This is a genomic window from Streptomyces sp. NPDC042259 (assembly GCF_055582085.1).
In genome coordinates, this window is the sequence record NZ_JBVJDW010000005.1 from 289136 (window position 1) to 403198 (window position 114063).

General features: G+C 71.7%; 104 protein-coding genes and 1 tRNA gene (1 of these 105 running past the window's edge). 46 read left to right on the plus strand and 59 right to left on the minus strand.

The window, feature by feature from the left end:
• Window positions 1-208 precede the first annotated feature (208 nt).
• A complete protein-coding gene (locus ACZ6MA_RS16805) occupies window positions 209-1594 on the minus strand; it encodes a cation:dicarboxylate symporter family transporter (protein ID WP_469434443.1) in 1386 nt (461 codons plus the stop codon).
• A gap of 139 nt (window positions 1595-1733) precedes the next feature.
• Between ACZ6MA_RS16805 and ACZ6MA_RS16810 the strand changes: the two genes are divergently transcribed.
• The 9 genes from ACZ6MA_RS16810 to ACZ6MA_RS16850 all read left to right on the plus strand — a co-directional run bounded on the left by ACZ6MA_RS16810 (window position 1734) and on the right by ACZ6MA_RS16850 (window position 13881).
• Window positions 1734-3665, plus strand: a complete 1932-nt coding sequence (locus ACZ6MA_RS16810; protein ID WP_469434444.1) for a sensor histidine kinase — start codon at window positions 1734-1736, stop codon at window positions 3663-3665.
• Window positions 3662-4378 (plus strand): response regulator, encoded by a 717-nt coding sequence (locus ACZ6MA_RS16815; protein ID WP_469434446.1) that lies wholly within the window; start codon window positions 3662-3664, stop codon window positions 4376-4378. The genes ACZ6MA_RS16810 and ACZ6MA_RS16815 overlap by 4 nt, the downstream gene beginning before the upstream one ends.
• A 228-nt stretch (window positions 4379-4606) precedes the next feature.
• Window positions 4607-5968 carry an extracellular solute-binding protein gene (locus ACZ6MA_RS16820; protein ID WP_469434448.1) on the plus strand — a complete coding sequence of 454 codons (1362 nt, stop codon included), beginning with the start codon at window positions 4607-4609 and terminating at the stop codon, window positions 5966-5968.
• The gene (locus ACZ6MA_RS16825) at window positions 5965-6885 is read left to right on the plus strand and encodes a carbohydrate ABC transporter permease (RefSeq protein WP_469434449.1); all 921 of its coding nucleotides are present in this window, start codon (window positions 5965-5967) and stop codon (window positions 6883-6885) included. Before ACZ6MA_RS16820 ends, ACZ6MA_RS16825 begins: the two co-directional genes overlap by 4 nt.
• Window positions 6886-6954: 69 nt before the next feature.
• A complete protein-coding gene (locus ACZ6MA_RS16830; RefSeq protein ID WP_469434451.1) occupies window positions 6955-7800 on the plus strand; it encodes a carbohydrate ABC transporter permease in 846 nt (281 codons plus the stop codon).
• Between the two features lie 459 nt (window positions 7801-8259).
• Window positions 8260-9285, plus strand: a complete 1026-nt coding sequence (locus ACZ6MA_RS16835; RefSeq protein WP_469434452.1) for an AraC family transcriptional regulator — start codon at window positions 8260-8262, stop codon at window positions 9283-9285.
• Between the two features lie 25 nt (window positions 9286-9310).
• The gene (locus ACZ6MA_RS16840; protein ID WP_469434453.1) at window positions 9311-10102 is read left to right on the plus strand and encodes an SDR family NAD(P)-dependent oxidoreductase; all 792 of its coding nucleotides are present in this window, start codon (window positions 9311-9313) and stop codon (window positions 10100-10102) included.
• A gap of 331 nt (window positions 10103-10433) precedes the next feature.
• Entirely contained in the window at window positions 10434-11225 is a 792-nt protein-coding gene (locus ACZ6MA_RS16845) for an ABC transporter ATP-binding protein (protein ID WP_469434455.1), read from the plus strand.
• A 112-nt stretch (window positions 11226-11337) separates the two neighbouring features.
• Window positions 11338-13881, plus strand: a complete 2544-nt coding sequence (locus ACZ6MA_RS16850; RefSeq protein ID WP_469434456.1) for an ABC transporter permease — start codon at window positions 11338-11340, stop codon at window positions 13879-13881.
• A 102-nt stretch (window positions 13882-13983) separates the two neighbouring features.
• On the opposite strand, the gene ACZ6MA_RS16855 is transcribed toward ACZ6MA_RS16850, so the two are convergent.
• Window positions 13984-15009 carry an ATP-dependent 6-phosphofructokinase gene (locus ACZ6MA_RS16855; protein WP_469434458.1) on the minus strand — a complete coding sequence of 342 codons (1026 nt, stop codon included), beginning with the start codon at window positions 15007-15009 and terminating at the stop codon, window positions 13984-13986.
• A gap of 235 nt (window positions 15010-15244) precedes the next feature.
• Between ACZ6MA_RS16855 and pta the strand changes: the two genes are divergently transcribed.
• From pta to pyk, 3 genes are all read left to right on the plus strand, one after another.
• Complete coding sequence (pta, locus tag ACZ6MA_RS16860; protein WP_469434459.1) at window positions 15245-17326, plus strand: phosphate acetyltransferase; 2082 nt, start codon at window positions 15245-15247, stop codon at window positions 17324-17326.
• A gap of 90 nt (window positions 17327-17416) precedes the next feature.
• Window positions 17417-18628 (plus strand): acetate kinase, encoded by a 1212-nt coding sequence (locus tag ACZ6MA_RS16865; RefSeq protein ID WP_469434461.1) that lies wholly within the window; start codon window positions 17417-17419, stop codon window positions 18626-18628.
• Window positions 18629-18699: 71 nt separating this feature from the next.
• Entirely contained in the window at window positions 18700-20124 is a 1425-nt protein-coding gene (gene pyk, locus ACZ6MA_RS16870) for a pyruvate kinase (RefSeq protein ID WP_469434463.1), read from the plus strand.
• Between the two features lie 101 nt (window positions 20125-20225).
• Here the strand turns inward: pyk and ACZ6MA_RS16875 are convergent, their stop codons facing one another.
• The 4 genes from ACZ6MA_RS16875 to ACZ6MA_RS16890 all read right to left on the minus strand — a co-directional run bounded on the left by ACZ6MA_RS16875 (window position 20226) and on the right by ACZ6MA_RS16890 (window position 24413).
• On the minus strand, window positions 20226-21518 hold the full coding sequence (locus ACZ6MA_RS16875) for a hypothetical protein (RefSeq protein ID WP_469434464.1): 1293 nt from the start codon (window positions 21516-21518) through the stop codon (window positions 20226-20228).
• Entirely contained in the window at window positions 21508-22029 is a 522-nt protein-coding gene (locus tag ACZ6MA_RS16880) for a DUF6114 domain-containing protein (protein ID WP_469434465.1), read from the minus strand. The genes ACZ6MA_RS16875 and ACZ6MA_RS16880 overlap by 11 nt, the downstream gene beginning before the upstream one ends.
• Window positions 22030-22160: 131 nt before the next feature.
• Entirely contained in the window at window positions 22161-22802 is a 642-nt protein-coding gene (locus ACZ6MA_RS16885; protein ID WP_469434467.1) for a DUF6230 family protein, read from the minus strand.
• A 633-nt stretch (window positions 22803-23435) separates the two neighbouring features.
• Complete coding sequence (locus ACZ6MA_RS16890) at window positions 23436-24413, minus strand: tetratricopeptide repeat protein (protein WP_469434468.1); 978 nt, start codon at window positions 24411-24413, stop codon at window positions 23436-23438.
• A gap of 264 nt (window positions 24414-24677) precedes the next feature.
• Here ACZ6MA_RS16890 and ACZ6MA_RS16895 point away from each other — a divergent pair, with 264 nt between their 5' ends.
• Window positions 24678-25313, plus strand: coding sequence for a TetR/AcrR family transcriptional regulator (locus ACZ6MA_RS16895; protein WP_469434469.1), 636 nt, complete (start codon window positions 24678-24680; stop codon window positions 25311-25313).
• 37 nt (window positions 25314-25350) lie between these two features.
• Here the strand turns inward: ACZ6MA_RS16895 and ACZ6MA_RS16900 are convergent, their stop codons facing one another.
• The 5 genes from ACZ6MA_RS16900 to ACZ6MA_RS16920 form a co-directional block, all read right to left on the minus strand.
• Window positions 25351-27054: an acyl-CoA mutase large subunit family protein gene (locus ACZ6MA_RS16900; protein ID WP_469434471.1), complete on the minus strand. Its 1704-nt coding sequence runs from the start codon at window positions 27052-27054 to the stop codon at window positions 25351-25353.
• Between the two features lie 147 nt (window positions 27055-27201).
• On the minus strand, window positions 27202-27537 hold the full coding sequence (locus tag ACZ6MA_RS16905) for a DUF3817 domain-containing protein (protein WP_469434472.1): 336 nt from the start codon (window positions 27535-27537) through the stop codon (window positions 27202-27204).
• 189 nt (window positions 27538-27726) lie between these two features.
• Window positions 27727-28248, minus strand: a complete 522-nt coding sequence (locus ACZ6MA_RS16910) for a MarR family winged helix-turn-helix transcriptional regulator (RefSeq protein ID WP_469434474.1) — start codon at window positions 28246-28248, stop codon at window positions 27727-27729.
• 408 nt (window positions 28249-28656) lie between these two features.
• Window positions 28657-29001 carry a hypothetical protein gene (locus ACZ6MA_RS16915; protein WP_469434476.1) on the minus strand — a complete coding sequence of 115 codons (345 nt, stop codon included), beginning with the start codon at window positions 28999-29001 and terminating at the stop codon, window positions 28657-28659.
• Between the two features lie 31 nt (window positions 29002-29032).
• Window positions 29033-30247 (minus strand): MFS transporter, encoded by a 1215-nt coding sequence (locus ACZ6MA_RS16920; RefSeq protein ID WP_469434477.1) that lies wholly within the window; start codon window positions 30245-30247, stop codon window positions 29033-29035.
• Window positions 30248-30317: 70 nt separating this feature from the next.
• On the opposite strand from ACZ6MA_RS16920, the gene ACZ6MA_RS16925 reads away from it, so the two are divergent.
• The gene (locus ACZ6MA_RS16925) at window positions 30318-31301 is read left to right on the plus strand and encodes an ArsR/SmtB family transcription factor (RefSeq protein ID WP_469434479.1); all 984 of its coding nucleotides are present in this window, start codon (window positions 30318-30320) and stop codon (window positions 31299-31301) included.
• A 133-nt stretch (window positions 31302-31434) separates the two neighbouring features.
• On the opposite strand, the gene ACZ6MA_RS16930 is transcribed toward ACZ6MA_RS16925, so the two are convergent.
• Together ACZ6MA_RS16930 and ACZ6MA_RS16935 are read right to left on the minus strand one after the other, a co-directional pair.
• Window positions 31435-31731, minus strand: coding sequence for an MTH1187 family thiamine-binding protein (locus tag ACZ6MA_RS16930; protein ID WP_184732477.1), 297 nt, complete (start codon window positions 31729-31731; stop codon window positions 31435-31437).
• The gene (locus tag ACZ6MA_RS16935; protein WP_469434480.1) at window positions 31728-32072 is read right to left on the minus strand and encodes a DUF3817 domain-containing protein; all 345 of its coding nucleotides are present in this window, start codon (window positions 32070-32072) and stop codon (window positions 31728-31730) included. Before ACZ6MA_RS16935 ends, ACZ6MA_RS16930 begins: the two co-directional genes overlap by 4 nt.
• Before the next feature lie 209 nt (window positions 32073-32281).
• On the opposite strand from ACZ6MA_RS16935, the gene ACZ6MA_RS16940 reads away from it, so the two are divergent.
• The 7 genes from ACZ6MA_RS16940 to ACZ6MA_RS16970 all read left to right on the plus strand — a co-directional run bounded on the left by ACZ6MA_RS16940 (window position 32282) and on the right by ACZ6MA_RS16970 (window position 37035).
• Window positions 32282-32920, plus strand: a complete 639-nt coding sequence (locus ACZ6MA_RS16940) for an AIM24 family protein (RefSeq protein WP_370421542.1) — start codon at window positions 32282-32284, stop codon at window positions 32918-32920.
• Entirely contained in the window at window positions 32920-33570 is a 651-nt protein-coding gene (locus ACZ6MA_RS16945) for an AIM24 family protein (RefSeq protein WP_469434481.1), read from the plus strand. The genes ACZ6MA_RS16940 and ACZ6MA_RS16945 overlap by 1 nt, the downstream gene beginning before the upstream one ends.
• Window positions 33567-34331, plus strand: coding sequence for an AIM24 family protein (locus ACZ6MA_RS16950; protein WP_469434483.1), 765 nt, complete (start codon window positions 33567-33569; stop codon window positions 34329-34331). The genes ACZ6MA_RS16945 and ACZ6MA_RS16950 overlap by 4 nt, the downstream gene beginning before the upstream one ends.
• Window positions 34332-34432: 101 nt before the next feature.
• Window positions 34433-34909 carry a MarR family winged helix-turn-helix transcriptional regulator gene (locus tag ACZ6MA_RS16955; RefSeq protein ID WP_469434484.1) on the plus strand — a complete coding sequence of 159 codons (477 nt, stop codon included), beginning with the start codon at window positions 34433-34435 and terminating at the stop codon, window positions 34907-34909.
• 270 nt (window positions 34910-35179) lie between these two features.
• Window positions 35180-35587: a VOC family protein gene (locus tag ACZ6MA_RS16960; RefSeq protein WP_469434485.1), complete on the plus strand. Its 408-nt coding sequence runs from the start codon at window positions 35180-35182 to the stop codon at window positions 35585-35587.
• Window positions 35588-35818: 231 nt separating this feature from the next.
• On the plus strand, window positions 35819-36241 hold the full coding sequence (locus tag ACZ6MA_RS16965) for a hypothetical protein (RefSeq protein WP_469434487.1): 423 nt from the start codon (window positions 35819-35821) through the stop codon (window positions 36239-36241).
• A gap of 86 nt (window positions 36242-36327) precedes the next feature.
• A complete protein-coding gene (locus ACZ6MA_RS16970; protein WP_469434488.1) occupies window positions 36328-37035 on the plus strand; it encodes a DUF6766 family protein in 708 nt (235 codons plus the stop codon).
• Window positions 37036-37139: 104 nt separating this feature from the next.
• Here ACZ6MA_RS16970 and meaB read toward each other — a convergent pair whose 3' ends face one another.
• Together meaB and ACZ6MA_RS16980 are read right to left on the minus strand one after the other, a co-directional pair.
• Window positions 37140-38111 (minus strand): methylmalonyl Co-A mutase-associated GTPase MeaB, encoded by a 972-nt coding sequence (gene meaB / locus ACZ6MA_RS16975; protein WP_469434490.1) that lies wholly within the window; start codon window positions 38109-38111, stop codon window positions 37140-37142.
• Between the two features lie 71 nt (window positions 38112-38182).
• Window positions 38183-39394 carry an acetyl-CoA C-acetyltransferase gene (locus tag ACZ6MA_RS16980; protein ID WP_469434491.1) on the minus strand — a complete coding sequence of 404 codons (1212 nt, stop codon included), beginning with the start codon at window positions 39392-39394 and terminating at the stop codon, window positions 38183-38185.
• Between the two features lie 137 nt (window positions 39395-39531).
• Between ACZ6MA_RS16980 and mce the strand changes: the two genes are divergently transcribed.
• From mce to ACZ6MA_RS17015, 7 genes are all read left to right on the plus strand, one after another.
• Window positions 39532-39972, plus strand: coding sequence for a methylmalonyl-CoA epimerase (gene mce / locus ACZ6MA_RS16985; protein WP_469434492.1), 441 nt, complete (start codon window positions 39532-39534; stop codon window positions 39970-39972).
• A gap of 175 nt (window positions 39973-40147) precedes the next feature.
• Entirely contained in the window at window positions 40148-44968 is a 4821-nt protein-coding gene (scy, locus tag ACZ6MA_RS16990) for a polarized growth protein Scy (protein ID WP_469434494.1), read from the plus strand.
• A gap of 114 nt (window positions 44969-45082) precedes the next feature.
• Window positions 45083-46021 carry a coiled-coil domain-containing protein gene (locus ACZ6MA_RS16995; protein WP_130879962.1) on the plus strand — a complete coding sequence of 313 codons (939 nt, stop codon included), beginning with the start codon at window positions 45083-45085 and terminating at the stop codon, window positions 46019-46021.
• 297 nt (window positions 46022-46318) lie between these two features.
• On the plus strand, window positions 46319-47350 hold the full coding sequence (locus tag ACZ6MA_RS17000; protein ID WP_469434496.1) for an ABC transporter ATP-binding protein: 1032 nt from the start codon (window positions 46319-46321) through the stop codon (window positions 47348-47350).
• The gene (locus ACZ6MA_RS17005; protein WP_469434706.1) at window positions 47347-48123 is read left to right on the plus strand and encodes an ABC transporter permease; all 777 of its coding nucleotides are present in this window, start codon (window positions 47347-47349) and stop codon (window positions 48121-48123) included. The genes ACZ6MA_RS17000 and ACZ6MA_RS17005 overlap by 4 nt, the downstream gene beginning before the upstream one ends.
• A 129-nt stretch (window positions 48124-48252) precedes the next feature.
• A complete protein-coding gene (locus ACZ6MA_RS17010; RefSeq protein WP_469434497.1) occupies window positions 48253-49503 on the plus strand; it encodes an ABC transporter ATP-binding protein in 1251 nt (416 codons plus the stop codon).
• Window positions 49500-50447, plus strand: coding sequence for an ABC transporter permease (locus tag ACZ6MA_RS17015; RefSeq protein WP_469434499.1), 948 nt, complete (start codon window positions 49500-49502; stop codon window positions 50445-50447). The genes ACZ6MA_RS17010 and ACZ6MA_RS17015 overlap by 4 nt, the downstream gene beginning before the upstream one ends.
• A 534-nt stretch (window positions 50448-50981) precedes the next feature.
• Here ACZ6MA_RS17015 and ACZ6MA_RS17020 read toward each other — a convergent pair.
• Window positions 50982-51323: an ATP/GTP-binding protein gene (locus tag ACZ6MA_RS17020; RefSeq protein ID WP_469434500.1), complete on the minus strand. Its 342-nt coding sequence runs from the start codon at window positions 51321-51323 to the stop codon at window positions 50982-50984.
• A gap of 203 nt (window positions 51324-51526) precedes the next feature.
• On the opposite strand from ACZ6MA_RS17020, the gene ACZ6MA_RS17025 reads away from it, so the two are divergent.
• A complete protein-coding gene (locus ACZ6MA_RS17025; RefSeq protein WP_469434501.1) occupies window positions 51527-52567 on the plus strand; it encodes an LLM class flavin-dependent oxidoreductase in 1041 nt (346 codons plus the stop codon).
• 156 nt (window positions 52568-52723) lie between these two features.
• On the opposite strand, the gene ACZ6MA_RS17030 is transcribed toward ACZ6MA_RS17025, so the two are convergent.
• Window positions 52724-53116 carry an SCO5389 family protein gene (locus ACZ6MA_RS17030; protein WP_469434503.1) on the minus strand — a complete coding sequence of 131 codons (393 nt, stop codon included), beginning with the start codon at window positions 53114-53116 and terminating at the stop codon, window positions 52724-52726.
• A 220-nt stretch (window positions 53117-53336) separates the two neighbouring features.
• Between ACZ6MA_RS17030 and nucS the strand changes: the two genes are divergently transcribed.
• Entirely contained in the window at window positions 53337-53999 is a 663-nt protein-coding gene (gene nucS / locus ACZ6MA_RS17035; protein ID WP_418100097.1) for an endonuclease NucS, read from the plus strand.
• 86 nt (window positions 54000-54085) lie between these two features.
• Here nucS and ACZ6MA_RS17040 read toward each other — a convergent pair whose 3' ends face one another.
• The 4 genes from ACZ6MA_RS17040 to ACZ6MA_RS17055 form a co-directional block, all read right to left on the minus strand.
• Window positions 54086-56674 (minus strand): ATP-binding protein, encoded by a 2589-nt coding sequence (locus ACZ6MA_RS17040; protein WP_469434504.1) that lies wholly within the window; start codon window positions 56672-56674, stop codon window positions 54086-54088.
• Window positions 56675-56907: 233 nt separating this feature from the next.
• Window positions 56908-57231, minus strand: coding sequence for an STAS domain-containing protein (locus ACZ6MA_RS17045; RefSeq protein ID WP_130879951.1), 324 nt, complete (start codon window positions 57229-57231; stop codon window positions 56908-56910).
• 137 nt (window positions 57232-57368) lie between these two features.
• A complete protein-coding gene (locus tag ACZ6MA_RS17050; protein WP_469434505.1) occupies window positions 57369-58217 on the minus strand; it encodes a 3-hydroxyacyl-CoA dehydrogenase family protein in 849 nt (282 codons plus the stop codon).
• A 171-nt stretch (window positions 58218-58388) separates the two neighbouring features.
• Window positions 58389-59039: a TetR/AcrR family transcriptional regulator gene (locus ACZ6MA_RS17055; protein WP_469434506.1), complete on the minus strand. Its 651-nt coding sequence runs from the start codon at window positions 59037-59039 to the stop codon at window positions 58389-58391.
• Between the two features lie 80 nt (window positions 59040-59119).
• On the opposite strand from ACZ6MA_RS17055, the gene ACZ6MA_RS17060 reads away from it, so the two are divergent.
• The 3 genes from ACZ6MA_RS17060 to ACZ6MA_RS17070 are packed head-to-tail and all read left to right on the plus strand — an operon-like array spanning window position 59120 to window position 61280.
• Window positions 59120-59917, plus strand: coding sequence for an ABC transporter ATP-binding protein (locus ACZ6MA_RS17060; protein WP_469434508.1), 798 nt, complete (start codon window positions 59120-59122; stop codon window positions 59915-59917).
• An 11-nt stretch (window positions 59918-59928) separates the two neighbouring features.
• Window positions 59929-60693 (plus strand): ABC transporter permease, encoded by a 765-nt coding sequence (locus tag ACZ6MA_RS17065; RefSeq protein WP_469434510.1) that lies wholly within the window; start codon window positions 59929-59931, stop codon window positions 60691-60693.
• Between the two features lie 14 nt (window positions 60694-60707).
• Window positions 60708-61280: a cob(I)yrinic acid a,c-diamide adenosyltransferase gene (locus ACZ6MA_RS17070; protein WP_469434511.1), complete on the plus strand. Its 573-nt coding sequence runs from the start codon at window positions 60708-60710 to the stop codon at window positions 61278-61280.
• Window positions 61281-61486: 206 nt separating this feature from the next.
• Here ACZ6MA_RS17070 and ACZ6MA_RS17075 read toward each other — a convergent pair whose 3' ends face one another.
• Window positions 61487-62044: a hypothetical protein gene (locus ACZ6MA_RS17075; protein ID WP_469434512.1), complete on the minus strand. Its 558-nt coding sequence runs from the start codon at window positions 62042-62044 to the stop codon at window positions 61487-61489.
• 178 nt (window positions 62045-62222) lie between these two features.
• Here ACZ6MA_RS17075 and ACZ6MA_RS17080 point away from each other — a divergent pair, with 178 nt between their 5' ends.
• From ACZ6MA_RS17080 to ACZ6MA_RS17090, 3 genes are all read left to right on the plus strand, one after another.
• Window positions 62223-63452, plus strand: coding sequence for a sensor histidine kinase (locus ACZ6MA_RS17080; RefSeq protein WP_469434513.1), 1230 nt, complete (start codon window positions 62223-62225; stop codon window positions 63450-63452).
• The gene (locus ACZ6MA_RS17085; protein ID WP_469434515.1) at window positions 63449-64135 is read left to right on the plus strand and encodes a response regulator; all 687 of its coding nucleotides are present in this window, start codon (window positions 63449-63451) and stop codon (window positions 64133-64135) included. Before ACZ6MA_RS17080 ends, ACZ6MA_RS17085 begins: the two co-directional genes overlap by 4 nt.
• Before the next feature lie 163 nt (window positions 64136-64298).
• A complete protein-coding gene (locus ACZ6MA_RS17090; protein ID WP_469434516.1) occupies window positions 64299-66620 on the plus strand; it encodes a glycosyl hydrolase family 18 protein in 2322 nt (773 codons plus the stop codon).
• A 57-nt stretch (window positions 66621-66677) separates the two neighbouring features.
• Here ACZ6MA_RS17090 and ACZ6MA_RS17095 read toward each other — a convergent pair whose 3' ends face one another.
• The 25 genes from ACZ6MA_RS17095 to ACZ6MA_RS17215 form a co-directional block, all read right to left on the minus strand.
• A complete protein-coding gene (locus ACZ6MA_RS17095; protein ID WP_469434708.1) occupies window positions 66678-67127 on the minus strand; it encodes a DUF2550 domain-containing protein in 450 nt (149 codons plus the stop codon).
• Window positions 67128-67247: 120 nt separating this feature from the next.
• Window positions 67248-67622, minus strand: coding sequence for a F0F1 ATP synthase subunit epsilon (locus ACZ6MA_RS17100; protein ID WP_469434517.1), 375 nt, complete (start codon window positions 67620-67622; stop codon window positions 67248-67250).
• Between the two features lie 128 nt (window positions 67623-67750).
• A complete protein-coding gene (gene atpD / locus ACZ6MA_RS17105; RefSeq protein ID WP_469142472.1) occupies window positions 67751-69193 on the minus strand; it encodes a F0F1 ATP synthase subunit beta in 1443 nt (480 codons plus the stop codon).
• Window positions 69194-69198: 5 nt separating this feature from the next.
• A complete protein-coding gene (locus ACZ6MA_RS17110; RefSeq protein WP_469434519.1) occupies window positions 69199-70116 on the minus strand; it encodes a F0F1 ATP synthase subunit gamma in 918 nt (305 codons plus the stop codon).
• A 23-nt stretch (window positions 70117-70139) separates the two neighbouring features.
• Window positions 70140-71732, minus strand: coding sequence for a F0F1 ATP synthase subunit alpha (gene atpA, locus ACZ6MA_RS17115; RefSeq protein ID WP_130879937.1), 1593 nt, complete (start codon window positions 71730-71732; stop codon window positions 70140-70142).
• Between the two features lie 115 nt (window positions 71733-71847).
• Window positions 71848-72663, minus strand: coding sequence for a F0F1 ATP synthase subunit delta (locus ACZ6MA_RS17120; protein ID WP_469434520.1), 816 nt, complete (start codon window positions 72661-72663; stop codon window positions 71848-71850).
• Window positions 72660-73223, minus strand: a complete 564-nt coding sequence (locus tag ACZ6MA_RS17125) for a F0F1 ATP synthase subunit B (protein ID WP_469434521.1) — start codon at window positions 73221-73223, stop codon at window positions 72660-72662. The genes ACZ6MA_RS17120 and ACZ6MA_RS17125 overlap by 4 nt, the downstream gene beginning before the upstream one ends.
• Before the next feature lie 41 nt (window positions 73224-73264).
• Window positions 73265-73516, minus strand: coding sequence for an ATP synthase F0 subunit C (gene atpE / locus ACZ6MA_RS17130; RefSeq protein WP_087926250.1), 252 nt, complete (start codon window positions 73514-73516; stop codon window positions 73265-73267).
• Between the two features lie 76 nt (window positions 73517-73592).
• Window positions 73593-74387 (minus strand): F0F1 ATP synthase subunit A, encoded by a 795-nt coding sequence (atpB, locus tag ACZ6MA_RS17135; RefSeq protein WP_469434710.1) that lies wholly within the window; start codon window positions 74385-74387, stop codon window positions 73593-73595.
• Between the two features lie 279 nt (window positions 74388-74666).
• Window positions 74667-75104 carry a hypothetical protein gene (locus ACZ6MA_RS17140; RefSeq protein WP_130879934.1) on the minus strand — a complete coding sequence of 146 codons (438 nt, stop codon included), beginning with the start codon at window positions 75102-75104 and terminating at the stop codon, window positions 74667-74669.
• 273 nt (window positions 75105-75377) lie between these two features.
• On the minus strand, window positions 75378-76703 hold the full coding sequence (locus ACZ6MA_RS17145) for an MraY family glycosyltransferase (RefSeq protein ID WP_469434523.1): 1326 nt from the start codon (window positions 76701-76703) through the stop codon (window positions 75378-75380).
• Window positions 76704-76815: 112 nt separating this feature from the next.
• The gene (locus ACZ6MA_RS17150; protein WP_469434524.1) at window positions 76816-78111 is read right to left on the minus strand and encodes a serine hydroxymethyltransferase; all 1296 of its coding nucleotides are present in this window, start codon (window positions 78109-78111) and stop codon (window positions 76816-76818) included.
• A 222-nt stretch (window positions 78112-78333) separates the two neighbouring features.
• Window positions 78334-79008, minus strand: a complete 675-nt coding sequence (locus ACZ6MA_RS17155) for an arsenate reductase/protein-tyrosine-phosphatase family protein (protein ID WP_469434527.1) — start codon at window positions 79006-79008, stop codon at window positions 78334-78336.
• A complete protein-coding gene (locus ACZ6MA_RS17160; RefSeq protein WP_469434528.1) occupies window positions 79005-79652 on the minus strand; it encodes an L-threonylcarbamoyladenylate synthase in 648 nt (215 codons plus the stop codon). Before ACZ6MA_RS17160 ends, ACZ6MA_RS17155 begins: the two co-directional genes overlap by 4 nt.
• A 40-nt stretch (window positions 79653-79692) precedes the next feature.
• Window positions 79693-80538 carry a peptide chain release factor N(5)-glutamine methyltransferase gene (gene prmC / locus ACZ6MA_RS17165; RefSeq protein WP_469434531.1) on the minus strand — a complete coding sequence of 282 codons (846 nt, stop codon included), beginning with the start codon at window positions 80536-80538 and terminating at the stop codon, window positions 79693-79695.
• Window positions 80539-80657: 119 nt separating this feature from the next.
• Window positions 80658-81737 (minus strand): peptide chain release factor 1, encoded by a 1080-nt coding sequence (gene prfA, locus ACZ6MA_RS17170; RefSeq protein WP_469434532.1) that lies wholly within the window; start codon window positions 81735-81737, stop codon window positions 80658-80660.
• Between the two features lie 103 nt (window positions 81738-81840).
• Window positions 81841-82062: a 50S ribosomal protein L31 gene (gene rpmE, locus ACZ6MA_RS17175; RefSeq protein WP_106679164.1), complete on the minus strand. Its 222-nt coding sequence runs from the start codon at window positions 82060-82062 to the stop codon at window positions 81841-81843.
• Window positions 82063-82329: 267 nt separating this feature from the next.
• Window positions 82330-83502 (minus strand): LCP family protein, encoded by a 1173-nt coding sequence (locus ACZ6MA_RS17180; RefSeq protein WP_469434534.1) that lies wholly within the window; start codon window positions 83500-83502, stop codon window positions 82330-82332.
• A gap of 415 nt (window positions 83503-83917) precedes the next feature.
• Window positions 83918-86002, minus strand: coding sequence for a transcription termination factor Rho (gene rho, locus ACZ6MA_RS17185; RefSeq protein ID WP_469434537.1), 2085 nt, complete (start codon window positions 86000-86002; stop codon window positions 83918-83920).
• A 415-nt stretch (window positions 86003-86417) separates the two neighbouring features.
• Complete coding sequence (gene thrB, locus ACZ6MA_RS17190; RefSeq protein ID WP_469434539.1) at window positions 86418-87332, minus strand: homoserine kinase; 915 nt, start codon at window positions 87330-87332, stop codon at window positions 86418-86420.
• Window positions 87333-87681: 349 nt separating this feature from the next.
• Window positions 87682-88770 (minus strand): threonine synthase, encoded by a 1089-nt coding sequence (gene thrC, locus ACZ6MA_RS17195; RefSeq protein ID WP_469434540.1) that lies wholly within the window; start codon window positions 88768-88770, stop codon window positions 87682-87684.
• A 16-nt stretch (window positions 88771-88786) separates the two neighbouring features.
• The gene (locus tag ACZ6MA_RS17200) at window positions 88787-90079 is read right to left on the minus strand and encodes a homoserine dehydrogenase (RefSeq protein ID WP_469434542.1); all 1293 of its coding nucleotides are present in this window, start codon (window positions 90077-90079) and stop codon (window positions 88787-88789) included.
• A 185-nt stretch (window positions 90080-90264) separates the two neighbouring features.
• Window positions 90265-91656, minus strand: coding sequence for a diaminopimelate decarboxylase (lysA, locus tag ACZ6MA_RS17205; protein ID WP_469434543.1), 1392 nt, complete (start codon window positions 91654-91656; stop codon window positions 90265-90267).
• 14 nt (window positions 91657-91670) lie between these two features.
• The gene (gene nrtL / locus ACZ6MA_RS17210) at window positions 91671-92492 is read right to left on the minus strand and encodes an ArgS-related anticodon-binding protein NrtL (protein WP_469434544.1); all 822 of its coding nucleotides are present in this window, start codon (window positions 92490-92492) and stop codon (window positions 91671-91673) included.
• A 76-nt stretch (window positions 92493-92568) separates the two neighbouring features.
• Window positions 92569-93021 carry a response regulator gene (locus tag ACZ6MA_RS17215; RefSeq protein WP_469434545.1) on the minus strand — a complete coding sequence of 151 codons (453 nt, stop codon included), beginning with the start codon at window positions 93019-93021 and terminating at the stop codon, window positions 92569-92571.
• A 202-nt stretch (window positions 93022-93223) separates the two neighbouring features.
• Between ACZ6MA_RS17215 and ACZ6MA_RS17220 the strand changes: the two genes are divergently transcribed.
• Window positions 93224-93295: transfer RNA gene (locus ACZ6MA_RS17220), tRNA-Arg, on the plus strand.
• A 148-nt stretch (window positions 93296-93443) separates the two neighbouring features.
• Here ACZ6MA_RS17220 and ACZ6MA_RS17225 read toward each other — a convergent pair.
• Together ACZ6MA_RS17225 and ACZ6MA_RS17230 are read right to left on the minus strand one after the other, a co-directional pair.
• The gene (locus ACZ6MA_RS17225; RefSeq protein ID WP_469434546.1) at window positions 93444-93680 is read right to left on the minus strand and encodes a hypothetical protein; all 237 of its coding nucleotides are present in this window, start codon (window positions 93678-93680) and stop codon (window positions 93444-93446) included.
• Window positions 93681-93886: 206 nt separating this feature from the next.
• Entirely contained in the window at window positions 93887-95002 is a 1116-nt protein-coding gene (locus ACZ6MA_RS17230; protein ID WP_469434548.1) for a ferritin-like domain-containing protein, read from the minus strand.
• Between the two features lie 204 nt (window positions 95003-95206).
• On the opposite strand from ACZ6MA_RS17230, the gene ACZ6MA_RS17235 reads away from it, so the two are divergent.
• From ACZ6MA_RS17235 to ACZ6MA_RS17250, 4 genes are all read left to right on the plus strand, one after another.
• Window positions 95207-96136 carry an AurF N-oxygenase family protein gene (locus ACZ6MA_RS17235; RefSeq protein ID WP_469434549.1) on the plus strand — a complete coding sequence of 310 codons (930 nt, stop codon included), beginning with the start codon at window positions 95207-95209 and terminating at the stop codon, window positions 96134-96136.
• Window positions 96137-96190: 54 nt separating this feature from the next.
• Window positions 96191-97063 carry a TetR/AcrR family transcriptional regulator gene (locus ACZ6MA_RS17240; protein ID WP_469434551.1) on the plus strand — a complete coding sequence of 291 codons (873 nt, stop codon included), beginning with the start codon at window positions 96191-96193 and terminating at the stop codon, window positions 97061-97063.
• A gap of 48 nt (window positions 97064-97111) precedes the next feature.
• Window positions 97112-97387 (plus strand): hypothetical protein, encoded by a 276-nt coding sequence (locus ACZ6MA_RS17245; RefSeq protein ID WP_469434553.1) that lies wholly within the window; start codon window positions 97112-97114, stop codon window positions 97385-97387.
• Between the two features lie 170 nt (window positions 97388-97557).
• Window positions 97558-98709 carry a C40 family peptidase gene (locus ACZ6MA_RS17250; protein ID WP_469434554.1) on the plus strand — a complete coding sequence of 384 codons (1152 nt, stop codon included), beginning with the start codon at window positions 97558-97560 and terminating at the stop codon, window positions 98707-98709.
• 10 nt (window positions 98710-98719) lie between these two features.
• On the opposite strand, the gene ACZ6MA_RS17255 is transcribed toward ACZ6MA_RS17250, so the two are convergent.
• The 5 genes from ACZ6MA_RS17255 to ACZ6MA_RS17275 all read right to left on the minus strand — a co-directional run bounded on the left by ACZ6MA_RS17255 (window position 98720) and on the right by ACZ6MA_RS17275 (window position 104324).
• The gene (locus ACZ6MA_RS17255) at window positions 98720-100069 is read right to left on the minus strand and encodes a styrene monooxygenase/indole monooxygenase family protein (RefSeq protein ID WP_469434555.1); all 1350 of its coding nucleotides are present in this window, start codon (window positions 100067-100069) and stop codon (window positions 98720-98722) included.
• A 122-nt stretch (window positions 100070-100191) separates the two neighbouring features.
• Window positions 100192-100830: a GTP-binding protein gene (locus tag ACZ6MA_RS17260; protein WP_469434557.1), complete on the minus strand. Its 639-nt coding sequence runs from the start codon at window positions 100828-100830 to the stop codon at window positions 100192-100194.
• The gene (locus ACZ6MA_RS17265; RefSeq protein ID WP_469434558.1) at window positions 100811-101227 is read right to left on the minus strand and encodes a DUF742 domain-containing protein; all 417 of its coding nucleotides are present in this window, start codon (window positions 101225-101227) and stop codon (window positions 100811-100813) included. The genes ACZ6MA_RS17260 and ACZ6MA_RS17265 overlap by 20 nt, the downstream gene beginning before the upstream one ends.
• The gene (locus ACZ6MA_RS17270; RefSeq protein WP_469434559.1) at window positions 101224-101736 is read right to left on the minus strand and encodes a roadblock/LC7 domain-containing protein; all 513 of its coding nucleotides are present in this window, start codon (window positions 101734-101736) and stop codon (window positions 101224-101226) included. The genes ACZ6MA_RS17265 and ACZ6MA_RS17270 overlap by 4 nt, the downstream gene beginning before the upstream one ends.
• Window positions 101733-104324, minus strand: coding sequence for a sensor histidine kinase (locus ACZ6MA_RS17275; RefSeq protein ID WP_469434561.1), 2592 nt, complete (start codon window positions 104322-104324; stop codon window positions 101733-101735). The genes ACZ6MA_RS17270 and ACZ6MA_RS17275 overlap by 4 nt, the downstream gene beginning before the upstream one ends.
• Before the next feature lie 281 nt (window positions 104325-104605).
• Here ACZ6MA_RS17275 and ACZ6MA_RS17280 point away from each other — a divergent pair, with 281 nt between their 5' ends.
• Entirely contained in the window at window positions 104606-105379 is a 774-nt protein-coding gene (locus ACZ6MA_RS17280) for a protein phosphatase 2C domain-containing protein (protein ID WP_469434562.1), read from the plus strand.
• An 82-nt stretch (window positions 105380-105461) separates the two neighbouring features.
• Here the strand turns inward: ACZ6MA_RS17280 and ACZ6MA_RS17285 are convergent, their stop codons facing one another.
• Window positions 105462-105956 carry a MarR family winged helix-turn-helix transcriptional regulator gene (locus tag ACZ6MA_RS17285; protein WP_469434564.1) on the minus strand — a complete coding sequence of 165 codons (495 nt, stop codon included), beginning with the start codon at window positions 105954-105956 and terminating at the stop codon, window positions 105462-105464.
• A gap of 284 nt (window positions 105957-106240) precedes the next feature.
• On the opposite strand from ACZ6MA_RS17285, the gene ACZ6MA_RS17290 reads away from it, so the two are divergent.
• A complete protein-coding gene (locus ACZ6MA_RS17290) occupies window positions 106241-106435 on the plus strand; it encodes a hypothetical protein (RefSeq protein ID WP_469434566.1) in 195 nt (64 codons plus the stop codon).
• A 108-nt stretch (window positions 106436-106543) separates the two neighbouring features.
• Here the strand turns inward: ACZ6MA_RS17290 and ACZ6MA_RS17295 are convergent, their stop codons facing one another.
• Window positions 106544-109426 carry a M4 family metallopeptidase gene (locus tag ACZ6MA_RS17295; RefSeq protein ID WP_469434568.1) on the minus strand — a complete coding sequence of 961 codons (2883 nt, stop codon included), beginning with the start codon at window positions 109424-109426 and terminating at the stop codon, window positions 106544-106546.
• A 99-nt stretch (window positions 109427-109525) separates the two neighbouring features.
• Between ACZ6MA_RS17295 and ACZ6MA_RS17300 the strand changes: the two genes are divergently transcribed.
• Window positions 109526-110536: a helix-turn-helix domain-containing protein gene (locus ACZ6MA_RS17300; protein WP_469434569.1), complete on the plus strand. Its 1011-nt coding sequence runs from the start codon at window positions 109526-109528 to the stop codon at window positions 110534-110536.
• A gap of 21 nt (window positions 110537-110557) precedes the next feature.
• Here ACZ6MA_RS17300 and ACZ6MA_RS17305 read toward each other — a convergent pair whose 3' ends face one another.
• Window positions 110558-111130: a PadR family transcriptional regulator gene (locus tag ACZ6MA_RS17305; protein ID WP_469434571.1), complete on the minus strand. Its 573-nt coding sequence runs from the start codon at window positions 111128-111130 to the stop codon at window positions 110558-110560.
• Window positions 111131-111223: 93 nt separating this feature from the next.
• Here ACZ6MA_RS17305 and ACZ6MA_RS17310 point away from each other — a divergent pair, with 93 nt between their 5' ends.
• Both ACZ6MA_RS17310 and ACZ6MA_RS17315 read left to right on the plus strand, forming a co-directional pair.
• Window positions 111224-111664 carry a nuclear transport factor 2 family protein gene (locus tag ACZ6MA_RS17310; RefSeq protein ID WP_469434572.1) on the plus strand — a complete coding sequence of 147 codons (441 nt, stop codon included), beginning with the start codon at window positions 111224-111226 and terminating at the stop codon, window positions 111662-111664.
• Window positions 111665-111751: 87 nt separating this feature from the next.
• Window positions 111752-112585, plus strand: coding sequence for a pentapeptide repeat-containing protein (locus ACZ6MA_RS17315; RefSeq protein ID WP_469434573.1), 834 nt, complete (start codon window positions 111752-111754; stop codon window positions 112583-112585).
• Between the two features lie 40 nt (window positions 112586-112625).
• Here ACZ6MA_RS17315 and ACZ6MA_RS17320 read toward each other — a convergent pair whose 3' ends face one another.
• Together ACZ6MA_RS17320 and lon are read right to left on the minus strand one after the other, a co-directional pair.
• Window positions 112626-113213 carry a Uma2 family endonuclease gene (locus ACZ6MA_RS17320; protein ID WP_469434575.1) on the minus strand — a complete coding sequence of 196 codons (588 nt, stop codon included), beginning with the start codon at window positions 113211-113213 and terminating at the stop codon, window positions 112626-112628.
• 119 nt (window positions 113214-113332) lie between these two features.
• A protein-coding gene (gene lon / locus ACZ6MA_RS17325) for an endopeptidase La (RefSeq protein WP_469434576.1) crosses the window boundary here: on the minus strand, window positions 113333-114063 show its 3' end. The gene runs 1684 nt beyond the window's last position; the window shows 731 of its 2415 coding nt (coding positions 1685-2415); its start codon lies beyond the right edge, outside the window; its stop codon occupies window positions 113333-113335.

A 114063-nucleotide genomic window follows, 5' to 3' on the forward strand; every position in this document is an offset into this window, starting at 1 on the left:
CCACCTCGTTTTCTCCCTCCCCCCCCCCCTCCCCCCCCCCCCCCACTCCCCCCCCCCCCCCCCCCCCCCCCCCCCCCCCCCCCCCCCCCCCCCCCCCCCCCCCCCCCCCCCCCCCCACGGTGCCGGGAAGCGGGGACATTGGGGTGTAGGACTCCGGTCCACCCCGCCCTCCGGCGGCTCGGGGTGAGCGCTCGCGCTCACATCGGTCTCAGACCCCGGCGGCCTCCTTGGCGCCGCCGCGCGGCCCGGGCAGCTCCGGGTGGCCGTGCCCGTCGCCCATCAGCGTCGTCTCGTCGAACGGCAGCCGCCCGGCGAGGACTTCCGCGACGCGCTCCTTGTCGATCTCCTTGGTCCAGGTGCCGACCAGGACCGTCGCGACCGCGTTGCCCGCGAAGTTCGTCAGGGCGCGGGCCTCGCTCATGAAGCGGTCGATGCCGACGATGAGGCCGACCCCGTCCACCAGCTCCGGGCGGTGCGACTGCAGACCGCCCGCGAGCGTCGCGAGTCCGGCGCCCGTCACGCCCGCCGCGCCCTTCGACGCCACGATCATGAAGAGCAGCAACGAGATCTGCTGCCCGACCGAGAGCGGCGCCCCCATCGCCTCGGCCACGAACAGCGAGGACATCGTCAGATAGATGGCCGTGCCGTCGAGGTTGAAGGAGTAGCCGGTCGGCACGGTGATGCCGACGACCGGCTTGCTCACGCCCAGGTGCTCCATCTTCGCGATCAGGCGCGGCAGCGCCGACTCGGAGGAGGACGTGGAGAGGATCAGCAGGAACTCCCGGCCAAGGTACTTCAGCAGCGCGAAGATGTTCACCCCGGCCACCAGTCGCAGAATCGCGCCGAGCACCAGGAAGACGAAGAGCGCGCAGGTGAGATAGAAGCCGATCATGATGACGGCGAGGGACTTGAGCGCGTCCACGCCGGTCGCGCCGACCACCGCCGCGATCGCGCCGAAGGCGCCCACCGGCGCCGCCCACATGACCATCGCCAGGATCCGGAAGACCAGCCGCTGGAGATGCCCGATGCCGCGCAGCACCGGCTCGCCCGCCGGGCCCATGGCCTGCAGCGCGAAGCCCGACAGCAGTGCCACCAGCAGGGTCTGGAGCACCTCGCCGCCGGTGAAGGCGGACACCATGGTGGTCGGGATGATCCCGAGCAGGAAGTCGGCCGTCGACTCGTGCGCGCCCTTGGCCTGCGCCTCGCCCGCGTGCCGCAGCGACTCCGTCAGGTGCAGCCCGCTGCCGGGCTCCAGGAGATTGCCGACGACCAGGCCGATGGCGAGTGCCACGGTGGACATGACGAGGAAGTAACCGAGCGCGAGCCCCCCGACCGCGCCGACCTTCGCCGCCTTCCGTACCGAGCCGACGCCGAGCACGATCGTGCAGAAGATGATCGGCGAGATCATCATCTTGATCAGGTTCACGAAGCCGGTGCCGAGCGGCTTCAGCTCGACGGCCACCCCGGGAGCCGCGAAGCCGACCGCGATACCGGCCAGCACCGCCGCGATCACCGCGAGGTAGAGATAGTGCGTCCGGTCCGGTCTGCTGCGCGCCCGGCCCGGTGGGGGTGGCTGCGCCGCTGCGTCTGCCATGGGGGACTCCTCGTCGTCGCGGCTCGTGGACCCCTCCCTCCCGACGAGTGGGGTCCCGGCGACTATGCACCCCCTTGTGACCGCGGTCACGATTGCGTGCATTACGTTCACGAACCCGCCGCAGTGCAGACTGTCCGCCATGCGCAAACCTCGCATACGTCGCCCCCGCAGCCTGGCCGGCCGGCTCTTCGCGATGCAGACCGTGCTGGTCGCCGCCGTGGTGGCCGGGTGCGCGGTCTTCGCCTCCCTCACCGACCGGGCCCAGGCCGAGGCGGCCGCGCGCCGCCAGGTGACGGCGACGGCGATCGCCGTCGCCGCGTCGCCCGCCGTACGCGAATCCATCCGTTCGACGGACCCCACGTCCACGCTCCAGCCGTACGCCGAACAGGTACGGCGCGACACGGACATCGACTTCGTGACGATCATGCGCCCGGACGGCAGCCGCTGGACCCATCCGGACCCCACCCGGATCGGCGAGCGCTTCCTCGGCCACACCCGCCCCGCGCTGGAAGGCGTCACGTTCTCCGAGACCTACACCGGCACCCTGGGCCCGTCCGTGCGGGCGGTCACGCCGGTGCGCGACACCGATCAGCCCGACGGCCGGGTGGTGGCCCTGGTCAGCGCGGGCATCAAGGTCGACGCGATCAGCGCGGACGTGCACCGGCAGCTCACCGGGCTGCTCGGCGTCGCCCTCGCCGCGCTCGCCCTCGGCGGCCTCGGCACCTACCTCCTGAACGCCCGGCTGCGCCGGCACACCCACGGCATGAACGCCGCGGAGCTGAGCCGGATGCACGACTACCACCAGGCCGCGCTGCACGCGGTGCGCGAGGGGCTGCTGATGCTCGACGGGCGGCGGTGTGTGGCCCTCGTCAACGACGGCGGTCGCGAGCTGCTCGGTCTGCGCGGTGATGTCGTCGGCCGCCGCGTCGACGCGCTCGGCCTGCCGCCGGCCTTGACGGGGGCCCTGCTGGACACCGCGCCGCGCGTCGACGAGGTGCATCTGACCGCCGACCGGATCGTGGTCGTCAACACCTCGCCGGTCTCCGGCGGGGAGCGACGCGGCACGGTCGTTACCCTGCGGGACCACACCGAACTCCAGGCGCTGTCCGGCGAGCTGGACTCGGTGCGCGGCTTCGCCGAGGCGCTGCGCTCGCAGTCCCACGAGGCGGCGAACCGGCTGCACGCCGTGGTCTCGCTGATCGAACTCGGCCGCGCGGACGAGGCCGTCGACTTCGCGACGGCGGAACTCGAACTCGCCCAGGCCCTCACCGACCAGGTCATGTCCGCCGTCGCCGAACCGGTCCTCGCGGCCCTCCTCCTCGGCAAGGCCGCCCAGGCCAACGAACACGGCGTGGAACTGCTGCTGACCCCGGACACGCACATCGACGACGGCGTCCTCCCACCTGCCCTCCCGCCCCGCGACCTGGTCACGATCCTCGGCAACCTCATCGACAACGCCCTGGACGCGTCCGCGTCCGAAGCGAACCGGGCCCCGGCCCCGGACGCGCCCGTTTCGGACTGGCCGGAGGCCGAAAGCCACGGCGTGGCGACCGCAGAGCGGGACGCGAGGCCCGGGCCCGCGCTCGTCCCCGCACCCGCCGGGCCGGCACACGCCGACGCACGGCACCCGCGCCCCCGGCCCGGCCGACCGGACACGCCCGTTACGGACCGCCCGGAGACCGACAGCCACAACATGGCGACCGCAGGGCGGGACGCGGGGCCCGGGCCCGTGCTCGTTCTCACGCCCGCGCACGCGGCACCGCACTGCCGGCCGCAGGTCACCGTCACCGTGCGGGCGGATCGTGGGGAGTTGCTGCTGCGGGTCGGGGATTCCGGGCCCGGGGTGGCGGCCGAGGTGGTGGACGAGGTGTTCCGCCGGGGGTGGTCGACCAAGTCGCCCGGGACCGCGCCGCACGGCCGTGGGCTCGGGCTGGCGCTGGTCCGGCAAGCCGCACGGCGCAACGGCGGCACGGTCACGGTCGGCGAGTCCCCCGCCGGAGGCGCCGAGTTCACCGTCCGTCTGCCCCTGCTCGTACCCGCGAGCGCACCTACCCCAGGAGCCACCGCATGAGCACGCCGCAGGCAGCCGCGGCCGGGGCCGCCGCACCGCCCATCCGGGTCCTCGTAGTCGAGGACGACCCCCTCGCCGCCGACGCGCACGCCCTGTACGTCGGGCGCGTCCCCGGCTTCACCGTGGCCGGCGTCGTCCACTCCCGCGCGGACGCCTCGCAGTTCCTCAAGCGGACGCCCGTCGATCTGCTGCTGCTCGACCTGTACCTCCCCGACGGCCACGGGCTGCAGCTCGTGCGCTCACTGCGCAGCGCCGGGCACACCGCCGACGTCATCGCCGTGACGTCGGCGCGCGATCTGGCCGTCGTCCGCGAGGGCGTCTCGCTCGGTGTCGTCCAGTACGTGCTGAAACCCTTCACTTTCGCGACCCTGCGCGACCGGCTCGCCCGCTACGCGGAGTTCCGCGCCGTCGTCGGCGAGGCGAGCGGCCAGGACGAGGTGGACCGGGCGCTCGCCGCGCTACGCGCCCCGCAACCCGCCGCGCTGCCCAAGGGGTTGAGCCTGGACACGCTCCAGGCGATCACCGAGGTGTTGCGCGCCGCGGGCGACGAGGGCGTCTCCTCGGGCGCGGCCGCCGCCACCGTCGGGATCTCGCGGATCACCGCCCGCCGCTATCTGGAACACCTGGTGACCGGCGGCCGGGCCGCCCGCGCCCCGCAGTACGGGCAGATCGGCCGGCCCGAACTGCGCTACCGGTGGCTGCGCCGGCGGTAGGGCGTATCCGACAGATCTGCGACTGCAGGCCGGTTGTGCCGCCTGCGGCGGCGAGCCCCCTGCGGGCGCGTCCTCAAGCGCCGGACGGGCTGGATGTGGCCGAGCTCGGCCACATCCGGCCCCGAAGCGTGCGACGGCACCGGCCGGGGAACGTACGACTGCACCAGGCTGCCGACCGTCCCCGACGGCCGCCGGCCAAGCCCACGAGGCTTGTAGGAGGTCGTGCCCGTGCGTCCCACCGCCCCGCTGCTCCTGGTCACAGCCCTCGCCGCGGCATCGCTCACCGCCTGCGGCGGTGATTCCGGCGGCGATCCCGACACCGTGAAGGTCGCCTACCCCCGCAGCACCGACAACAAGGTGCGGATCATGGACGAGTACCTGGCCGTGGTCAAGAAGCAGTTCGAGCGGCGCCACCGGGGAAAGAAGCTCCGGCTCGTGCCGGTACAGGCTTCCCAGGACGACTACTACACCAAGATCCAGCAGATGATGCGGTCGCCGAAGACGGCGCCGGACGTGGTCCACGAGGACACCTTCCTCATCAACTCCGACATCAAGAGCGGCTATCTGCGTCCCCTGGACGACAAGCTGGCGGCCTGGAAGGACTGGGCGCGCTACGCCGGGAGCGCGAAGTCCTCGGTGAGAGCGGAGGACGGCAAGACCTACGGCGTACCGGACGGCACGGACACCCGCGGCCTGTGGTTCAACAAGGAGATCTTCGCGAAGGCCGGCCTCCCCGCCGACTGGCGGCCGAAGAACTGGCGGGAGGTCCTCGACGCGGCCCGCGCGGTCAAGCGCGCCGTCCCGGGCGTCATCCCCCTCAACGTCTACACGGGCAAGGGGCCGGGCGAGGCCGCCGTCATGCAGGGCTTCGAGATGCTGCTGTACGGCACGGGGAAGGACCCGCTCTACGACCCGGCGGCGAAGAAATGGGTGGCCGGGTCGAAGGGCTTCACCGACTCCCTGGAGTTCGTCCGGACCGTCTACGGCGAGAAGCTCGGCCCCGACCCGGCGGACGCGCTGGACCCCAACGTCGGTACCCGCGTCACCGCCGAGTGGATCCCGGACGGCAAGCTCGCCATCGCCCTCGACGGCAACTGGCTCGCCAAGAACTGGCTCCCCGACGGCGCCCGGCCCTGGCCCAAGTGGTCGCACGTGATGGGCCGCGCCGCCTTCCCGACCCAGGACGGCTCGGCACCGGGCAAGGTGAGCCTCTCCGGCGGCTGGGCCTGGTCGATCGGCGCCAAGTCCGCCAAGCCGGATCTCGCGTGGCAGCTCGTGGAGTTGCTCCAGACGAAGGAGAACGCGCTCGAGCGGACCGTGCGGGACGGGCAGATCGCCGTACGGGACGACGTGGCGGCGGACCCCCGGTACCGGGCGTCGGTGCCCGGCACGGACTTCTTCACCCAACTGGTCGCGTACACCCACTATCGCCCGGCCCTGCCCGTGTACCCGCGGGTGTCGGGGGCGATCGGGGAGGCGATGGAGTCGGTCACGACGGGCGACGCGACGGCGGCGAAGGCGGCGCGGGGCTACGACGAGCAGCTGAGGTCGATCGCGGGTGACGGCGGCGTACGAGGCGGGAAGCGGTGACGGGCACGGTGAGCGCGCCGCCCGCCCCGGCACCGCGCGCCGGGCGTTCCCGGCTGCCGGGCCCCCGCCGGGCCGCCCGCTGGCTGCCCCTCGCCCCGGCGACCGCCCTGCTGGTCCTCTTCCTCGCCGGGCCGGTCGTCTACTGCGTCTACCTCGCCTTCACCGACACCCAGCTGACCGGTCAGGCCTCGGCGTCCTTCGTCGGCCTCGCCAACTTCCGCCGCGCGTTCGGCGACGCCGGCTTCCGCGACGCCGTCGTGCTCACGCTCCTCTTCACGGTCCTCTCCTCGATCGTGGGCCAGAACAGCCTGGGCTTCGCCCTCGCCGCCCTGATGCGGCGCGCCTCGAAGCCCGTGCGCTCCCTGACCGGCTCGATCGTGATCGCCGCGTGGGTGCTCCCGGAGATCGTGGCGGGCTTCCTGCTCTACACCTTCTTCAACCGGCGCGGCACGCTCAACGCCGTGCTGGACTGGCTCCAGCTGCCCGCGCAGAACTGGCTGTTCACCCTGCCCATCCTCGCCGTCTCCTTCGCCAACGTCTGGCGTGGCACGGCCTTCTCCATGCTCGTCTACTCCGCAGCCCTCGCCGAGATCCCCCGGGACGTCGTCGAGGCGGCCGAGATGGACGGTGCGAGCGGTGTGCGCCGCTTCCGGCACATCACCCTGCCGATGATCCGGCGCTCGATCGGCACCAATCTCATGCTCAACACCCTCCAGACGCTGTCGGTCTTCGGCCTCATCTGGGCCATGACCCGGGGCGGCCCCGGCAACCGCAGCCAGACGCTGCCGGTGTTCATGTACGACCAGGCGTTCCTGAAGTCGCTGATCGGCTACGGCACGGCGGTGGCGCTGCTGCTTCTGCTCGTGGGGGCGCTGTTCTCCGTGGTGTACCTGCGCATGATGCGAGAGGAGGTATGACGCCCGGGCCGCCCGCCCCGTTGTGCCGTCCCCCGGTCACTGCCCGCGCTCGCCGCGCCCGGAGGTGCCATGCTCCCGCCCCGCGCCCGCCGTACCCGCCGCTCCCGTCACCGGCTGGCCGCCGACCTCGCGCTGCTCGCCGTGGCCGCCGCCTTCGCCGTCCCGCTCGTGTGGCTGCTGGTCTCCTCCGTCGACGCCGAGGCGGGCCTGCGCGTCGGCGCGCCCGCCGCGCCGACGACGGACAACTTCTCGGCGGTACTGACCGATGAGATCACCTTCCGGCCGATGCTCAACAGCCTGCTGCTGTGCGGCGGGGCCACCGCCCTCACCATCGTGTGCGCCACCCTCGCCGCCTATCCGCTCTCCCGCTACCGCTCGCGGTTCGCCAGGCCGTATCTGATGGGGGTCCTGTTCACCACGTGCCTGCCGATCACCGCGGTCATGGTGCCGGTCTACGGGCTGTTCGTACGGATCGATCTCATCGACACGGTGTACGGGACGGCCCTGTTCATGGCGACCGCCCAACTGCCGTTCGCGATCTGGCTGCTGAAGAACTTCATGGACGGTGTGCCCACCGTCTTGGAGGAGGCGGCGTGGACGGACGGCGCGAGCCGGCTGCAGGCGCTGGTCAGGGTGATCCTGCCGCTGATGGGGCCGGGGGTCGCGGTCGTGACGATCTACAGCTTCATCATGATGTGGGGCAACTTCTTCGTCCCCTTCATGCTGCTGCTCTCCCCCGACCGGCTCCCCGCGTCGGTCAGCATCTACACGTTCTTCGGCAATTACGGCCAGGTCGCCTACGGCCAGCTCGCCGCCTTCTCGATCCTCTACTCGACGCCCGTGATCCTGCTCTACGCCCTGATCTCCCGCCGCCTCGGCGGCGGCTTCGCCCTCGGCGGCGCGGTCAAGGGGTAGCGATATGGATCGCCGGACGGGCTTGTCTCAAGCCCGTCCGACGATTGAGGACGCGCCCCGCAGGGCGCTCGCCGCCGCAGGCGCCATGGTTCGCACGGACGCGTCGAATTCGATCGTTTGATCACCTTATCCGGGACGCCCGGGTCTGTCCGGCGGATCACGCGGGGGGACGGGGCCGATCCCGGCGAGACCGGCCGGCTGCCCGTGAACGCGGAAAGCCCCGCCGTCCGTGCCCAGACGACGGGGCGTGCCATCCGAATGCGGATGGCCGGCCCTGAATCTCCCCCGTTAACCCAAGGCCGGGTCCGCTGACCGCGCCTGGCATGTCCCGAAACCGCTGTGGGATTTGCCGGCGCCTTGACTGCGAACAAGCAGAACGGTACTAACGGGGCCACCCGTCGGCTACTCGCGAAACGCGGCTGTCGGCCGGATAACGCGGTCATCCCGGGAGGAAGCCCGATGAGTGAATCCGACACGGGATCCATCAGCCCCGATGGCCCCAATGACCTCATTCACAACAGCAATATGCGCACGCTCGTGCTCAGTCATGACCTCGACGAAACCCAGGAAGCCATCAGTTCCGCGTACAGCCCGTACCGGCTCAGCTGTCTGGGCGATCCCGAGGACTTCTCCGCCTGGTACGCGGAGGGCGGATTTCCGGGGGTCACCCTCTCGGGGCTCCAGTACGGCGCCGAGACGCTCGTGGACCCCCAGCCGCTGGGCTCGTACCTCCTGGTGTGCCGACTGGTGAACGGCGGCGTCCGGGTGTCCTCGCCCGGCCGGGAGGAGCGGTTCGTCGACACCGGCCAGACGTATGTCCTCGACCCGTACCGCAAGTTCCAGGTGCACTGGACCCCCGGTGCCCGGATGACGACCGTCCGGCTCTCCCGGGAGACCGTCGAGCAGGCCGCAGCCGACGCGCTCGGCGTCGAGGGGCCCGTCCGGGCGCGGTTCACCCTGGAGGGCACGGTCTCCGGCAAGGCCGCGAAGAGTTGGGAGGGGATCTCCGAGGCGGTGCACCGGGAAGTGCTCGGTGAGGGCATCGCGCGCAACAGCCCTATTCTCGCGTCACATCTGACCCAGACGACGGCCGCGATGCTCATGGAGACCCATCATCTGGTCACCCAGGGCATCGACGCCCGACGCACCGGCGTCGTCGCGCATCCCGCCGTGCGCCGCGTCATGGCCATGGCCGAGGAGCGGGCCGGTGAGCCCCTCACCCTGAACGAGCTGGCTGCGGTGGCCCGGTGCAGTCCGCGGGCCCTGCAGGAGGCCTTCCGGCGGTATCTGGACACCACGCCGCTGGGCTATTTACGCGAGGTCCGGCTGGGCCGGGCCCACGAGGAACTCGTCGCCGCGCAGGGAAGCGGGGACGTCACCGTCTCGGACGTCGCCTACCGTTGGGGTTTCTCCAACCTGGGCCGGTTCGCCGCGTATTACCAGCAGCGCTACGGGCATTCACCGTCCCACACCCTGCGCATGTGAGCGGCACGAGAAAGGCACGACCGAGATGACCTACCAGCAGCCCGAGCCCCTGGCGTTCACCGCCGGGCGGCTCACCGGGCGCGTCATATTCGTGACCGGCGCGTCCAGCGGTATCGGTGCCGCGGCCGTACGCCGGTTCGCCGCCGAGGGAGCACTCGTCGCCGCGGCCGCCCGCCGCGCCGACCGGGTCGCCGCGCTCGCCGCCGAGCTGCGCGCGGCCGGCCAGGAGGCGCTGGGCCTGGAGTGCGACGTGACGGACGAGCGGTCGGTGGCCGACGCCGTGGCGGAGACCGTACGTACTTTCGGCCGACTCGACGGGGCGTTCAACAACGCGGGCGCGGGCGGCGCCCGGGCCCGGCTGCACGAGCTGGACACGGATCACTTCGACACGGTCATGGCCACGAACGTGCGGGGCGTCTTCCTGTCCCTGAAGCATCAGATTCCGGCCATGCTCGACAACGGCGGCGGATCCGTCGTGATCTCCTCGTCGGTGGCCGGACTGGTGGGCAGCCCGCTGAACACCGACTACTCCACCAGCAAGCACGCCCTGGCCGGACTCGTGAAGTGCGCCGCGCTCGACTACGCCCGGGACAACATCCGGGTCAACGCCATCGCGCCGGGGCCGACCCGCTCGGAGATGTTCGACCGCTGGATGCCGACGGACGAGGCACGGGCCACCCTGGCCGACCGGTTCCCGATGAACTACGTCGCCGACCCGGACGACATGGCACGGGCCGCGCTCTTCCTCCTCTCCGACGAGTCCCGCTGGACCACGGGCACGGTCCTCCCCTGCGAAGGCGGCCTGACGGCCGCCTGACCACTGCCCGTCACCGGGCGGGCTGCCGTGCGGTGTCCTCAATCGCCGGACGGGCTCGAATTGAGCCCGTCCGGCGATTGAGGACGCGCCCGCAGGGCGCCCGCCGCCGCAGGCGGCAAGACGGGCCCGCAGTCGAAGAGACCGCCGGCCAGGCGAGAGGCCAACTCCAGGATGACCGTGTCCGTCGGAAGGACTACGGCGACGCACCCCCACGGACCTAAAGTCCGACACCGGGTTCAGACCATACGGCTGAGGCGGCAGCCGATCGCCGCTCCGAGAATGGGAAGCGTTGATTCCCCCCTCGTTTCCCCCACCCCTCCGGAGGAGCCCCGTGCCCCGTGCGACGCCGTCCCCTGTTCCGTCCGCCCTCCACGCGCCCCACGGCTCCGTCGCCGCCCGGGCCACCGGCCTGAGCAAGGTCTACGGACAGGGCGAGACCCGGGTGGCCGCCCTGGACTCGGTCTCCGTGGAGTTCCGCCGCGCGGAATTCACGGCGATCATGGGTCCTTCGGGTTCCGGCAAGTCGACGCTCATGCACTGCATGGCGGGCCTGGACTCCGTCACCTCCGGTTCCACCCGGATCGGTGACGTGGAGCTGGCCTCCCTCGGTGACCGGCAGCTGACCCGGCTCCGTCGCGACAAGGTCGGCTTCGTCTTCCAGGCGTTCAATCTGCTGCCGACGCTGACCGCGCTGGAGAACATCACGCTGCCGATGGACATCGCGGGCCGTAAGGCGGACCGCGCCTGGCTGGAGCAGATCGTGACGACCCTGGGTCTGTCCGGCCGGCTCGCACACCGCCCCAACCAGCTCTCCGGCGGCCAGCAGCAGCGCGTCGCGGTGGCCCGGGCGCTGGCCTGCCGCCCCGAGATCATCTTCGCGGACGAGCCGACCGGGAACCTCGACTCCCGCTCCGGTGCCGAACTGCTGGGCTTCCTGCACGGTTCCGTACGGGCGCTGGAGCAGACGGTCGTCATGGTCACCCACGACCCCGTCGCCGCCTCCTATGCGGACCGGGTGATCTTCCTGGCCGACGGCCGCATCGTCGACGAACTGCGCGAGCCGACCGCCGACGCGGTCCTGGACCGGATGCGCCTGTTCGACGCCAAGGGCCGCACGAGCTGAGGCACGGGCACCGCCGCCCCTGCCCCGCCCCGCCCCCGTCACCCGACTTCCCCTCGCCCCCTGCCGCCACGGCCGCAGGCGCGAGCGCGAGGGAAAACCCCCAGGACCCGCCATGTTCCGTACCGCCTTGCGCAATCTCCTCGCGCACAAAGCCCGGCTGATGATGACCGCCCTCGCGGTCCTCCTCGGCACCGCCTTCGTCTCCGGCACGCTCGTCTTCAGCGACTCCGTCGGCAGCGCCTACCGCGACATGACGTCCAAGAGCCTGGACGACGTGGCCGTCTCCGTGACGGAGATCGGCCGTTCCAACACCGCGCCGGGCGCGGACCACCGGGTCCTCGACGACCGGATGGTCGACACCGTCCGCGCGCTGCCCGGCGTGACATCCGTGCGTCCCTCGGTCAGCGGTGTCGCCACGGTCGCCGACAAGAACAATGACCCGGCGGGCAGCGAGTGGGGCAGCACCGCCGCCAACTACGTCGCCGGCAAGGACGGCAAGGACAGCCGGTACCCGCTGCTGAAGGGCCGGGGCCCGGCCGCCGCCGGTGAGATCGCCCTGGACGCGAAGACCGCCCGGAAGACGGGCGCCGGGGTCGGCGGCACCGTCCGGCTGGCCGTCGACGGTCCGGTGCTGACGAAGAAGCTCGTCGGCATCGTCGACACCGACGACCCCCGGGTGAGCGCGGGTGGCAGCCTGGCGCTGTTCGACACCGCGACGGCGCAGAAGCTCTTCGGCAAGCCGGGCGAGTTCGGCGAACTCGTCGTCTCCGCCGCCCCCGGCACCGACCAGAACGCGCTGACCCGCGAGGTCCGGGACGTCCTGCCGAAGGACGGCTTCCGCGCCCAGAGCGGCAAGGAGCTGGCCGCCGAGCAGTCCAAGGTCATCGACGAGCAGACCAGCTCGATCCGGAACACCTTCCTGGTCTTCGCGGGGATATCCCTCTTCGTCGGCATCTTCATCATCGCCAACACCTTCACCATGCTCATCGCCCAGCGCACTCGCGAGATCGCGTTGCTGCGCGCGGTCGGTGCCTCCCGCCGCCAGGTCGTCCGTTCGGTGATGGTCGAGGCCGGGCTGCTGGGCCTGGTCGCCTCCGCGGTGGGCCTCGTGCTGGGCCTCGGCATCGCCACGGGCCTGTGGTCGGTGCTGAACTCCAGCGGCGCCGCGCTGCCCGAGGGCCCGTTGGTCGTCGAGCCGAACGCCGCGCTGACCGCCCTCGCCGTCGGCGTCGTGGTGACCGTGCTGGCCGCGTGGCTGCCCTCCCGCAAGGCCGCGAAGATCGCCCCCGTCGAGGCGCTGGCGGCCGTGGACCAGGCGCCGACCACCCGTGGTCTCGTCGTCCGCAACTCCATCGGCGCGGCCCTGACCGCTGCGGGCGTCGCCGTCATGCTGTATGTGTCCACGCTGCGCGACAGCGGTGCGCTGACCACCGCCATGGCGGGCTCGGCCCTGACCCTCGCGGGCGTCATCGTGCTGGCGCCGCTGCTGTCCCGCCCGTTCGTGAGCCTCTTCGGCAGGCTCGCCGTCCGCGGCTTCGGGGTCAGCGGCAAGCTCGCCACGCAGAACGCGCTGCGCAACCCGCGCCGCACGGCCGCCACCGCCTCCGCGCTGATGATCGGCCTCACCCTGATCACCGGTCTGACGGTGGCCGCGGTCTCCGCGAACCAGGGCATGGACAAGATGGGTGCCCAGGATCTGACGGCCGACTACAAGGTCACGGCGAGCAGCTTCCTCGGTCTCTCCCCCGAGGTCGCCGAGAAGATCGCCGAGCAGCCCGGTGTCGCCGCCTCGGTGCCCATGCGGACGACCGGCTTCCAGTCCAAGGGCGTCCCGGCCGGGCTGCGGGCGAGTGACGTCTCCCGGCTCGCGCAGGTCACCGATCTGAAGGTCGTCGGCGGCTCGCTCGGCGAGGTGCGCGGCACCAGCACCGTAGCGGTGGCCGAGGACTACGCGCGGAAGAACGGCCTGCGGGTCGGCTCCACGCTGCCCATGGAGTTCTACGACGACAAGAAGGCCGCCCCGCGCGTCGTCGCCGTCTACGCCGAGAACGACGCCCTCTCCGAGGTCCTCGCCGCCCCGGCACTGGTCGACCCGCACCTGGACAAGGTCCGCGACGACGAGGTGCTGGTCAAGGCCGCCCCCGGGCGGGCCGGCGGCCTGCCGGAGAAGATCAAGGAGGCTCTGGGCGGCAACCCGATCATCAAGGTCCAGAGCCAGGACGATCTGCGCCGCTCCGAGGCGGGCAACATCGACGACGTCCTCTATCTGATGTACGGGCTGCTGGGGATGGCCGTCGTCATCGCGGTGATCGGCGTCGTCAACACCCTCGCGATGTCGGTGTTCGAGCGGACCCGCGAGATCGGGATGTTGCGCGCGATCGGCCTGGCCCGTACCGGGGTCAAGCGGATGGTGCGGCTGGAGTCCGTGATGATCTCGATGTTCGGCGCGGTGCTCGGCGTCGGCGTCGGCATCTTCCTGGCCTGGTCCGGCGGCCGGCTGCTGCGGTCCTCGTTCCCGCAGTACGAGATGGTCGTGCCGTGGGGCCGGATCGGCCTGTTCCTGCTGCTCGCGCTCGTCGTGGGCGTCCTGGCCGCGGTCTGGCCGGCCCGCAGGGCGGCGAAGCTCAACATGCTGGAGTCGATCGGGGCACAGTAACCGGGGCTCCGCCCCGGACCCCGGTCCTCAAGCGCCGGACGGGCTGGATTTCTCCAGCCCGTCCGGCTTTTGAGGACATCGCCGCGCAGCGGTGATGCGTCCCTAGAAGACCGACTCCGCCTCGTCCATCCGGTCCTCCGGCACCCGCTTCAGCTCCGTGACGGCCTCCGCGAGCGGCACCATCGTGATGTCCGTGCCGCGCAGCGCGGTCATCCGGCCGAAGTCGCCGCGGTGGGCGGCCTCGACCGCGTGCCAGCCGAAGCGGGTGGCGAGGACGCGGTCGTAGGCGGTGGGGGTGCCGCCGCGCTGGACGTGGCCGAGGATGACCGGGCGGGCCTCCTTGCCCAGGCGCTTCTCGAGCTCGACGGCGAGCTTGGTGCCGATACCGGCGAAGCGCTCGTGGCCGAACTGGTCTATGGCGCCCTTGGCGTAGTCCATCGACCCCTCGGCGGGGTGGGCGCCCTCGGCGACGCAGATGACGGCGAACTTCTTGCCGCGGGAGAAGCGCTCCTCGACCATCGAGACCAGGTCGGCGACGTCGAAGGGGCGCTCGGGGAGGCAGATGCCGTGGGCGCCGCCGGCCATGCCGGACTCCAGGGCGATCCAGCCCGCGTGCCGGCCCATGACCTCGACGACCATGACGCGCTGGTGCGACTCGGCGGTGGTCTTGAGGCGGTCGATGGCCTCGGTGGCCACGCCGACGGCGGTGTCGAAGCCGAAGGTGCGGTCGGTGGCGGAGATGTCGTTGTCGATGGTCTTCGGGACACCGACGACGGGCATGCCCGCGTCCGACAGCATTCGGGCGGCGGTCAGTGTGCCCTCGCCGCCGATGGGAATGAGGACGTCGATGCCGTATTCACGGGAGAAGTCCTGGGCGCTCTCGCACGCCTCGCGCAGCCGGGCGCGCTCGAGGCGCGCGGAGCCGAGGATGGTGCCGCCGCGGGCCAGGATGCCGCTGACGGCGTCGAGGTCGAGCTTGCGGAAGCGGCCGTCGAGGAGGCCCTTGAAGCCGTCCTCGAAGCCGATGACCTCGTCGTTGTGGCCGACGAGTGCCCGGTGCACCACCGAGCGGATGACAGCGTTCAGGCCGGGGCAGTCGCCGCCTGCGGTGAGGACTCCGATGCGCATCGTGCTGTTTCTCCTGCTCGCTACTGGTACATGTGAGCCGGAACCGATTGTTTCACGGGCCGGGCGGTACTGCCGCACCCCCAAGGACGCCCCTCCGGCGTTCCCTCGACGTCCACCGTCGAGCGCCTTATCCACGGCCGCAGGTATTGTCAAGAGGGCAAGGCCACCCTAACGGCTATTTTTTCAGCAGCAGCACTCGGCGATGAGAACAAGCGACGGAGCAAGGAGAGCACGCGTGACGCGCAGCGTGTACGTGACCGGGACCGACCGGGGCGACGGGCGCCAGGTCATCGAGCTGGGAGTCATGGAGCTCCTGACCCGCCACGTGGACCGGGTGGGCGTCTTCCGCCCGCTCGTTCACGACCACGGCCCGGACCGCATGTTCGACCTCCTGCGGTCGCGCTACCGCCTCGGGCAGTCGCCCGAGTCCGTCTACGGCCTGACCTACGGCGAGGCCTCCGCCCTGCAGGCGGAGCGCGGCATCGACGAGCTGGTCTCCGCCCTCGTCGAGCGCTTCCTCGCGGTCGCCCGGCAGTACGAGTACGTGCTGGTGCTCGGCACCGACTTCGCCGCCACCAACGTCCCCGACGAGCTGGCCCTCAACGCCCGGCTGGCGAACGAGTTCGGCGCCTCCGTGATCACCGTCGTGGGCGGTCAGGACCAGGCGGCCGAGGCGGTACGGGCCGAGGCGGCCAACGCCTACCGCGCCTATGAGGCACTGGGCTGCGACGTCGTCGCGCTCGTCGTCAACCGCGTGGCACCCGCCGATCGCGCGGCCGTCGCCGAGGGGCTCGCCGCGCACCTGCCGGTGGCCTGCTACGCGCTCCCCGAGGACGCTTCGCTGTCCGCGCCGACCGTGGCGCAGATCGTCCGCAAGCTGGGCGCCGAGGTGCTGCTCGGTGACGACGCGGGGCTCAACCGCGATGTGCGCGACTTCGTCTTCGGCGGCGCGATGCTCCCCGCGTTCCTGCCCGCCCTGACCGACGGCTGCCTGGTGGTGACCCCCGGCGACCGCACCGACCTGATCATCGGCGCGCTGGCCGCGCACAGCGCGGGCGCCCCGCCGATCGCCGGGCTGCTGCTCACCCTCGACGAGCGGCCGGGCCCGGACATCCTGGCCCTGGCCGGCCGGCTGGCCCCGGGCACGCCGGTGGTCTCCGTGCCGGGCGGCTCCTTCCCCACCGCGGCCGAGCTGTTCGCGGTCGAGGGCAAGCTGAACGCCGCGTCGCCGCGCAAGTCGGAGACCGCCCTCGGCCTGTTCGAGCGCCACGTGGACACCGCCGAGCTGACCAACCGCATCTCGGTGGCCCGCTCCAGCCGGGTCACGCCGATGATGTTCGAGCACGAGCTGATCGAACGCTCCCGGTCCGGCCGCCGCCGGGTGGTGCTGCCCGAGGGCACCGAGGAGCGCGTGCTGCGCGCCGCCGACGTGCTGCTGCGCCGCGACGTCTGCGATCTCACCCTCCTGGGTGAGGAGGAGACGATCCGCAAGCGCGCCGCCGAGCTGGGCATCGACCTGGCCGAGGCGCAGCTGATCGACCCGCAGACGTCCCCGCTGCGCGAGCGCTTCGCCGAGCTGTACGCGACGGTCCGCGCCCACAAGGGCATGACCGTCGAGCTGGCGCACGACATCGTCGCCGACGTCTCCTACTTCGGCACCCTGATGGTCCAGGAGGGGCTGGCCGACGGCATGGTCTCGGGCGCGGTGCACTCCACGGCCGCCACCATCCGGCCCGCCTTCGAGATCATCAAGACCGCGCCGGGCGCGCAGATCGTCTCCTCGGTCTTCTTCATGTGCCTGGCCGACCGGGTCCTCGTCTACGGCGACTGCGCGGTCAACCCGGACCCGAACGCCGAGCAGCTCGCGGACATCGCCATCCAGTCCGCCGCGACGGCCGCCCAGTTCGGTGTGGAGCCCCGGATCGCGATGCTGTCGTACTCCACCGGCACCTCCGGGTCCGGCGCGGACGTCGACAAGGTCCGCAAGGCCACCGAGATCGTCCGTGAGCGCCGCCCGGACCTGCTGGTCGAGGGCCCGATCCAGTACGACGCCGCCGTGGACGCGGCCGTCGCGGCGACGAAGCTCCCGGGCTCGGAGGTCGCGGGCAAGGCCACCGTGCTGGTCTTCCCGGACCTGAACACCGGCAACAACACCTACAAGGCCGTCCAGCGCTCGGCCGGCGCCGTCGCGGTCGGCCCGGTCCTGCAGGGCCTGCGCAAGCCCGTGAACGACCTCTCGCGCGGCGCGCTCGTGCAGGACATCGTCAACACGGTCGCCATCACCGCCATCCAGGCCCAGGGCGAGCAGCGCCCCTGACGCCCGTACGGCCGTACGGGGACCGCCCGGTCCCCGTACGGCCGCCCCCCCCACGACGCCAAGCACCGCACCCAACCCGGAAAGCCCCTCATGACTGCCAACGCGACCCGCGTCCTCGTCCTCAACTCCGGCTCCTCGTCGGTGAAGTACCAGCTGCTCGACATGGCCGACGGGGCCCGGCTGGCCGTCGGGCTGGTCGAGCGCATCGGCGAGGAGACCTCCCGGCTGGCGCACACCCCGCTCGCGACGGGCGGCGCGAAGCGCGAGCGCGAGCAGCCGATCGCCGACCACGAGGCCGCGCTGAAGGCCGTCGCCGGGGAGCTGGCGGCGGACGGGCTGGGCCTGGACTCCCCGGAGCTGGCCGCGATCGGCCACCGTGTGGTGCACGGCGGCAAGAAGTTCACCGAGCCGACCGTGATCACCGACGAGGTGATGGCGGAGATCGAGCGGCTGATCCCGGTCGCGCCGCTGCACAACCCGGCCAACATCACCGGCATCCGCACGGCCCAGGCGCTGCGCCCCGACCTTCCGCAGGTCGCGGTCTTCGACACCGCCTTCCACACCACGATGCCCGAGGCCGCCGCGCGCTACGCGATCGACGTGGAGACCGCCGACGCGCACCGCGTCCGCCGCTACGGCTTCCACGGCACCTCGCACGCGTACGTCTCGCGCGAGACCGCCAAGCTGCTCGGCAAGGACCCCTCCGAGGTCAACGTCATCGTGCTGCACCTGGGCAACGGCGCCTCCGCCTCCGCCGTCAAGGGCGGTCGCTGCGTCGACACCTCCATGGGGCTGACCCCGCTGGAGGGCCTGGTCATGGGCACCCGGTCCGGGGACATCGACCCGGCGGTGATCTTCCACCTGGCGCGCAACGCGAACATGTCCATCGACGAGATCGACTCGCTCCTCAACAAGAAGAGCGGTCTGATCGGACTGTGCGGCGACAACGACATGCGCGAGATCCGCCGGCGCGTCGACGCGGGCGACGAGCGGGCGGCGCTCGCCTTCGACATCTACGTGCACCGGCTGAAGAAGTACATCGGCGCCTACTACGCGGTCCTCGGCAAGGTCGACGCCGTGGCCTTCACGGCGGGCGTCGGCGAGAACGCGGCCCCCGTGCGGGAGGCCGCCGTGGCCGGTCTGGAGGAGCTGGGCCTGGCCGTGGACGCCGATCTCAACGCCGTCCGGGGCGACGCGGCGCGGCTGATCTCCCCCGAATACGCCCGGGTCGCGGTGGCCGTCGTCCCCACCGACGAGGAGCTGGAGATCGCCACTCAGACGTACGCCCTGGTCAGCGCTTGATCGACGGCCGGCTCCCGGTCATTCCCCCGCTCGAATATTCCGCTCCGAAACAAACCGATAGGATCTGCCCCATGCGCCGTTCCAAAATCGTCTGCACCCTGGGCCCCGCCGTCGACTCCTTCGACCAGCTGAAGACGCTGATCGAGGCCGGTATGAACGTGGCCCGCTTCAACATGAGCCACGGGACCCACCAGGAGCACGAGGAGCGGTACGACCGCCTCCGCAAGGCCACGGAGGCGACCGGCCGCGCGGTCGGCGTCCTCGCCGACCTCCAGGGCCCGAAGATCCGCCTGGAGACCTTCGCGGACGGCCCCGTGGAGCTGGTGCGCGGTGATGAGTTCACCATCACCGTCGAGGACGTCCCCGGTGACAAGACGATCTGCGGCACGACCTACAAGGGCCTGCCGGGCGACGTCTCCAAGGGCGACCAGATCCTGATCAACGACGGCAACGTCGAGCTGCGCGTCACCGAGGTCCAGGGCCCCCGGGTCAAGACCATCGTGATCGAGGGCGGTGTGATCTCCGACCACAAGGGCATCAACCTGCCCGGCGCGGCCGTCAACGTCCCGGCACTGTCCGAGAAGGACATCGAGGACCTGAAGTTCGCCCTGGCCATGGGCTGCGACATGGTCGCGCTGTCCTTCGTCCGCGACGCCAAGGACGTCCTCGACGTGCACCGCGTCATGGACGAGGTCGGCCGCCGGGTGCCGGTCATCGCCAAGGTCGAGAAGCCGCAGGCCGTGGCCAACATGCAGGACGTCGTCATGGCGTTCGACGGTGTGATGGTGGCCCGTGGCGACCTGGCGGTGGAATACCCGCTGGAGAAGGTCCCGATGGTGCAGAAGCGCCTCATCGAGCTGTGCCGCCGCAACGCCAAGCCGGTGATCGTGGCGACCCAGATGATGGAGTCGATGATCACCAACTCGCGGCCGACCCGCGCCGAGGCCTCCGACGTCGCCAACGCGATCCTCGACGGCGCGGACGCGGTCATGCTGTCCGCCGAGTCCAGTGTCGGCGCGTACCCGATCGAGACCGTCAAGACGATGTCCCGCATCGTCGAGGCGGCCGAGGAGGAGCTGCTCTCCAAGGGCCTCCAGCCGCTGGTGCCGGGCAAGAAGCCGCGCACGCAGGGCGGTTCGGTCGCCCGCGCGGCCTGCGAGATCGCGGACTTCCTGGGCGCGAAGTCGCTGGTCGCCTTCACCCAGTCCGGTGACACGGCCCGCCGGCTGTCCCGTTACCGCACGGCCCAGCCCATCCTGGCCTTCACCACGGACGTCTCGACCCGCAACCAGCTCACGCTGAGCTGGGGCGTCGAGACCTATGTCGTGCCGCACGTGGAGAACACCGACGCGATGGTCGACCTGGTGGACGCCGAGCTGCTCAAGCTCAACCGCTACGGCGAGGGCGACACCATGATCATCACTGCCGGTTCGCCCCCCGGCGTCCCCGGCACCACGAACATGGTGCGGGTGCACCACCTGGGCGAGAACCGCTGACCGTATTCGCGGTGTCCGCAAACGCCGGACGGGCTTGATGTGGCTGGGCTCAGCCACATCAAGCCCGTCCGGCGTTTGCGGGCGAAACGGCGGGTCGGCCGCTACGGATACGTCCCATCGGTCAGATACTGATGCAGATTCGGTACGGCGAGCGTGCCGCCGAACTGGCCCGCCTGCCGGATCTTGACGTCGGTGAAGACGAGTTCGGGGAGGGACAGCGGGGGCGGGGTCTCCGGGCTGAAGGTGACCTTGAGCGTGGGGATGCCCAGTAGGTTGAGGGTGCCCTTGAGTTCCTCGGTGTACATGGTCACCTTGCCGTCGCGGATCGTGGACGTCCGCCCCATGCCCGTGACGTGGTACTGCTTGCCGCCGCTGTTGACGATCTGGTGCAGATCCTTGATGTCCAGCCCGGTCGCGGTGAACTTCAGGGCCTTCTTCCGCTGCCCGTTCACCATCGTGATCTCTTTGATGCCCTCGTATTTCAGGCCGTGCAGGGAGAGTTTGCTCGTCTCCAGGTACCAGGGCTGAGTCGGGAAGGCGTGCCGCTCGTTCTCGTCCGTCACGGCACGGCTGGGGCAGGGCGTCTCCCCGTCACCGTCGCCGCTCGCGCTCGACGACGGCGACGGTGAGGCGGAGGCGGAGCCGGACGGGGAGGCGGAGCCCGACGGCGTGGGGTCCGGCTCGGCCGTGGCCTTCTGCGACGGCCGGGCCCGGCCGCCCGGCGCCCCGGTGGAGGGCGCGGGCTTCGACGGACCGGCCGTCCGGGAGGCGGACGGGCTGGGCGAGGCGCTCGGCGGCCGCACCGGGGCGGGGCCGTCCTCCTTGTCCGCCTTCCTGCCCGTGAGGATGTCACCCAGCTTCTCGCCGAGCCCCAGCGGATCGAGCGGGTTCACCGGCTTGGCGGCCGACGGCGTGGGAGTGGGGGTCGGCGTCGCCGTGGGGGGCGTCTTGGGCTCGGCGGTCGGCTTGCGGGGCACACCGGGCGCACCGGGGGACGCGGAGGGGGCGGGCTTGCCGGGCTTCGTCGCCCCGTCCGGTTCCTCGGCGTCCTTCGTGGGTTCGTCCGTCCCGGGGCTCTTGGGGCGGGGGCTCGCGTCGGCCGTCGCGCCGGGCGACCCGCTGGGCGACTCGTCCGGTGTCCGGTCCGGCGCCGTGACACACGGCCCGTCCAGGAAGGGGTTCTTCGGCGCGGGCTTGGCCTGGGCCAGTTGGGGCGTGAGGCCCATTCCCATCAGCACCGCCGTGGGCATCGCGGCCAGCGCCACGGCCTTGCCCGCGGGCATGTGCAGCCGGGTCAGCAACGGCTTCCGCGGCGCGGCGTGCTTGGGCCCGGTTCTGGGCCGGCCGGACGGCCGGGCGGCCGCCGCTTCGTCGTGCGCGTCTTCAGTCGCCACGGTGCCCTCCGTCGAATGCGCCGTCCGGCGTCGGTCCTGACACCTCGTCCCGGGGGGAGGTGTCCTTCGTCAGCCGTACCGGCTCGTCGGCGGGCTCGGCCGGGGCGGCGATCGGCTTGCCGGGCATCCAGGACACGCTGAGCGCGCCGCCGATCAGGGCCAGCAGGAAACCGATGAGGAACGCACCGATGTTGGACACCACCAGGGAGACGAGCGCGAGCAGGATCGCCGCGACGCCCGCGAAGATGCGTGACTGCTGCTGGAACCACATGGTCAGGCCCAGCACGACCAGCAGCACACCGATGATCAGCGAGCCGGCGCCCGCCGTGGTGGCCATGCGGATGCTCAAGTCGCCCAGCGTCATGGTCTGGTACGGGATGTACATGATCGGAATCCCGGCCAGCAAGGTCAACAGCCCGGCCCAGAAGGGGCGCTGTCCGCGCCAGTGCCGGAACGAGTGACGGAAGCGGCGGAAATTGTCGATCGGCTGGGGGCGCGTGTCGGCGCTCATGGCGTACAGCTCCTCGGAACCGGCGAATCGGTGGAACCTGAACCCGGCGCCACCACTCCGACGGTCCGGGGTGCGGCGCGGTACGGGTACGGGAGTGCGAACTCGCCTCCCGCACCCGCCCGTTCAGTGCGTCAGTTGCTCTTGCAGTCGGCTTCGCCCATATTGACGCCCATCTTCAGGCCGGGGAGCGTGAACGAACCGGCCGAGGTCGCCCAGGCACGCTGGTGGACGTCGGAGAACTCCACCTCGTCGGCCTGCTGGGCGAACGAGCCCGGTACGTAACCGCCGCGCTCGCCGTGTTCCCCGCCGGGCTTGGCCGGTCCGGGACCCTTGGTGGTGTCGGTGACCGAGACGCCGATGTCCACGTTGGTGAACTTGGCGTTGGCCTGGAGGTCGTCCGCGTCGATGTAGAGCTTCTCCGCCTTGACCTTGTCCTTCCCGGTCCCGGCCTGCAGCTTCATCGACACCCTGCCGAACGGGGTGGGGATGGTGACCGCCTGGCAGAGCTTGGTGATCTCCGCCTTCTCGATACCGACCACCGCGACCGGCTTGTTGCCCTGCTTGGTGACGTCGTTCGCCCCGTACTGGACGAAACCCCAGCCGTGCAGGCTCTCGGCCGCCACTTCGAATTGCTGGCCCGACACGCTGAACGACGCCGCGAGGGCGCCCTGCGCGAGGGCCACTCCGATCGCGGCGGTCGCCGCGACGCTGGGCACCATGACGACGGCGAACCGCCTCCATCTGGTGCCACCGCGAGTCGTCATCGACTCCATGACTTTCCTCCTTCTCGGACGTACATCTCCGGCAAGGGCTGGGACCCGTGCCCGGGATGGGAGAAGTGCTACGTCCTCGGGAAGGAGCACCGTCGCTTCGGTGGCGCCAACCGCTCCGCACCCGACTCTCCGGCGATCACCCCCGAGCGACAACCACTGGCCACGCCTTCGCGCAACCTCGGGGACAGGCACCGTCGTTGATGACGGAGACCCCCCTGTCCCAAGGCCGGCTGATGGTGCCGCCGGCCACTCGGTGGGGACCCATCACCCCCGGGCGCCGACCCGTTGGGAGCCGCGTTCGGGGGAATGGACCGAGCTTGGCCGATCGTGGTCCATTCCCGGCCGGGGCACAAGAGGTTCGTTACTAGCGAGTAACGGGCCGATAACCGAAGGGCGACCGCCTCGCATCGACCGGGTGCGGGAGAGCGCCGGAGCGTGGCCGGGAATGCGGGGAGCAAACAGCGAAAACCCGGGCGAAGAGCCCGGGTTTTCTTACTGGCAGTAACAGCGGATCCGATTGCCAAGTTTTGGCAAAGTGCCGCGATCGTTCGTGGGTGTGACGGGAGGTGCGGAGGCCCTTTCAGGACAGCGCGGCCTCCGGAGACAGCGCGGCCGGCGAAACCGGCCCTGCCGTCAGAACAGCGCGCGGGAGAGCGCCGTACGCGCCGCGGTCACCCGCGGATCGTCCGGGCCGATCACCTCGAAGAGCTCCAGCAGCCGCACCCGCGCCGCGTCCCGGTCCTCGCCGGCCGTCCGCTTCACCGCGTCGATCAGCCGGCCGAAGGCGTCCTCGACGTGCCCGCCGACCAGATCGAGGTCGGCGGCGGCGAGCTGCGCCCGCACATCGGCGGGGCGCTCGGCGGCCTCCCGGCGGACCTTCTGCGGGTCCAGGTCCGCCACCCGCTGGAGGAGTTCGGCCTGGGCCAGCCCGAGCTTCGCCTCAAGATTGCCCGGGTCGTCGGAGAGCACGTTCTTGTAGGCCTGGAGGGCGCCGCCGAGGTCACCGGCGTCCAGCGCCTCGTGGGCCAGGGCCAGCGCGCTGTCGTGCGGGCCCGCGGGCGACTGCGGGACGGCCGCAGCGGCCGGCTCGTCGGCCGCACCGGGCTGCACCGGTGCGCCCACGATCCCGAAACGCTGCTCCGAGACCTGGATGAGCTGGTCCAGCACCTGCCGGATCTGCCCCTCCGGCGCGGCACCCTGGAACAGCGGCAGGGCCTGCCCGGCCACCACCGCGAAGACCGCGGGGATGGACTGCACGCCGAACTGCTGGAAGAGCATCTGGTTGGCTTCGACGTCGACCTTGGCGAGCACGAACCGGCCGGCGTACTCCGCCGCCAGCCGCTCCAGCAGCGGGCCGAGCTGCTTGCACGGCTCGCACCATTCGGCCCAGAAGTCGATGACGACCGGCACCTCGGCGGAGCGCTGCAGTACCTCCGCTTCAAAACCCGCCTCGTCGACGTCGAAGACGAGGCCGGCACCGCCGGCGGGCGGCGTGACACCCTGGCGCGCCGCCTCGGCGCGCGCCTGCTCGGCCTTCTGCTTGGCTTCCCCGGCGGCCTTCACCGCGGCGAGGTCGACCACTCCACTCATGGACATGTTCCGTGGCTGCATGGGCCTATCCTCCCCCCTCCGCGCGGCGATCGGAAAAAGCGCGTCGTCACGTGGTCTCATAGCGGTTCGCAGTCGACACCGGGTCCCCACCCGGCATCCGTGGTTGTCGCTCTTTCGCTACGAGTCGTAGCGTAACTGCAACCCCACGCCCCACCGCAAGCATTTCCGGTGATCTGCCTCACGGACAGGCGCACACAGGGGGCGCACGAAGCGACGGGTGAGGAGCACGGGCCGTCGGCCGTACTCACGGGTAAGGTCGCGGGCATGACTCCCGCCTCCCCCTCCGGGCGTCGCACGGGCCGCCCGCGCAGCGCCGAGACCGACCGCGCGATCCTCGACGCGACGCGCGCGGCGCTGGTCGAACTCGGCTGGGGAAAGCTGACGCTGGGCGATGTGGCGGCCCGCGCCGGGGTCGCGAAGACCACCCTCTACCGGCGCTGGGCGGGCAAGAGCGAACTCGTCGTGGACGCCGTGGCCGCCCTCTTCGACGACCACTTGGACCTTCCCGACCTGGGCAGCCTCCAGGCCGACATCGAGGGCGTCGTCCTGCGGTTCGCCGCCCTGCTGGAGCGCCCGGAGACGAAGACGGCGCTGATGGCCGTGGTGGCCGAATCCACCCGCGACGAGGCCCTGCGCGCCCGGATCCGCTCCGCGATCGTGGACCGCCAGAAGACGCTGGTGCTGCTGGGGCGGGAGCGTGCGCAGGCACGCGGCGAACTGCCCCCCGAGCCGGACCCGGCCGCGGCCGGCCGCGACGCGGACCTGATCTTCGACGTGATCGCCGGCGCGGTGGTGCACCGCACGCTGGTCAGCGCGGAGCCGGTGGACGAGGAGTGGGCGCGGAGTTTCGCGGCGCTGGTGGTGGGCGGACTGGCGCAATCAAGCCCGTCCGGCGTCTGAGGACCGGGGTCCGGGGCGGAGCCCCGGACAACAGCCGTCAGAATCCCGCCGGCTCGACGTACGTCCCCCACTCGTCCCGCAGCACGTCACAGATCTCCCCCAGCGTGGCCTCGGCCCGCACCGCCTCCAGCATCGGCTCGATCATGTTGGAGCCATCCCGCGCGGCATCCAGCATCGCGCTCAGCGAGGCCCGCACCTTCGCGTCGTCGCGCCCGGCCTTGCGCCCGGCCAGGACCCGGACCTGCTCCCGCTCCACCTCGTGGCTGACCCGGAGGATCTCCAGGTCGCCGGTCACCGACCCGTGGTGGCAGTTGACGCCGACGACGCGCTTGTCGCCCTTCTCCAGGGACCGCTGGTACTGGAAGGCGGACTCGGCGATCTCGCCCGTGAACCAGCCGTCCTCGATGCCGCGCAGGATGCCGGACGTGATCGGGCCGATGGGGTGCTCGCCGCCGTCCCGCACGGCACGGGTGCCGCGCTCGCGGATCTGCTCGAAGATCTTCTCCGCGTCGGCCTCGATCCGGTCGGTGAGCTGCTCGACGTACCAGGAACCGCCCAGCGGGTCGGCGACGTTGGCGACGCCGGTCTCCTCCATCAGCACCTGCTGGGTGCGCAGGGCGATCTCGGCGGCCTGCTCGCTGGGGAGGGCGAGGGTCTCGTCGAGGGCGTTGGTGTGGAGGGAGTTCGTGCCGCCGAGGACGGCGGACAGGGCCTCCACGGCCGTGCGGACGACGTTGTTGTACGGCTGCTGCGCGGTCAGTGACACGCCCGCCGTCTGGGTGTGGAAGCGCAGCCACTGGGCCTTGTCGGTCTTGGCGCCGTAGACGTCCCGCATCCAGCGGGCCCAGATGCGGCGGGCCGCGCGGAACTTGGCGATCTCCTCGAAGAAGTCGAGGTGCGCGTCGAAGAAGAAGGAGAGGCCGGGCGCGAACGTGTCCACGTCCAGACCCCGGGAGAGCCCGAGCTCCACGTAGCCGAAGCCGTCGGCGAGGGTGTACGCCAGCTCCTGCGCGGCCGTGGCCCCGGCCTCGCGGATGTGGTAGCCGGAGACGGAGAGCGGCTTGTAGGCGGGGATGGCGCGGGCGCAGTGCTCCATCAGGTCGCCGATCAGGCGCAGGTGCGGCTCGGGCGGGAAGAGCCACTCCTTCTGCGCGATGTACTCCTTGAAGATGTCGGTCTGGAGCGTGCCGTTGAGCACGGCGGGGTCGATGCCCTGCCGCTCGGCGGCGACCAGGTACATGCAGAAGACGGGCACGGCGGGGCCGCTGATCGTCATCGAGGTCGTCACGTCACCGAGCGGGATGTCCTTGAAGAGGACCTCCATGTCGGCGGCGGAGTCGATGGCGACACCGCAGTGGCCGACCTCGCCGAGCGAGCGCGCGTCGTCGGAGTCGCGGCCCATGAGGGTCGGCATGTCGAACGCGACCGAGAGTCCGCCGCCGCCCGCGGCGAGGATCATCTTGTACCGCTCGTTGGTCTGCTCGGCGTTGCCGAAACCGGCGAACTGGCGGATCGTCCACGTCCGGCCGCGGTAGCCGGTCGCGTGGAGCCCCCGGGTAAAGGGGTACTCGCCGGGCCAGCCGATCCGCTCGAACCCCTCGTAGGAGTCGCCGGGGCGGGGCCCGTAGACCGGGGCGACCTCATCACCGGAGAGCGTGGTGAAGTCGGCGTCCCGCTTGCGCGCCGCGTCGTAACGGGCCTGCCATCGGTTGCGCCCTGCCTCGATCGCCTCTGCGTCCATAACGCTGCCTGCCGCCTCTCGCGCTGCCCGCCGCCTCGCGGGGCCAGATTTACTAGGACGTCCTAGTAAATGGTCGCGCACAAACGCCCCGGACACAAGGCTTGTCCGGGGCGGTGTGGCGTCCGGCCGCGCGGGCCGGGGGCGGCGTCAGGCGCCGACGGGCTCCGCGCCGTCCGCGATCAGCGGCTCCACCTCGCGGACGACCTTGCGCTCGACGAAGAACGCGGCAGTGGGGATCGTCCCCGCGAGCAGGACCCACACGAGCTTGCCGAACGGCCACTTGGCCTTGGAGCCCAGGTCGAAGGCGAAGATCAGGTAGAGGACGTAGAGCCAGCCGTGCGCGATGCCGACGAGGCTGACGAAGCCGTCCGCGCCGTCCATCTCGAGCAGGTACTTGGCGACGACGCCGATCGTCAGCAGGACCAGCAGTACACCCGTGACGTACGCCAGGATGCGGTAACGGGTCAGCACGCTTCGTTTCACTGAGGGGTTCCTCGCAATTACCGTCTCGGAGCGGCCGCCTCCCGGACGGGAGACCACGGCAGTAGACGAGCGTAACGGCACGTTCCGGGGCGATCTTCGCCGCCCCTCCGGCTGCGCCCTCCGGCTGCGCCGTGCGATGCGGGCGCACCACCGCCGCTGCGCGGTGGTGCCCTCGATCGCCGGACGGGCTCAGTCGGCGGCGGGGGCGTCCTCGAAGTCGTTCGCCGCCACCCGCAGGGGCCGCAGCATGGTGAAGATCTCCGCGCACTCCTCCGCGTCGTACGCGCCGAGCCCGAAGTCCATGGCCATCAGATCGCGCGTGGCGGCCTCGACGACCTCGCGCCCCTTGTCGGTGATCGAGGCGAGCGTGCCGCGCCCGTCGTTGGGGTTGGGCCGCTTGTCGACGAAGCCGGCGGTCACCAGCCGGTCGACGGTGTTGGTGACCGAGGTCGGGTGGACCATCAGCCGCTCGCCGATCTTCGACATCGGCAGCTCGCCCGCCTTGCTGAACGTGAGCAGCACCAGGGCCTCGTAGCGCGCGAAGGTCAGCCCGTACGGCTTGACGACCGCGTCGACCTGGCCGAGCAGGATCTGCTGGGCGCGCATGATCGAGGTGATGGCGGCCATGGAGGGCACGGATCCCCAGCGCTGCTTCCAGAGCTCGTCGGCTCGGGCGATGGGATCGAAGGGAAGGCTGAGGGGCTTCGGCACGCCACCGAGGGTACCGGGCGGCCATATCTTGGTCGCTGCTATCTCGCACTTCGGACGCGCTTGCCCTGGCCGGGCGGGTTGTGCCGCCTGCGGCGGCGAGCGCCTTGCCGGCGCGTCCTCAAGCGCCGGACGGGCTTGATTCGGCTGGTCTCAGCCGCCAGCGCGGGCAGCGATTTGGCCGGCCTCAGCCATTCCAGCCCGTCCGGCGATTGAGGACCACCGCCGCGCAGCGGTGGTGCCGACGGACTCCGGCGGTTCGTCGGCCACCGGCCGGTCGTGCCGCCTGCGGCGGCGAGGCGCCCTGCGGGCGCGTCCTCAAACGCCGGACGGGCTGGATGTGGCGGGCCTCAGAGGACACCGCCGCGCGCAGCGGAGGGCGCCACACGCGACAACCCAAAGGCCTACGGCCTACCTCGGCTTCGCCTCGTTCACCAGAGCCACCGCAGCCCGCAGACTCAGGCCGCGTTCCGCCTGCCGGACCGCCTTGACCGCGTGGATCTCCTGCTCGACCGGGTCCACTCCCGCCTTCGCGAGAACACCCCGCACCCACGCGACGCGTGCCTCCGCCTCCGAGCGGGCCCCGTACCGGTCGACCAGCGCGGCGGCGCGCTCCAGGCCCGGACGTTCCGCGTCGCTCGCAACCTCCAGTGCCTCGCGTATCGCGTCGGCGACCGCTTCGGTGTCGCGCAGCACGAGGACCTCGTGCTCGATCCCGGTCTTCCGGCCGCCGTTGCCGCTCAGGAACTCCAGCATCAGGAGTCACCCCCACCTTGTTTGATCTTGGTCAGGACGCCGAGCGTACGACAAGCCGCACCACGGCTCCCACCGCCGCCGTGCCCAGCAGTCCCACCCCCGCCACCACCCCGTGCACCGGTGCGTATTCCGCCGCGACGCCCGCCAGTGCCATGCCCAGTCCCTGGATCGTCATCGTCCCGGCCGTCTGGAGCGTCATCGCCCGTCCGCGCAGTTCTTCCGGCACGGCCGCGACGAACCACTGGTCCAGGCCGAGCGTGTACGCCATGCCCGTGCCGGCCAGTGCCACGAGCAGCAGGGCCCACCCCAGCGACGGCCGGAACACGTAGGCGAGAAACGGCAGCAGGGTCACGGCCGCCACCGGCAAGGTGATCCGCTCCCGGGCCCGGGCGCTGAGCGCCCACCCCGCGAGCACTTCCCCCACGATCGAACCCACCGGCATCCCGCACATCAGCAGCCCCAGCCCCACCGGCCCCGCCCCGATCGCGTCCGCGTACGGCGCCGCGAGCGCCTCCGGAGCGACGAGGAGGAACGGCGGTACCCAGGAGAGCAGCAGCAGCGCCCGGACGCGCCGGTCGGCGAAGAGCCGCCGGGCGCCCGACAGCGAGGACTTCACCAGCGCCCCGCCCGCGCCCGTACGCGCGGGCCGCCGGCGCGTCCCGAAGCGCAGCAGTACGGCCGAGCCCAGGAATCCGGCGACCGTGGCCACCAGCACCGCGCGCGGTGACGCCACCGTCAGCAGGACCCCGCCCGCCGCGAACCCGGCGAGCTGCGCGCCCTGCGACACGATCCGGATCAACGAGCGCCCCAGCACGAAGAGTTCGCCCTCGCCGAGGATGTCCCCCAGGGTCGCCGCCCTGGTCCCGCCGAAGACGGGTGCGATGGCGGCGAGGACACAGCGCAGGGCGAGCAGCCCGGCTATCGGGGTGCCGGGCAGGGCCATGGTCGCGGCGGCCGCCGCGCACAGCAGGTCGCAGACGACGAGCACCCGCCGGGCGGGGTACCGGTCGGCTGTGCCGGACAGCAGCGTGCCGCCCGCGACGTACGGCAGGAAACCGAGGGCGAAGGTCAGCGCGGTCAGCATCGGCGAGCCGGTCAGCCGGTAGACGAGGACGGAGAGCGCGATCTCCCCGACGACGATGCCGAGCAGGGACAGCAGGTGCGCGGCGAAGACGGCGCGGAACTCCCGGACGGCGAAGACGGCGGCGTAGCCGACGGCGGGCGGGGCGGTGGTGGCGGAAGACATGCCGGTCAGCGTGGCGAGCCCGGCACCGGACCACTAGTGTTTCGGCCGGAGCCGAATGCCTGGGGGGCGCATGGCGTTTCATATGCGGTTCGGGGCCGACGATCTGTTGCGCTGCCGGTTCGGGATCTCCCCGCTCTGGGAGACCCACCAGGCGCTGTACACCCTGCTGCGCCCCGAGCGGCACGGCTACCACCTGCCGTGGCTGCGGCGGATGCGGGAGGCCGCCGGCCGGCTGGATCTCACGTCCATGGCGCTGCTGGCCCCCGCCGCCCCCGGCGGCTATCACCCGGACTTCCTCTGCCCGCCGCCGATGGGCCCCTTGGCGTCGTTCGAGGACGAGCTGACGCGCGTACGGGCCACCGATCCGGCCGTCGTCCGCGCGGAGCTGGCGCGGTCGATGGCCGACACCCCGGGGGCGGCCGGGTCCGCGCCCGGCCGGGCCCTGCTGGCCGACCCCGAACGTGCCCTCGGTGAGCTGACCGGTCTGCTGGAAGATGCCTGGCACACCCTGCTCGCCCCCGTCTGGCCGAGACTGCGCGCCCTGCTGGAGGCGGACGTGGCCTTCCATACGCGGCGGCTGGCGGAAGGCGGCCTGGAGCGGCTCTTCGCCGCTCTGCATCCACGGCTGACCTGGTCGGACGGCACCCTGACGCTCACCCGTCGCGGCGATCACGTGCGGGAGCTGGGCGGGCAGGGCCTGATGCTGGTGCCGAGCGTCTTCGCGTGGCCGGAGGTCATCGGCGGCTTCGATCCGCCCTGGCAGGCGACCGTGATCTACCCGGCGCGCGGCATCGGCGGTCTGTGGTCCGAGCCGGAGGCACGGCCGTCGGACGCGCTCGTCCGCCTGCTGGGCCCGCACCGTGCCGCCGTCCTGTCCGCCCTGGACGAGCCCGCCTCCACCACCGCCCTGGCCCACCACCACGGCCTCGCCCCGTCGTCGGTCTCCGCCCATCTGTCGGTACTGCGCGCCGCCGGCCTCCTGACGTCCCGCCGCCATGGCCACCAGGTCCTGTACGAGCGCACTCCCTTGGGGATGGCGCTGGCCGGGAGATGAAGCACCCGGCCGGCACCATCCGCCGCGCGACTCGTCGCGCGGCGCGCCGCATCGGCTCACGCACGCGCGAAACGGCCCGGCCCGGGGCGCGCACACTGCGCGCCCCGGGCCGGGCCGTTGACCACACTCCCGGTCACCCCTCGGAGAGGTACCGCTCCACCGTGTCGACCTTCGACGTCAGTCCGTTCGTCACGCCCGGCCGGATGTCCGCCTTCAGCACGAGCGAGACCCGGCCGCACCGGGCCTCGACGGCGGCCACCGCGCGCTTGACGACGTCCATGACCTCGTCCCACTCGCCCTCGACGGACGTGAACATCGCGTCCGTGCGGTTCGGCAGCCCGGACTCGCGCACGACGCGCACCGCGTCGGCCACGTACTCGCCGACGTCCTCACCCACGCCCAGCGGGGAGACGGAGAAGGCGACGATCATGCGTTGACCACGCCTTCCTTGCGGGCGCGGGCGGCGATGACGCTCGCCTCGGCCTCACGGCGCAGCATCCGGTCGGCGAAGAAGCCGCCGGTGGGCAGGACGGAGAGGACGAAGTAGAGGGCGGCGGTCTTCAGGGGCCACTTGGTCTTGTTCCAGGCGTCCAGCCAGAAGAGCACGTAGACGAGGAACAGCGCGGCGTGGATGTAGCCCATCACGGGCACCGCGTTGAAGTCCGTGGTCCGCTTGAGCACCGAGCAGAGCAGCAGCAACAGGAAGGAGACGGCCTCCGGGGCGGAGACCAGGCGGAGTCGGCGCAGGGCGGATGCGGTCGTCATGTCCACGGGGGCACGCACCTTCGATAAGCGAGTGGCGGATCGGCTACGGCTTGTGAGGGCATTCACAAACCACCCCATTGTCGCAGCCCACAAGTGGATCACGTAGTCCGGGGCCGCCCTGAGCACCCACCGGTCTCCCTTCGGGACCTCTTCGGGACCGTTCCGGGACCGTGGGGCCTGTTGGAGCGGTATGTCCTGCCGCTAGCGTCTGGTCCGTGGCTCAGTTTCGGCTCCAAGGGAGCAAAGTCCTCGCCGTCGACATGGCGGGTGACGCGGTCAAGGCGAAGAACGGCGCCATGGTCGCGTACGAGGGCGAGATGACGTTCAAGAAGATGACCGGCGGCGGTGACGGCCTGCGCGGCATGGTCACCCGCCGGCTCACCGGCGAACAGATGGAAGTCATGGAGGTGAAGGGACACGGCACCTGCTACTTCGCCGACCGTGCGAGCGAGATCAACCTCGTCACGCTGCACGGCGACACGCTGTACGTCGAGTCGAGCAATCTGCTGTGCACGGACAGCGGCCTCCGCACGGGCACCTCGTTCACCGGCCTGCGCGGGGCCTCACAGGGCACCGGACTGTTCACGACCACCGTCGAGGGCTCCGGCCAGGCCGCGATCATGTCGGCCGGCACGGCCGTCGTCCTGCGGGTGACGCCGAACATGCCGCTCCAGGTCGACCCCGGCGCCTATATCGCCCACACCGGCAAGCTCAAGCAGCACTTCCAGTCCGGGGTGAACTTCCGGACGTTCATGGGCGAGGGCTCCGGCGAGGCCTTTCAGATCCGCTTCGAGGGCGAGGGGCTCGTCTACGTGCAACCCAGCGAGCGCAACACCATCGGGGGTGACGTCTGATGCCCTTCCGTCTGCTGAACTCGCGCATGGTCGAGGCGAGCGTCCTGCCGGGCCAGCGGCTCTTCAGCCAGCGCGGCGCCATGCTCGCCTACCGCGGCGACGTCTCCTTCACCCCCAGCATCACCGGCGGCCAGGGCGGCGTCATGGGGATGATCGGCCGCCGGATCGCCAACGAGGCCACCCCGCTGATGACCGTCGAGGGCAGTGGCACGGTCATGTTCGGCCACGGCGGTCACCACGTCTCGGTGATCGAGCTGTCCGGCGACACCCTCTACGTCGAGGCCGACCGGCTGCTCGCCTTCGACGGCACGCTCCAGCAAGGCACGATGTTCATGGGATCCCAGGGGGGTGTGATGGGCATGGTGCGCGGCCAGGTCACCGGCCAGGGCCTCTTCACCACCACCCTCAAGGGCCATGGGGCGGTGGCGGTGATGGCGCACGGCGGCTTCATCGAGCTGCCCATCACTCCGGGGCGCCCCGTCCACGTGGACCCGCAGGCCTACGTCGCCCACCGGGGCGACGTGCGCAACAAGCTCTCGACCGCCCTCGGCTGGCGCGAGATGGTCGGCCGCGGCTCGGGCGAGGGCTTCCAGCTGGAGCTGTCCGGCAGCGGCACGGTGTACGTACAGGCGTCGGAGGAGAAGCTGTGAACGGCCCGGTCATCCATGACGCGACCACGCTTCCGGTCGACGACAACGTCAATCCGTACACGTTCTCCGTCGACCTCGACGGCCAGTGGTTCCTGCAGAAGGGGAAGATGATCGCCTATTACGGGCGCATCGACTTCCACGGCATCGGCCACGGCCCCCTCGACCGTCTCATCCGCAGCAGCTTCCACTCCCCGCTGCACGCCTCGGACTGGGTCGTCGCCGAGGGCCGGGGCAAGATGCTCCTCGCGGACCGCAGCTTCGACGTCAACTCCTTCGACCTCGAAGACGGAAACCTCACCGTTCGCTCGGGCAATCTCCTCGCCTTCCAGCCCTCGCTGTCACTGAAGCAGTCGATCATCCCCGGCTTTCTGACGCTCATCGGCACGGGCAAGTTCGTGGCGGCCTCCAACGGCCCGGTCCACTTCGCCGAACCCCCGATCCGCGTCGATCCCCAGGCCCTCGTCGGCTGGGCCGACTGCCCTTCCCCCTGCCACCATTACGACCACCAGTACCTGACGGGCGTCCTCGGCGGGGTCCGCTCCCTGACCGGGCTCGGCGGCACGTCGGGCGAGGAGCACCAATTCGAGTTCGTCGGTGCCGGCACGGTCCTCCTGCAGTCCACCGAACAGCTGATGGAGGAGCGGAACGCGGGCGTCACCCCACAGCAGGACGGCGTTCCGAACGCAACCCCGGCAAACCAGCCAATGACACCCCGGATGCCCGGCCAGCTCGGTGACCTCCAGCGTCGCTTCGGGCTGTGAGCGGTACCCTGCGGAGGGTGACGTCGAACGAGTGATCCCTCAGCCCCGATCGCCACACCAACATTGGTTCATCTTTCAACTTTCTTAGGTAGAATCCATCTATGGACACCGAGAACGGCCCCCGTTGGCTCAGCGACGAGGAACAGCGCGCCTGGCGTGCCCACCTGGAGGTCAGCCGGCTGCTGATGCATCAGCTCGAACGGGACCTCCAGCCGTTCGGACTCACCAATAACGACTACGAGATCCTGGTCAACCTCTCGGAGTCCGAGGACCACCGGATGCGGATGAGCGACCTCGCCACCGCGACCCTCCAGTCCAAGAGCCGTCTCTCGCACCAGATCACCCGCATGGAGACGGCGGGACTCGTCCGCCGCGAGAACTGCGAGTCGGACCGGCGCGGCCTCTTCGCCGTCCTCACCGAACAGGGCTGGGAGACCATGCGCGAGGTCGCCCCGCACCATGTCACCTCCGTGCGCGAGCACTTCATCGATCTGCTGTCGCCCGAGGACCTCAAGGCGCTGCACTCCGCGCTCGCCCCGATCGCGCAGCGGTTGCGCACGGCGCGCGGCCGGGCCTGACCCTCTGCCGCCACCCGCCCGGATCCGGACCGGGCGCCGGGCGCCGTGTCGGTCCCGGTCCAGCTCCGGCTCTCCTGTCTCCTCGCACGCGGCGAGCGGGGCGCGCGGTCCGCGTCTTTCCTTGCGCACTCCCGGTGGCACGGGAAGTCCCGTCCGTGCGCCCGCCGTCACCGGGACGGCGGCCCCCGCCATGCGGTGGCCCCTGCGATGACGGAGAAAGGAGCACAGGGCGCAGCGCGCCTGAGAGCCGCCACCGCCGATGGAGGACCCATGCCGTTCGCCCCCTGCCTGAGCGTCAAGGACACCGCGACCAGCGTCGCGTTCTACAAGAAGCTCGGCTTCGACGTCGACTCCAGCACCGCCCGCCCCGGGGACGACATCCATATGCTGCTCTACCAGGGCGGATTCTGCGGGATGCTCTACAGCAACGCCGACTTGAAGAACTGGCTGCCGGTCCTCGCGGACACCCCCGTCGGCTTCGCCGGCATGTTCTACCTGGGCGTGGACGACTTCGACGGCGCCCACGAGCGGATCTCCCGGAACGCCGAGATCGTCAAGGACACCGGCACCGACCACACCGGGCAGCGCATGTTCTACTTCCGCGACCCGGACGGCTACGTCATCGGCATCAACGACCAGGCCGCCCTCAAGGCCAGCGACCTCGGCAAGTACGCCTGACCGACGGCCGTCACGGGGAGCCGCGCGCTCACCGTCGGCCAGGGGCCGCCGGCCGATCTGACCGAGACCCCGACCGGCCCGCTCCCGGCCCTGGTGAGGCCGCCGCGCCCCTTGGGCCGAACGGCCCAGGCCCAGCGTAGCGGGAGCGGCGACCGGGTACCCGTCCTCCACTGATCGACAGGGCGGACCACGGGCGGCGTCACCGGCCCGGGCCGGTGAGCGAGGTGGCCAGTGACCGGCCGACGGTTCGGCGTGGTGATCGCGGTGGTGGCCGTGTGCGCGGTGACCGTGTCCGCGGTGGGCGGGTGCGGCACCGTGGGCGAGCGCCGCGACGGCGCCAGGGCGGCCACCGCCGCCTTCGAGACGGCGCTGCGCGCGCGGCAGTACGCGGCGGTCTGCGCCGCCCTGGCCCCCGCCACCCGTGAGGAGCTGGCGCGGTCGGCCCGCACCTCGTGCGAGGAAGGCGTGGGGCAGGAGCGGCTGCCGCGGGGCGGTGCCGTCCGGCAGGTCGACGTGTACGGCAACCAGGCCCGTGCCGTCCTCGCGACGGACACCGTGTTCCTGTCGCACTTCCCCAACGGCTGGAAGATCACCGCGGCGGGCTGCGAGGAACGCCCGGAGAAGCCGTACCGGTGCGAGATCAAGGGCGGGTGACCGCGGATGAGAGTGATGTTCATCGGCATTCTGCTGGTCATCGCCGGCGGCCTGGCGTATTTCACGACGCTGGGGCTGATGTACCGATGAGCCGCCCGACGGAGAGGAACGCCCGGTCCGGTGGCGGTTTCCTGCGCGAGAACGGGCTCGGCCTGGCCTTCGGCACCGGCTTCCTGCTCGCGCTCGTCGGCCAGGCGTTCGCCGGGCACGCCGAGTTCAACCAGCAGCTCGCCGACGAGGGCCTGGCCCGCGTCGGCTTCGGCGCCTATCTGACGTCCTCCGACTTCGCGGTCGACGTCACCGAGAACTGGCAGTCGGAGTACCTGCAGTTCTTCCTGTACATCTTCGTCACCGTGTGGCTCGTGCAGCGGGGTTCGCCCGAGTCGAAGAAGCCGCACCAGGCCGGCCCGGAGTCCGACAAGGACCAGATGGTCGGCCCGCACGCCAAGGAGGACTCCCCCCGCTGGGCCAGGGCCACCGGCTGGCGCCAGAGCGTCTACGCGGCCTCGTTGGGCTGGGTCATGGGTGTCATCTTCCTGCTGTGCTGGCTCGCCCAGTCCATCACCGGGGTGGCGGCCTACAACGAACGCCAGTTGCGCGAACTCCAGGCCCCGCACAGCTGGGGCGAATACCTTCTCCTGCCGGACTTCTGGGACCGCACCCTGCAGAACTGGCAGTCCGAACTGCTCGCCGTCGCCTCCATGGCGGTGCTGTCGATCTACCTGCGCCAGCGGGGCTCCCCGGAGTCCAAGCCGGTGGGCGCGGCCCACACGGCGACGGGCATCGAGGGCTGACGGCGGCTTCGGCCCGCCCGGCGGGAGGGACGAATCCGAGCGCGGGCGAGGGCCGGGGACGTACGCCGGTCCGCGCCCGCCCGTGCGACGGCCGCGCGCCCGGCCTACTCCCCCGGCGGAGCCGACTCCGTGAGGCCCGCCACCAGCTCGTCCGCCGCCGCGTACGGGTCCAGGTCGCCGGCGACGATGCGCTCCGCCAGCGCGTCCAGGCGGCGGTCGCCGTGCAGGTCGCCGATGCGCTCGCGCAGGGCCGTGACCGCGATGGTCTCCACCTCGCGGGCCGCCCGCGTCGCGCGCCGCTCCGCGAGGACGCCGCGCTCCTCCATCCACGCCCGGTGCTTCTCCAGCGCCTCGACGACCTCGTCGAGGCCCTCACCGCGGGCGGCCACCGTCTTGACGATGGGGGGCCGCCAGTCGCCCGGGCCCCGGGACTCGCCGAGGCCCAGCATGTGGTTCAGCTCGCGGGCCGTGGCGTCGGCGCCGTCGCGGTCGGCCTTGTTGACGACGTAGACGTCGCCGATCTCCAGGATGCCCGCCTTGGCCGCCTGGATGCCGTCCCCCATGCCGGGGGCCAGCAGCACCACGCTGGTGTCGGCCTGGGAGGCGATCTCGACCTCGGACTGCCCCACGCCCACGGTCTCGACGAGGATCACGTCGCAGCCCGCCGCGTCCAGCACCCGGATGGCCTGGGGGGCGGCCCAGGCCAGACCGCCCAGATGGCCGCGGGTGGCCATCGAGCGGATGTAGACGCCCGGGTCGGAGGCGTGGTCGGACATCCGTACCCGGTCACCCAGCAGGGCGCCGCCCGAGAACGGGGAGGACGGGTCGACGGCGAGGACGCCGACCCGCTTGCCCGCCCGGCGGTAGGCGGCGACCAGACCCGAGGTGGAGGTGGACTTGCCGACGCCGGGCGAGCCGGTGAGACCGACGACGTACGCCCCGCCGGTCAGCGGGGCGAGCGCCGCCATCACCTCGCGCAGCTGCGGCGACGCCCCCTCGACCAGGGAGATCAGCCGGGCCACGGCCCGTGGCCGCCCTGCCCGTGCCTGCTCGACCAGCGTGGGGACGTCCGCCATGACTGCTCCGTTCCGATCCGATCCTTGAGGTCCGGGAAGGCCCGGACCCGTGTGCCGCCCGCCCGGGAGGGTCAGTTCCCCGGCACCCGGATGATCAGCGCGTCGCCCTGGCCGCCGCCACCGCACAGCGCCGCCGCGCCCACGCCGCCGCCGCGCCGCTTCAGCTCCAGCGCGAGGTGCAGCACGATGCGGGCACCCGACATACCGATGGGGTGCCCGAGCGCGATGGCTCCACCGTTGACGTTCACCTTTTCCGGGGACACCCCGAGGTCCTTCATTGACTGCACGGCCACCGCGGCGAACGCCTCGTTGATCTCGATGAGATCGAGGTCCCCGACCGCGAGCCCCTCCTTGCCCAGCGCGTGGTTGATCGCGTTGGACGGCTGGGACTGGAGGGAATTGTCGGGGCCGGCCACATTGCCGTGGGCGCCGATCTCGGCGATCCACTCCAGGCCCAGCTCCTCGGCCTTGGCCTTGCTCATCACGACCACGGCGGCGGCGCCGTCGGAGATCTGCGAGGACGTACCGGCCGTGATCGTGCCGTCCTTGGCGAAAGCGGGCCGGAGCTTGGCCAGCGACTCGGCCGTGGTCTCCGGGCGGATGCCCTCGTCCTTGCTGAAGATGACGGGCTCGCCCTTGCGCTGCGGGATCTCCACGGGGGTGATCTCCGCCTCGAAGAGGCCGTTCTTCTGCGCGGCGGCGGCGCGCTGGTGGGAAAGGGCGGCGATCTCGTCCTGCGCGGGGCGGGCGATGCCGAGCCGGGCGTTGTGCTTCTCGGTGGACTCGCCCATGGCGATGTTCTCGAACGCGTCCGTCAACCCGTCGTGCGCCATCGCGTCGAGCATCTCGATCGCGCCGTACTTGTAACCCTCACGGGACTTGGGGAGCAGGTGCGGGGCGTTGGTCATCGACTCCTGGCCGCCGGCCACCACGATGTCGAACTCGCCCGCGCGGATGAGCTGGTCGGCCAGGGCGATGGCGTCCAGCCCGGAGAGGCAGACCTTGTTGATCGTGAGGGCGGGCACGCTCATCGGGATGCCGGCCTTGACGGCCGCCTGGCGGGCCGGGATCTGGCCGGCGCCGGCCTGGAGCACCTGGCCCATGATCACGTACTGGACCTGGTCGCCGCCGATGCCCGCCCGGTCCAGGGCCGCCTTGATGGCCACCCCGCCCAGGTCGGCACCGGAGAAGGTGCGCAGCGATCCGAGGAGGCGGCCCATGGGAGTACGGGCGCCCGCGACGATCACGGAGGTCTTGTCGGTGGAACCGTTCGTACCGGTCATGAGGCGCGGCCCCTTCGAGCGGAGTGGGTTAACGATGGTTTCCGTCAATGTACTGAGCGGTACCCGCCCGGTCACCGGGCGGCGGGTGTGATCGCGCGCACGTTGCGTAACCGGCCCCACGGCGGTGCACTGGAGCCATGCTGACGCGAATCGACCACATCGGGATCGCCTGTTTCGACCTCGACAGGACTGTCGAGTTCTACCGTGCCACGTATGGCTTCGAGGTGTTCCACAGCGAGGTCAACGAGGAGCAGGGCGTGCGCGAGGCCATGCTCAAGATCAATGAGACGTCCGACGGCGGCGCCTCGTACCTCCAGCTCCTGGAGCCCACGCGGGAGGACTCCGCGGTCGGCAAGTGGCTTGCGAAGAACGGGGAAGGCGTCCATCACATCGCCTTCGGCACCGCCGACGTCGACGGTGATTCCGAGGCCGTACGGGACAAGGGCGTCCGGGTCCTCTACGACGAGCCGCGGATCGGTTCCATGGGCTCGCGGATCACCTTCCTGCACCCCAAGGACTGCCACGGTGTGCTCACCGAACTGGTCACCTCGGCGGCCGCCCCCGGGGCGGAGCACTGACCACCGCCTCCCCCGGCCGGTAGAGTGCAGGCTCAGCCGGGGTACGGGTGGGGCCCGGCCCAGGCTGTACCGATGATCTGACACCATTTCTTCGGAAGGGCGGGCTCCGGGGTTCCACCAGTACGCAGGACGGGGCCGGCCGCCAACGCGACCAGGGGACGGATGGGACCGCGCAGTGCGGGGCAACGACCGCTACGAGGCTGACGACCACCTCTCGCAATTCGAAGCCGAGATGGAGCGGCTGAAGAAGGAGCGGGAGAAGGCGGTCCAGCACGCCGACGACCTCGGCTACCAGGTCGAGGTGCTGCGCGCCAAGCTCCACGAGGCGCGCCGCACTCTCGCCCACCGTCCGGCATACGACACCGCCGACATCGGGTACCAGGCGGAGCAGTTGCTCCGTAATGCCCAGATTCAGGCGGAACAACTGCGCACGGACGCCGAGCGCGAGCTGCGCGAGGCCCGGGCCCAGACGCAGCGTCTCCTCCAGGAGCAGGCCGAGCGCCAGGCCCGGATGGAAGCCGAGCTGCACGCCGAGGCCGTCGCGCGCCGGCAGCGGCTGGACGAGGAGCTCAACGAGCGCCGCCAGACCGTCGAGTCGCACGTCAACGAGAACGTCGCCTGGGCCGAGCAGCTGCGTGCCCGCACGGAGGCGCAGGCGCGGCGGCTGCTGGAGGAGTCCCGGGCGGAGTCGGAGGCCGCGCTGGCCGCCGCCCGCGCGGAGGCCCAGCGGCTGACCGAGCAGGCCCGGGCCCGGCTCGGGGCCGCCGCCGAGGAGGCGCGCGCCGAAGCGGAAGCGATACTGCGCCGGGCGCGCACCGACGCCGAGCGGCTGCTGACCGCCGCGTCCGCGCAGGCCCAGGAGGCCACCGACCACGCCGAGCAGCTGCGGACGGCCACGAGCGCGGAGTCCGACCAGGCCCGTACGACGGCGGCGGAGCTGACGCGCGGCGCCGAGGCGCGGATGCAGGAGGCCGACACGGCGCTGCGCGAGGCGCGCGCCGAGGCCGAGAAGCTCGTCACCGAGGCGAAGGAGTCCGCCGCCCGCCGGCTGACGTCGGCGGAGTCGGAGAACGAGCAGCGCACCCGTACCGCCAAGGCCGAGATCGCCCGGCTGGTGGGCGAGGCGACGAAGGAGGCCGAGGCCCTCAAGGCCGAGGCGGAGCAGTTGCGCGCCGACGCCCGCGCGGAGGCCGACCGGCTGCTGGCCGAGGCGTCCGACAACGCCCGCAGCGCCGCCGCGGAGGACTCCGCGGCGCAGCTCGCGAAGGCCGCCCGGACGGCGGAGGAGGTCCTCACCAAGGCGTCCGAGGACGCCCGCGCCGCGACGAAGGCGGCCGCCGAGGAGGCCGAGCGGATCCGCCGGGAGGCGGAGGCCGAGGCCGAGCGGCTGCGCGCGCAGGCGGCGGACACCGCCGAGCAGCTCAAGGGCGAGGCGAAGGACGACACCAAGGAGTACCGCGCCAAGACCGTCGAGCTCCAGGAGGAGGCACGGCGGCTGCGCGGCGAGGCCGAGCAGTTGCGGGCCGACGCCGTCGCCGAGGGCGAGCGGATCCGGGGCGAGGCGCGCCGTGAGGCCCTCCAGCAGATCGAGGAGGCGGCCAGCACCGCCGAGGAGCTGCTCGCCAAGGCGAAGGCCGACGCGGAGGAGACCCGGGCCGGCGCGAGTGCCGAGAGCGAGCGGGTGCGGGCCGAGGCGGCCGAGCGGGCCGCGGGCCTGCGCAAGCAGGCCGAGGAGGTGCTGGAGCGGTCCCGGGCCGAGGCCGAGGAGATGGCCGAGGAGGCCGAGGACCACGCGAGCCGTACCCGTTCCGAGGCGGCGGAGGCCGCCCGGCGGTTGCGCGAGGAGGCCGAGCGGGCCGCGAAGGCGCGGCGCGAGGAGGCGGACGCGGAGCTGACGCGGCTGCACACCGAGGCCGAGCAGCGGGTGGAGGCCGCGGAGACGGCGCTGCGCGAGGCCCGTACGGAGGCCGAGCGGCTGCGCCGGGAGGCCGCCGAGGAGACCGAGCGGCTGCGGACGGAGTCCGCGGAGCGGATCCGTACGCTCCAGGCGCAGGCCGAGACCGAGGCCGAGCGGCTGCGGGGCGAGGCCGCCGAGGAGGCGGCCGGGGCGCGTGCCGAGGCCGAGGCCGTGGCGTCGCGGCTGCGGGCCGAGGCCGCCACGGAGGCGGAGCGGCTGCGTGACGAGGCGCGGGAGAAGGCCGACCGGGTACGGGCCGAGGCGAACGCCGCGGCCGAGCGGACGGCCGCAGAGGCCGCCGAGGCCCTGACGGCCGCGCAGGAGGAGGCCGCCCGCCGGCGCCGCGAGGCCGAGGAGCTGCTCGGTGACGCCCGCGCGGAGGCGCAGGCCGAGCGTGCGGCGGCCCACGAGCAGAGCGAGGAGCTGCTCGCGTCGGCCCGTAAGCGGGTCACGGAGGCGCAGGAGGAGGCGCGCCGGCTGGTCGAGGAGGCCGAGCAGCGTGCCACCGAGCTGGTGGCCGCCGCCGAGCTGACGGCCCAGCAGGTGCGGGACGCGGTCGCGGGGCTGCACGAGCAGGCCGAGGAGGAGATCGCCGGGCTGCGCTCGGCGGCCGAGCACAACGCCGAGCGGACCCGTACCGAGGCGCAGGAGGAAGCGGACCGGGTCCGTGCCGACGCCTACGCCGAGCGGGAGCGCGGCGGCGAGGACGCGGCCCGGATGCGGGCCGAGGCGCAGGCGGCGAAGGACGCGGCAAAGGCGCAGGCGGAGCGGACGGTCGAGGAGGCCGTCGCCGAGGGGCAGCGGCTGGAGGCCGAGGCCGCCCGCACGCTGGACGAGGCGCGGGAGGCCGCGGGCGCCCGGCGCACCGAGGCCGCCGAGCAGGCGGACCAGTTGCTCGCCGAGGCCATGGCCGAGGCGGAGAAGCTGGTCACGGAGGCCGAGGAGACGGTCGAGCTGGCCCGGGCCGAGGCGGCCCGGACGGCGGACGAGGCCCGTAAGGCCGCCGACGCCAAGCGCGCGGAGGCCGCGGAGCAGGCCGACACCCTCGTGGTCGAGGCCACGATCGAGTCGGACCGGCTGCGGGCCGAGGCCGCCCAGGTGCTCGACGACGCCCGGGAGGCGGCGAACGCGCGGCGCACCGAGGCCGCCGGGCAGGCGGACGCCCTGCTGGCCGAGGCGACCGCGGAGGCCGAGCGGCTCGTGGCCGAGGCCACCGCGACGGTGGACGAGGCCCGCGCCAGTGCCGAGGCGCATCGCGCGGAGGCCGCCGAGCGGGCCGAGGCCCTCGTGGCCGAGGCGAACGCGCGGGCGGAGCGGCTGCGCGCGGAGGCCGCCCAGGCCCTCGACGAGGCCCAGGAGTTCGCCGAGACGCACAAGGCGGAGGCCACGGCCGAGGCCGAGCGGCTGGTCACGGAGGCCGAGCGGACGGTGGACGAGGCCCGGGAGGCCGCGAACGCGCACCGCACGGAGGCCGCCGAGCAGGCCGACGCGCTGCTCGCCAAGGCGACGGCCGAGGCCGAGCGGATGGTCTCGGACGCGTCGGCCAAGGCGCAGCAGATGCGTATCGACGCCTCCGACGCGCTCGCGACGGCCGAGCAGGACGCGGCGCGGGCACGCGCCGAGGCCCGCGAGGACGCGAACAAGATGCGGGCCGAGGGCCACGCCGAGGCCGAACGGATCGTCAACGCGGCGACCGAGCTGACCTCTTCCGCACAGGACGACGCGGACCGCATCGTCGACGAGGCCCGCGAGGCCGCGGGGGCGCGGCGTACGGAGGCGGCCGAGCAGGCCGACGAGCTGATCGCCGAGGCGACGGCCCAGGCCGAGCGGATGCGGGCCGAGGCCGAGGAGAGCCTTGAGACGGCCCGGGCCGAGGCGGCCCGGACGGCGGAGGCGGCCCGTCAGGCCGCCGACGCCCGGCGCACGGAGGCCGGCGAGCAGGCCGACGCGCTCATGGCGGAGGCAACGGCCGAGGCCGAGCGGCTGCGCGGCGAGGCCGCCAAGGCCCTGGACGAGGCCCGGGAGGCCGCGAACGCCCGGCGCACGGAGGCCGCCGAGCAGGCGGACGCCCTCGTCGCGGAGGCGACGGCGGAGGCCGAGCGGATGCGGCTGGAGGCCGAGGCCGCGCTCAACTCCGCGCAGGAGAACGCGAACAGCACGCGTGCCGACTCCGCGAAGATCAAGGCCGACGCGGTGCTGGAGGCGGAGCGGCTGCGGGCCGAGGCGCGGGCCGAGGGCGAGCGGACCATCGACCAGGCGCGGGACGCGGCCGCGCAGAAGCGCACGGAGGCCGCGGAGCAGGCGGACGCGCTGATCGCCAAGGCCCAGGAGGAGGCCCTGCGGGCCGCCGCGGCCGCGGAGGAGCAGGCCGACACCATGGTGGGCGCCGCCCGCCGGGAGGCCGAGCGGATCGTGAAGGAGGCCACCGGCGAGGGCAACGCGCTGGTGGAGCAGGCCCGTACCGACGCGAACACGATGCTCGCGGAGGCGCGCGGGGACGCGACGGCCATAAGGGAGCGGGCCGAGGAGCTGCGCTCGCGGCTCGAGGGAGAGGTCGAGGAACTGCACGACCGGGCCCGCCGGGAGGCGGCCGAGGCGATGCAGTCGGCCGGTGAGCGCTGCGACAAGCTCGTCGCGGCGGCCACCGAGCAGTTGGCGGCGGCGGAGGAGAAGGCGAAGAAGCTGGTCTCCGACGCCGGGGCCGAGGCCAACAAGGTCCGGATCGCCGCCGTGCGGAAGGCCGAGGGGCTGCTCAAGGAGGCCGAGCAGAAGAAGGCGGCCGCTGTACGCGAGTCCGAGCGCCTGCGCACCGAGGGTGCGGAGGAGGCCAAGCGGCTCGTGGAGGAGGGAAAGCGGGAGTTGGAGGTGTTGGTGCGCCGTCGGGAGGACATCAATGCCGAGATTTCCCGTGTCCAGGACGTGTTGGAAGCGTTGGAATCATTTGAGGCCCCGGGGGCAGGCGGCAGCAAGGACGGTGGGGTGAAGGCGGCTGCGGGCGCGGGGGCAACTCGATCGAGTGGCAAACAGTCCGAGAAGTAGCCACTCAAACGGGCGGACATTCTCCGGTTGTCCCTCCCATCCCCTCGTTGACACGCCGCTCGCACCCCTAGGATTCCCTCTATCACCTCACCGGTCTCTTTCGACAGGAACCCCATGAGTGACACTTCCTCCCCCTTCGGCTTCGAGCTCGTGCGGCGTGGCTACGACCGCGGCCAGGTGGACGACCGCATTTCGAAGCTCGTTGCCGACCGTGACAGCGCACTGGCTCGTATCACGTCTTTGGAAAAGCGGATCGAGGAGCTGCACCTCGAAACGCAGAACGCTCAGGCCCAGGTCAATGACGCGGAGCCGTCCTACGCGGGTCTCGGGGCACGGGTCGAGAAGATCCTGCGGCTGGCCGAGGAGGAGGCCAAGGACCTGCGCGAGGAGGCCCGTCGGGCCGCCGAGCAGCACCGCGAGCTGGCCGAGTCGGCGGCGCAGCAGGTGCGCAACGACGCCGAGTCGTTCGCCGCCGAGCGCAAGGCGAAGGCGGAGGACGAGGGCGCCCGGATCGTCGAGAAGGCGAAGGGCGACGCCGCTTCCCTGCGGGCCGAGGCACAGAAGGACGCGCAGTCCAAGCGGGAGGAGGCGGACTCCCTCTTCGAGGAGACCCGCGCCAAGGCCGCCCAGGCCGCGGCGGACTTCGAGACCAATCTCGCCAAGCGCCGCGAGCAGTCCGAGCGTGATCTGGCGTCCCGCCAGGCCAAGGCCGAGAAGCGGCTCGCGGAGATCGAGCACCGGGCCGAGCAGCTGCGCCTGGAGGCGGAGAAGCTGCGTACGGACGCCGAGCGCCGGGCCCGCCAGACGGTGGAGACCGCGCAGCGCCAGGCCGAGGACATCGTCGCCGACGCCAACGCGAAGGCCGACCGGATCCGCAGCGAATCCGAGCGCGAGCTGGCGGCCCTCACCAACCGCCGCGACAGCATCAACGCCCAGCTGACCAACGTGCGGGAGATGCTGGCCACGCTGACCGGCGCGGCGGTGGCCGCGGCCGGCGTTCCCGGTGACGACGAGCCGATCTCGCGCGGCGTCCCGGCCCAGCAGAGCCGCTGACGCTTGAGCGACGCCCGCCGAGGGCCTGTATGTACCCAGCGCGTCGTGCGCGAACCCCTGTGGCGCACGGGGCGCTGGGCCGTTTCCGGCCATAGTTTCGGCCGGATTCACGAGGCGTTCCGGTCGGCCCCGCGGACGGTTCGTGGTCGCTTTCCGGCCACGATGCGAAACGCTTTCCGGTCGGCCCCTTCCGTCGACGCACGACCGGTCCATGATCGCGATCCGGCGGGGGCCACCCGCGTTCCGGACCCGCCGCCACCGGTGGCGAGGCGTCCCGGGCGCGCTTAGCGTGGGTGAATGATCGAGCTTGAGGGGCTGACCAAGCGCTACGGCGAGAAGCTCGCCGTGGACCACCTCACCTTCACCGTGCGCCCCGGGATCGTCACCGGTTTCCTGGGCCCCAATGGCGCGGGCAAGTCCACGACCATGCGCATGATGCTCGACCTGGACAACCCGACCAGCGGTTCGGTGCGGATCGACGGCAGGCACTACCGCTCGCTGAAGGACCCGCTGAAGGTCGTCGGTGCCCTGCTGGAGGCCAAGGCCTGGCACGGCGGCCGCAGCGCCCGCAACCACCTGCTGTGCCTGGCGCAGAGCAACGGCGTCCCCCGCGACCGGGTGCGGGAGGTCCTGGACACCGTCGGTCTGACCTCGGTGGCCAGGAAGCGCACCAAGGGGTTCTCGCTCGGCATGGGCCAGCGGCTCGGCATCGCCGCCGCGCTGCTCGGCGACCCCGAGATCCTGATGTTCGACGAGCCGGTCAACGGGCTCGATCCCGAGGGCATCCACTGGATCCGCAATCTCATGAAGAACCTGGCGGCCCAGGGCCGTACGGTCTTCGTCTCCTCGCACCTGATGAGCGAGATGGCGCTGACCGCCGAGCACCTGGTGGTCATCGGCCAGGGCCGGCTGCTCGCCGACACCTCCATGGCCGCCTTCATCGCGGAGAACTCCCGCTCGTACGTCCGGATGCGCTCGCCCGATCACGAGCGGCTGCGGGACGTGCTCTCCGGGGCCGGGATCACCGCCCGGCCCGCGTCCGACGGCTCGCTGGACGTGGACGGCGAGGACGCGCCGCACCTCGGCGAGCTGGCCGCGCGGCACCGGATCACGCTGCACGAGCTGAGCCCCCAGCGGGCGTCCCTGGAAGAGGCCTTCATGCGGCTCACCGCCGAGTCGGTGGAGTACCACGCGCACGACGGCCGGCCACCGGGGAACGACGTCGCGCGGGGCCCCGCGGCCACGCCACCGGGCGGGCGGGCCGGCTGGGGAGCCGACTGGCGGAAGTCCGGCGGAGCGAACGGAAGCAACGGAAGTAAAGGGGCCTGACGATGGCGGTGGTGACGCAGGTCCTGCAATCGGAATGGACAAAGATCAAATCGGTGCGTTCCACGGTGTGGACGCTCGGTCTGGCCGTGCTGGTGACGGTCGCGCTCGGCGCGCTGATCAGCGCATTGTCGAAAAACGAGTTCCACAAACTCTCCGCGCGCGAGAAATTGACCTTCGATCCGACCTTCACGAGTTTCGCGGGGATGGGCCTCGGCCAGCTTGCGATGATCGTTTTCGGGGTGCTGGTGGTGTCGAACGAATACAGCACCGGAATGATCCGCACTTCCCTGGCCGCCGTTCCCCGGCGGGGCGTCTTCCTCTTCAGCAAGATCACTATTGCCACGCTGCTCGCCCTCGTGGTCGGCATGATCACGAGTTTCGCGGCCTTCTTCGTCGGTCAGGCGATGCTCGGCAGCCACAAAGCGGCCCTCGGCGACCCCGGCGTCCTGCGCGCGGTGCTCGGCGGCGGGCTTTACATGACGCTGATCACGGTCTTCTCGATGGGTGTCGCGACGATGCTGCGCAGCCCGATGCTCTCGCTCGGCATCCTCATGCCGTTCTTCTTCCTCATCTCGGCCGTCCTCGGCAACGTCTCCGCGACCAAGAAGGTCGGCCAGTACCTCCCGGACCAGGCAGGGCAGAAGGTCATGCAGGTCGTCACGTTCGACGACGACTCCCCATACGGGCCGTGGGGCGGGTTCGCGATCATGGTGGTCTGGGTGGTCGCCGCGCTGATCTGCGCCTATGTCCTGCTCAAGAGGCGCGACGCATGAGCGCTCGGTGACCGCTCCCCCACCCACGGCCGACCCCGGAATCTCACAAATCGGGAACCGTCAACCCTCGTCTATCCTCCTAACCCTCACGGGGGCTTATTGCCCCGACCAGCTCGCGAGGGGCGGAGAATGATCGAGGCAGTCGGCCTGACGAAGCGCTACGGCGCCAAGACGGCCGTGTACAACCTGTCGTTCCAGGTACGGCCGGGTGCCGTCACCGGCTTCCTGGGGCCCAACGGCTCCGGCAAGTCGACGACGATGCGCATGATCATGGGCCTGGACAACCCGACGTCGGGGCGGGTGACCATCGGCGGCCACCCGTTCAACAAGCTGCCCAACGCCCCCCGCCAGGTCGGTGCCCTCCTCGACGCGAAGGCCGTGCACGGCGGGCGCAGTGCGCGGCAGCACCTGCTGTCCCTCGCCCAGCTCTCCGGCATCCCGGCCCGCCGGGTCGACGAGGTGCTCGGCGTCGTCGGCCTCCAGGACGTGGCCCGCCGGCGCTCCAAGGGCTTCTCGCTCGGCATGGGCCAGCGGCTCGGCATCGCCGCCGCGCTGCTCGGCGACCCGCAGGTGCTGCTCTTCGACGAGCCGGTCAACGGTCTCGACCCCGAGGGCATCCTGTGGGTCCGCAACCTGATGAAGCGGCTCGCCGCGGAGGGCCGCACGGTCTTCGTCTCCTCGCACCTGATGAGCGAGATGGCGCTGACCGCCGACCACCTGATCGTCATCGGGCGCGGCCAGCTGATGGCCGACATGAGCGTCACCGACTTCATCTCCGCGAACTCGGCCGACTTCGCCCGCGTCCGCACGCCCGACGGCGAGCAGCAGGAACGCGAGAAGCTCACGGCCGCGCTGGTCGAGGCGGGCGGCCAGGTGCTGCCCGAGCCGGACGGCGCGCTGCGCGTCACGGGCCTGCCCCTCCCCCGGATCAGCGACCTCGCGCACGGCGCGGACGTCCGTCTGTGGGAACTCTCGCCGCACCGGGCGTCCCTGGAGGAGGCCTACATGCGTCTCACCCAGGGCGCGGTCGACTACCGCTCCACCGCCGACCAGATGGCCGGCTTCCAGCAGCCCGCCCCCGGGTACGGGCAGCCGGGCGCCCCGCAGGGCTGGGCCCCGCCGCAGGGCCAGCCCTATCCGGTGCTGCCGGGTGAACAGCCCAATCCGTACGCGCAGCAGCAGTTCGCCGCGGCGCCTGCCGGGTCTGCCGCACCTGCCGCACCTGCCGCACCTGCCGCACCGCAGTATCAGCAGCCTCAGCCGCCCGCCGCGGCTCCGGCCGCCGCCCCGGCGCAGCCGACCGCCGCGCCCGCCTCCACACCCGCCTCCGCACCCGCCCCCGCCGACCTCACCAAGCACGACAGCGAGGACGCCCGATGACCACCCCCCAGCACCCCGCGCCCCCGCAGTCCGCCCCGCAGGGGCCCGCGCAGGGCTACGCCCAGCCGCAGGGACAGCCGCAGGGGCAGCCGCCCGGCGGGCAGCCCCAGCACGAGCAGGGCTACTGGCCGGGCACCGCGCCCTCCGGCGGCTACGTCTCACCGATACCGATGCGCAAGGCCACCCTCGGGGACGCGCTCGCCTCCGAGTGGACCAAGATCAAGTCGGTTCCCTCGACGATGTGGACGCTCGGCGTCATGGTCGTGCTCGTCGTGGGCATCGGCATCCTGATCGGGACGATCTTCAAGGCGGTGAACAAGGAGGTCGACACCTCGGCACTCGGCCTCGGCGTCTTCGGCCTGCTGCTGGGCTCGATCTGCGTGATCACGCTCGGGGTGCTGACGATCGCCTCGGAGTACGGCACGGGCATGATCCGCACGACCCTGACCGCCTGCCCGAACCGCGGCCGGGTGCTGACGGCCAAGGCGATCGTCTTCTTCTCGCTGACGTTCGTGATCACCTTGGTCTCCACCGCGCTGGTGAGCGTGATCAACACGGCGATGGTGGGCGATCTGGCCCTGGAGGCGACGGGCGCCGAGTGGCTCAGGGCCACCGTCGGTGTGAGCCTCTACATGGGCACCCTGGGGCTGCTGGCCCTCGCCGTGGGCACCCTGCTGCGGCACTCCGCCGGGGCGATCACGGCCATGCTGGGCCTGGTGCTGCTGCCCGTGGTGGTGGCGATGTTCATGATGTCCGACAGCCTCTCGGACGTGCGTGAGTGGCTCTTCGAGTACTCGATCCCCAGCCAGCTCGTCGGCATCTTCGCCACGGAGACCGGCACCGGGGACGGCCTGACCGGCTGGGAACCCCTGTGGGTCATGATCGGCACGGCGGCGGTGGCGTTGGGCGGTGCGTATGTGGCGTTGGTGAAGCGCGACGCGTGACGCTGGGCGCTGGGCCTTGGGCTGACCTCGGCCTTGGGCCGGTCCGGCCGGTCCTTACCGCCTCTCGCCTGCGGCGGGCCATTGGGTGCGGCCCGTCGTAGCCGCCTGCGGCGGCGGGCGCCCTGCGGGCGCGTCCTCAATCGCCGGACGGGCTGGAGGTGGCTGGGCCCGACCGCCAGCCCTGCCCGGGCTGGAAGTGGCTGGGCTCAGCGCACCAGCCCGGCCCGGACGGGCTTGATTGCGGCCGGGCTCAGCCCAATTGAGCCCGGCCGGCGATTGAGGACAACCGTCGCGGCGGCCTCCGGCGGTTTTTCGACTACCGGCCCGTCTCGCCGCCTGCGGCGGCAGGGCGCCCTGCGGGCGCGTCCTCAATCGCCGGACGGGCTTGATGTGGCTGGGCTCAGCCGACATCAGCCCAGACCAGCCCGTCCGGCGTTTGAGGACAGAGCACAGCAGCCCGTCCGGCGATTGAGGACACCACACAGCAGCCCCCGGCGATCAAGGTCAAGCCCCGCGCAGCGGAACCGGCCGCGATCAGTACCGCGGCGCGTTACGGGACCGCTGGAGCCTCGCGCTCCGGCGGTCCCTCGCGTTCCAGCAGGCCTTGTGCCAATGGCGCCGGTCCTCGACGCCGGCCCCGTACTGCGGCCAGGCCACGAGATGGGGCACGCCCGGGGGGATCTCCTGGTCGCAGCCCGGGCAGCGGTAATGCTTGGCCGCCGAGCCGCCGCCGATCACGCGGACGTTCCACTCCTCACCCTGCCAGCTCTCCGTGCGCTCCAGCCCGTAACGGCTGCCGACCGGTTCGCGCTCGTCACGCGGACCGGCGGCTTGTTTGTCGGCGCCGCCTCGCGGGCGGTTTCGGCGCGGGGACACGGAGCACCTCGGAGGTCTGGAAACACGGGCCGTCACCAGTATTGCGCGCTGCGGAGGCCCGCCCGGGCACCCGCGCTCCGGCACCACCCCGCCCGCTCTCCGATCATCATGAAAACTTCCCGCTTCGCCGTGCCCTTGGCACGTGTCGGGCGTTATTGCCTTTGGGGGGAGGCCGCGTCGGTCGCTTAGGAGGAGTCAGAGCGATGCGCGTTGGAGCTTTTGTCCTTGCCGCCCAATTCCCCGGTCAGGGCCATGGAGAAGCGCTGTACCGAGCGGTGCGGTCGGCGGAGGTCGCCGAGGAGGCCGGGCTGGACGCCGTCTGGCTGGCCGAGCACCACTTCGTACCGTACGGAGTCTGCCCGTCGGCCGTCACCCTGGCCGCGCTGTTGCTGGGGCGCACACATTCCATCGAAGTGGGCACGGCCGTCAGCGTGTTGCCGACCGCGCACCCGGTGGCACTCGGTGAACAGGCGGCACTCCTGCATCTGACCTCCGGTGGCCGGTTCACCCTCGGGGTGGGACGCGGTGGGCCGTGGGTGGATCTGGAGGTGTTCAACTCCGGCCTCGCGGCGTACGAAGAGGGGTTCCCCGAGTCGCTCGAACTGCTGATGCGCTGGCTGCGCGAACCCCGCGTGAGCGCTGACGGGAAACGATTCGCCTTCCGCGAGGTCCCGGTCGTCCCGCGCCCGGACGAACTCCTCGACCCCACCGGCGCCGGCCGCCCCGGCCCGCCGGTGATGGTGGCATGCACCTCGCCCGACAGCGTGCGGCTCGCGGCCCGGCACGGGCTGCCGATGCTGCTCGGCATGCACATCGGGGACGAGGAGAAGGCGGAGATGGTCGCCGCGTGGCGCACCTGCGCCCGGGAGTACGGGACTTCACCGGAGGAGATCGCCACGGCGGACCACGTGGCCGCCGGTGTCGTGCAGATCGCCGACAACCGGGCCGCCGCGGCCGAGACCCTGCTCAAGGCCATGCCGGGCTGGCTGCACAAGGGGCTCACGGCGCATGTGACGGTCGACGGCCGCGCGCGGCGGATGCGTGATCCGTACGACTACACGGAACTGCTCTGCGATCTTCATCCGGTGGGGCCGCCCCGGCTGTGCGCCGACCGGCTGGCCGCCACCTCCGAGCGCACGGGCATCAGCCGTTTCGCCCTGCTGACCGAAGGCTCGGGGGATCTCGCCGCCACCGAGGACAATCTCCGTCGGCTCGGCGCGGAGGTCCTGCCGCTGCTCCTCTGAACCGCCCCCGGCCGCACCCCCTCTTCCCGCCCCTTCGCCCGACTTCCCCCCCGAGTCCCCCGCGTACCGTGCCACCCGCCCTCGCGGACCGTGCGGAGCTGCCGCCCACCGCTCGTCGCCCACCTCCCCCCCCGCGTGGAGCGGCAGCGAGGCGGGTCAGCAGTCCCGTAGTTCCGGCGACTGGTTCAGCAGCTGGCCCCGGATCGAGGTGAAGCGGACCAGGCGGTCGTCCGCCGCCGGGTCGAGCGGGAAGACGGCCACGCGGTGGCAGTTCTGGAACGCCAGGCGTACCCCGAAGTGCCGTTGGAGCGCACCGCGGATCGCGTCGCTCGCCAGAGCGCGCAGCAGCTGACCGCGCGCCTGCTCGTCCGGCGGCGGTGTCCGGTTGTCCGCGAACCCGCCGCCTTCCAACTTGAGCTGAAGCACCAGGGAGCTGACCATCTCCCACGCGTAGGGCAGGGAGTTCCGGACGCAGTCGACGAATTCCGCTTCGTCGACCTCGCCTCGCTCGGCCTGTTCAAGGAGGGCCGGTGAGACGTCGAGCGACATGGGTTCTCCTCTCGAGGACCCCGCCAGCGGGGTCACAGGGATGGGCGGGCGGACGACGACGCCCTGTGCCCGTACGTCGGCCGCCCGCCTCAACGGTAAATCGGCCACTGCTGCCGCACCAGGAGAACGCAATACAACTGGCCATCCGCTGTCCTTCGTCGAACGGGTTCATCCGGGGCGAATCGCGTGGAGTGGCAGGAGTCGAGTAGCGTGACCCACCATGCGTCTCGTCATCGCCCGTTGCTCCGTGGACTACGCGGGCCGGCTCACCGCCCACCTTCCCTCCGCCCCGCGTCTGATCCTGGTCAAGGCGGACGGCAGCGTCTCGATCCACGCGGACGACCGGGCCTACAAGCCCCTCAACTGGATGTCCCCGCCCTGCACCCTCAAGGAGGGCGACGGCAGCGTGTGGACGGTGGTGAACAAGGCGGGCGAGAAATTGATCATCACCATGGAGGAAGTCCTCCATGATTCCTCGCACGAGCTGGGCGTCGACCCCGGTCTGGTGAAGGACGGCGTGGAAGCGCACCTTCAGGAACTGCTCGCGGACCGCATCACCACGCTCGGTGACGGCTACACCCTGATCCGTCGCGAATACCCGACGGCCATCGGGCCCGTGGACATCCTCTGCCGGGACGCCGACGGCGCCACCGTGGCCGTGGAGCTGAAGCGGCGCGGTGACATCGACGGCGTCGAGCAGCTGACCCGCTATCTCGAGCTGCTCAACCGCGACCCGCACCTCGCCCCCGTACGGGGGATCTTCGCCGCGCAGGAGATCAAGCCGCAGGCACGCGTGCTGGCCACGGACCGCGGCATCGGCTGCGTCGTCCTGGACTACAACGCGATGCGCGGCATCGAGGACGACAAGCTCCGGCTGTTCTAGGAAGTACCGCGACGTAGCGGACGAGGGGCCCGTGGGGACCGTGTCGATGACACGGACCCCACGGGCCCCTCGCTGTCCTTCCGCGCCTACACCGCCGGCGCGCTCCCGCTGCCGGACCCGCCCGGCGCCGGGCCGCTCGCGGAGTTCGAGCCGTCGGCGGGGGACGTGGGCGTCGTCGGGTTCCCGGTCGGCGTCTGGGGGTCCTTCGTGGGTTCCTGGGTCTTGGTCGGCGTCGGCTTCTGCGTCGGCGTCGTGGGGTCGCCACCGCCCGGCGTCCGCGTGGGGGTCCTCGTCGGCTCGCCCGAGGAGGACGGTGAGGCCGACGGCGAACCGCTGTCGCCGGGGCTCGGCGTCGTGCTTCCGGAGGCGCCCGGCGAGGACGGCGTGGCGCCGGGGCTCTGCGACCGGCCCGGCTTGCCGTTGCTGCCCGGTACCTGCGGACGGCCGGTGGCGCCCGGTGCCGGCTGATCGGCGTTGAGGGTGTTGTCACCGTCCTGCCGGGACGCCGACTGGTCCGGCTTCACCTGGTCCGACGGCCGGTGGCTGGGGCCGCCGGAGGCGGCGCCGAGCGTGACGACCGTACCGAGGACGCCCGCGAGGAGCGCGCCCGCGCCCGCCGCGAGCAGATTGCGCCGGGCCCGGACCGCCAGGAGTCTCCTGGTCCAGGGCTCGCGGTGGGCGGGGCGGCCCGATCCGCCGGACGCCACGGGCCCGGCGGCCGCCGCCGGGGGCCCCGCCTTGCCGCTGTCCGTGCCGTAGTGGTTGACGACCGTGGTCGCCCCCGAGTCGTGGGCGCGGCCGGCGGGCATGGCGTAGGGCGGGGTGGCGGACTGCTCGCTCCGCGCGGCCGGGGTCTCCTCGCCCGCCGGGGCGGGGCCGTCCTCGCCGGGCAGCGGCGGCAGCGGTGGCACGCCGGGGACGCCGCGCATGCCCATGGCCAGCCCGGAGCGGTCGGCGACGAGCGCGAGCGCCCGGCGGCCGGCGACCGCGCCGCGCTTGTCGGCCATCACACCGCGCAGCCCGATGGAGGCCTCCAGTTCGGCGCGGGCCCGGTCGAGGTTGCCGGTGCACAGCGCCAGCACGCCCAACTCGTGGTGGAAATACGCTTCTTCGCCTACCTCGCCCGACATGCGCGCGGCTTCCTGGCCGTGCCGCAGGCTGCGCTCCCAGGCACTCCAGTGGCAGGCCGCGGCGAACGCGGGCGCCGCCGTACGGGCCAGCAGCACCGCGGCCGCCGGGTGTCCGGCCTCGCCGTCGGCGACCAGCACGGCCATCGCGGCGAGGATCGCGTCGGCCTCGGCGGCGGCGCGCTCGGGCGCGACGGAGGGGTGCCCGGCCCACCAGGCGTAGTGCTGGGCGGCGGAGTGCGCCCGCTCGGCGCTGTCGGTGCCGTAGCCCTCGGCGAGCAGTTGGTCGGCGACGCCGGCCGCGAGCCGGTAGTGCCCGCCGACGGCGGTGATCAGCCCGCTGGCGAGCAGCTCGCCGACGGCGGCGTCCGCGTGGGTGTCACCGGCCAGCGCGGGCAGATGGGCCTGGTGGGGGACCTCGCCACCGAGGGCGAGGGCGAAGCTCAGAGTGTCGCGGGCGACCTCGCTGAGCCGGGAGGCGAGCACGCCGACGGGCGCCGCGCTGACCGCGAGGCTCGGCAGCGGCGGCTTGGCGCCACCGCCGCTCTCCTCCAAGCCGCCGGTCGCCTCGGCCACGTAGGGCCGCTCGGCGAAGACGCCGAACTCGTCCACGGCGGCGGGGTCGGCGGCGGCCCGGTCGCGCTGCCGCAGCAGGGCCCCGGCCTGGACGAAGCGCAGCGGCAGCCCCTCGGACTCGAACCACAGGTCCGCCGCCCAGTCGGCTTCCTCGTCCGTGAGCGGCCGCTCCACGGCACCTTCCAGCAGCTCCAGGCAGCCGGTGCGGTCGAGGCCGCCGAGGAAGACCTCTTCGAGGTGGCAGTCGGGGGAGGGCGCGGCGACGTCGGGCGTGGCCGCGAGCAGGAAGGCGCACTCGGGGGTCGCGTCGAGCAGCTCGTCGAGCGCGCTGCCGCCGAACTCGAGATCGTCCAGGATGACGACCGCGCCGATCTCGTGCACCGCCGCCAGGATCCCGGCCCGGTCGGGGCGGTGCAGCGGCGCGTGGTGGACGGCGGCGAAGAGTTCGTAGAGCAGGTCGGCGGTGGTGCGGTGGTAGCCGCTGAGGCGGACGACGCCGTCGGGGGCCAGGCCCTCGACGTCCGCGGCGACGGCGTCCAGCAGGGCGGTGCGCCCGGAGCCGGCGGGGCCGGTGAGGCGCACGGAACGGCCGCGGGAGAGCAGCCGGGTCAGCCGCTCGCGCTCCTCGTCCCGCTCCACCAGCGGCAGCTCGGGGCCGACGGGGCGGGCGGGCGGCGGCGGGGCCGCGGCCCGGCGCAGCTCGGCCCGCTCGTCGGCGCCGTGGCGCTCGGGGCGGGCGGTCAGTCTGCCGGGCGGGCAGGGCTCTATTTCGCTGCCGTCGACCGGGTTGACGGTGAGCAGGTAGTCGCCGGTGACCAGTTGGACGACGCGAACGGGCCCCTGGTGCGCGGGGTCGGGCGCGCTCGACGACGCGGCCGTGGGCTCCGACCGCGACGGCAGCAGCGGGCCGCCGTCGGCGGGCGTGCGGTCGTCGTCGTGGAAGTCCGCGGATCCCCGGTTCGTCGGGTCCATGGTCAAAAGCCCCCCAGATGCGTGGCGTGCCGTCCTGCCCTCTCGGCCTGACCTTCGCTTCTGGTCCGGTGCCCGCCGTGGGCTTACTTATGCGGCCTTTGTGTGTGCGGCGGAAAACCGAACCTCAGACCTGCGCCCAGTATCTACGACCGGCGGGGGCGGATGCCGCCGGGGCAGATCACAGTCTTATGAGGATCTGACGCCGGGGGCCTTCGGGACGCCCGGGGGCCCGGTCACACGCGGGGCAGGGACTCCGCCTCGATGCCGCCCTCGATGGCGAGGATGCGGTGCAGCCGGGTGGCGACCAGCAGCCGCTGCATCCGGTCGGGGACCCCGCGCAGGACGAGCCGCCTGCCGGTGCGGCCGGCCCGGCGGTGGGCTCCCATGATCACCCCGAGTCCGGTGGCGTCCCAGGAGTCCAGCTCGGTCAGGTCCAGGACGAGGTCGCCCCGGCCCGCGTCGAGCGCGGAGTGCAGCAGGCTTCGGGCGTCCGCCGCGTTACGGACGTCGAGGCGCCCCCCGACGACCAGCTCGGCGTGGTCGCCCCTGATATGCATATGCGCTCCCGGGAGTGGTCCGTGATGTGGGTGTGGCCGTACTGAACTGACTGCCTCTCACACGACAAAGTTGCCGCCTGTAAGCGAACCGATACCGAATTCACCCCGTGGGGTGAATTCGATTAGGCGTTACAGACTCAGTGCTGGTAAAAGCCCTGCCCGCTCTTGCGGCCGAGATCGCCCGCGTCCACCATGCGGCGCATCAGCTCCGGCGGGGCGAACTTCTCGTCCTGGCACTCGGTGTAGATGTTGTCCGTGGCGTGCATCAGGATGTCGACACCGGTCAGGTCGGCGGTGGCCAGCGGCCCCATCGCGTGACCGAAGCCCAGCTTGCAGGCGATGTCGATGTCCTCGGCGCTGGCCACCCCGGACTCGTACAGCTTGGCCGCCTCGACGACGAGCGCCGAGATGAGGCGTGTGGTGACAAAGCCCGCGACATCGCGGTTGACGACGATGCAGGTCTTGCCGACACCCTCGGCGAACTCCCGCGCGATGGCGAGTGTTTCGTCACTGGTCTTGTACCCGCGAACGAGCTCGCAAAGCTGCATCATCGGCACCGGCGAGAAGAAGTGCGTGCCGACGACCCGCTCCGGGCGCCGCGTGGCGGCGGCGATCTTGGTGATCGGGATGGCGGAGGTGTTGGAGGCGAGGACCGTCTCGTCCTTCACCAGACCGTCCAGCGTGCGGAAGATCTCGCGCTTGGTATCGACGTCCTCGAAGACCGCCTCGACGACGATGTCGGCGTCGGCGGCCGCGTCCAGGTCGGTGGTGGCGGTGATCCGGGCGAGGGCCGCCTCGGCGACGTCCGCGTCGAGCTTGCCCTTGGAGACGAACTTGTCGTACGAGGCCTTGATGCCGTCCGTGCCCCGCGTGAGCGCGGCGCCGGTGACGTCCCGCAGCACGACGTCCCACCCGGCCTGGGCGGAGACCTGTGCGATCCCGGAACCCATCAGACCGGCTCCGATGACGGCGAGCTTCTTGGCCACTGCTGTCCCCTTACTCCCTGTTCACTTACGGTCTCTGGCCCGGACCTTAGCGTCAGTGGGCGCGCCGTTGGGAAGGAAGAGATACGCGTCACGTCCCAAATGACGGACATCACACTGGACGGCCCAGCGGCCCGGCCACACCCCGCAGTTGAGCCACTCCAGCCCCAGGAATCACACGGCTGGCCGTACCGGGCCGGCGGCGTAGCCGAGGAGCTTCTCCCCCATCAGCTCCTCCATCTCGTCGAGCAGGGCGAGCGCGTCGCGGGAGGCGTCCCGCGCCGTACGGCCCGTCAACAGCGCGCGTCCGATGTGCTCGGCGAGCCGGGCCCGCACCCAGCCGAGCTGACCGGCCACCAGCTCCGGCAGCACGTCGCCGGGCGCGGCACCGGTCTCCTCGGCGAGGGTGACGGTGAGCGCCTCGGTGGCCTGCCGGTCCATGGCGGCGAGACGGGCGGTGAGGGCCTGTGACTCACCGACGACCCGCAGGAAGCGGTCGTAGCCGTCGATCAGTCCGAGGCGCGGCGAGACGGCCACGGCCTCGGCGCGCAGCGCGCGCAGCACGGCCCGGGCCGCCGACTCACCCCGGGCCCGGCCCCGGACGACGGACGGCAGCCAGTCGACGACGTCGTCCTGCCGGTCGAGGAAGAGGTCCTCCTTGGCGGGAAAGTAGTTGTAGACGGTATTGACGGACACGTCGGCCGCCGCCGCGATCTCCGCGATCGTCACGGCGTCGAAGCCGCGCTCCAGGAACAGGCCGGTCGCGACATCGGAGATGTGCTGCCTGGTCTGCCGCTTCTTCCGCTCCCTGAGCCCCTCGGTCATGGCCCCATCGTAACTTCGCTGCACCCTCTGAAAACTTGGGGTCATTGCAAACTTTAAAAGACTCTGCTTTTCTTGCGGTCATGGACGCACCCGACCGGCTCAGCATCAGCGCCACCGGGCTCACCCGGACCTTCCACACCGGGCGAGGCCCCGTCGAAGCCGTACGCGGCATCGATCTCACCGTCACCGAGGGCGAGATCCTCGGCCTCCTCGGCCCCAACGGCGCGGGCAAGACCACCACCCTGCGCATGCTCACCACCCTCCTGACCCCCACCGGTGGCACCGCGACCGTCGCCGGCCACGACCTGGCACGCGACCCGGCGGGCGTACGGCGCCGCACGGGGTACGTCGCCCAGTCCGGCGGTGTCGACCCGACCGTGTCCGTACGCGAGGAACTGCTCACCCAGGCCCGCCTCTACCGGCTCCGCAAGACCCAAGCCGTCGCCCGGGTGGCGGAACTGACCCTCGAACTCGGACTGTCCGGGCTCCTGGACCGCCCCTGCGGCGCCCTCTCCGGCGGCCAGCGACGCCGCCTCGATGTCGCCATGGCCCTGACCCACCGGCCCGAGGTCCTCTTCCTCGACGAGCCCACCACCGGGCTCGACCCCGGCAGCCGCGCTGACCTGTGGGACCTGCTGCGCCGCATCCGCGCCGAGTGGGGCACCACCATCGTCCTCACCACCCACTACCTCGACGAGGCCGACGCGCTCGCCGACCGGCTGGTCGTCGTCGACCGGGGCGCCGTCGCCGCCGAAGGCACCCCGGCCGCCCTCAAGGCCCGTTACGCCGGATCCCCCGGCGCGAGCCTGCAGGACGCCTTCCTCGCCATCACCGGGCGCGCCCCCGCACCCCGGGAAACCGCCCCCGTAGCCGTCTAGGAGCCATCGCGATGCCCTCCGTCCCCCGACTCCTTACCGACACGGCGCTGGTCTTCGGCCGCTACGCCCGGCAGACCCTGCGCTCGAAGATGGCCGTCACCTTCGGCATGCTCATGCCCCTGCTCTACCTCGTGCTCTACGGGCCGCTGCTGACCGATGTGCCGCTCGGCACCACGGGCAGCTCCTGGCAGATCCTCGTCCCCGGCCTGCTGCTCCAACTCGCGCTGTTCGGCGCGGGCTTCGCCGGGATCGGGCTGATGATGGAGAAGCAGCACGGGGTGGTCGAGCGGATGCGGGTGACCCCGGTCAGCCGGCTCGCCCTGCTGCTGGGGCGGGTGTTACGCGACGCGGTGCTGCTGACGTTCCAGGCCGGGCTGCTCGTCCTCGCCGCCGTCGCGATGGGCCTGCGCGCGCCACTGCCCGGCGTGCTCATCGGCTTCGCCTTCGTGGCCCTGCTGTCGGTCGCAATGGCGTCGCTGTCCTACGCGCTGGCCATGAAGGCCGCCGCTCCCCAGGCGTTCGCCCCGGTCGTCAACGCCGTCAACCTGCCCGCGATGCTGCTGTCGGGCCTGATGCTGCCGATGTCGCTGGCGCCCGGCTGGCTCGACGCCCTCTCCCACCTGATGCCGCTGCGCTATCCGGTCGACGCGGTGCGCGCCGCGTTCGTCGGCCACTACACGGCGCCGGCGGTGCTCCACGGCGCCCTGGCGGCGGTGGCCCTGGCCGCCGTGTCCGTGACGGCGGGCACACGGCTCTTCCGCGCGGCCGGTGCGTAGCTAGGCTCGACCCCATGGTCAATCTGACGCGCATCTACACCCGCACCGGGGACGACGGCACGACCGCCCTCGGCGACATGAGCCGCACCGTGAAGACCGACACCCGGATCGCGGCGTACGCCGACGCGAACGAGGCGAATGCCGCGATCGGCGTGGCCATCGCGCTGGGGCAGCTGCCGGAGGAGGTCGTCAAGGTCCTCGTCCGGGTGCAGAACGATCTCTTCGACGTCGGCGCGGATCTGGCGACGCCGGTCGTGGAGGAGCCGAAGTACCCGCCGCTGCGGGTCGAGCAGTCCTACGTCGACAAGCTGGAGGCGGACTGCGACCGCTTCCTGGCGGACCTGGAGAAGCTGCGCAGCTTCATCCTGCCCGGCGGGACGCCCGGCGCGGCCCTGCTGCACCAGGCGTGCACGGTGGTCCGCCGCGCCGAGCGCTCCACCTGGGCGGCGCTGGAACTGCACGGCGACATCATGAACCCCCTGACGGCCACGTACCTCAACCGGCTCTCGGACCTGCTGTTCATTCTGGCGAGGACGGCGAACAAGGAACTGGGCGATGTCCTCTGGGTACCGGGCGGTGACCGTTAGCCTGGCCGGCGATCGTCGGCTACGGGCCGTCCTTGCCGCCTGCGGCGGCTGAGCGCCTCTTGCCTGGCCGGCGGCCTCATCACCTGCGGGCCGTCCGTGCCGCCTGCGGCGGCGAGCGCCCTGCGGGCGCGTCCTCAAACGCCGGACGGGCTCAATTTGAGCCCGTCCGGCGTTTGAGGACACCGCCGCGCAGCGGTGGTGCGCGCTCACATGATCCGCCGGGCAGCGTCGTCCTTCGGCCGTTTCGGCCAAATCGTGTAGCTCCCCGCGATGGCCACGTTGATGCCGATCACCAAGAGCATCTTCGTCTGCCAGGCGCGCAGCGAGCTGATGTCGCCCGAGTCGCCGACGTACCAGATCGCGGCCTGGAGCAGGGCCATGGCGACGACCGCCGCCAGGACCCACTGCCCGGCGGTCTTCCACTCGTGGACCGTGCGGGCCATGCCGTACTTGGGCGGCTTGACCGGCGGCGGTCCGCCCGCGAAGCGGTGGGCGAAGCGCTGGTCGACCCATTTGATCGTGGCGTGGCCCAGACCGACCGAGTAGCCGATGTAGACCGCCGCCAGGCCGTGCTTCCAGTCGGCCTCCGCGCCGCCCCGCAGGTCCATCGCCGTGGCGATCAGCAGCACCAGTTCCAGCACGGGTTCCATCAAGAGCACGGCCGCGCCGGTGCGGCGCATCTTCGCCAGGTAGCGCAGGCTGAGCCCCCCGGCCAGCAGCACCCAGAAGCCGACCTCACAGACGATGATCAGCGTGACGATCACGGGTCTCTCCTTCCCTTGCCGCCCCCTCGTACGGGACCCCTCCAGCGTCGCCGCCGCCCGGCCGCGTTTCGTCGTCGCGCGTGAGGATCCCGCGCTGCATCCTTCGATGTACCGCGGCCCCTCACAAGGCGCCCGGCGGGGGACGCCCGCACCCCCTGCGACGTGCTGTGATGGACCCATGCCGGCCAGCACCCCCAGGCTTCCCCGCCGTCCCCACCGCGATGACGTGCTCATCGCGGCCGCCGGGCTGCTCGGCGGGCTCACCCTGTGGTTCCTCGGGCTGAGCAGCAACCCGCCGATGCCCGGGCTGCCGAGGTGGCTGAGTCTGGTCGCGCTGGGCATCATGTGCGGCGCCGAGCTGCTGCGGCGCGGCGCCCCGCTGACCGGGCTCGCGATCGGCACGGTCACCGTCCTGCTCGACATCTGTACCGGGTCGCTCGTCGCGACGATCGCCATGTACACGGACGTGGTCTACGCGGCCGCGCTGTACGGGCGGCTCTCCGTCGCCCGGCGCATTCCGCGCGCCTGCGAGCTGGTGACGGGCATCGCGACGCTGCTGGCCCTGGCCGTCATCCGGGAGCCGGAGGCGCTGCTCATCGGCTTCGGCGTCGGGGTGCTGACCGTCGCCCCCGCCTGGACCGGCATCGGTATCCGTGAGCACCGGGACGCCGCCCGGTCCGCGCGGCTGGAGGCCGAACGGACCGCGCTGCTGGCCGAGCTGGACCGGCGCGAGGCGGTCGGCGCGGAGCGCGCCCGGATGGCGCGCGAGCTGCACGACATGGTCGCGGGGCATCTGTCGGCCATCGCGATCCACTCCACGGCCGCGCTGTCGATAGACGATCCGAAGGCGTCCGGGGAGGCGCTGACCGTGATCCGGGAGAACAGCGTGCAGGGGCTCGCCGAGATGCGCCGTCTCATCGGGCTCCTGCGGCACGCGGTCCCCGATGAGGAGCCCGCCGCCTCGCCCCGGCTCGACGGCGTGGACGCTTTGCTCGCCCGGGCCCGCACCACCGTGCGTGACGACCGGTTCGTCTTCGTCCTGCGGGACGAACGCGGCCCCGGCGCCCTCCCGGCGCCGGTGGAGCTGGCGGCGTACCGCATCGTGCAGGAGTCGCTGACGAATGCCGTCAAACACGCGGCGCCGGGCGAGGTGGCGGTGGAGCTGTCCCGCGACGGCCAGGGGGGCGGTGCGGGCGCCGGGCCGCTGACGGTGCGGGTGACCAGCCCGCTCGGCGGTGACCAGCGCGGCCCCCGGGCGCCGGGCGCGGGGGCGGGCCTGGTCGGCATGCGGGAGCGGGTCGCCCTGCTGGGCGGGGCCCTGGAGGCCGGCCCGGTGGCCGGCTCCGAGGGGGAGAAGTTCTGGGAGGTACGGGCGGAACTGCCCGTGGACGAGGAGGCCACACCATGACGGACCACGAGACGGACACCGGGCACATCCGTGTGGTGGTCGCCGACGACCAGGCGGCCGTGCGGTCCGGGCTGGTGCTCATCCTGCGTTCGGCGCCCGGTGTCGAGGTCGTCGGCGAGGCCCCCGACGGCGAGGAGGCCGTACGGCTGGCCCGTGCGCTGCGGCCCGATCTGGTGCTGATGGATGTGCAGATGCCGCGCCTGGACGGGGTGTCGGCGACCCGGCTGATCGTCGCCGAGGGGCTGGCGGACGTCCTCGTGCTGACCACGTTCGATCTGGACGAGTACGTCTTCGGGGCGCTGCGCGCGGGGGCGGCCGGGTTCCTGCTCAAGAACAGCGAGGCCGCCGACCTGGTCGCGGCCGTACGGACGGTGGCGCGGGGCGAGGGCCTGATCTCCCCGGCCGTGACGCGTCGTCTGATCGCGGAGTTCGCCCGTCCCGTGCCCGGGCGGCCGGCGAACGCGCCCGACCCGGCCGTCCTCGACGCGCTCACGCGGCGGGAGCGCGAGGTGCTGGCGGCGCTCGGGGCGGGGCTGTCGAACGCGGAGATCGCCGGACGGCTGCGCATGGCGGAGGCCACGGTGAAGACGCACGTCAGCCGCTTGCTCGGGAAGCTGGAGCTGCGCAGCAGGGTGCAAGCGGCCGTGCTGGCACAGGAGTTGGGCCTGGTCCAGACCTCTTGACCGTTGGTCCAGACCTTCTTACCCTCCCCTCACAACTGTGGTGAGGGTGTTCAGATAACGCACACTCACCGGGCTGCGCACAGGTTCCGTTCCTCCCCCACCCATCGGTCCGGACTCCCCCAGCCCACCGCTGGGAGGTGCCCCCACACTCAAGGAGTTTGCCTTGAGCACAGGAACCTCAGGACGTACCAGACACACCAAACGCATCACTTCCAAGGCCGTCGCGGTGCTCGCCGTGCTGCTGCTTCCGCTCGCCACGCTGGTCGGCCTGGCGGCCGCGCCGGCCCAGGCGGCGGCCTCCGCGACGGCCTCCTTCACCAAGACCTCCGAGTGGGGCAGCGGCTTCCAGGGCCAGTGGACGGTGAAGAACACCGGCACCACCACCATCAACGCGTGGACCGTCGAGTGGGACTTCCCCGGCACCACCACCGTCGGCGCCTACTGGGACGCCCTGATCACCTCCGCCGGGGGCCATCACACCGCGAAGAACCGCGAGTACAACGGCACCATCGCCCCGGGCGCCAGCGTCTCCTTCGGCTTCGTCGCCTCCGGTGACGGCGAGCCGAGCGGCTGCAGGCTGGACGGCGGCCCCTGCGACGGCTCCTCGGGCGACGACCCGCCGAGCGCGCCCGGCCAGGCCGTCTCCACCGGTGTCACCGAGAACAGCGTCTCGCTGAGCTGGCCGGCGGCCACCGACGACAAGGGCGTCAAGAACTACGACGTCTACCGCGGCAAGGCCGTCGTCGGCACGGTGTCCGGCACCACGTTCACCGACACCGGCCTGACCGCCGACACCGAGTACACCTACACCGTGGTCGCCCGGGACACCGCCGGCCAGACCGGTCCCGCCTCCCCGCCGGTCACCGTGCGGACGGGCACGGGTGACGGCACCGACAAACCGCCCTCCGCCCCCGGCACCCCGCAGGCCACCGCCGTCACCGACACCACGGTCTCGCTGAAGTGGACCGCCGCCACCGACGACAAGGGCATCAAGAACTACGACGTCTACCGCGGGCCCGCGAAGGTCGCGACCGTGGCCAAGCTCGGCTGGCAGGACACCGGGCTCACCCCCGGCACCGACTACGCCTACACCGTGGTGGCCCGCGACACCGCCGACCAGACCGGCAAGCCCAGCGCCCCGCTGACCGTCCGGACCACCGGCGGGGGCGGGCAGCCGGGCGACTACGCCAAGGTCGGCTACTTCGTGCAGTGGGGCATCTACGGGCGCGGCTACACGGTGAAGTCCCTGGACACCACGGGCGCCGCCGCCAAGCTCACGCACCTCAACTACTCCTTCTCCAACATCGACCCGGTGAACCTCACCTGCCTCAACGGCGTCACCAAGGCCACTACGCCCAACCCCCAGGACCCCAACCAGGGTGACGGCGCGGGCGACGCCTGGGCCGACTACGAGAAGGGCTTCGGGGCGGGTGAGTCCGTCGACGGGGTGGGCGACACCTGGGACCAGCCGCTGGCGGGCAACTACAACCAGCTCAAGAAGCTCAAGGCCAAGTACCCCAAGCTCAGGACGCTGATCTCGGTCGGGGGCTGGACCTACAGCAAGTACTTCTCCGACGTGGCCAGGACGGAGGCCTCCCGGCAGAAGTTCGTGAAGTCCTGCGTCGACATGTACATCAAGGGCAATCTGCCGCCCACCGGCGGGCGCGGCGGCGCCGGAGCCGCGGCGGGCGTCTTCGACGGCTTCGACCTCGACTGGGAGTGGCCGGGCTCCGACGGCCACGCCGGAAACCACGTCTCGAAGGACGACAAGGCCAACAACACCCTGCTCTTCGCCGAGTTCCGCCGTCAGCTCGACGCGCTGAGCACCACGACCGGCAAGAAGTACCTGCTCACGGCCTTCACCCCGGCCGACCCCGGCAAGATCGAGGCGGGCTGGGACATCACCACCAAGGACGGCACGCCCAGCGTCTTCGACTACATGGACTACGCCAACGTCCAGGGCTACGACTTCCACGGCTCCGGCAGCGACAACAGCTGGGAGCCGAACCGTACGGGCCACCAAGGCAATCTCTACACCGACGCCCAGGACCCGTACCCCACGAAGTTCAGTGTCGAGTCGACCGTCCGGGCCTACCTCGACGCCGGCGTCGACCCGCGCAAGGTCGTCCTCGGCCTCGCGTTCTACGGACGCGGCTGGCAGCAGGTCGCCGACGGCGGCGCGCGCGGCGAGTGGCAGGCGGCGGGCGGCGCGGCCCCCGGCCAGTTCCCGGAGGAGGCGGGCACCCGCGGCTACGACAACCTGCTCGCGTCCGTCCCCAATCTGACCGTGTACCACGACGAGCAGTCCGTCGCGACCTACGGCTACACGGGCGACAAGGGCCAGTGGTGGACCTTCGACGACGTCTGGTCCATCAACAAGAAGACCGCCTGGCTCAAGGGTCAGAAGCTGGGCGGCGTCATGATCTGGGAGATGTCGGGCGACAGTGGGACGCTGATGACCGCCGTCGACAGCGGGCTGAAATGACCATCGCCGGCCGGGCTGGATATATCCAGCCCGGCCGGCGATCGAGGCCGCAGGAACCTAAGCCACATTCACCCGCTGGCCAGGAGGCGCCGCCTCCAGCCAGGCCAGGAAGCCCGTCAGGGCGTCCTCGCTCATCGCGAGCTCCAGCCGGGTACCGCGGTGCATACAGACCAGGACGACGGCGTCGGACAGCAGGGCCAGTTCCTCCTCGCCCTGCGGCGTACGCCGCTCCAGCACCTCGATCGAGGCGCGCTCCAGGACCCGGCGGGGCCGGTACGCGTACGAGAAGACCCGGAACCACTCGATCCGGTCACCGTTGTACCGCGCGACGCCGTACACCCACCCCTTGCCCGCCGGCTCGGGGTCCTCGTCGGGGATGTTCCAGCGCAGGCTGCAGTCGAAGGTTCCCCCCGACCGCTGGATGAGCCGTCTGCGCAGCCCGAAGACGAAGAGTCCCACCAAAACCAGCAAGACGACGATGCCGCTCACGAGCAGAGCGAGGACCATCTCCACCGACCTCCTCGCATCATCTAGAGCAACCGCACCTGTATTGCCTCAGCCGCGGACCGCCCTGGAGAACTCCAGTGCGGTCCGCGGCTGAGGGACGAACTCAGTGAGTCGCGGGGTTCAGTGAACGCCCGTGACCGAACGCAGCCGGACATCCGCACGGCGCTCGGCGTGCGCGTCGGCGTCGGCCTTCGCGCGCTCCAGCGCCCGCTCCGCCCGCTGGACGTCGATCTCGTCGGCCAGCTCCGCCACCTCGGCGAGCAGCGAGAGCTTGTCGTCCGCGAACGAGATGAATCCACCGTGCACCGCTGCGACGACATTGCCGTCCGCGGTCTTGATCGTCACCGGGCCGGACTCCAGCACACCGAGCAGCGGCTGGTGGCCGGGCATGACGCCGATGTCGCCCGATGTGGTACGCGCGATGACCAGAGTGGCCTCGCCGGACCAGACGCTTCGGTCCGCCGCGACCAGCTCGACGTGCAGCTCAGCAGCCAACGTGGCTCCTCGGGTCTCCACCTGCCGGGTCTGACAGGTGTTGGGTCAAAGAATAGGGGACGTACGGTCCGGGGGCGGGACAGCCCCGCCCCCGGACCGCTGATCACAGGGCTCCGCGAGCCCGGGGATCAGGAGACGCCCAGCTCCTTGGCGTTGGCCTTGAGGTCCTCGAGGCCACCGCACATGAAGAACGCCTGCTCGGGGAAGTGGTCGTAGTCGCCGTCGCAGATCGCGTTGAACGCGGCGATCGACTCGTCCAGCGGCACGTCCGAACCGTCCACGCCGGTGAACTGCTTCGCCACGTGGGTGTTCTGCGACAGGAAGCGCTCGACGCGACGGGCACGGTGGACAACGAGCTTGTCCTCCTCGCCCAGCTCGTCGATACCGAGGATCGCGATGATGTCCTGGAGGTCCTTGTACTTCTGCAGGATCGTCTTGACGCGCATGGCGGCGTCGTAGTGCTCCTGCGCGATGTAGCGCGGGTCCAGGATGCGGGACGTCGAGTCCAGCGGGTCGACCGCCGGGTAGATGCCCTTCTCCGAGATCGGACGCGACAGCACGGTCGTCGCGTCGAGGTGCGCGAAGGTCGTGGCCGGGGCCGGGTCGGTCAGGTCGTCCGCGGGGACGTAGATCGCCTGCATCGACGTGATCGAGTGACCACGCGTCGAGGTGATGCGCTCCTGCAGCAGACCCATCTCGTCCGCCAGGTTCGGCTGGTAACCCACCGCGGACGGCATACGGCCGAGCAGGGTGGACACCTCGGAACCGGCCTGGGTGTACCGGAAGATGTTGTCGATGAAGAAGAGCACGTCCTGCTTCTGCACATCGCGGAAGTACTCCGCCATGGTCAGACCGGCCAGGGCGACGCGCAGACGGGTGCCCGGGGGCTCGTCCATCTGGCCGAAGACGAGCGCCGTCTTGTCGATGACGCCCGAGTCGGTCATTTCCTCGATGAGGTCGTTGCCCTCACGAGTGCGCTCACCGACACCGGCGAACACCGACACGCCGTCGTGGTTGTTGGCCACGCGGTAGATCATTTCCTGGATCAGCACGGTCTTGCCGACACCGGCACCACCGAACAGACCGATCTTGCCGCCCTTGACGTACGGGGTCAGCAGGTCGATGACCTTGACACCGGTCTCGAACATCTCGGTCTTGGACTCGAGCTGGTCGAAGTTCGGGGCCTTGCGGTGGATCGGCCAGCGCTCGGTGACCTCGACCGTGGACGGGTCCACGTTCAGGATCTCGCCGAGGGTGTTGAACACCTTGCCCTTGGTGACGTCACCGACGGGCACGGTGATGCCCGCACCCGTGTCGGTCACCGCGGCCTGGCGGACCAGACCGTCGGTGGGCTGCATGGAGATGGCGCGGACCAGGCCGTCGCCCAGGTGCTGGGCGACCTCGAGGGTCAGCGTCTTGAGCTTGCCGTTCTCGGCCGGGTCGGCGACCTGGACGTGCAGCGCGTTGTAGATCTCCGGCATCGCGTCGACGGGGAACTCCACGTCGACGACCGGGCCGATGACCCGCGCGACGCGGCCGGTGGCCGTGGCGGTTTCAACAGTCGTGGTCATAGTGGTCAGTCACTCCCCGCGTTCGCGTCGGCCAGGGCACTGGAGCCACCGACGATCTCGCTGATTTCCTGGGTGATTTCGGCCTGGCGGGCCGCGTTCGCAAGCCGCGAGAGCGACTTGATGAGTTCGCCGGCGTTGTCGGTCGCCGACTTCATCGCGCGACGGCGGGCGGCGTGCTCGGAGGCAGCCGACTGCAGCAGCGCGTTGTAGATCCGGCTCTCGACGTACCGCGGCAGCAGCGCGTCGAGGACACCCTCGGCCGACGGCTCGAAGTCGAAGAGCGGAAGGATCTTGCCCTTGCCCGCTTCCTCGGCCTCTTCCGTCACCTCGAGGCTGAGCGGCAGCAGCCGCTTCTCCACCGGCGACTGCGTCATCATCGAGACGAACTCGGTGAAGACGATGTGCAGCTCGTCGACGCCGCCCTCGGCGGTGTCCAGCTGGACGGCCTCGATGAGCGGACCCGCGACCTTCTTGGCGTCCGCGTAGGTCGGGCTGTCGGTGAAGCCGGTCCACGACTCGGCCACCGGCCGCTCCCGGAAGCCGTAGTACGCCACGCCCTTGCGGCCGATGATGTACGTCACGACGTCCTTGCCCTCCGCGCGCAGGCGCTCGGTGAGCTTGTCCGCGGCCTTGATGGCGTTGGAGGAGTAGCCGCCGGCCAGACCGCGGTCGCTCGTGACGAGCAGCACCGCGGCGCGGACCGGGTTCTCGACCTCGGTGGTGAGGGCGTGCTTGGTGTTCGAACCGGTGGCAACCGCCGTCACCGCGCGGGTGAGTTCACTCGCGTACGGCGTCGATGCCGCCACCTGGCGCTGCGCCTTGACGATGCGCGAGGCGGCGATCATCTCCATCGCCTTGGTGATCTTCTTGGTCGCGGTGACGGAGCGGATGCGACGCTTGTAGACCCGGAGCTGGGCTCCCATGGATCAGGTCCCTTCCGTCGTCGTCACTTCGCGGAGCCGGCCGTGGCGTCGTCACCGAGAAGCTTGCCGTCCGAGGTCTCGAACTGCTTCTTGAAGGTGGCGATGGCGTCGGCGAGCGCCTGGAGGGTGTCGTCGGACATCTTGCCGCCCTCGACAATGCTGTCCATCAGGCCCTTGTGCTCGCGGCCCAGGTAGTCGAGCATCTCGCGCTCGAAGCGCTGGATGTCCTCGACCGGCACGTCGTCCATCTTGCCGGTGGTGCCGGCCCAGACGGAGACGACCTGGTTCTCGACCGAGTACGGGGCGTACTGGCCCTGCTTCAGCAGCTCGACCATGCGCTTACCGCGCTCCAGCTGCGACTTCGAGGCCGCGTCCAGGTCGGAACCGAAGGCGGCGAACGCCTCCAGCTCGCGGTACTGGGCGAGGTCGACACGGAGTCGGCCGGAGACCTGCTTCATGGCCTTGTGCTGGGCCGAACCACCGACGCGGGAGACCGAGATACCGACGTTCAGCGCCGGGCGCTGGCCCGCGTTGAACAGGTCGGACTCCAGGAAGCACTGGCCGTCGGTGATGGAGATGACGTTGGTCGGGATGAACGCCGACACGTCGTTCGCCTTGGTCTCGACGATCGGCAGACCCGTCATCGAACCGGCGCCCATGTCGTCGGAGAGCTTGGCGCAGCGCTCCAGCAGACGCGAGTGCAGGTAGAAGACGTCACCCGGGTAGGCCTCACGGCCCGGCGGGCGGCGCAGCAGCAGGGACACGGCGCGGTAGGCGTCGGCCTGCTTCGACAGGTCGTCGAAGACGATCAGGACGTGCTTGCCCTGGTACATCCAGTGCTGGCCGATGGCCGAACCGGTGTACGGGGCGAGGTACTTGAAGCCCGCCGGGTCGGACGCCGGAGCGGCGACGATCGTCGTGTACTCCAGGGCGCCGGCCTCCTCCAGCGCACCGCGCACGGACGCGATGGTGGAGCCCTTCTGGCCGATGGCGACGTAGATGCAGCGAACCTGCTTCTTCGGGTCGCCGGAGCGCCAGTTGTCGCGCTGGTTGATGATCGTGTCGACGGCCAGCGCGGTCTTGCCGGTCTGGCGGTCGCCGATGATCAGCTGACGCTGGCCACGGCCGATCGGCACCATCGCGTCGACGGCCTTGAGGCCGGTCTGCATCGGCTCGTGCACCGACTTGCGGACCATGACGCCAGGAGCCTGCAGCTCCAGGGCGCGGCGACCTTCGGTCGCGATCTCGCCGAGGCCGTCGATCGGGTTGCCCAGCGGGTCGACGACGCGGCCGAGGTAACCCTCGCCTACCGCGACGGAGAGCACCTCACCGGTGCGCTGCACCGGCTGGCCCTCCTCGATACCGCTGAACTCGCCGAGGACGACCGCACCGATCTCGCGCTCCTCGAGGTTGAGGGCGAGACCGAGGGTTCCGTCCTCGAACCGCAGCAGCTCGTTCGCCATGGCCGAGGGAAGACCCTCGACCTTCGCGATGCCGTCGCCGGCAACGCTGACCGTACCGACCTCCTCGCGCGAGGCCGCGTCCGGCTTGTACGCCTGGACAAAGTTCTCCAGCGCGTCCCGGATCTCCTCCGGCCGGATCGTGAGCTCCGCCATCTGGGTTCCCTGCTCTCCTTGTTGGGCCCGAAGTATTTCTTCTCTGGAGGAAGCCCTCCAGAGGACACCGTCGGCCCAACTCGGGCCGTCAGTCATGCTCTTGAGTTGGTGGCTGTCAGCCGGCCATGCGGCGGCTCGCCTCGGCGAGACGGTCCGCGATGGTGCCGTTGATGACCTCGTCGCCGATCCGCACCTGGACACCACCGAGGACCTCGGGGTCCACGTCCAGGTTGAGGTGCACACGCCGTCCGTACAGCTTGGCGAGCGCCTCACCGAGGCGCTGCTTCTGCCGGTCGTTCAGCGGTACCGCGGACCTGACCTCCGCGACCATCCGGTCCCGGCGGTCGGCGGCGAGCTTGGAGAGGGCGGTGAGCCCCGCTTCCAGGCTACGTCCACGCGGGTGCGTGACGAGACGGATCACCAGTCGCTCGGTGACCGGGTTGGCCCGGCCGCCCAGCAGGCGGTGCAGCAGCTCGGCCTTGGCCGAACGGCTCGCGACCTTGTCGGTCAGCGCCGAACGCAGCTCGGCGTTGGAGGCGACGATCCGGCCGAAGCGGAACAGCTCGTCCTCGACGTCGTCCAGGACGTCGGTCCGCTGCGCCGCGATGAAGTCGGCGCTGTCGGCCAGCTCCTCGACGGCGTCCACGAGGTCACGCGAGCGCGACCAGCGGGAACGGACCATGCCGGCCACCAGATCAGCGGTCTCGCCGCCCACCTGGCCGCCCAGCAGGCGCCGGGCCAGTTCGGCCTTGGCCTCGCCGGGCTGCGCCGGGTCGGTCAGGACCCGACGCAGCGACACCTCGCGGTCGAGCAGCGCGGTGACGGCGGCCAGCTCGTCGGCGAGCTTCGCCGCGTCCACGGACGTGTTGTCCGCCAGCGCGTCGAGGCTCTCGCGTGCGGAGGCCAGGGCCTCGCGGCTCGCTCCGCTCATCGGGTCACCTCTGCCTTCGCCGCACCGGCCGACTTGTTCTCGAGTTCGTCGAGGAAGCGGTCGATGGTCCGGCTCTGCCGGGTGGCGTCCCGGAGGGACTCACCCACGAGCTTGGCCGCCAGGTCGCCGGCCAGCTGGCCCACGTCCTGTCGCAGCGAAGCGGCGGCGGACTTGCGGTCGGCCTCGATCTGGGCGTGGCCGGCCGCGATGATCTCCTCGCGCTGACGCTGGCCCTCGGACCGCATCTCGGCGATCATCGCGACGCCCTGCTCCTGCGCCTCCTGGCGCAGACGCGCGGCCTCGTGGCGGGCGTCGGCGAGCTGTACCCGGTAGTCGTCGAGCACCTGCTGCGCCTCGGCCTGCGCGGCCGCGGCCTTCTCCAGACCGCCTTCGATGGCCTCGCGGCGCTCTTCCAGAGCCTTGTTGATCTTCGGAGAGAGCTTCTTGGCCAGGAAGAAGAAGACGATGGCGAAGGCGATCAGACCGATGACGAGCTCTGGGATCGGCGGCAGAAGGGGAGCTTCCACTTCCCCCTCGCTCGCCAAGAGCAGGGCTTTCACATCAATGCCTTCCGTCGAAAACAGTGGTCGTCGGACCGTGATCAGGCAGACGGGTAGACGAACGGCATGACCAGGCCGATCAGGGCGAGCGCCTCACAGAAGGCGAAGCCGAGGATCTGGTTGGCGCGGATCAGGCCGGCGGCCTCGGGCTGACGGGCCAGCGCCTGGGTGCCGTTACCGAAGACGATGCCGACGCCGACGCCGGGGCCGATCGCGGCGAGGCCGTAGCCGATCGAGCCGAGGTTGCCCTTGATCTCGACACCAGCGGCGATGGTCTGGAGAGCAGCAGACATGCTCGTTCTTCCTTCTCTTTCACGGACCGGTGGGGGTTGGCCACCGGACGATTGTTGGACTGGGAGGCGAGGGCACTCAGTGGTGCTCGGCGAGCGCGCCCTGGACGTAGTTGGTGGCCAGCAGCACGAAGACGTACGCCTGGACGGCCTGGATGAACAGCTCGAAGGCGGTCATCACGATGGTCATCACGAACGAGACACCCGCGTAGGCGATGCCGATCCCGTTCAGCAGGTACCAGCTGGCGATGGTGAACATCAGGATCAGCAGGTGGCCGGCGAACATGTTGGCGAAGAGTCGCACCGCGTGGGTGAACGGCCGGACCAGCACGTTGGAGAAGAACTCCAGGGTCACCGCGAGCGGGAGGACGCCACCGAGCGACTTGTCGTAGCCGGTGATGTTCTTCAGACCGCCGACGAAGCCGTGCTTCTTGAACGTCAGGTACATCCACAGGACGTAGACGATCAGCGCGAGCGCCGCCGGGAAGGCGATGATCGAGGTCACGGGGAACTGGGCGACCGGAATGACCGACCAGAGGTTCATGATCCAGACGAAGAAGAACAGCGAGACCATGAAGGGGACGTACTTCTCGCCCTCCTTCTTGCCGAGCGCCTCGTAGACGATGCCGCGGCGTACGAAGTCGTAACCCGCCTCACCGACCATCTGCAGCTTGCCCGGGACCACCTTCGCCCGGCCGAACGCCGCCCAGAAGAAACCGATGATCAGAAGCGTGCCCAGCAGGGCCAGCAGCATCGGCTTGTTGAAGTCGAAGCCACCGATGCTGAAGATCGGTTCAAACAAGAACGAGTGAAGGCCTGGGGCTGGGAAGCCGCACCCATCGAAGATGTGGCAATCGGTCTCGAAGGCGAGCATCTGTTCAGCACTCACCGCGAGCTCCTTCAGCGTGGCGCATAGGTACGGCAACCTCGTTGTGTCGGCGCGGCGCACAGCCGCGGAACGGCACTGGACTGGTCTTGCGGATGGGGGGGCAGGTGACCGGTGCGGAACCGGCCGGCGTAAGCGGCATCAGCTGCATGGACCGCCGATTCCGTCCCGGATTACTCGGGAGTTCAGCTGCCTGCGCCCACTGTGCCTCAGATGGCACCGGACGATAGCAGGTGAGCGCCGGCACCTTTATGGCGGCCCTACCGGTCACGACGGAGACCCTGCGGGCGCGGACTTCTTCGCCTCGGAGGATTCCGGTTCCACATAAAGGATCTTGGCCTTCAGATAGGCGCGCGTCTGCGCCGCCGTCCACACCAGGACGGCGGCGAGCAGGGCGAAGGCGAAGGCCCGGGTGTTGAAGAGCGAGGTGTCCCGGAAGACCGCCAGCACGACGGCGGAGATCAGGAACTGGGTCACGTACAGCACCAGGCCCATGGCCTGGAACAGGTGCGGGAACGACTTCGCGGTGCGCTGGAGCACATAGAGACCCAGGGCCATGACGCCACCCGCGACGGCCGTGCCGACGGCGGCGCCGATCGCACCCTTGCCACCGGCGAGGACACCGCTGACGGCGACAGCGACCACACCCGCGAGGGCGGTCGGGACGGCGCAGCGCAGGAGTGTTCGAGCGTCGTTGGACTGCATGAAGGGTTTCTCCGGCGAGAGGTCGGAAGCAACGATTCGTCGTGGACGAGCGTATCCCCGGGAGTGAGACGTGACTCGCGACGAAGGGCCGCCGCACTACGGTCCTTCGGCTCTAGCACCGGGTTTAGTGAACGGTATCACAAACTATTTGATGAGGTCTTTACCTACATCGTGTGCTGACCCTCACACGCACGGGTGAATGTGCTGGTTGGAGGGCTGACGGGCCCCTGATTTCTCTGCTAAAAGGTGCCGCCCGCTCCCACATTGCCCGGTTCAGCGGTGGCTGCTGATCTTCCTGGTGTGCGGGAAGCGCGAGCGGTCGCCGATGGCCGTCGCCCCGTGCAGTCCCGCCGGGACGGGCTCGCGCTGCTCCCCGATGCCGGCGCCCTCGGCTCCCGGGGCGCCGCCCGCCACCGCGACCACGACCGACCTGCGGCGGCGGTAGCGCGGCGGCACGAAGGCCTCGGCCCAGCGCGGGGCGCGCGGGGTGAAGCGCGGCAGCAGCAGCAGGACCAGACCGACCGCGCTGAGCGCCACGATGAGCAGCAGGATCCAGACGCTCGCGGAGTGCACCGAGTACGCGACGGTGCCGAAGGCGATGAGCGCCGACCAGAAGTACATGATCAGTACGGCGCGGCTGTGCGAGTGGCCGATCTCCAGCAGCCGGTGGTGCAGATGCCCGCGGTCGGCGGCGAACGGCGACTGGCCGTTCCAGGTCCGGCGCACGATGGCCAGCAGCAGGTCCGCCACCGGCACGGCGATGACTGTCAGCGGCAGCAGCAGCGGGATGTAGACCGGGACCGTGGCGTGCACGGCGGCCCGCTCGGAACCGACGAAGAGGCTGAGGGCGTCGGGGTCGAGCTGCCCGGTCACCGAGATGGCGCCCGCCGCCAGCACCAGGCCGATCAGCATCGACCCGGAGTCGCCCATGAAGATCCGGGCGGGGTGCATGTTGTGCGGCAGGAAGCCCAGGCACATGCCCATCAGCACCGCCGCGAACAGCGTCGCGGGGGCGGCCGCCTCCAGCCCGTAGCCGAACCAGATCCGGTAGGTGTACATGAAGAACGCGGCCGCGGCGATGCAGACCATGCCCGACGCCAGCCCGTCCAGACCGTCCACGAAGTTCACGGCGTTGATGGTGATGACGACCAGCGCGACGGTCAGCAGGGTGCCCTGCATCGGCGTGAGCGAGACCGGGCCCACACCGGGCACCGGGATCCACAGGATCGTCAGACCCTGGAGCACCATCACACCGGCGGCGATCATCTGTCCGCCGAGCTTGACCAGGGCGTCCACGCCCCACTTGTCGTCCAGCACCCCGAGCAGCCAGATCAGCCCGGCCCCGGAGAGCAGCGCCCGGGGCTCGTTGGACAGCTCGAAGACGCTCTTGAGGTTCGACAGGTGCGCGGCCACCAGCAGCCCCGCGCACAGCCCGCCGAACATCGCGATACCGCCGAGCCGCGGCGTCGGTTCACGGTGCACGTCCCGCGCGCGGATCTCCGGCATCGCCCCGGCCGCGATGGCGAACTTCCGCACCGGACCCGTCAGCAGATAGGTGACCGCTGCGGTGACGCACAGCGTCAGCAGATATTCACGCACGGGCTGCCCCAGAGTTTTCGCTGGACATCACAGCCCCACACCATATTCGCGTCCGCCCCCGATCGGTGAATGTGGTGGGAGACGTTGGCCACGCCCCGGTGGTTGCGGAGGGTCAGAAACGGTCCGGCCGGGGCGGGAAGTCCGCCGCCAGGCGCAGCACCGCGTCGCGGACGGAGCCGACCGGCCCGTCCCCGCGCAGCGCGGCCCCCATGAGCGCCGCGAGGGCCTCCATCTCGGCCTCTCCCATGCCCTGGGTGGTGACGGCCGCGGTCCCCAGCCGCAGGCCGTGACCGGCGCCCTGGGGCAGCCCGCAGGTGTCCAGGACGACGCCCGCCGCCGCGAGCCGCCCGCGGGCCGTCGCGGCGTCCGGCGCGAGCGCGCCGGGGTGGGCGGTGATCAGGTGGGTGTCGGTGCCGCCCGTGGTCACGGTGAGTCCCTCCGCGGCCAGCGCGGCGGCCAGCACACGGGCATTGGCCACCACCCGATGGACGTACGTGGTGAACGCCGGGGTCGCGGCCTCGCCGAAGGCGACGGCCTTCGCCGCGACGGTGTGCATCTGCGGGCCGCCCTGCGTGAGCGGGAACACCGCCCGGTCGATCCGGTCCGCCATTTCCGCGCCGCACAGCAGCAGTCCGCCGCGCGGGCCGCGCAGCACCTTGTGCGTGGTGGCGCACACCACGTCCGCGTACGGCACCGGGCTGGGCGCCGCTCCCCCGGCGACCAGCCCGATGGGGTGCGCGGCGTCGACGACGAGACGGGCGCCGGTCTCGTCGCAGATGTCGCGGAAGGCCGCGTAGTCGGGGTGCCGGGGGTACGAGATCGAGCCACAGACGATCGCCTTGGGCCGGTGCGCGCGGGCCAGCTCCCGGACCCGCGCGTAGTCGATCAGACCGGTGTCCCCGCGGACCCCGTACCCCACGAAGCGGTACCAGCGGCCCGAGAGGTTCGCCGGTGAGCCGTGGCTGAGGTGCCCGCCGTCGGTGAGGGACATGGCCAGGACGGTGTCCCCGGGGCGCAGCAGGGCGGCGTAGGCGGCCAGCACGGCGGCGGTGCCGGAATGCGGCTGGACGTTGGCGTGCGCGGCGCCGAAGAGGTCCTTGGCGCGTGCGACGGCGGTGCGCTCGGCGAGGTCGGCCAGCTCGCAGCCGCCGTGGTGGCGGGCGCCGGGGTAGCCCTCGGCGTACTTGTCGGCCAGCGGGGAGCCGAGGGCGGCCAGGACGGCGGGCGAGGTGAAGTTCTCGGCGGCGACGAGCTGGATCCCCGTCGCCTGCCGGTCGGCCTCGGCCAGGAGGATTCCGGCCATCTCGGGGTCCTGGCGCGACAGCGCCTCGAAGCCGGGGCCCCACGCGGGGTGACCGAGGGCACCTTCCGCGCCGGCGCCCCTCGGGGGCGTGGGGGTGACGGTCATCGCTGGCTCCGGGCTGTGCGGGTGCGATGGGCTCTTCACCCCCCAATGTAGGCCGGGGGCGGTCCGCTGGCGCGTCTGCCCGGTGCGGCCGCGGCCCCGCTTTTACCGCCTGCGGCGGTGAGCGCCCTGCGGGCGCGTCCTCAATCGCCGGACGGGCTGGTTTTGGCTGACCTCGGCCACCACCAGCCCGTCCGGCCCGCAGCCGGAAATCCGCAGGCGGGTCTACGCCCGGGTCGGTACGCCGGTGAGCGCGGTGACGACCGGGTCGAGTGCCTGGTTGATCTCGTCACCGATGGAGCGGAAGAAGGTGATCGGGGCGCCGTAGGGGTCGTGGACCTCGTCGGCCTCCGCGTTCGGGGCGAGCAGCCAGCCGCGCAGCGCGGCGGCGGCCTGCACCAGGGCGCGGGCGCGGGCGACCACGCCGCCGGCCTGTTCGGGGTCGGGCAGCGTCGCGGGGTCTATCGCCCGCACCAGCCGGGTGAACTCCTTGAGCGTGAAGGTGCGCAGCCCCGCGGAGTGGCCCATCGAGATCACCTGGGCGCGGTGGTCGCGGGTGGCGGTGAGTACGAGATCGGCGCGGATGACGTGCTCGTCGAGCAGCTCGCGGCCGATGAATCCGTCCGGGTCGGCGCCGAGGTCGGCCAGGACGGTCGCCGCGTGCGCCTCCATCGGGGCGCCCTCGTGTCCCCAGGTGCCCGCGCTCTCCACCACGAGACCGCCCGTGAGGGGGTCGCCGAGGCGGTCGGAGAGGGCATGGCGGGTCAGCCGCTCGGTGATGGGCGAGCGGCAGACGTTGCCGGTGCTGACGTGGAGGATGCGGAAGGTGGGTACCCCGGGCCGGTGGCCGGGGTCATGGGTGTCCGGTCCCGCTATGCCACGCCCCTGCGGGGCGATCAATTGGCCACCTCGAGATCGGGGACTACCTCGCGCAGCTGCTCGGCGCTGAGCGCGCCGGCCCGCAGCAGCACGGGCACCTTGCCGGTGACGTCGACGATGGAGGAGGGCACGTTGGCCGGGGTGGAGCCGCCGTCGAGGTAGACCGAGACGGAGTCGCCGAGCATCTCCTGCGCGGAGTCGCAGTCCTGCGGGGCCGGGTGGCCGGTGAGATTGGCGCTGGAGACGGCCATGGGGCCGAACTCGGTGAGCAGCTCGATGGCGACGGGGTGCAGCGGCATCCGCACCGCGACCGTGCCGTGCGTCTCCCCCAGGTCCCAGGTCAGCGACGGCTGGTGGTTGGCGACCAGGGTGAGCGCGCCGGGCCAGAAGGCGTCGACGAGTTCCCAGGCCTGCTCGGAGAAGTCCGTGACGAGCCCGTGCAGGGTGTTGGGAGAGCCGACGAGCACGGGCGTGGGCATGTTGCGGCCACGCCCCTTGGCCTCCAGGAGGTCGCCGACGGCCTCGCGGCTGAAGGCGTCCGCACCGATGCCGTAGACGGTGTCGGTGGGCAGCACGACCAGCTCACCGCGGCGGACCGCCGCGGCGGCTTCGCGCAGACCGGTCTTGCGGTCGGTCGCGTCGCCGCAGTCGTATCGCCGTGCCATCACATCTCCTTCGCGAAGCGATTAGGTGCCGTTGCCCCGGTCACGCCGTCGCCCTGCGGGCCGTCGCGAAGCGCGGGCGGTTGTTGAGGTCGGGGTGGTCGGCAGCGTCCGCCCAGCCCTTCTCCTCGGTGAAGATCCACGGGACCTGGCCGCCCTGGGTGTCGGCGTGCTCGATGACGACGACGCCGCCCGGGCGCAGCAGCCGGTGGGCGGTGCGCTCGATGCCGCGGATGGTGTCGAGACCGTCCTCGCCGGAGAACAGCGCGAGCTGCGGATCGTGGTCGCGGGCCTCGGGCGCCACGAACTCCCACTCGGTGAGCGGGATGTACGGCGGGTTGCTGATGACCAGGTCGACCTGGCCGTCCAGCTCCGGCAGCGCGGTCAGGGCGTTGCCGTGGTGCAGGGACACCCGGGAGCCCTCGACGTTCTTACGGGCCCAGCTCAGGGCGCCCTCGTCCAGCTCCACGGCGTGCACGCGCGAGCGCGGCACCTCCTGCGCGAGGGCCAGCGCGATGGCCCCGGAGCCGGTGCACAGATCGACGATCAGGGGTTCGACGACGTCCATGGCCCGTACGGCGTCTATGGCCCAGCCGACGACCGACTCGGTCTCGGGGCGGGGCACGAAGACTCCGGGGCCCACCTGGAGTTCGAGGTAGCGGAAGAAGGCCCGGCCGGTGATGTGCTGGAGCGGCTCCCGGGCCTCGCGGCGGGCGACGGCCTCCCAGTAGCGGGCGTCGAAGTCGGTGTCGGCCACGTTGTGCAGCTCACCCCGCTTGACGCCGTGCACGAACGCGGCCAGCTCCTCCGCGTCGAAGCGCGGAGAAGGTACGCCGGCGTCGGCCAACCGCTGGGTGGCTTGCGCCACCTCGGCGAGCAGCAGGTTCACGTTGATCCTCTCGCGCTTTCGTCACGGCGGCCGTCCTCGGCCGTCGCACGGGCTCGGTGCGTCGAGCCCGCCCGGCGGTCGTGGACGCGTCGCACGCCGTTGGGCATTGTCTCAGTCGGTCAGCCGGCGTGCGCCAGTTTGGCGGCCGAGTCGGCGTCGACGCACGCCTGGATGACCGGGTCCAGCTCGCCGTCAAGCACCTGGTCCAAGTTGTACGCCTTGAACCCGACCCGGTGGTCGGAGATGCGGTTTTCCGGGAAGTTGTACGTACGGATCTTCTCGGAGCGGTCGACGGTGCGGACCTGGCTGCGGCGGGCGTCGGCGGCGTTCTTCTCCGCCTCCTCCTGGGCCGCGGCGAGCAGCCGGGACCGCAGGATGCGCATGGCCTGCTCCTTGTTCTGGAGCTGGCTCTTCTCGTTCTGGCAGGAGGCGACGATGCCGGTCGGCAGGTGGGTGATGCGCACCGCGGAGTCGGTGGTGTTGACGGACTGGCCGCCGGGGCCCGACGAACGGTAGACGTCGATGCGCAGGTCGTTGGCGTGGATCTCGACGTCGATCTCCTCGGCCTCGGGCGTGACGAGCACGCCGGCGGCGGAGGTGTGGATCCGGCCCTGCGACTCGGTGGCGGGCACGCGCTGCACGCGGTGCACGCCGCCCTCGTACTTCAGCCGCGCCCAGACGCCCTGGCCGGGCTCGGTGGCACCGTTGCCGCCCTTGGTCTTCACGGCGACCTGGACGTCCTTGTAGCCGCCCAGCTCGGACTCGGTGGCGTCGATGATCTCGGTCTTCCAGCCGACGCGCTCGGCGTAGCGCAGATACATCCGCAGCAGGTCGCCGGCGAAGAGCGCCGACTCGTCGCCGCCCGCACCCGCCTTGACCTCGAGGATGACGTCCTTGTCGTCGCTGGGGTCACGCGGCACGAGCAGCAGGCGCAGCTTCTCGGTGAGCGCCTCGCGCTGCTTTTCCAGTTCCTTGACCTCGGTCGCGAAGTCCGGGTCGTCCTGGGCGAACTCGCGCGCGGTCTCGATGTCCTCGCCGGTCTGCTTCCAGGAGCGGTAGGTGCCGACGATCGGGGTCAGCTCGGCGTAGCGCTTGTTGAGCTTGCGGGCGTTGGCCTGGTCCGCGTGCACGGCGGGGTCGGCGAGCCGCTTCTCGAGGTCGGCGTGCTCACCGATCAGTTCCTCGACTGCCTCGAACATCAAGTTTCCCTAGCTGGAAGTGACGGGCCTGCTGGACGACAAAGCGCCGGTCCGGTCACCCCTCGCGCGCGAAGGGCGACCGGGATCCGGCGCCTGCGGGTCGCTACTTCTTGGCAGCGGCGGCCTTGCCGAAGCGGGCCTCGAACCGCGCCACGCGGCCACCGGTGTCGAGGATCTTCTGCTTGCCCGTGTAGAACGGGTGGCACTCGGAGCACACGTCGGCACGGATGGTGCCGTCCGCGACGGTGCTACGGGTGGTGAACGAGGCGCCACAGGTGCAGCTGACCTGGGTCTCGACGTACTCCGGGTGGATGTCGCGCTTCAAGGGATCTCCTAGGTTCGGGAGGGCGCCGGGTCGCAGAGGCGGGATTGCCTTACGTGAACCGGGGCCGACGTACCAGTTTGCCAGTACTGGCCGTATCCCCCAAAACGTGGGGTGGCGGCCAGGTATTCCCCCGTTGTCCGGGCCCCGGGCCGGCCGCCGCCGTGGCGGGAAAGCCGCAGGTGGGGGCCGGGCGGGGCCGCGGCGGGGGGCGCCGGGCCGCTTCGGCCGGTTCCCACCCGGCCGACCGGCTACTCGACGGGGCTCTTCTCAGGGGCTCTTCTCGGGTGCCTTCTCGCCGTCGGTGCCCTGCCGGGCCGAGGCCTGCCGGACGGCGTCGTCCGCCTCGGTCTTCGTGCCCGCGCCGTCCTTGAGCGCGGACCGCGGTATCTCCCGGTCGGCACGGAGCGCGTTCCAGACCTCGGCGGACTCGGCCTCCAGCGGCACCACCCGGTTGGGGTCCCGGGGGTCGTAGGTGACCGGCAGCGTGACCATGTGCATGTCCTCGGACTGGATGCCCTTGAGCCCGTTGGAGAAGCTCATCAGTTTGTCGAGGGACGCCAGCTCACGGTCGGTGGTGACGGCCTTGGTGGCGGTGTCGGCCAGCCCGTAGAGCTTGGTGGGGCTGGTGAACAGGCCCACCGACTTGATCTGGTCCAGCAGCGCCTTGATGAACGTCTGCTGGAGCTTGATCCGGCCGAGGTCGCTGCCGTCCCCCACGCCCTTGCGGGTACGGACGAGCGCGAGGGACTTCTCGCCGTCGAGCGTGTGGGTGCCGGCGGCCAGGTCGAGGTGGCTCCACTTGTCGTGGATGGGCTTGGCGGTGGTGACCTCCACCCCGCCGAGCTTGTCGATCAGCTTCTGGAACCCGGAGAAGTCGACCTCCAGGAAGTGATCCATCCGGATGCCGGTCATGCTCTCGACGGTGGCGACCGCACAGGCCGGGCCGCCGATCGAGTACGCCTCGTTGAACTGGGCGCGCTTGACGGCCGGGCTGGTCTTGCCCTCGGAGGTCTTGCACTCGGGGCGGGAGACGATCGTGTCGCGCGGGATGCTGACGACGCTGGCCTTCTTGTGGCCCTCGTAGACGTGCACGATCATCGCGGTGTCGGAGCGGGCGCTGCCCTCGTCCGTGCCGTACTTGCCGTTGGCGCCGGCCCGGGAGTCGGAGCCCAGGACGAGGATGTCCTGCGAGCCGTTGTCGATGTCCTTGGGGCGGTTCTTGCCCAGCGCGGCGTTGATGTCGACGCCGGTCAGATTGCCGTTGAACTTGAGGTAGAGGAACCCGAGGCCGCCGCCTCCGAGCAGAACGAGCCCGGCGAGGGCCCAGGCGGCTATTCGCCAGCCTTTGCGACGGGCCGGGGGCTTACGGCGCCGGCCGCGCGGCCCGCCGGCACGCCGACGGCGCGATCCCGCCCTTGTGCCCCTGCTGTCGTCAGCCATACGCCCTCAGTCCTCCGCTGCTCTCCGGCTACCCCCTGCCGCCTTGGTCAGGCATGGTGTCCCGTCATCCGGTCAGACGGGAGAGCCTGCGCCAGGGTTGCACAGCGGGTTCTGAGGACCTTCTTAGGAAGCGTGGGGGACAGCGACCCCGTGCGAACCGGCCACAACCCCGCTCACCTGCGATTTCGGCCAGAAACGGGCAAACGTTCAAGCCAATGTTCAACAGTTGCGTTGTGGCGCAAATCTCAGCCGGTCACGAGGCGGACTCAAGATGATCACGGCGGGGACACGGCGGGGCGGACGGGCCCGGAGCCGAACGCACGACCGCCCCGCCACACAAGTGGCGGGGCGGTCGTGGTGATGCGCGAGTGACGAGCCGTCCGACGGCGGGGCCGGACGGGTCGGTCGCGAGGGATCAGTCGTTGCCGTTGCCCGAGGAGGGCGTCGTCTTCGCGATCTGCATCAGGAACTCGGCGTTGGACTTCGTCTGCTTCATCTTGTCGAGAAGCAGCTCGATGGCCTGCTGCGAGTCGAGCGCGTGCAGCACCCGGCGGAGCTTCCAGACGATCGCCAACTCGTCGGCGCCCAGGAGGATCTCCTCCTTGCGGGTGCTGGACGGGTCGACGTCGACCGCCGGGAAGATGCGCTTGTCGGCGAGCTTCCGGTCGAGCTTGAGCTCCATGTTGCCGGTGCCCTTGAACTCCTCGAAGATCACCTCGTCCATGCGCGAGCCGGTCTCGACGAGCGCGGTGGCCAGGATCGTCAGCGAGCCGCCGTCCTCGATGTTGCGCGCGGCACCGAAGAACTTCTTCGGCGGGTAGAGCGCGGTCGAGTCGACACCACCGGACAGGATGCGGCCCGAGGCCGGGGCGGCCAGGTTGTAGGCACGGCCCAGACGGGTGATCGAGTCCAGCAGGACGACCACGTCGTGACCCAGCTCCACGAGGCGCTTGGCGCGCTCGATGGCCAGCTCGGCGACGGTGGTGTGGTCCTCGGCCGGGCGGTCGAAGGTCGAGGAGATGACCTCGCCCTTGACCGACCGCTGCATGTCGGTGACCTCTTCCGGACGCTCGTCGACCAGGACGACCATCAGGTGGCACTCGGGGGCGTTGGTGGTGATCGCGTTGGCGATCGCCTGCATGATCATGGTCTTGCCGGTCTTCGGCGGGGCCACGATCAGACCACGCTGGCCCTTGCCGATCGGCGCGACCAGGTCGATGATCCGGGTCGTCAGCACGCCCGGGTCCGTCTCCAACCGCAGGCGGTCCTGCGGGTAGAGCGGGGTGAGCTTGCCGAACTCCGGGCGGCCACGGCCGGTTTCGGGCGCCATGCCGTTCACCGAGTCCAGACGCACGAGGGCGTTGAACTTCTCGCGCCGCTCGCCGTCCTTCGGCTGCCGGACCGCACCGGTGACGTGGTCACCCTTGCGCAGGCCGTTCTTGCGGACCTGGGCGAGGGAGACATAGACGTCGTTCGGGCCCGGGAGGTAACCGGAGGTCCGGATGAACGCGTAGTTGTCGAGGATGTCGAGAATGCCCGCGACGGGGATCAGGACGTCGTCGTCGGAGACCTGCGGCTCGTTGCCGAAGCCCGCCTCCTCGCGGCCACGACGGCCACGGCGGTCGCGGTAGCGGCCGCGACGGCCGCGACGGCCGCCCGCCTCGTCGTCGTAACCGTCGTCCTGCGGGCCGCCCTGGCCGCCGCCCTGCGGGCCGCGGTTGTCGCGCTGCTGCTGGCGGTCCTGACGGTCCTGGCGGTCGCCGCCCTGCTGGCCGGCGCCGTCACGGTTGCCACGGCGGTCACGGTCACGCTCGCCGCGCTCGCCCCGGTCACGCTCGCCGCGCTGACCGCGCTCACCGCGCTCGGCACGGTCACGGCGGTCGCCCTTGCCGGCCCGCTCGCCGCGCTCGCCGCCCTTGGCGGCCTTGCCCTCGGCGGTGTCCACGGCCGTCTCGGCCTTGGCCTCGGTGCGCTCCTCGACCTTGACGTCGGTCTTGGCCTCGGTGGCCGTCTCGGGGCTGCCCGAGGGAGCGGTCGCACGACGGCGACGGCGCTCACCGGCCGGCTGCTCGTCGCTGCTCGGCTGGCCCGGGATCTCGATCTGCTGCTGGGCAGCGGCCTTCTCGGCGGGCTTCTCGGCGGCCGCGGCAGCCTCACCCGTGCGGGCCTTGGAGGTCGCACGGCGCTTCGGCTTGGTCTCGGCGTCGGCGGAGGCCGTCTCGGTGGCCTTGGCGGACGCGGCGGAGCCGGCCTGCTTCTCCTTGATGACCTCGATCAGCTGGCCTTTGCGCATCCGCGCGGTGCCCTTGATGCCGAGGCCGGAGGCAACCTGCTGGAGCTCGGCCAGGACCATGCCGTCGAGGCCGGTGCCCGAACGGCGCCGCTTGGGGGCGGCGGAGGCACCGGTGGCAGGCGCGGCGGGAGCGTCCGTGGCGGGCGCGGAGGCATTGCCGACGGAACTGTCGGCGTTCACGCCCATCAGATCGGTGGTGTCGCTCACGAAGGGTCCTTCCCTGGAGCGGGCGTCGGCCTGTCTGGCTCGGCGACCGGTTGTGCTGTCCGGCTGCGGTCCTGGTATGCGGACCGGGCCTGGGCGGTGGTCCGCCGGTACGGCGGAGGAATCAGGTTCATAGGTTTCGGCGTGAAGGAATCAGTGAAGACATGGCGTTTTACTTCACTCATGTCACCCACGCCGATTCCGGAGCGTGCTCGAAGCTGCTCAGGCAGGCTGCTCAGGCAGTTTGGGAGGCTCCCGGAAGAAAAGCGGTCCCTGATCGGGACACAGAGCACCGAGCCGATGTGGCTTCGAGTGCAGACTTGAGGTTAACACTACCGGATCCCACAAACATTCCCCCTCTCAATGACCGGCAACCGCGAATTTCGGGTGGCCGGGGTCGCCCCCCGGACACCGCTGGTCAGGACAGCGGCAGCACGCTCGTCCCCCCGGCGTCGAGAGTCAGCCGATTGGCCGCCCACCCCTCGCCCGCCAGTCGTGCGACCTTGTCGGCCGCACCGTCCTCGACCAGCGCGAGCACCGTGGGGCCCGCGCCGGAGATGACCGCGGGGACGCCGTCCGCCCGCAGTCGGTTGACCAGGGCCACGCTCTCCGGCATCGCCGGAGCGCGGTATTCCTGGTGGAGCCGGTCCTCGGTGGCCGGCAGCAACAGCTCGGGACGCCTGGTCAGGGCCTCCACGAGCAGCGCCGCGCGCCCGGCGTTGGCCGCCGCGTCCACATGGGGGACGGTCCGGGGCAAAAGCCCGCGCGCGGTCTCGGTCAGTACCGCCTTGGCGGGCACGAACACCACCGGAACGATGGAATCCGCAGGATCCATCCGAATGGCGCGCGCGGCCCCCGCCTCGGTCCAGGCCAGGGTGAACCCGCCGAGCAGACAGGCGGCGACGTTGTCCGGGTGGCCCTCGATCTCGGTGGCCAGCTCGAGCAGCGCCGCGTCGTCGAGCCGCTCGGCCCCGCCTATCGTCACCGCGCGGGCGGCGACGATGCCCGCGCAGATGGCGGCGGAGGAGGAACCGAGGCCCCGCCCGTGCGGAATGCGGTTGGCACAGACGACCTCGAGGCCGCGCGGCTGGCCGCCGAGCAGGTCGAAGGCGGTACGCAGGGACCGTACGAGCAGATGACTCTCGTCGCGCGGCAGGGTTTCGGCACCCTCGCCCGCGATGTCGATGTGCAGCCCGGATTCGGCCACCCGGACGACGACATCGTCGTAGAGCCCCAGGGACAGGCCGAGGGCATCAAAGCCGGGACCGAGATTTGCGCTGGTGGCAGGGGTGCGCACTCGGACGGCGGCGGCGCGGAACGCGGGACCGGCCATCGCTCGAAGACTCTCCTTGGTGTGGCCTCGGTGGGGCGTGCAACGTCCGCAAGGGCCGCGACGGTGATGCCGCGTGGGGGCGACAGGGGTCTGCGACGGGGCGGAGTGAGTACAGCCTATCGAAGGAAGGTTCTGCGGCGACATAGGGCGCACGGGAGGCGCACGAAGCGTGTCGCCTGCGGCGCGCCGGGTATGTGGCGGCGTGGGGTGGATGTGCTGGTTACGGCGGTCCTCCATCGCCGGACAAGCCGCGAATGCAGCCCGTCCGGCGATTGAGGACACGGAGCCGGGGCCGGCCCGTCCGGCGCTTGAGGACCGGGGTCCGGGGCGGAGCCCCGGGTACGAGCCGTCAGACGAGACCCAGCTGCCGCGCCGCGGCCGACGCGTCCACCGGCACGGTGATGGGCTGGGGCGCGCCGGCCACCGCCCAGTCGGGGTCCTTGAGGCCGTTGCCCGTGACCGTACAGACGATGCGCTGGCCCGGGTCGACCAGGCCCTGCTCTGCGGCCTTGAGCAGACCGGCGACGCTGGCCGCCGAGGCGGGCTCGACGAAGACGCCCTCCTGCGAGGCCAACAGCCGGTAGGCGGCCAGGATCTGTCGGTCGGTCACCTCGTCGATGAGCCCGCCCGACTCGTCCCGCGCCTCCTCGGCGAACCGCCAGGAGGCGGGGTTGCCGATGCGGATCGCGGTGGCGATGGTGTGCGGGTCCTTGACCGGCTCGCCGCGCACGATGGGCGCGGAACCGGAGGCCTGGAATCCCCACATCCGGGGGTTCCGGGAGGAGATCTTGTCGGCGGCGTACTCGCGGTAGCCCCGCCAGTAGGCGGTGATGTTGCCCGCGTTGCCGACCGGCAGGACATGGATGTCGGGCGCGTCGCCGAGCATGTCGACGATCTCGAAGGCCGCCGTCTTCTGCCCCTCGATCCGTACCGGGTTGACGGAGTTGACCAGCGCCACCGGGTAGTTGTCGGACAGATTGCGGGCCAGCGTGAGGCAGTCGTCGAAGTTGCCGTCGACCTGGAGGATGCGCGCGCCGTGGACCAGCGCCTGCCCCATCTTGCCGAGGGCGATCTTGCCTTCCGGCACCAGGACGGCGCAGACCATTCCGGCGCGTACGGCGTAGGCGGCGGCCGACGCGGAGGTGTTGCCGGTGGAGGCGCAGATGACGGCCTTCGCGCCCTCCTCCTTGGCCCGGGTGATGGCCATGGTCATGCCGCGATCCTTGAAGGACCCGGTGGGGTTGGCGCCCTCGACCTTCAGGTGCACCTCGCAGCCCGTGCGCTCGGAGAGCACCTGGGCCGGTACGAGCGGGGTGCCGCCCTCGCGGAGGGTGACGACCGGCGTGTCGGCGGAGACCGGGAGCCGGTCGCGGTATTCCTCGATGATGCCGCGCCACTGCGGGGTGCGGGAGGTCTGGCGACCGTTGTTGGCAGACATTGCTTTCGTAACTCCCCTACTCGCCTTCAACGCGCATGATGCTCGCGACGCCGCGGACCGTGTCCAGCCGGCGCAGCGCCTCGACGGTCGCCGAGAGGGCGGCGTCGGGGGCCCGGTGGGTGACGACGACGAGGGACGCCTCGCCGTCCTTGCCCGTCTGGCGGACCGTGTCGATGGATACGCCGTGCTCGGCGAAGACCGTGGCGACCTGGGCGAGGACACCCGGCTTGTCGGCGACGTCGAGGCTGATGTGATAGCGGGTGACCACCTCGCCCATCGGGCTCACGGGCAGTCGGGTGTAGGCCGATTCGCCGGGGCCGGTGGCCTCGCCGAGCTTGTTTCGGCAGACGGCCACGAGGTCGCCGAGGACCGCGGAGGCGGTCGGCGGGCCGCCCGCGCCCGGCCCGTAGAACATCAGCTGTCCGGCCGCCTCGGCCTCGACGAACACCGCGTTGTACGCCTCGCGCACGGAGGCGAGGGGGTGGCTCAGCGGGATCATGGCCGGGTGCACCCGGGCGGTGACGGACTGCCCGTCGGCGGCCCGCTCGCAGATGGCCAGCAGCTTGATGGTGCAGCCCATCTGCTTCGCGGACGCGAAGTCGGCGGCGGTGACCTCGGTCATGCCCTCGCGGTGCACGTCGTCCAGCCGGACCCGGGTGTGGAAGGCGATGCCGGCCAGGATCGCGGCCTTGGCGGCGGCGTCGAAGCCCTCGACGTCGGCCGTCGGGTCCGCCTCGGCGTACCCGAGGGCGGTGGCCTCGTCCAGCGCCTCGGAGTAGCCCGCGCCGCTGGTGTCCATCTTGTCGAGAATGAAGTTGGTCGTGCCGTTGACGATGCCGAGCACCCGGTTGACCTTGTCGCCGGCGAGGGACTCGCGCAGCGGCCGGACGAGCGGGATGGCGCCCGCGACGGCGGCCTCGTAGTAGAGGTCGGCGCCGTGTTTCTCGGCGGCGGCGTGCAGGGCGGCACCGTCCTGGGCGAGCAGCGCCTTGTTCGCGGAGACGACGCCGGCGCCGTGCTCGAAGGCGGTCGTGATCAGCGTGCGGGCGGGCTCGATCCCGCCGATGACCTCGATGACCACATCGATGTCACCGCGCTTGACGAGCGCGGTGGCATCGGTGGTGATCAGCTCCGCGGGCACCCCGGCGCGCACCCGGCTGGGGCGGCGGACGGCGATGCCGGCGAGCTCGACGGGCGCGCCGATGCGTGCCGTGAGGTCGTCCGCGTGCGTCGTCATGATGCGCGCCACCTCTGTGCCGACCACTCCGCAGCCCAGCAGCGCCACTTTCAGCGGACGCGTACGCATCATCCGACCTCGTTTCTGTACATCTTCGGTAGTTCACCAGTCTCACTCACCGGACGGGGGTTTCCCTCCCCGGGTCCAGTATTCGAGATCTTTGTTTCCGCGGGCCGACATCCGTCCGGCAACGCGGTCATCTGTCAGCTAAATGCCAGCCGGCGCGGTCCGGCCGGCCCGGGAGGGCCCGGCGTGGTTCAGCCGACGTCGAGCCGGAGAAGGTCCTCCTCCGTCTCGCGCCGCACGATGACCCGCGCGGCACCGTCCTTCACCGCGACGACCGGCGGGCGCAGCGCGTGGTTGTAGTTGCTCGCCATCGAGCGGCAGTACGCGCCGGTCGCGGGCACCGCGAGCAGATCGCCGGGGGCCAGGTCGGCGGGGAGGAAGGCGTCGCGGACGACGATGTCACCGGACTCGCAGTGCTTGCCGACGACGCGGGAGAGCATCGGCGCGGCGGTGGAGGTGCGGGAGACCAGCGCGACGGAGTACTCGGCGTCGTAGAGCGCGGTGCGGATGTTGTCGGACATGCCGCCGTCGACGCTGACGTACGTGCGCAGGCCGGGCAGTTCCTTGATGGTGCCGACCTCGTAGAGCGTGAAGGCCGTGGGGCCGACGATCGCGCGGCCCGGCTCGACGGACAGCCGCGGCACGGCGAGTCCGGCGGCCGCGCACTCGCGGGTGACGATGTCACCGAGCGCCTTGGCGATCTCGTGCGGTTCGCGCGGGTCGTCCTCGGGGGTGTAGGCGATGCCGAGGCCGCCGCCGAGGTCGATCTCGGGGAGTTCGATGCCGTGCTCGTCGCGGATGTCCTTCAGCAGCCCGACGACGCGGTGGGCGGCCACCTCGAAGCCGGAGGTGTCGAAGATCTGCGATCCGATGTGCGAGTGGATGCCGATGACCTCGAGCCCGTCGAGCTTGAGCGCGCGGCGGACGGCCTCGGCCGCCTGCCCGCCGGCCAGCGCGAGACCGAACTTCTGGTCCTCGTGGGCGGTGGCGATGAACTCGTGGGTGTGCGCCTCGACGCCGACGGTGACCCGGATCTGGACGCGCTGGCGCTTGCCGAGCCGCTCGGCGATGTGGGCGACGCGGACGATCTCCTGGAAGGAGTCGAGGACGATCCGGCCGACGCCGGCCTCGACGGCGCGGGTGATCTCCTCGGCCGACTTGTTGTTGCCGTGCAGCGCGATGCGCTCGGCGGGCATCCCGGCGTCGAGGGCGGTGGCGAGTTCCCCGGCGGAGCAGACGTCGAGGTTGAGGCCCTCCTCGTGCAGCCAGCGCACCACGGCCCGGGAGAGGAACGCCTTGCCGGCGTAGAAGACGTCGGCCTCGTCGCCGAAGGCGTCCCGCCAGGCGCGGCAGCGGGCCCGGAAGTCGTCCTCGTCGAGGAAGTAGGCGGGGGTGCCGAACTCCTCGGCGAGCCGCTTCACATCGAGCCCGCCGACGGTGGCGACCCCTTCGGCGTCGCGCGAGACGGTGCGGGACCACACCCGCGGGTCGAGCGCGTTGAGGTCGGTGGGCGGAGCGGTGTAGTGCCCCTCGGGAAGGACGTCGGCGTAGCGGGGCCCGGCGGGGTGGGCGGAGCGGCTCATGGGCTCTGATCTCCTCAGAGGTGTGCGGGTGCGGTGATGCCGAGCTGGTGGAGGCCGTCGGCGAGCACGTTGCCCGAGGCCTCGGCGGCGGCCAGTCGGGCGCGGTGAACGGCCGAGGGTTTCTCGTCGCCGCGGGGCAGCGTGGGGCACGCCGCGGTCCAGCGGAGGAAGGCGTCGGCGACCCGTTCGAGGTGCCGGGCGAGCCGGTCGGGGGCGCGGGTGGCGCTGACGCGGGCGTGGTCGGCGAGGGCGGCCAGCAGCGCACCGGCGGTCTCGCTGCGCAGCTCCCCGGCCTCGGGCGTGAAGCCCAGGTCACGGGCGTTGCGCAGCAGGGCCCGGCTGCGGGCGTGGGCGTAGCGGACCCGGAAGAGGGGGTTGGCCTCGCGCTGTACGAGCAAGAGGTCGCGGTCGAGGCCGGGCGGGCTGAGCAGGCTCCACCGGGCGGCGTCCGTGCCGAGCCGGCGCAGCAGTGCGGGGCCGGGCTCGGGGAGCGGGAGGGGCGGGTTCGTCTTCCGGTTCGCCAGCAGTTCGCGCACCAGTTCCGCCTGGGTGGTGCCGGCGAGGGTGATGTTGAGGAAGCCGGGCCCGGCGATGTCGACCGCCGCGATCCCCGGCTCCCGCACGAGATGCCGTCGCAGTACCTCGGCGATGTCGAGGGCGGGGCGGCCGGTGTCCTGGGCGATCCGCAGGGCCACGTTGGTGGCGTAGTCCCCGCACCCCGGCCGGGGCGGAACCCGCACGGTGACCCGCTCCGGCACGACGGCGCACAGTTCGTCTGCCTCGACGGCGCGACGCACGGTGTGCAGCACGGTGCGGGTGAGATCGGCGGGGGTCACAGGGCCAAGCCTAGGGGAGGTGGGGGGCCACTTCGCGAACAGGTTTCACCAGACGGGACGGACGGCGACGCCGCCACTACCCGGCAGGTCGCACGGCCGGCTGCGCCTCCCCGGGGGTGCGGACCCCCGACAGCCCGTCCTCGCCGTCCAGGTGACCGCGTCCCCCGAGCCTGCGGACGAGCCGCACCATCTCGGCGGGCTCGAACGGCTTCGCCAGGAACGCGTCCACTCCGGCGGCCCGGCCGCCGTCCACTTCCAGCTGGGTGCAGGCGCTGATGATCGCGATCGGTATGTCCCGCGTGCGGACATCGGCCCGTAGCCGGGCGGCGGCCTGCAGCCCGTCGAGTCGCGGCATGACGACGTCCAGTGTCACGACATCGGGACGCACGCGGTGCACGATCTCCAGGCACTCGGCACCATCGGCCGCGGTCACGACCTCGAAGCCTTCGAGCTCGAGGTTGACCCTGATCAGCTGCCGGATGACCTTGTTGTCGTCGACAACGAGGACCCGGCCGGACAAGCCAGGCACACCCCTGAGAGTAGGCGCGCCCGCCGCGCCGCGTCCGGGTTTTCCCCACTTCCACCCCGTGCGAGCGAGCTTTCCCCAACTGCCCGAACCCCCGCCGCCCCGGCCCCCGCCCACCCACTCCGACCGCCCCCGACCACCTGTTACTTCGCACCCGACGAGAGCTGGTAGTGTTCTACCCGTCGCCGCGAAACGCGGACGACACGCCCCCGTAGCTCAGGGGATAGAGCAACGGCCTCCGGAGCCGTGTGCGCAGGTTCGAATCCTGCCGGGGGCACTTCGCAGGAAGTGCCCGAAGACCCCGTCCTCAGCGGTGACGCCGAGGACGGGGTCTTCGCGTATGTACGGCCCAGATGCCGCCGGGTGCCGCCGTGGCAAGTCCGGGCGGCGGTGGGTGCCTTGGGGCCGGCGGCGGCCGCTCGGTGTCACGCGCCGCGCAGGAAGCCGTCCCCGTGGGCGGTGATGTGGGCCTCCAGCTCGGCCAGGGCGCGCTGGGTCGCTTCGGGGGTGCCCGCGCCGCGCTTTTCCGCGTAGTAGGCGGCGCCGAGTTTCTTCAGCAGGTCCCCTCCGGCGCGCTGGGCCTGGACCTCCTCCAGTTTTTCCTTGCCCTGCGCCATGCTGCGCTGCGCCTGCTCCTTGGCCCGGTCGAGAAAACCTGCCACGTGCGCCTCCTGTGAACTCGGGGTGTGCGGTCGGGACGTGCGGCCGGGACCTGACGTCGGACGATGCCGCGGTTCGTGGCGAAACAACGAAGGGCGTGATCGGGAGACACGGAGGTGGGGCCGTCAGGGGGACCGGCGCGAGACGTTCGCACCCGGCCTCGCCCCGCCGCTCCCGGCCCGAGCCGACGGGAGTCGGTCCGGGCCCGTCAGGGCCGGGCCCCTCCCCCGCCCTCCGCGATCGCCTCCGCCACCTCCGCCGTGCGGGCCGCCTCCTCCGCCGCGAACCGCTCCGCGTCGTAGCGTTCGGCGATCTCCTCGTCCTGTGCCATGAGGAGGTCCAGGTTGGCGTCGCCCATCTCCAGGACGCCCATGTCGACGTAGGCGCGCTGGAGTCGCTCGCCCCACAGGCCGATGTCCTTGACACACGGGACGATGCGGCTGAACAGCAGCTTCCGGAAGAGCCGGAGGTATTCGGAGCGTTCACTCAGCTCCTGGGCCTCCCGCTCCGGGATGCCGAAGGCGACCAGGACCTCGTCCCCGCGCAGCCGGTCGCGCATGAGATGGCAGCCCTCGATGACGAACTCCTCGCGCTCGCGCAGCTCGGCGTCGGTGAGCTGGCGGTAGTAGTCGCGGAGCGCCATCCGTCCGAAGGCGACGTGCCGGGCCTCGTCCTGCATGACGTAGGTGAGGATCTGCCGGGGCAGCGGTTTGTCGGTGGTGTCGCGCAGCATGCCGAAGGCGGCGAGGGCGAGGCCCTCGATGAGGACCTGCATGCCGAGGTAGGGCATGTCCCAGCGGGAGTCGCGCAGGGTGTCGCCCAGCAGCGACTGGAGGTTGTCGTTGATCGGGTACAGCATGCCGATCTTCTCGTGCAGGAACCGGCTGTAGATCTCGGCGTGCCGGGCCTCGTCCATGGTCTGGGTGGCGGAGTAGAACTTCGCGTCCAGGTCGGGCACGGACTCCACGATGCGCGCGGCGCACACCATCGCCCCCTGTTCGCCGTGCAGGAACTGGCTGAACTGCCAGGAGGCGAAGTGGCGGCGCATGTCGCGGCGGTTGGCCTCGCTCATCCGGTCCCAGTACGGGGAGCCGTGGATGAGCATGTTCTCGTCGGGGACGCCGAGCGGGTCGTAGGGGTCGACCTCGATGTCCCAGTCGATCCGTTTGACGGAGTCCCACTGCTTGTCCTTGCCCTTCTGGTACAGGGCGAGGAGCCGGTCGCGGCCGCCTTCGTAGTCCCAGTCGAACCGGGCCGCGCCGCCGGCCGGAATCTCCCAGATGTCGGCCCCGGGGTCGTGTGCGTAGAGCTTTCGCGTCGTCATGGACGTCTCCTGTCCCTCGCGCGCATGGCTGAGGGGCAGGCTCACACGCCGCTTACCACCCGGTCAATGATGGGCCGTCAGCTCTCTGGGCATGTCGTGTGACTTGTCGTACCGGAAGCATTGACGTTCTTGCTGACAAGCAGTCTCATAAGGGGGAACCGAACGCCGTACCACGGGTAACTCACAGACGAGGTGTCCTCAGCCATGACCACGGTGACCCGAAAGACCCCGCCCCGGGATGCGCTGGGGCTGCTCAAGGACCGCGAGCAGGTCGCCGGGCGACTCCTGGAATCCTCCGCCCGGCACTCCTTCGACCCGGACGCCGAGCTGGACTGGGCCGCGCCGCTCGAGGGGGGCAAGTGGTTCTGGCCCCCGGAGCTGGTCTCCCTCTACGACACCCCGTTGTGGCGCCGGATGGCGGAGGAGCAGCGGATGGAGCTGGCCCGGCACGAGGCCGCCGCCGTCGCGTCCCTCGGCATCTGGCTCGAGATCATCCTGATGCAGCTGCTCGCCCGGCACATCTACGACAAGCCCGTGACCAGCGCCCACGTCCGGTACGCGCTGACCGAGATCGAGGACGAGTGCAGACATTCCAAGATGTTCGCGCGCATGATCGACAAGACGGAGTCACCGGCCTACCCGGTCCGCCGGCTGCACCACAACCTCGGCCGCTTCCTCAAGACGGTCTCCACCACGCCCGGTTCGTTCGCCGCCATACTGCTCGGTGAGGAGATCCTCGACCACATGCAGCGGCTGACGTTCCCCGACGAGCGCGTCCAGACCCTCGTGCGCGGCGTCACCCGCATCCACGTCGTCGAGGAGTCGCGGCACGTGCGGTACGCGCGGGAGGAACTGCGCCGCCAGATGGTCACCTGCCCCCGCTGGGAGGCGGAGCTGACCCGGGTCAGCTGCGGCGAGGCGGCCCGCGTCTTCTCCTCGGCCCTCGTCAACCCGGCCGTGTACACGAACGTCGGTCTCGACCGCCGCGAGGCCGTCGCCCAGGTGCGGGAGAGCGGGCACCGGCGCGAGGTCCTGCAGGCAGGGGCGAAGCGGCTCACCGACTTCCTGGAGGACGTCGGGGTCCTGCGGGGCGTCGGACGACGGCTGTGGCGAAGCTCCGGGCTGCTGGCCTGACCCCGCGTCCGAAGGCCGCCGCACGCGCCGACCAGGACCGTTACGCTGCGTTCCATGAACGGCAGCGGACGCGTCCCGGCAGCACCGACCCCGGCCGTACCGGCCCCCGCGGCACCCTCCGACCCCGCTCCGGCCCCGGAGGCAGCCGTTCCGGCCACCGCTCCGGCCGCCCGTGGCGCCTACCGCAGGCTCAGCGTCACCGAGCGCCGCGCGCAGCTCATCACCGCCGCGCTCGGGCTGTTCGGGCACCGCGTGCCCGAGGACGTCTCGCTCGACGACGTCGCGGTGGCCGCGCGGGTGTCGAGGCCGCTGGTGTACCGCTACTTCCCCGGCGGCAAGCCGCAGCTCTACGAGGCGGCGCTGCGCAGCGCCGCCGACGACCTCCGGCAGTGTTTCGCCGAGCCGCAGAGCGGCCCGGTCACCGTCCGGCTGGGCGCCGCGCTCGACCGCTATCTGGCCTTCGTCGACGGGCACGACGCGGGGTTCAGCGCACTGCTGCAGGGCGGCAGCGTCGTCGAGACCTCCCGTACGGGCGCGATCGTGGACGAGGTGCGGCGGACGGCCACCGACCAGGTGCTGGCGCACCTGCGGGTGGCGGAGCCGGGGCCACGGCTGCGGATGATGGTCCGCACGTGGATATCGGCCGTCGAGGCCGCGTCGCTGATCTGGCTGGACGAGGGCAAGCAGCCCCCCGCGGCGGAGCTGCGCGACTGGCTGGTGGACCACTTCGTGGCCCTGCTGGCCGTGACCGCGGCGGGCGACCCGCAGACCGCGGCGGCCGCCCGCGCCGCGCTCGCCCTGGAACGGCCGGACGGCCCGGCCGGGCGGCTGGGCCGCCGGGTGCTGGAGGTCGTCGAGGACGTGGCGGCGCATCCGCCGCCCGGCCCCGAGGACGGGCCCGTGCTTTCGGAGGACGGGCACGGCTGACGCGCGCCCGGTGCCCCGTCCGGGCCCGGGACAGCGGAGACTGGTGAGGTGAGAAGCGAAGAGACGCCCTTTGTGGGCGGGCCACTGGACGGCCGCGTTCTGCCGGTGCTCCTGGGCCCCACCGGCCATCCGCCGAAGCGGTACGAGATCCCCGTGCCGGACGCCGACGGCGGGGAGCCGACCGTGCTGGTCTACCGCCGGGTGCAGGCGGGCACCACGCGGCGGCTCCATCTGCACAAGGGCTGGCGGTACGAGTACGACCCGGAGGGCCGGCGCGGCGGCGGCCTTGCCTGGCCGTGGTCGCGGCCCGGCGCCCGGCCGTAGCCGCCGGGGGGGCCGGCCCGTCACCAGGCGCCACGCCGGGTGGGTGACGAACAGTCAACCAAGGAGTGACCGGGTTAGGCGGATTCGCCCAGCGGACTGCCATTAGTACTACTGACATGGCACGATCCTCCTGGGGCTGACGACTACGCCCCATTACCGGAGGTGTAGTTGTGTCAGGACGGTCAGGGCGGTTCGTGCAAGCGGTCTGCACGGCGGCGCTCGTCGCGAGCGCCACACTCGTACTGCCCGCGCCGTCGGCGGTGGCCGCGCCCGCCGACCCGCCCGACCAGTCGGTCAGCGCCCTCCTCAGCCGTCTTCAGACCCTCTATCAGCAGACCGAAGAGGCCACGGAGACCTACAACGCGACCGAGGAGAAGCTGAAGAAGCAGCGCGCCAAGGTCAACCGGCTCAACGAGGACCTGGCCAACGCCCGCGTCGCGCTGGACGGCAGCCGCAACGACGCGGGACGGCTGGCCCGGGAGCAGTACCGCGGGGTCGACAACCCGCTCTCCCCCTACATGCGCTTCCTGCTCAGCGGCGACGCCCGGCAGGCCCTGGACCAGGGGCACGAGCTGAAGCGGGCCGCGGGCCGGCGCGCCGCCACGGTCGAGCGCCTCACCGGGGGCGAGAAGCGGGCCGCCTCCCTCGCCGCGCAGGCCCGCGACGCGCTCAATGTGCAGGAGGCGCTCGCGGCCAAGCAGAAGCAGCAGCGCGACACCGTCCGCAAGCGGCTGGACGCCGTCGAGCGGCTGCTCGCCTCGATGACCGGCGAGCAGTTGGAGCGGCTGCGGAAGCTGGAGCAGCAGGGCATCACCGAGGCGCAGCGCAAGCTGGTCGACTCGGGGAAGCTGGGCGGCTCGGTGAACCCCTCCGAGGTCGGCGGGAAGGCCGTGGAGTTCGCCATGCGCCAGGTCGGGAAGCCGTATGTGTGGGGGGCCGCGGGCCCGGACTCCTTCGACTGCTCGGGGCTGACCTCCCAGGCGTGGGCGCACGCCGGCGGCGCGATCCCCCGGACCAGCCAGGAGCAGTGGAAGACGCTGCCGAGGGTGCCGCTGAACGAGCTGCGCCCGGGCGATCTGATCCTCTACTTCGAGGGTGCCACCCATGTGGCGCTCTACATCGGCGACGGCCGGGTGATACAGGCACCCCGGCCCGGCGCGTTCGTGAAGGTCTCGCCGATCGCGGCGAACCCGCTGCTCGGCGCGGTGCGTCCGGACGCGGGCAAGGCCCCGCTGCGCGCGTACGTCCCGCCGAAGCTGCCCGAGGGCGCCGGGGCCGGTGCGGACACCGGGTACGGCTCGGCGGGCGCGCCGGGCCGGTAGCCCGGCACGGTCAGCCCGCCTCCTCCGCGCCGACGCCCGCCGCCCTGTCGCCCTCCTCACCGCCGTCCTCCCCGCTGTCCTCCCCGCTGTCGCCCTCTTCGCCGTCGCCCTCCGCCTCGCCGGTGTCCCGCACATACGCGTCGGCCTTCGCGGAGTCGAAGAAGAAGTGTTCGAAGTCCGCGGGGTCGTCGAAGCCGTTGGCGATGCGGTCCGCGACGGGCTGGAGGCGGCCCGCCGCGCCGATGAGGTTCAGGACGTGCGGGGGCGGGGGCGCCAGCATCGCGTTGGTCCATTTCGTCGCGGGCCGGGCGGTGGCCCAGAACCGCTCGAAGACCGCTCGCATCCACACCGCGTCGAAGGGCGCGCCGCCGCGCGCGACGATCGCTTCGAGGTAGGAGGCCGCGCACTTGGCGGCCAGGTTCGCCCCCTGGCCGGTGACCGGGTCGTTGGCCACGACGACGTCACCGACGCCGAGGACCACCCCGCCCGACGGCAGCCGTCCGACGGGGTGCCGGACGGTCGGGGTGTAGCGGCCGACGAGGGTGGCGTTGGCGTCGGTCAGCTCGACCTTCGTGGCACGCGCGTACTCCCAGGGGGTGAAGCGCTCCATCAGTTCCAGGGTGCGCACCAGGTGCTCGCCCGGGTCCTTGACGCCCTGGAAGACGTCGATCGGGCCGCCCGGTATGCCCTCCCAGAAGAGGATGTCGGCGTGGCCGGAGGTGGTGAGCGTGGGCATCACGAACAGCTCGCCGGCGCCCGGTACGAAGTTGCACCGCAGGGCGTCGTACTCGGGGTGTTCGTGGCGCGGGCCGAGCCCGTGGACGTAGGCGACGGCCAGTGACCGCTGGGGGGTGGCGTAGGGCGAGCGGGCGGCGTCGCGGCCGAACATCGACGCCAGCTCGCCCTTGCCCGTCGCGACCAGCACCAGCTCGTAGCGACGGGAGAGGAAGTCCAGGTCGGAGACGGCCGCGCCGTGGATGACGAGCCGCCCGCCGCGCTCGGCGAAGACGTCCATCCAGCCGGCCATCTTCACGCGCTGGTCGACGGACTGGGCGTAGCCGTCGAGACCGCCGGCCCAGTCGACGGTCCGCCGCCCGCCGCCCGGTCCGTGACCGGGCCCGGCCACGGACATGCCGAGGCCCTCGATGCGCGGCGCCCGGTTCTCCCAGAAGTTGAGCTTGAGGTCGCGCTCGTGGTCGAGCGCGGTGGCGAACATGACCTGGGTGGACATGACCCGGCCGGAACGGATCTCGTCGGCCGTGCGGTGGGACATCAGGGTCACGTCGTACCCCTTGGACTGGAGCCCGAGGGCCAGCTGGAGGCCGGACTGGCCGGCTCCGACGATGAGGATCCGTCGCATGGTCTGTCTTGACTCCCGCTCTGGCTCGGTACGAGGTCCTGGCCCGGTGCCGCCTCTCTCCTGTCGGGCCCCGGGCTCGTGGCGGGCTCATTCCGGCGACCGCCGGTACGCGGCCGCCGCGGTTACGCGGGGGCCGCGTCGAGGGCCTGCCGGACCAGGGTCAGCAGCGCGTCGACGACGGTCTCGCGCCGCCGGGCGTCGATGTCGACGACGGCCACGTACTCCGGCAGGGACAGCGCCTCCCGCACGTCCTGCGGCGCGTACCGGGCGGCGCCCTCGAAGTGGTTGACCGCGACGATGTACGGCAGTCCGCAGCTCTCGAAGTAGTCGAGGGCGGGGAAGCACTCCGTCAGCCGCCGGGTGTCGGCCATCACCACCGCGCCGATGGCCCCGCGCACCAGGTCGTCCCACATGAACCAGAAGCGCTTCTGGCCGGGGGTGCCGAAGAGGTACAGCACCAGGTCGGCGTCGAGGGTGATGCGGCCGAAGTCCATGGCGACGGTGGTCGTGGCCTTCTCCGGGATGGCGACGAGGTCGTCGAGTCCCTCGCTGGCGACCGTCATCACCGCCTCGGTACGCAGCGGGGTGATCTCGGAGACGGAGCCGACGAAGGTCGTCTTGCCGACGCCGAAGCCACCCGCCACGACGATCTTCGTGGCGGCGGGGGCCCGCGACCGGTCGGTCTGCCAGGCCCGCGGTTCTTCTTCGTCGCCGGGGGCCGCGGTCTTCGCGGCTATCGTGTCAGAGTCCGGAAAGTCCACTCAGCACCCTTTCGAGCAGCGCGCGGTCGGGCCGGCAGCCGCCGTACCCGATGCCGTACACGCGGATCCTTCCCTGGTCGGCCAGGTCGCCGAGGAGGACGCGCACGACGCCCAGCGGCATCTTCAGCAGCGCGGAGACCTCGGCGACCGACCGCAGTCGGCGGCAGAGCCCGATGATGGCGCGCACCTCGGGCATGAGCAGGGCGGCCAGTCCGCCGGTGACCGGCTCGGGCCACTCGCCGGGGTCGTCGAGCGCCGCCACGAACGTCTCCACGCGCAGGACGTGGCCGAAGCGGTACCGCCCGCCGGTGAGCGAGTACGGACGTACCCGCGCCGGTCTCCTGCCCGTCGCGACCCGTTCGGGGACGCGGAGGGGCAGGGGGTGGGTGAGGGTCACTTGACCGCCTCCACCGACCGCCGTAGCTCCCTGCGCAGTTCGGGGGTGAGGACGTGGCCGGCCCGGCCGACGAAGAGGGCCATGTGGTACGCGACGACGCTCATGTCGCAGTCGGGGGAGGTGTGGACGCCGAGCAGCGAGCCGTCGCTGATGGTCATGACGAAGAGGCTGCCGCCGTCCATGGCGACCATCGTCTGCTTGACGAAGCCGCCGTCCATCAGCGCCGCCGCCCCGGTCGTCAGGCTGCCGAGGCCGGCCACGATGGTGGCGAGGTCGGCGGTGGATCCCCGGGGGCTCTCCGGCTGTTCGCCGTCGGCGGCGGGCGCCGCCGGGTCGGAGGAGAGCAGCATCAGACCGTCGGAGGAGACGACGGCGACGGATTCGACGCCGGGCACCTCCTCGACGAGGTCGGTCAGCAGCCAGTGCAGATTGCGGGCTTCGTTGCTCAGCCCGTAACCGGTGGGACCGGCGGGGGTAACGGGGGTCGCCCCCCGGGAAAATGCAGTCAACCGCGTGCCTCCTCGACAGTGCCACCCTCGTCCCGCGCCCCCGCTGGGTGTTGATCAGTATTCCGGTCCACCAGCTCGGCTTCCACATCGCGCCGCCCGTCGCGCGCGCCCTGTTGGAACCCGGCGAGCTTGCGCCGCAGCGCCTCCGCGTCCACGCCTTGGCGCACCCGTGGTGCGGGGGGCTTGCGCGGCACGGCCTTGGGTGTCCGCTTGGGCAGGCCCGTGCCGGTGACGTCCGCCGGCCCGGGCCCGGGCCCGGCTTCCGGCTCCGGGGCCTGGGGCCGGTCCGGGGCCGGGGCGGGTGGTGGGGGTGGCGGGGCCGCGTGGCGGGCGTGCCGGCCCGTGGCCGTGGGCTGGCCGGGGATGGTCGGCTGGCCGGGGATCATCGTGGGCTGCTGGCCGGGGATCGTGTTGAGCCGGATGGCCCGCTCGGCGGCCTCGATCAGCGGGTCGGGCCGTCGTGGGCCGACCGTGTGCGCGGAACGGGGCGGCAGCTCGTGGGAGTTGGCCTCGGCGATGGAGCCGGGCAGGTGGACCGGCGGCGGCGCCGCGGCGCCCGGCACCGGGGGTGCGGTGGCGAAGTCGGTGACGACCGGGGGGCCGTCCGGCAGGAGCGTCCGGGGCAGCACCACGATCGCCGCGACCCCGCCGGGCCGCTGGTCGCGCAGTTGGACGCGCACCCCGTGCCGGGCGGCGAGCCGGGCGACGACGTACAGCCCGAGGCCCAGGGCCGGGCGGTCGTGCTGGTCGCCGCCGCCGGGCCGGGGGCCGCGCGGTTCCGGGTCGGCCAGCAGGGTGTTGAGTTCTTCGAGCCGCTCGGGGGCCATGCCGATGCCCTCGTCCTGGACGGACAGCATCAGTTCGCCGTTCTCCAGCAGCCAGCCGGAGATCTGCACCTGGACGTCGGGGGGCGAGAACGCCGTGCCGTTCTCCAGCAGCTCGGAGACCAGATGGCTCACGTCGTCCGCGGCGAACCCGGCGAGCTGGGCGCCCGGGGGCAGCGAGTGGATGCGGACCCGCTCGTACCGCTCGATCTCGCTGATGGACGCCCGCAGGACGTCGAGCAGCGGTACGGGCCCGTGGTGTCCGGAGCTGTGCTCGGCACCGGCGAGGACGAGCAGGTTCTCGCTGTGGCGGCGCATCCGGGTGGCGAGGTGATCGAGCTTGAAGAGGACTTCCAGCCGGTCGGGGTCCGCCTCGTTGGCCTCCATGGACTCGATGACGCTCAACTGGCGCTCGACGAGGCCGAGGGTGCGCAGCGACAGGCTGACGAAGGTGCCGTGCACCCGGCCGGAGAGTCCGGCGAGCCGCTCGGTGAGGTCCTGGGCCTGGGCGCGCAGCGTGTCCCGTTCGTCGGCGAGGGACTGGCGGGCGCCGATGAGGCGGGTGCGCTCGGCTTCCAGGCTCGCGATGCGCTCGCGGTCGCCGCCGACGGTCGCGCGGAGGGTGTCGAGGGAGCGGGCGATGTCCGCGAACTCGTCGTCGCGGCGGCGGCCGGCGACGGGCGGTGTCTTCGCCGCCGGGTCGGCACAGACCCGCCGGGCGCCGTCCCGCAGCGCGGTGAGCGGCCGGGTCACGGACCGGGCGCAGCCGATGCCGAGGCCGAGGGCGAGCAGCAGGCACGCGACGGCGACGGCGCCGCGCAGCTCCAGGGCCCGCAGGTCGGCGTCGCGCAGCTGCCGCGCGGCGGGGAGCTGGTCGGTGACGAGGGCCGTCTCGACGTCGCGCATCCGGTCGACGCGGGCCGTCAGGGCCGTGCGGACGCCGTCCTTGGGCAGGGCCGGGTCGGCGGGGGTGAGCCGCGGTTGGGCGGCGAGATGGGCGAGGTACTCCTCGGCGGCGGTGACCGGGGGGCCGGTGACCGTGTCGCGGAAGGCCTCGCGGACCGTGGCGGGTGCCCGGTCGGTGAAGTCGGCGCGCGCGGCCCGCTCGCGGAGGTCGGCCCGCTGCGCGGCGGCGCCGAGCGCGGGCTGTTTGCCGCCGGTGGTGAGCCCGGCGAGCAGCAGCCCGCGGGTGGCGGCGGCCTCCTCGACGGCGCGGCCGAGCGGCGGCAGGGCGTCCGCCCCGCCGCGGGCGGGCAGCCGCCCGGCGAGGCCGCCCAGGACGCCGTGCAGTGCCCGGACGGTGTCCGTGTAGGCGGTGAAGGCCGCCAAGGCGTCGCCGGGGCCGGTCAGTGCCCGGCGGCGCACCTCGGGGAGCGCGTCCAGCCGCTCGCGCACGGCGGCGGGCACGGCGGCGCGGACGGCGGGGAGCTGCCGGTCCACGCGGTCGCGCAGCTCGTCGGTGAGCCCGGCCCCGGTGGTGTCGGCGCGCCCGCCGGCCACGTAGAGCACCATGGCGTCGCGCTCGTCCGCGAGGGAGTGCGCGAGGGCCGTCGTGTCGCCGCCCGCCTCCGCGAGGCCGACGAGCCGCCGGGAGTCGGCGAGGTCGCGGGTGGCGTCGACGATGCCTAAGGCGCTCGCCCCGAGGACCGTGAGGGCCACGGCCGCGAGCGAGGCGACCAGCCGGTTACGTACGTGAGCGGTGCCCTCCGGCACCGCCGTGGTCTGCTGTTCGCGCTTCCCGCCCCGAAGCCGCTTCTTCCGCACCGGTGCTCACAATCTTCTCTCGCCGGTCCCACCCCTGGTACTCATTTGACCTTTTCAGCACCTCTGTAGGGCAGGTGCGCTTCGCCTGCCCGGCCACTCGAAGGAGTGAATGTCGGTGGGAAGTCGAACCTCGATCGGCGCCATTGCCCTCCTCTTCCGTCAGGTTCCGCGCCCGGTTGCGGAATCGGCTCCCGAAAGCGGCACGCTTGAAGAACGGCCGGACCGCCGGGGAGGATGCGCGCGCACGGCCGCCTATTTCGCCCGTCCGGCACACTGGCCGCATGCGCATCGAACTCGCCACCGAGCCGGGCGACCCCCGGCGCCCCAACGAGGACTTCGCGTCCGTGGCCCTGCCCGCCTCCGGCCGGGGCGGCGTGCTGGTGCTGCTGGACGGTGTGACACCGCCGCCGGCGGGCGGGGAGGGGTGTGCGCACGGCGTCCCGTGGTTCACGGCCCGGCTGGGCGGCGCGTTGCTGGAACTGGCCGTGGCCCGTGCGGATCTGACGCTGCGGCGGTGTCTGGCGGCGGCGATCACCCGTACCGCCGACGCCCATCGCGACACCTGTGACCTGACCCACCCGCGCACCCCGCAGGCGACCGTCGTCGCGGCCCGCTGGGACGACGTGCGGGTGGAGCATCTGGTGCTGTCCGACTCGGCGCTGCTCGTGGAGGACCCGGCCGGGGAGGTGACCGCCGTGCTGGACGACCGCATCGACCGGCTGTATGCCGTGGGTCCGGTGACGGACGCCCAACGCAACGCGGAGGGGGGCTTCTTCACGGCCGCCGCCGACCCGGACGTCGTGCGGCGCGCGGTCACCGGAACCCGCGCGCGGACGGACGTACGGGCACTCGCCGCGCTCAGTGACGGCGCGACGCGCTGGGTGGAGGTCTTCCGGGAGGGCGACTGGGCCGACTGCTTCGCCCTGCTGGGCAAGGAGGGCCCGCAGGGCCTGATCGACCGGGTACGCCTGGCGGAACGGGCCGACCCGGCGGGCCTGTCCTTCCGCCGCGGAAAGCCGCACGACGACGCGGCGGCCGTTTTCGCCGAGTTGTAGCCCCGGCTTGCCAGAACCAGCCCGTCCGGCGATTGAGGACGAAACGGCGGGTGAGCCGACAGCGGACGGGGGCCGGGCGGGGCTAAGACTCCGCGCTCACATTGAGCTGGTGGAGCAGCCGCGCCAGCTCGGCGATCTCCGCGCGGTCCCAGCCGGCGAGCTTGTGCACGTACTGGGCGCGCCGGGCGTTGCGTACGCGGGTGAAGCGGGCGCGGCCCTCCTCGGTGAGCTGGACCAGGGAGGCGCGGCCGTCGGCGGGGTCCGGGGCGCGGGTGACGAGGCCGAGGTCGGCGAGGGCGCGCAGCTGGCGGCTCATGGTGGCCTTGCCGACGCCGAAGTAGGCGGCGAGGTCCGTGGCGCGCTGGGTGCCGGCGTCCTCCAGGCGGACCAGCAGGCCGTAGGCCGCCGCCTCCAGGTCGGGGTGGACCGCGCGGGCCATCTCACCGGAGGAGGCGCGGGCGCGGCGCAGGAAGACGGCCAGCTCACGCTCCAGGGCGAGATACGCCTGGTCCACACCACTGCCGCCAGGGGTGTGCGAACCGGCGTCCTCGGGGGTCGGAGTACTGATCTGGTGCACGTCAGTGGCCCTCTCCAGCTTTTCAGCCGCTGAAATTTTCCTGAATCCACGGTCATCGCCGCAGCTCCGACAGTATTTCGCAGGAATAGACCAACGGAAGCACTGCGGGGGCCTATCCGGAGCGTGGCAGCGCCCGTACTTTTGTTGAGGAGCGACCTAATGGCATGACCACACCAATGGCGCTCCGGCCCTCTCCCCTCGCCCTCCTTGGCTCCCCCTACCCTCTCCCCTCCCCTCCCCTCCCCTCTCTCTTCCCCTCTCCCTGAGCATCACGGAGGCACTCCGTGCCCACCCCCAGGCCCCGCATTCCCCCTTCCGGCGGCCATCCCTCCGCCTCCTCCCCCCTCTCCGCCCTGCTCTACGCGCTGTCGTTGCTCTCCGCGCTCGTCCTCCTCGCCGCCTTCCCCGGCAGCCCCGTCGCCTCCGCCGGACAGCCCCACGGCTCCTACGCCCGGCTCCAGGCACCGGCGGACGGCTGACGCGGCGGAACGCGGTGCGGCGCCCACCGCGCCACACCGCGTCCACGGACGCCGGGCCCCCGGCACATCGGCTCCGGGGGCCCGGCCCATACCGCTCTCGTCCCGTCGTCAGCCGCAGGCGCCCGCCGGGCGGGTGCGGGTCACCAGGTCGGAGGTGCCGGTGGTGCCGTCGATCCACACCACCTGCTTGCCCGCCACGGCCGCCGCCGAGGACTGCTCACCCCGGTTGCAGGAGACGCGGCCCTTGCCGGAGCCGTCCGCCTGGAACTGCCACAGCTTGGGCATCGTCTCGTTGTGGTAGCCCGAGTCGGGCTGCTGCGCGGTGACGGTCACCGCCTCCTGGGAGACGGTGAGGTCGTAGGGGAAGAGCGCGTCGGCGCCCTTCTCCTTGCTGAGGTCGACGGCACCGGTGCCGTCGAGGTTCGCGCGGCGCACCGCCATCTGCCCGGCGTCGTCGCCCACCTCGTCCGCCAGCCAGAAGACGTGGCCGGCGTTGACACCGGTCTGGCCGATGGCCTCCGGGTTGCCGATCTGGGTCATCAGGGTCCGGCTGCCGCTCGTGAGGTCGAACACCTCGGTGCCCGCCTTGTAGGTGTCGCCCTCGGCGTACACCTTGGCGTACGCGATCTTGCCGCCGTTGAGGGACGGCAGGCCCGTCGCCAGCTCGGCCCGGCCGCCGTCCACCCAGGTCGGCACCTTGTCACCGGTGCGCAGATAGCCGACGTGGCGGCCCGCGAAGAACTCCATCTTCTCGAAGACGACCACACCGCCCTCGACCCGCACTCCGGAGAGGTCGGACGTGCTGGAGTACAGCTTCTTTATCGGGCCGCCCGCGAGCGGGCGCGACAGGATGTCCACGCCGGTCGGGCCGTACGCGGTCCAGGCCACGGTCTTGCCGTCCGTCGCCGGGTTCACGTGGTAGCGCCCGTCGTTGGGGCTGATCAGCTTCGGGCTGCCCTTGCCGTCGGCGCGGCCCGCGTAGACCGAGTACGGCTCGGAGCCGTCGTCGTTGGACTTGGCCGCCGTCCACCAGCCGCCGCCCGCGCCCACCCCGGTGCCCGAAGTGTTGAGCTTGCCCAGCAGCCGGTCGGAGTCGACGCCGAGGGCCAGCTCCCAGTTCGGGACGACACCGTGGGCGTTGAAGGAACGCTTGACGACGTTCAGTTCCTTGGCGGAGACCTTGAGCGCCTTGGCGGCGGCGAGCACCGCGTTGCGGCCCTCGGTGAAGCCGTCCAGGGGGGTCATGAACTCCGTCAGCGCCTTGTAGACGATCCTGTCGGCGAGGGTCCGGCCGACGTCCTCGCGGATGTCCCACAGGGCGCCCGAGAAGATGGTGGAGTTCAGGTGCACGCCGCCGTTGTCGGTGCCGAAGCCGACACCGAGGAAGTTCTTCGAGGTCGTGGCGCCGTCGTTGAGGTCGCGGAACGCGCAGTCGCGCGGTGACTTCGTGCGGCACAGGTTCTCGCCGAGCAGTCCGGCGGCCGGGTCGTCCATGGCCATGCCGGTGGCGTCCACGTCGAGGGCGTTGCCGAAGTAGTCGGCTACGGCCTCGTTGAGGGCGCCGGACTGGCCCGCGTAGACGAGGTTGGCGGAGTTCTCGACGACGCCGTGCGTCATCTCGTGGCCGACGACGTCCAGGTCGGCGGAGAGCGTCTTGTACTCGTCGTCGCCCCCGCCATACACCATCTTGGTGCCGTCCCAGAAGGCGTTGACGTACGCGTCGCCGAAGTAGGTGACGCCGACCAGCGAATTGATGGTCATGCCGCGGCCGTCGAGGCTGTCCCGGCCGTGCACCTTCTTGTAGTAGTCGAAGACCTTGCCGGCGGCCCAGTGCGCGTCGACCGCGCCGGCGTCGGTGGCCTCCTTGCCGAAGGTGGGGGTCGGCGAACCGAACTCCTTGATGCCCGACGGCCAGCGGCCGGAGACCTCACCGACGTCCTTGCCGCGCGCGTCCCAGGTGGAGAGGGTGTTCTTGCTGCCGCCCGCCATCCGGGACGGGTCACGCATGAGGTATTGGCCGCTCGCCTTGTCCTGGGTCAGGCCCAGCTCGACGGCCGTGCCGTCGTAGCGCACGCCCGAGCCCTTCACGCCCGGCTCGGTGGCACCGTCGCCGGGGCCCGCCGTGGTGCTGTCCGCCGTGCTCGTGGCTCCGCTGCCGCCCGCCGACCTGGGGGCACCGAACGTCTTGATGCCGCTGTAGTCCAGGACCGGGAAGCCGGCCTGGGCGTCGATGTAGACCTCGCGCAGCACCGGCTCGCCCGTGCCGGGGTGGGTGCCGCGCACGGTGATGTGGTGGGTGAGCACCCCGGGGCCCTTGGGCAGGACGACCAGTCCGCGTGCGGTGCCGGTGAGCGGGGCGGCCGGGGCGGCGCCCTTCTTCGGGGCGTCCTTGGTGGCCAGTTTCTGTCCGCCGAGCCGGGCGGCGGTCGCGGAGACGGCCCGCCGGACGGCCAGTTCCTCGCCGACCGTGGCCTCGGTGGCGACCTTCAGACCGGTGAAGTACTTGCCGGAGGTGCCGGTGACGACGCGCTTGCCGTCCTTCTTCTCCATCCGCACGACGTACTGGCCGCCGAGGACGTCGACACCGCGGTGCTTCTGCTGCAGCCGTACGGTCTCCCCCGTGCCCCGGCTGAGCGTCTGTACGGGCTTGAGGTCACGGCGCGGATCGGCGATGCGGTAGCGGCTCTGCTTGTCGGCGAGGTGTCCGCGGGCCGCGTCGGCGGCGCTGCCCGTCGGCCGCACCGCCTCCCGGATGCCGTCCACCAGTGCCGGGGTCGCGGTATTCGTCCCCGGGATCACATCCGCCGGGCTCCGGCCGGGCTCCGCCGCGTGGGCGGGCACCGCGGTGGCTATGAGCGCGGCGGCACCGAGCAATGCCGCCGCGCCCGATATTCCGCTTTTGCTGCTCGATCTTCCTGAACGTGCTCTGGGCTTACGCAAGGATTTCCCTCCGTACGTGCCTGACCGCCGGACATCTCCGGGCAGCGCCATGCAACTGGGTGGGGCGCGAACTCATCAATGGGGTGCGGGGGTTCAGTAGTGAACATGCACACTTGTGTGCGTTCCAGACCCCGGGTAACAATCACTCACATGATCGAGGGGGCGGAACTGCACGCCCTCGGCCTGGGGGAGGCCGAGGAGCGGGTCTACGAAGCGCTGCTGGACGGCCGGGCGCCGGACACGGCGGCCCTGGCTGCCGAACTGGGCCTGGATCGCGGTGAGTTGGATGCCGCTCTGGCCCGGCTGCGCGATCACGGCTTCACCCTGCCCGGCCCGCCGACGGCTCCGGGGGGCGGCCGGCCGCTGCCCCGGCCGGTGGCACCGGCCGCCGCCATCCGCACGCTGATCCACCGGCGGCAGGCCGAGCTGCATCTGAAGTCGGCCGAGTTGGAGCGATTACGCCTGTCGGCCGATCACATCGCGGGGCGGCTCAGCCCCGGCGGCACGGCCTTCGGGGGCGGCGTGGAAGCCGTCGCCGGCGCGGCGGCCATCGCCGAGCGCACGGCGTACCTGCTGGCCTCGGCCGAACGCGAGGTCGTCGTCCTGGACCGGCCGCCCTGCGCGGGCGGCATGGTGGCGGACCCGCTGTTCGAGACCCTGGTCGAGGCGCTGCCCGCCCGTGGCGTCGCGGTCCGCGTGGCCGTCCAGCGCGACGGCCTCTCCCCCGACCGGCTGCGGACGCTCACGGCCCTGGTGGGGCGCGGGGTGCGGGTGCGGACCGCCGGCGACGTCCTCACCCGTCTGATCGCCGTCGACGGGGTCACCCTGCTGCCGCCCGCCGACACCACCGACCCGGGGGCCTCGGCCCTGGTCATCGGGGAGACCCTGCTGCGTGACGCGCTGATCCCCCTCTTCGAGACGGTCTGGGACCGGGCGGTCCCCCTGGGCACCTCCGGCGGCGACGGCCGGGTTCCGGAGCAGCGCAAGGAGCTGCTCGGTCTGCTCGCGGCGGGTCTCAAGGACGAGGCCATAGCCCGCCGGCTCGGCGTCCACGTCCACACCGCCCGCCGTCGCATCAGCGCTCTGCTGAACTCGCTCGGCGCGGACACCCGCTTCCAGGCGGGCGCGCAGGCGACCTTGCGGGGCTGGCTGGACCGCTGACCGGCCGCGTAGCAGCCGGCCTCACCGCTCGGCGGCGCTCACCGCCCGCCTCTCCCGCAGGACGCCCGCGGCCCGCAGACACCAGTCGCGGTTCTCCCGTTCGAAGGCGAGACCGCGCAGACAGGTCAGATACGGCCCGATCCGCTCGCCCCGGAGCAGGAACTCCTCCTCGTCCGCCGCACCGCGCATCGTCCGCAGCAGCTCGCCGAACAGCTCGGCCTTGGCCGCGGCGACGGCCGCCCGCTCCTCCAGCTGTGCGATGACCGGTCCGCTGCCGACGCGGTCGGCGGCCCGGACCTTGACGAGCAGATCGTCGCGGATGAACGAGGGCTTCGACGCGGCGGCGGCGAACCGCTCCAGCTCGGCCGCGCCGGCGTCGGTGACGTGGAACAGCCGCTTGGTGGGCCGGCTCTCCTGGACCACCTCCCGGCCCGTGACCAGGCCTTCGCCCTCCAGCCTGGTCAGCTCGGCGTAGAGCTGCTGCGGCAGGGCGTGCCAGAAGTTCGCGACGCCGGCATCGAACGCCTTGGCCAACTGGTATCCGCTGCGCTCGCCGTCCAGCAGCGCCGCCAGCACGGCATGTCGCAAAGCCATCGGCTCGGCCCCTTCCCTTTCCCGGCCCGGGACCGCAGGATACCTACTCAAGAATCTGACTAGTCAGATTGATGACTGTTCTCAGGAGGAGCCATGGAGATCGCCGAACGCTTCCGCACCGCCGTGGAGAAGCGTGATCTCGAAGGAATGGAGGGCCTGTTCACCGAGGACGTCCGCTTCTACAGCCCGGTGAAGTTCGTCCCCTTCGAGGGCCGGCCCATGGTGCTGGGCCTGCTCGGCGTTCTGCTGCGCACGTTCGAGGACTTCCGCTACGTCGGCCGGTTCGAGGGCACGGCCGAGACCGGCACGGACGGCTCCGAGGCCGCGTCGGAGATCCTGCTCTTCCGGGCCACGGTCGACGGCAAGCAGATCCACGGCATCGACATGCTGCAGTTCGACGAGGAAGGTCTGATCAAGGAATTCACGGTGATGGTCCGCCCGCAGTCCGCCGTGCGGACGCTGGGGCAGGCGGTGTTCGCGGGCCTGGTGGCGGACGGCCTCGTCCCGGCTGCGCCCGGCCCGTCCGGCGGCTGAGGACGCCGGCGACATCGGGGAGAATGGGAAGCGACCGAGGGCATCGCGGACAGGCGCGGCGCTCACCCCCGCCAGGAGTACGAGACCTTGCCGAAGCAGCACGAGGCCCCGACCCCCGCCCCGGACCGCGCCGACCTGCGATCGGACTGCGGAAGCTGCTTCGGGCTGTGCTGCGTCGCACTGCCCTTCGCGGCCTCGGCGGACTTCGCGGTGAACAAGGACGCGGGCAAGCCGTGCTCGAACCTCACGGCGGATTTCACCTGCGGCATCCACACCCGGCTCCGCGACCGGGGCTTCTCCGGCTGCACCGTCTTCGACTGCTTCGGCGCGGGCCAGAAGGTCTCCCAGGTCACCTTCCTCGGCCGGAACTGGCGGGAGGCCCCCGAATCGGCCCGGCAGATGTTCGACGTGTTCCCCGTCATGCGGCAGCTCCACGAGCTGCTGTGGTACCTGACGGAGGCCCTGTCGATGCCGGCCGCGCGCTCCCTGCGCGGTGACCTGCGCCGCGCCCTGGACGACACCGACCGGCTGACGCGCGGCAGCGCGGAGGAACTCACGAAGGTGGACGTGGCCGAGGTCCGGGCCGGGGTGAACGCCCTGCTGCTGCGCACCAGCGAACTCGTACGGGCCGGTGTCCCGGGCCGCAAGAAGAACCACCGGGGGGCCGACCTCATCGGCGCCAGGCTGGGTGGTGCGAACCTGCGGGGCGCGAACCTGCGGGGCGCCTACCTCATCGCGGCCGACCTGAAGAACGCCGATCTGCGGTCGGCGGACCTGATAGGCGCGGACTTCCGCGACGCCGACCTGTCCGGCGCGGACCTGACCGATACCCTCTTCCTCACCCAGGCCCAGCTCAACGCGGCGAAGGGCTCCCCCACGACGAAGCTGCCGCCGACGCTCAACCGGCCGGCGCACTGGTAGGTCACCACCGGCCGGTCGGACCCGGCCCGTGGGGCAGGTCTCAGTCCCGGGGGAAGTCGTCGGTATGCAGGGACAGGCCGACGACCGTGTCCGTCAGGTCGGCCGCCTCGCCGAAGTCATAGGTGCGCTCGGCCCGGTACTCGCCGTCCTTGGGCTGCGTGAAGAGGTGGCATCGACCGGAGTAGGGGTCGACGATGAGGTACACGGGGACACCGGCGGTCGCGTAGACGGCCTTCTTCGGACCGTAGTCATTGGCGGCGGTGTCCTTGGAAATCACCTCGACGACACACTCGATGTCCTGGTAACGCCAACGCCCTTTGGAATCCTTGGCCGCCCCCTGAGCGAGGGCCACCAGATCAGTCGCGTAGCCGTTGAGGCGACCGGGGAAGTCGATGCGCACGTCGGACTTGAGCTGCTGCCTCGCGTACCGGGTCCGCAACTGCTCATAGAGGTCGGCGATGATGTCCCAGTGCGTGTCCCGTTGCGGCGACATGTAGATGGCCCCCTCGACGATCTCTACCTTGTAGCCCTCGGGGACGGGCATCCGCTCCAGCCAGTCGAACATCATGTCCAGGCTGAGCTCGTCGCTGTCGGCCATCTCGATCCTGTCGGTCAGCTCGATGGTCACCGTGCGCTCCTCCCCCTGCCGCGCGTATCGCCGGCAGCCGCGCAGTACAACGATACGCACGCGCCCCGGGACACGCCCGTGGCCGGCCCCCGCGGGGGCCGGCCACGGGCTCGGCGCCGCTAGGCCGCGGCCGCGATCTCCGGTGCCGGCTGCGAGACGGCCGTCGCCGGTTCGAGGGCCAGTTCCAGGACCTGGCGGACGTCCGAGACCGGGTGGACGTCGAGGGTGGCGAGGACCTCCGCCGGGACGTCGTCCAGGTCGGCTTCGTTGCGCTTGGGGATGACGACGGTGGTCACCCCCGCGCGGTGCGCGGCCAGCAGCTTCTGCTTGACGCCGCCGACGGGCAGCACCCGGCCGGTCAGCGAGACCTCGCCCGTCATGGCGACGTCCGGGCGGACCCGGCGGCCGGAGAGCAGGGAGGCCAGGGCCGTCGTCATCGTGACGCCCGCGCTCGGACCGTCCTTGGGGACCGCGCCCGCGGGGACGTGGAGGTGGACGCCGCGCTCCTTGAAGTCGCCGACGGGCAGTTCCAGTTCGGCGCCGTGGGAGCGGAGGAAGGACAGCGCGATCCGAGCGGACTCCTTCATCACATCGCCCAGCTGGCCGGTCAGGGTCAGGCCCGCCGCGCCCGTCTCGGGGTCGGCGAGGGAGGCTTCCACGAAGAGCACGTCGCCGCCCGCGCCGGTCACCGCGAGGCCCGTCGCCACACCGGGTACGGACGTGCGGCGCTCGGCCGGGTCCTGGGCGGACTCGGGCGTGTGGTGCGGGCGGCCGATCAGGGCCCGCAGGTCGTCCGCGCCCAGGGTCACGGGCAGTTCCCGCTCGCCCAGTTCGTGCTGGGCCGCGGTCT

Coding starts and splice junctions, on each gene's coding strand:
- ACZ6MA_RS16855 (WP_469434458.1), bottom strand. CDS start 15,009: ATGCGCATCGGAGTCCTCACCGCAGGCGGCGACTGCCCCGGCCTGAAC.
- ACZ6MA_RS17160 (WP_469434528.1), bottom strand. CDS start 79,652: ATGGCACGGCGATACGACTGCGGCGACGCGACCGACCGCAAGACCGGT.
- ACZ6MA_RS17280 (WP_469434562.1), top strand. CDS start 104,606: ATGCGCATCGAACTCGCCACCGAGCCGGGCGACCCCCGGCGCCCCAAC.
- ACZ6MA_RS17295 (WP_469434568.1), bottom strand. CDS start 109,426: ATGGCGCTGCCCGGAGATGTCCGGCGGTCAGGCACGTACGGAGGGAAA.
- pyk (WP_469434463.1), top strand. CDS start 18,700: ATGCGCCGTTCCAAAATCGTCTGCACCCTGGGCCCCGCCGTCGACTCC.
- ACZ6MA_RS17240 (WP_469434551.1), top strand. CDS start 96,191: ATGAACGGCAGCGGACGCGTCCCGGCAGCACCGACCCCGGCCGTACCG.
- meaB (WP_469434490.1), bottom strand. CDS start 38,111: ATGGCGGACGTCCCCACGCTGGTCGAGCAGGCACGGGCAGGGCGGCCA.
- ACZ6MA_RS16815 (WP_469434446.1), top strand. CDS start 3,662: ATGAGCACGCCGCAGGCAGCCGCGGCCGGGGCCGCCGCACCGCCCATC.
- ACZ6MA_RS17180 (WP_469434534.1), bottom strand. CDS start 83,502: ATGGCTGACGACAGCAGGGGCACAAGGGCGGGATCGCGCCGTCGGCGT.
- ACZ6MA_RS16955 (WP_469434484.1), top strand. CDS start 34,433: ATGGACACCGAGAACGGCCCCCGTTGGCTCAGCGACGAGGAACAGCGC.
- ACZ6MA_RS17070 (WP_469434511.1), top strand. CDS start 60,708: ATGGTCAATCTGACGCGCATCTACACCCGCACCGGGGACGACGGCACG.
- ACZ6MA_RS16895 (WP_469434469.1), top strand. CDS start 24,678: ATGACTCCCGCCTCCCCCTCCGGGCGTCGCACGGGCCGCCCGCGCAGC.
- ACZ6MA_RS16915 (WP_469434476.1), bottom strand. CDS start 29,001: ATGCTGGAGTTCCTGAGCGGCAACGGCGGCCGGAAGACCGGGATCGAG.
- ACZ6MA_RS17150 (WP_469434524.1), bottom strand. CDS start 78,111: ATGACCGTCACCCCCACGCCCCCGAGGGGCGCCGGCGCGGAAGGTGCC.
- atpD (WP_469142472.1), bottom strand. CDS start 69,193: ATGACCACGACTGTTGAAACCGCCACGGCCACCGGCCGCGTCGCGCGG.
- ACZ6MA_RS17065 (WP_469434510.1), top strand. CDS start 59,929: ATGCCCTCCGTCCCCCGACTCCTTACCGACACGGCGCTGGTCTTCGGC.
- ACZ6MA_RS16865 (WP_469434461.1), top strand. CDS start 17,417: ATGACTGCCAACGCGACCCGCGTCCTCGTCCTCAACTCCGGCTCCTCG.
- thrB (WP_469434539.1), bottom strand. CDS start 87,332: ATGGCCGGTCCCGCGTTCCGCGCCGCCGCCGTCCGAGTGCGCACCCCT.
- ACZ6MA_RS17095 (WP_469434708.1), bottom strand. CDS start 67,127: ATGGTCCTCGCTCTGCTCGTGAGCGGCATCGTCGTCTTGCTGGTTTTG.
- ACZ6MA_RS17080 (WP_469434513.1), top strand. CDS start 62,223: ATGCCGGCCAGCACCCCCAGGCTTCCCCGCCGTCCCCACCGCGATGAC.
- ACZ6MA_RS16840 (WP_469434453.1), top strand. CDS start 9,311: ATGACCTACCAGCAGCCCGAGCCCCTGGCGTTCACCGCCGGGCGGCTC.
- ACZ6MA_RS16900 (WP_469434471.1), bottom strand. CDS start 27,054: ATGGACGCAGAGGCGATCGAGGCAGGGCGCAACCGATGGCAGGCCCGT.
- ACZ6MA_RS16945 (WP_469434481.1), top strand. CDS start 32,920: ATGCCCTTCCGTCTGCTGAACTCGCGCATGGTCGAGGCGAGCGTCCTG.
- ACZ6MA_RS16835 (WP_469434452.1), top strand. CDS start 8,260: ATGAGTGAATCCGACACGGGATCCATCAGCCCCGATGGCCCCAATGAC.
- ACZ6MA_RS17110 (WP_469434519.1), bottom strand. CDS start 70,116: ATGGGAGCCCAGCTCCGGGTCTACAAGCGTCGCATCCGCTCCGTCACC.
- ACZ6MA_RS17030 (WP_469434503.1), bottom strand. CDS start 53,116: ATGTCGCTCGACGTCTCACCGGCCCTCCTTGAACAGGCCGAGCGAGGC.
- ACZ6MA_RS17255 (WP_469434555.1), bottom strand. CDS start 100,069: ATGCGACGGATCCTCATCGTCGGAGCCGGCCAGTCCGGCCTCCAGCTG.
- ACZ6MA_RS17060 (WP_469434508.1), top strand. CDS start 59,120: ATGGACGCACCCGACCGGCTCAGCATCAGCGCCACCGGGCTCACCCGG.
- ACZ6MA_RS16970 (WP_469434488.1), top strand. CDS start 36,328: ATGAGCCGCCCGACGGAGAGGAACGCCCGGTCCGGTGGCGGTTTCCTG.
- lysA (WP_469434543.1), bottom strand. CDS start 91,656: ATGAGCCGCTCCGCCCACCCCGCCGGGCCCCGCTACGCCGACGTCCTT.
- ACZ6MA_RS17200 (WP_469434542.1), bottom strand. CDS start 90,079: ATGATGCGTACGCGTCCGCTGAAAGTGGCGCTGCTGGGCTGCGGAGTG.
- ACZ6MA_RS17300 (WP_469434569.1), top strand. CDS start 109,526: ATGATCGAGGGGGCGGAACTGCACGCCCTCGGCCTGGGGGAGGCCGAG.
- ACZ6MA_RS17120 (WP_469434520.1), bottom strand. CDS start 72,663: ATGAGCGGAGCGAGCCGCGAGGCCCTGGCCTCCGCACGCGAGAGCCTC.
- ACZ6MA_RS17045 (WP_130879951.1), bottom strand. CDS start 57,231: ATGCATATCAGGGGCGACCACGCCGAGCTGGTCGTCGGGGGGCGCCTC.
- ACZ6MA_RS17140 (WP_130879934.1), bottom strand. CDS start 75,104: ATGCAGTCCAACGACGCTCGAACACTCCTGCGCTGCGCCGTCCCGACC.
- atpA (WP_130879937.1), bottom strand. CDS start 71,732: ATGGCGGAGCTCACGATCCGGCCGGAGGAGATCCGGGACGCGCTGGAG.
- ACZ6MA_RS16930 (WP_184732477.1), bottom strand. CDS start 31,731: ATGATCGTCGCCTTCTCCGTCTCCCCGCTGGGCGTGGGTGAGGACGTC.
- nucS (WP_418100097.1), top strand. CDS start 53,337: ATGCGTCTCGTCATCGCCCGTTGCTCCGTGGACTACGCGGGCCGGCTC.
- ACZ6MA_RS17305 (WP_469434571.1), bottom strand. CDS start 111,130: ATGGCTTTGCGACATGCCGTGCTGGCGGCGCTGCTGGACGGCGAGCGC.
- mce (WP_469434492.1), top strand. CDS start 39,532: ATGCTGACGCGAATCGACCACATCGGGATCGCCTGTTTCGACCTCGAC.
- ACZ6MA_RS17230 (WP_469434548.1), bottom strand. CDS start 95,002: ATGACGACGCGAAAGCTCTACGCACACGACCCCGGGGCCGACATCTGG.
- ACZ6MA_RS17010 (WP_469434497.1), top strand. CDS start 48,253: ATGATCGAGGCAGTCGGCCTGACGAAGCGCTACGGCGCCAAGACGGCC.
- ACZ6MA_RS16850 (WP_469434456.1), top strand. CDS start 11,338: ATGTTCCGTACCGCCTTGCGCAATCTCCTCGCGCACAAAGCCCGGCTG.
- ACZ6MA_RS16805 (WP_469434443.1), bottom strand. CDS start 1,594: ATGGCAGACGCAGCGGCGCAGCCACCCCCACCGGGCCGGGCGCGCAGC.
- ACZ6MA_RS17000 (WP_469434496.1), top strand. CDS start 46,319: ATGATCGAGCTTGAGGGGCTGACCAAGCGCTACGGCGAGAAGCTCGCC.
- ACZ6MA_RS17055 (WP_469434506.1), bottom strand. CDS start 59,039: ATGACCGAGGGGCTCAGGGAGCGGAAGAAGCGGCAGACCAGGCAGCAC.
- ACZ6MA_RS16880 (WP_469434465.1), bottom strand. CDS start 22,029: ATGAGCGCCGACACGCGCCCCCAGCCGATCGACAATTTCCGCCGCTTC.
- ACZ6MA_RS17040 (WP_469434504.1), bottom strand. CDS start 56,674: ATGGACCCGACGAACCGGGGATCCGCGGACTTCCACGACGACGACCGC.
- ACZ6MA_RS16885 (WP_469434467.1), bottom strand. CDS start 22,802: ATGGAGTCGATGACGACTCGCGGTGGCACCAGATGGAGGCGGTTCGCC.
- ACZ6MA_RS16830 (WP_469434451.1), top strand. CDS start 6,955: ATGCTCCCGCCCCGCGCCCGCCGTACCCGCCGCTCCCGTCACCGGCTG.
- ACZ6MA_RS16890 (WP_469434468.1), bottom strand. CDS start 24,413: ATGCAGCCACGGAACATGTCCATGAGTGGAGTGGTCGACCTCGCCGCG.
- ACZ6MA_RS16810 (WP_469434444.1), top strand. CDS start 1,734: ATGCGCAAACCTCGCATACGTCGCCCCCGCAGCCTGGCCGGCCGGCTC.
- ACZ6MA_RS17015 (WP_469434499.1), top strand. CDS start 49,500: ATGACCACCCCCCAGCACCCCGCGCCCCCGCAGTCCGCCCCGCAGGGG.
- ACZ6MA_RS17235 (WP_469434549.1), top strand. CDS start 95,207: ATGACCACGGTGACCCGAAAGACCCCGCCCCGGGATGCGCTGGGGCTG.
- prfA (WP_469434532.1), bottom strand. CDS start 81,737: ATGTTCGAGGCAGTCGAGGAACTGATCGGTGAGCACGCCGACCTCGAG.
- ACZ6MA_RS16980 (WP_469434491.1), bottom strand. CDS start 39,394: ATGACCGGTACGAACGGTTCCACCGACAAGACCTCCGTGATCGTCGCG.
- thrC (WP_469434540.1), bottom strand. CDS start 88,770: ATGTCTGCCAACAACGGTCGCCAGACCTCCCGCACCCCGCAGTGGCGC.
- ACZ6MA_RS16925 (WP_469434479.1), top strand. CDS start 30,318: ATGGCGTTTCATATGCGGTTCGGGGCCGACGATCTGTTGCGCTGCCGG.
- atpE (WP_087926250.1), bottom strand. CDS start 73,516: ATGTCTGCTGCTCTCCAGACCATCGCCGCTGGTGTCGAGATCAAGGGC.
- atpB (WP_469434710.1), bottom strand. CDS start 74,387: ATGCTCGCCTTCGAGACCGATTGCCACATCTTCGATGGGTGCGGCTTC.
- ACZ6MA_RS17085 (WP_469434515.1), top strand. CDS start 63,449: ATGACGGACCACGAGACGGACACCGGGCACATCCGTGTGGTGGTCGCC.
- ACZ6MA_RS16995 (WP_130879962.1), top strand. CDS start 45,083: ATGAGTGACACTTCCTCCCCCTTCGGCTTCGAGCTCGTGCGGCGTGGC.
- ACZ6MA_RS17025 (WP_469434501.1), top strand. CDS start 51,527: ATGCGCGTTGGAGCTTTTGTCCTTGCCGCCCAATTCCCCGGTCAGGGC.
- ACZ6MA_RS17310 (WP_469434572.1), top strand. CDS start 111,224: ATGGAGATCGCCGAACGCTTCCGCACCGCCGTGGAGAAGCGTGATCTC.
- ACZ6MA_RS16960 (WP_469434485.1), top strand. CDS start 35,180: ATGCCGTTCGCCCCCTGCCTGAGCGTCAAGGACACCGCGACCAGCGTC.
- ACZ6MA_RS16920 (WP_469434477.1), bottom strand. CDS start 30,247: ATGTCTTCCGCCACCACCGCCCCGCCCGCCGTCGGCTACGCCGCCGTC.